The following is a 111,239-nucleotide window of genomic DNA, read 5'->3' on the forward strand; positions in this document are numbered from 1 at the left end:
CAGATCGGCCTCGGAGACGGCCTGCGTTATGGCGGGCGTGCGCCAGCGGGTGCCTTCCGGAAGGGCGTGGATCGTGCCAAGCATCCAGCCCTCTACAGTGCCATCGGCCGAGGCGATTTCGTAGAGCAGCGGGTTCGGCGGGTCGTCGGGCGGAGGCTCTCGGCACCCGGCCAGCAGGGCGAGGAGCAGCGCGGCGAGCAGCAGCAGCGTGACCTGCACGCCGCTGCGCTGCGTCTGCGCCGTTCCTTCCCGTACCGACATGATCCTCACCCGCCGCGTGCCAGCTTACTGGACGCGGGTGACGGTGATGCCCTTTTGCGCGAGGAAATCCTGCACGCTCTTTGGCCCGCCCAGGTGGCCTGCGCCCACCGCGATGAACACCGTGCCGGGCTGATCCATCCGCGCGCCGATCCACTCGGCCCAGGCAGCGTTGCGATCAAACAGGATCAGATCGCTGATATTCGCCTCGCTCATGTCATCATTGAGCAGCGCGGCGAGTTCATCGACCTTGCCCATCCGCCAGTTTTCGACCATCGCGGGCAGGGCGGTTTCGATCTCGTCCAGACCCTCGACGGTGGTCATCAGCAGCCTGACCTGATCCTCGTTGGACAGCGAGGCGAAAAAGCCGAACTGCTGGTCGAGCGTTTCCAGCCCGATCCGCTCCTTGTCCTTGGTGCGTTCGGTGATCACGCTTTCGACCCCGCTCTCGGCGCCAAAGCCCATCTGGCCAAACTTGGCGACGGTGAGGTTGATGAACACGAACCACGGACGCAGCCGATCGAGCACCGCGGGCGACATGCCATTGGCGGCAAGCTGCGGTTCAAGCTCGGCCACCACCTCGGCAAGCTTGGCGTTCTGCTCGGGCGTCAGCAGGCCGGAAAGCGACTGATCGGGGGCAAGCAGGCCATGCTTGACCACCGCGGCCTGAATGTTGGCGATGTCTTCGGATTCGGGGCCCAGTTCCTTCACCACCAGATCGGCCGAATCCATCGCCTCGGCCACCGGCGGGGTCAGCCACTCGACGTCCTTGGGCAGGAAGTGGAAGGTGCCGAACAGGTAGATCGTGGTATCCTCGTCTGCGACCTTCCACAGGCCCGGCGTGGCGGGCGTGGTCGTGGCGACAGGCTCGGCATGATGGTCGGCCAGCGCCGGGGTGGCGGCCAGCAGCGCGAGCGGGGCGGCGGCGAGGGCAAGCAGCGAGGCAAGTTTCATCGAATGGTCCTTTCGGAGGAGTGGGTAGGGGGGCATTGAAACAAGGCCACCGGTCAGATTTTCCAGCGGGCATAGAGGAACGAGGCCAGCATCGCGACATAGGCGATGGCAAAGACCCCGAAGGCGTGGGGCGGCGGCACGAACCCTCCGGCATAAAGCGCCGCCCAGACCGGAAAGCCCGCGGTCACGGCGAAGAAGCCACCGGTGAACGCGACCAGCGAAACCTCGCGCTGGTAATCGTCGGCCTTCCTCATGTTCTGGATCGGCACGATCAGGAAGACGGTTATCGAGAGAGCGGCGATCAGCACGGCCAGCGCAGGCGACAGCTTCAACTTGTTCCAATCGCCCAGGAGCAGGTTGCCATCGCCCTGGTCGAAATAGCCGGTCAGGAACCCGATTCCTCCCGCCAACGCGGCTGCGGCAAACATGGTGATGACCTGAACGCGCTGACGTTGGCGGAGACGGGCCTCGCCGGGGCCGGGGTCAGAGCCGAGGTTCGGGTCGGTCATGTCAGCCTCCGGGCCATGTTGGCGATGAAGGATGCGATCAGCACCCCGACGAACAGGATCATCACATCGGGCTGGGGCAGCACGCCGCCGCGATAGCCGAGCCACCATGCGGGGGCGACCGTGGTGAAGAAGCGGAAACCGGCGCTCTCGCCGAAAATCAGCAAGTCACGCTCGACCTCGTCCATATTGCGGCGCGTGATGGCGGCAAGCAGCGGCATGCTGACCAGCCACAGCAGCGCTGCGCCCACAGCAAGATCGGTCGGCAGCGGGCCGTTGGAATAGAGATCGTTCGCGAGACCTCCGCCCGAGGGCCGGGCGAAGACCAGCGTGATCAGCATGGAAAAGGCAATCAGCGCGACCATTGCCCAGCCATAGCGCCGGGTGCGCGGGGTGACGGGGTCGCCCTGCGTGAGGGTGGGCCACTTGCGGAAGGTCGCGACCACGATTGCGCCGCCGATGAGTCCTACGATCATCGCACCCGCCACATCGATTGATGCGATATTGTCCTTGGCCACCTGTATCGCGCCCCACGCCATGCCGCTCAGCAGCAGCGTCAGGCCTGCCGCGAACGACAGCACCGGGACAGCAAACCGGCGAAACCGCGCGCCAAGGCTGTTGTCATCGTCTTCGGCCATGCCGGGGATATCGTCAGAGTTCGTCATCGAAAATCTCCTCGATACGCATGTCGAACAGGCGCGCGATGCGGAAGGCGAGCGGGAGCGAGGGGTCGTGCTTGCCGGTCTCGATGGCGTTCACCGCCTGACGCGACACGTCGAGCCGCCCGGCCAGCTCAGCCTGGCTCCAGTCGCGTTCGGCGCGCAGGACTTTGAGGCGGTTTTTCATTCGTCTTCGCTCGCGTCCCAGCGATCGCGCAGCCATTGGAAGGCGAAACCGGCGTAAAAGGCGAGGGTGAGCGCGATGGCGACCGTCAGGCCGTTCATGGCGAGCGCCTCGATCCCGACTGCCTCGCGCTGTGCGCCGCCGCCGCCAAAGGCATAACCAAGCTCGTTGGCTACGTCTCCGGACGCAAGGATGAACAGCGCGACGAGATAGACACCCAGCACCGCGCTCATCCAGCGCAACCCGGTCTTCAGAAGGCTTTGGAGGTATTCGTCCGCGTGGGTGCCGAAGGCGACGCTCAAGGGGCCGCCAGCCATCGATCCGAAAGCCACTGCGCTCAGCATGTTGTCCATGCCGATGAACAGATTGGCAAAGCTGAACACGGCACCGCCCACGCTGAACCAGAGCACCACGAACTGGTTGCTGCGCTCACGCTCGCCGACTGTATTGGGCTTGTAGGGCATTACATGTCCCCCAGCAGGCGCTTGACGAACAGGCCGATGTAGAAGGCGGCGATCGCCAGTATGGGCACCACGGTAGCGGGAATGTTATGGCCGTCTTCGGTGCCGGTCACGCCGTCGAAAAAGCCTTCGGCAGCGGGCAGGCCGAGGAAGGTCAGCAACATGGTCCCGAAGGCGACGCTTGCCCCGGCATTCCACAGCCCCTCGGTGTATTCGTCCGCGCGGCGAGTCGCGAGCATGACGTAACTGCTGCCGATCACGAGCAGAAGCAGGGGCACGGCAACCACCAGCGGCGCGTCCGCAACCGCAGCGACGGCGGTGAGAATGAGCGCACCAAGCCCGGTCCAGCTGGCGGCCATGAAGATGCTGGCCTTGTTCACCGCGAATCTCTCCAGCGAAGGAATTGGAAGATCACCACGAAGGCCATCATGTAGCCGATCCACACGACAATAAGGGCATCGCCCCATTGAACCTTGTCGGACAGCCAGCGCAGAGACCAATGCACTTGCTCAGCCTTCGTGTCGCCGGTCGCGAAATACCAGACCCAAGCGAGAATAAAGATTATGAGGGGCAATGCAGCGGTGGCGTAGGCCAAAACCACCGACGTTCGGCGCCACAATTGCTCAGCATATTCGTCGCGCATAAACTTCGCGCAAATCAGAAACATCGGCACGAAGAACATCAGCACCACCAATGGCGTGTAGTAAATCACCGTGACCAGGGGCGACATGTGGTCCTGAGGATCGAACCCCGTCAGACGGTCGACGAGCAATTCCAGCAGGCTGTAGACCAATGCCGCAAGCGAGGCATTCATCAGCACGAAATAGGCGCGGTAGCGCCGCTGCTTGTCTGGCTTGCCGTCGGAAATGGTCATTCAGGCGCTCTCGTTGCCACCTTTATAAGGGGGCCGGCGGAGGGGCGGGGCTAACCCCTCCGCCGGGTTGCATCACGCGCCCGGAGTGGCGGCGGGCGATGCGGGGGTGTTTTCGGCGAAGCGCATCCGGTCGGCCCGCGCATTGGCGATGGCGACGCGGATCTCCGGCGCGGCGGCTGCCAGCGCGCTCTCGCGGCATTCGCGTTCGAGCCGCAGCGAGGCGCTGTCGCGGCCTCCGTTGGCGCACATCTGGCGCGCCTTGGTGCGCACGCGCTCATCGAGCCGGGCGACACCATCGCGGGTGGTGAGGTCGAGATCGTCATGGGCGACGGGGGCCTCGAATTCGGTCGCGTTGACAGGGGCGGCGTTGACGCTGGCGGGGGCTGCCATCAGGGCGATGGCGACAGCAAGGGGGGCACCGAACGAAGCAAGCGGGGTACGGAAGGACATGGCGGATCTCCTGGGGAGGAAGAGTTGGTTGTGTCAGTGCAACCTTCCGGAATGTCAGGTTGCCCTGACTTTATGTCGTGATTCGCTGACGATGTCAAGATAACCTGACTTGAAGTCAGGCCGATGCGACAAATACGCGCCTTTCCTATTGAATTCGCTCGACGATAAACCCCTTCTCTCGCAGCATCAGAATCACCGAATCGGGCCCCTCCATATGCCCGGCCCCGACCGCCAGCAGCAGGTTGCCGGGCCGCGCCATCCGATTCTCCAGCCACTCGGTCCAGGCGCGGTTGCGGTCGACCAGCAGCACTTCGTAGAAGGCACGCCCAAAGGGGTCTTCGAGCATTTCGGTCACCGCCGCGTCACCCAACTTGCCCTGCGCCCAGTTGTGCTCGGTCTCCCAATCATTGGCGCCCGGTTCGACCAGAGCGCAGCCGTCCCACCCGTCAAACCCCTCGTCGATCATCCCGATCAGCTGCGCCTCGTCGATCCCGAATAGGTTTTCGAGCACCTGGATCGGATCCTCGATCGCCGAAATGGGCCGGCCGCTGGCCTTGAACTCGGCTTCGATCACGGTCTCCACCCCGAAATCGCGCAGCGATCCCTCGGCCGTGGCGGTGGCTTCGGCGATGGCGAACATCGCGATCATCGGCGGGGCATATTCGATCTGATCGGCGGAAAGACCCGCCAGCTGCAGCATCCGCTTGAGCTTGGGCCGGTTGCGCTCGGACAGGCGCGCGGACAGCGGCTCGGCCGGGCGGTAGCGCATCATCAGGGTCATGAATCGCAGCGCCTCGGGGGTCAGTTCGGCCTCGGCCTCACCCTCTGCCTTGTCGTCGCGGGATTCGAACACGACCTCCTGCGCCTCGCCCATCACCCGGTCGAACAGCGGGGTGCGCCAGCGGAAGCCTTCGGGCAAGACGTGGAAGGTGCCGAAGATGGTGATCGTGGTGTCGTCGTCGGCAAGGCGCCACATCGCCGGGGCGGGCTCGTAGTCCTGCCGCGGCGCAGCGCGCGCCGGCCGTGCGGGCAGAACCGCGCCGCCCCCGTGGCGGAACCCGTGCCGCCCGGTGCAGCGCAGCGGGACCGGCTCGGCGGGCAGGGCCGGCTCAGCCGCTACCTCTTCCGCCACCGAGGGCTCCTGCGCGGCGAGCGGCGCCAGTGCCAGCACGAAAGCCAGAGCAAGGCCTGTGGAATGACGAAAACGCTTCATGAATCAGGGCCTCGCGGCAATATTGATGTTGACCGGCAAGCTGCCGCAGGTCGCGCGCATGTCAAGCGCTTGCGAGCGGGCGGAGGCGCTTTGCCCCATCGTGCTGCGCTGCGGCATTGACGCTCGGGGGGCGTTCGGCCATGGCGAGCCGCCATGAGTGCTGCGCCCCTCTTTACCCCGCCTGCGCGCGATCCGTCGCGCTCGTTTCAGGACATGATCCTGACGCTCCACGACTTCTGGAGCGCCCATGCCGGATGCGTGATCCTCCAGCCTTACGACATGCGCATGGGCGCGGGCACCTTCCACACCGCGACCACCCTGCGCGCGCTGGGGCCGGAGCCGTGGAACGCCGCTTTCGTCCAGCCCTGCCGCCGCCCGACCGACGGGCGCTATGGCGAAAACCCCAACCGGCTGCAGCACTATTATCAGTATCAGGTGATCCTGAAGCCCTCGCCATCGGACATTCAGGAGCTCTATCTCAAAAGCCTCGCCGCGATCGGGATCGATCCGCTGGCGCACGACATCCGCTTTGTCGAGGACGACTGGGAAAGCCCCACACTCGGCGCATGGGGGCTGGGCTGGGAAGTGTGGTGCGACGGGATGGAAGTCACCCAGTTCACCTATTTCCAGCAGATGGGCGGCTTCGATTGCAAGCCGGTCGCGGGCGAGCTCACCTACGGGCTGGAGCGCTTGGCGATGTACATTCAGGGCGTCGACAACGTCTATGACCTCGCGTTCAACTCTGCGGGCGTGACGTATGGCGAGGTGTTCTTGGAGAACGAGCGCCAGATGTCGAAATGGAACTTCGAGGTCGCCAACACCGACGCGCTGTTCGATCTCTTCGCCAAGGCGGAAGCCGAGTGCCGCAATGCGCTGGCCGCAGGCGTGCCCATCGCCGCCTATGAACAGGCGGTCGAGGCGAGCCATGTTTTCAACCTGTTGCAGGCGCGCGGCGTGATCTCGGTGCAGGAACGCGCCAGCTACATGGGCCGCGTGCGCGACTTGGCGCGTTCGTCGTGCGAGGCCTATGCGGAGAAGATGACGCCCGAATGGCAGGCCAAGTATCCCGGATGGAGCCTCGTCTGATGGCCGACTTCCTGCTCGAACTGCGCTGCGAGGAAATCCCTGCCCGAATGCAGGCTGGGGCGCGCGTGGAACTGGAAAAACTGTTCCGGAAACAATTGGACGCTGACGGGATAAGCGCAGAGGATTTGACAATCTGGTCAACCCCCCGTCGTTTGGCATTGATCGCTCGGGGTCTTCCGTTGGAAACCGAGGCAACCTCAGTCGAGGTGAAGGGGCCTCGGGTTGGCGCGCCTGACCAAGCCATAAATGGATTCTTGGGGCGCTACCTCGCCAAACAAGAAGAGCTCGTAGAGCGTAACGGCATCTATTTTTTGGAGCGCTTGGCTGCTGGACGCCCAATCTCTCGTGTTCTTCAAGAGGCTGTGGAAACGCTTGTTCGCGACTTCAGCTGGCCCAAGTCGATGCGCTGGGGCGAGGCGTCGGTCAGCACCGACAGCTTGCGATGGGTACGCCCGCTGTCTGGCATTGTCGCACTGCTCGATGGCGATGTGCTCGAATGTGATGTGCCCGGCGTTCCAGTAGGCCGCGAGACCTATGGCCACCGCTTCCATTCGAGCGGACCGATTGTTCTGCATCACGCAGATAAGGCGCATTACCTCTCACTGCTGGCAGCAGAGAAGGTAATCGTCGATCACGATTCGCGCGCCGCCATCATCCGCGAAGGCGCGGCCAAGGTTGCCGCTGACGCAGGCCTCATGCTGGTTGCCGACGAGGGGCTGGTGATCGAGAACGCTGGCCTGACCGAATGGCCCGTCCCGCTGCTCGGCCGCTTCGACGAGGGTTTCCTCGACGTGCCGCCCGAGGTGATCCAGCTCACCGCGCGGGTGAACCAGAAATATTTCGTGTGCGAGGACGCGCAGGGCAAACTCGCCAACGCCTTCGTCTGCACCGCCAACATCGCGCCTATTGACGCAGCCGTGGTGGTTGACGGTAACCGCAAGGTTCTGGCCGCGCGGCTCTCCGACGCGCGCTTCTTCTGGGAGCAGGACCAGAAGACCCCGCTCGCCGAACACGCGAAGAAGCTGGCGCGCATCACCTTCCATGAGAAGCTGGGCACCGTCGCCGACAAGGTCGAGCGGGTGGCGCTTATGGCGCGGGGGCTTTGCGAGGAGGGCGTTGTCGCAGGCGATCCCGACCTCGCGGAGCAGGCCGCTCGGCTTGCGAAGGCCGATCTTGTCACCGAGATGGTCGGCGAATTCCCCGAATTGCAGGGACTTATGGGCGGATATTACGCCGCCAAGGAAGGGCTGCCGCAGGAAGTCGCAGAGGCGATCCGCGATCACTACAAGCCGGTCGGGCAGGGCGATGATGTGCCCACGGCGCCGCTTTCGGTCGCGGTCAGTCTGGCGGACAAGCTCGATACGATTGCCTGCTTCTTCGCGATCGACGAAGCGCCGACCGGTTCGAAAGACCCGTTTGCCCTGCGGCGCGCGGCGCTTGGCGTCATTCGTCTGATTGTCGAAAACGATCTACGCGTATCGCTGAAGGGCCTGATCACTTGCGCCTGGTCTTATGCCGCCTTCGTGGACATGGTGAACGAGATCCGGCGGCTGCAGTCCGGCACCACCGGGCCGCTTTTGCTTTCGCATGTGGGGCGTTTGCAACCGCATCTCGGCTTTGCCGCGAAGAGCGACCTTGTCAGCTACCGACAAGTGGACGGCAAGGTCGACAACTGGTCCTTCAGCGCCATGCCATGGCACCAGATCGCCAACAGCATTGCGCCGACCATCGATCCGGCACCCGTGATCGGCTTTTTCCTCGACCGCCTCAAAGTCCAGCAGCGCGAAGCGGGCGTCCGCCATGACCTGATCGACGCTGTCTTCGCGCTTGGCGGGGAGCACAACCTCGTCCGCCTTCTCGCCCGTGTCCACGCCCTGCAAGCCTTCGTCACCACCGAGGACGGCGCGAACCTGCTCGCGGGCTACAAGCGCGCGGCGAACATCCTCAAGAAGGAAGACTGGCGCGGGATCGAAGGCGAGATTTCGCTGACCGGCGAGGAAGATCCGCTGTCGGGGGTCGACGATCCCGATCTCGCGCCGGTGATCGCTGCCAAGATGGCCGAGCGCCACGCCGCGGCGGAGCATCTTTCCTACACGCCCGAACCGGCCGAAAAGGCGCTGATCGACGCGCTCGACGCTGCTGCCCCGCGCGCTGCCGAGGCGGTCGCAGCGGAACGGTTCTCCGATGCGATGGCCGCGCTCGCCACCTTGCGCGCGCCCATCGACAGGTTCTTTGAAGAGGTGACTGTCAACGCCGAGGAGGCCAACAAGCGCGCAGCACGCCTTACCCTGCTGGCGCGCTTCCGTGATGCGGTCCACCGTGTCGCCGATTTCAGCCGGATCGAGGGGTGATTTCTCTCGCATATCTTTTCGTGTCACCTTGAGCAAAGGTGTATAATTTCAAGGCCATGACCCCTGTATGGAAAGTGACACGCTGTAACCTTTGTCACGTTCCCAACACAGCGTAGGAAGCAATATGACACTGAAGACGGTCTATGTATTCGGTGGCGACGCCGACCACTCCGATCCGCGCCAGAAGGACAAGACCGTCACCGGGGGCAAGGGCGCGAACCTGGCCGAGATGGCGAGCATCGGCCTGCCGGTGCCGCCGGGCTTCACGATCACCGCTGAAGAATGCGTTGCCTATCTGAGGGATGGTGCGGATTTCTCCGACGGCTTGCGAAGTGCGGTGAGCACGGCGCTGGCCCATGTCGAGGCGACGGTGGGCAAGAAATTCGGCGATGCGGGCGATCCGCTGCTGGTCTCGGTCCGCTCGGGCGCGCGGGTCTCGATGCCGGGCATGATGGACACGGTGCTCAACCTCGGCCTCAACGATGCGACGGTTGCGGGGCTTGCGGCATCGAGCGGGGACGCGCGTTTCGCTTGGGATTCCTACCGCCGTTTCATTCAGATGTATTCGGACGTGGTGCTCGGGATCGATCACGGCCTGTTCGAGGAAGCGCTCGAGATCGCCAAGGAAGACAAGGGCTTCTACAACGATACCGAGATGTCGTCCGAAGACTGGCAGGCGCTGGTGAGCGAGTACAAGGGGATCGTCACAGAGGAACTGGGCAAGCCGTTCCCGCAGGATGTGCACGAACAGCTGTGGGGCGCGATCCGCGCCGTGTTCGACAGCTGGGATTCTGACCGTGCCAAGGTCTACCGCCGGCTGAACGACATCCCCGCCGACTGGGGCACGGCGGTCAATGTTCAGGCGATGGTGTTCGGCAATATGGGCGAAACCAGCGCCACCGGGGTCGCCTTCACCCGCGATCCGGCAACCGGCAACCGCGCCTATTATGGCGAGTACCTGATCAACGCGCAGGGCGAGGACGTCGTCGCGGGCATCCGCACGCCGCAATATCTTACCAAGGCCGCGCGTGATGCGGCGGGAGCCAAGCCGCTCTCGATGGAAGAGGCGCTGCCGCAAGCATACGCCGAACTCGCCCGCGTGTTCGACCTGCTGGAACTTCACTACAAGGACATGCAGGACATTGAATTTACAGTGGAACGTGGCAAGCTGTGGATGCTGCAAACGCGCTCGGGCAAGCGCACCGCCAAGGCCGCGCTCAAGATGGCGGTCGACATGGTGGCCGAGGACCTGATCGACGAGCGCGAGGCCGTGCGGCGGGTCGATCCGATGGCTTTGGACCAGCTGCTCCACCCGACGCTCGACCCCAAGGCCGAGCGCAACGTGCTGACCACCGGGCTTCCGGCCTCACCGGGCGCGGCGGCGGGCAAGATCGTGCTCGACGCCGACACCGCCGAGCAATGGGCCGGCCGCGGCGAAAAGGTGATCCTGGTGCGGGTCGAGACCTCGCCGGAGGATATTCACGGCATGCACGCGGCGCAGGGTATCCTCACCGCGCGCGGCGGCATGACCAGCCACGCGGCGGTTGTCGCGCGCGGGATGGGTCGGCCCTGCGTCTCCGGGGCGGGTCAGGTTTCAATCGACCGCAACACCCGCACCCTCAGGATTGGCGCCACCGAGCTGAAGGAGGGTGATGCGATCACCCTCGACGGGGCGACCGGGCAGGTGATGCTCGGCATCGTCCCGACCGTCGAGCCCGAGCTCGCGGGCGATTTTGGCGTCCTGATGGTGTGGGCGGACAAGCTCAGGCGCATGAAGGTGCGCACCAATGCCGAAACGCCCGAGGATTGCCGCATGGCGCGCCAGTTCGGGGCCGAGGGCATCGGGCTCTGCCGCACCGAACACATGTTCTTCGAAGCCTCGCGTATCTCGCTGGTTCGCCAGATGATTCTTGCCGAGGACGAGGCCGGACGGCGCCGTGCGCTGGAGAAGCTGCTGCCCGAACAGCGCGCCGATTTCACCGCGATCTTCGAGGTGATGGCCGGGCTTCCCTGCACGATCCGCCTGCTCGATCCGCCGCTCCATGAATTCCTGCCACATGCGGATGAGGACTTCGCCGAGCTTGCCGATGCGACGGGGCTGGGGGTCGATCACCTCAAGCGCCGCGCGGGGGAGTTGCACGAATTCAACCCGATGCTCGGCCATCGCGGGTGCCGCCTCGGGATCACCTATCCCGAGATCTACGAAATGCAGACCCGCGCGATCTTCGAAGCGGTTTGCGCAGTGAAGCAATCGACGGGCGAAGCGCCGCTGCCCGAAATCATGATCCCGCTGGTGGCGACCCGGCGCGAACTCGCGATCCTCAAGGCGCTGGTCGACAAGACGGCCGAGGCAGTGTTCGCCGAGGTCGGCACGCGGGTCGAATACCTCGTCGGCACCATGATCGAACTGCCGCGCGCGGCGCTGATGGCGGGCGAGATTGCCGAGGAGGGCGCGTTCTTCTCGTTCGGCACCAACGATTTGACCCAGACGACGCTGGGCGTCAGCCGCGACGATGCGGCGCGTTTCCTCAGCGTCTATGTCGACAAGGGCATCTTCCCGCGCGATCCCTTCGTCAGCCTCGATATCGAAGGCGTCGGTCAGCTGGTCGAACTGGCGGCAGAGCGGGGCAGGGCGACCCGGCCCGACATCAAGCTCGGCATCTGCGGCGAGCATGGCGGCGATCCGGCGAGCATTGCCTTCTGCGAAAGCGTGGGCCTCGATTACGTCAGCGCCTCGCCCTACCGCGTGCCGATCGCGCGGCTTGCGGCAGCGCAAGCGGCGCTGAAGAAGGGCTAGGTTCCGGCAAGCGATCGCCGCCCGGTGAGGGTGACGATCTCGAAGGTCTCGGGCGTCTTGCCGTCTGCGTCGGCGCGCGCGGCAAAGGCGGCGCGGGCGCGGGCAAGGGCGGCTTTGCCAAGCGGCGCGGCGGGCTTCGCCAGCGCATTGCCGAGGCCGGAGTCGCGCAGGTCGCTCACCAAACGGTCGAGCGATGAGTAGCGCACGGTAAGCAGGTGGGTATCAACAACCGGGTCTTTCCAACCGGCGCGCTGCATCAGCCCCGGCGCAGCGCGCGGATCGACCAGCGGGTGGATGCGGCCCGCGGGCCGCTCGGGCTCGGCAGCCAGCATGGCGGCGCGCAGGGCAGCGAGGCTCTGGCCGCCGATGAAGTGCGAGATCACCAGCCCACCGGGCGCGAGCGCGTTGCGCAGGTGAATCAGTGCGCCGGGCAGGTCGTTGACCGCATCGAGCACACCTACCACCACGATTAGATCGAAGCCGCCAGCTGGGAAGGGCGCTTCCAGATCGAGGGTTTCGGGATCATCGACCTCGGCACCGCCCGCCCGCAAATGCTGCGCCAACGTGCCCGTCCACTCGCCGAGCACAAGCGCGCGCGCCGGGGTATGGCGGAGGAAGGCGAGTCGCTCGAGCGTGTCCTCGATCATGTCCTCGGCCAGAAACCGCGCAGCATCCGGCGCAGCGGCGCGGCGGCGGGCGCGGGCGAGGCGGGCGTCGCGGCGGCGGGGGCTGAAGATCGTGGGGATCGCAGGGGCAGTCATCGCCGCTCGCCCTGCCGCGCTTGCCAGCGGAGCGCAAGCCGTGCGACACTCCTGAAATGGCAGTGGTCGCTCAACTTGCCCGCCATGTCGCCCCCGTGATCGACATGGTCTACCCCCCGCGCTGCCCTCTGTGCGGAGCGGCGATTGCGGGGCAGGAGGGGCTGTGCCTCGATTGCTGGAGCACGCTGGAGGTGCCCGCTCAGCCTGAGGCGCATGGCAGTGCGGTGCCGGTTTACGCGGCGACTTATTACACCGAGACCTCGCGCAGGCTGGTGCTGGCCTACAAGCATGGCGGGCGGATTGCGCTGGCGCGGCTGCTGGCGCGGTTAATGGCGGCGCGCCTGCCCGAGGTCACGCCCGGCCGAGCGCCGCCGGTGCTGGTGCCGGTGCCGCTGCATCGCTGGCGACTGTGGAGCCGCGGGTTCAATCAGGCGGCCTTGCTGGCGCGCGAGCTGGCGCGGATGGGCAAGGGCGAGGCCGAAGTTGCCGGGCTGATTCGCCACCGCCGCACGCCAAACCTCGGCGGTCTTGGGCGCGAGGCGCGCGAGCAGGCGCTGGCCGGTGCGATCAGGCTCAACCCGCGGCGGATCGCGCAACTGGCGGGGCGCGATGTCATACTGGTGGATGATGTGCTGACCAGCGGTGCGACCAGTAGAGCCTGCATCGCCGCGCTGGCGCAGGCGCGGCCCGCCTCGATCGCGATGGCCTGTTTTGCGCGGGTGGAGGAAGGGCACCATCTGGCGCATCCGGCGCATCAGAGTAGCCCACAAACATAACGCCCGAGGCCTTTCGACCCCGGGCGCCACGTGACGAAACGGTGAGGATCCACCCTTGCGGGCAGTGGCAGCGACCCCCTAACTTCGCTGCCGGGATCCAGTCCCTATCGTTCAACCGGTCGCGCTGACACCCCGCTGCCAGTCTTGCGGTCCGGTCACCCCCTGAACCCGGCACCGGGCGGTGCCATTGTTCGGTGGAGAACCCCTTGCGAGAGCTCCGAATGGGCTTGTTCCACGCCGCGGCCCGATACGAAAGCCGTTAGCTGCCGGCTTTGTCTTTTTTGCCGCGCCCTGTTGTTTGCGTGCAACAATCGTCGCATGAGCGCCACCATAGAGATATGATCTGTCCAAGACCCGGCCTCAATGGAGTTTCCCGTGACCGACACCCCCCTGACCACCGCCGAGCGCGAAAGCGGCGCGGTGTTTGCACCCCGCTTTGATTCGCAGGGCTTGCTGACTGCCGTGGTGGTCGACGATGCCTCGGGCGAGGTGCTGGTCGTCGCGCACATGAACGCCGAGGCGCTCGATGCGACGCTGGCGAGCGGCAAGGTACATTTCTGGTCGCGCTCGCGCGGCACGCTGTGGATGAAAGGCGAGACCTCGGGCAACGTGCTGGCGGTGCGGCAGATCCGGGTCGATTGCGATCAGGATGCGCTAGTGATCCGCGCGGTGCCCGCCGGGCCGACCTGCCACACCGGCGCGCGTAGCTGTTTCTACCGGGTGCTCGAAACGGGCAAGGGGGAGCCGCGCTTGCGTCGCGACGAAATTTGACGTTCACGTAAGCGTGAGCACACTTGACGCTCACGTAAACGTAAGGTAGATCGGGCGGATGGCTACCGCACCCGCACATTCCGCCGCCGATCCTGCCGGTGAAACGCGTCGCAACGGCGCGCATCTCGACCGTCCGGACGTGCACGCCCGCGAACAGTTCACCATTTCCGACCTTACTTCGGAATTTGGCTGCACCGCCCGCGCCTTGCGCTTTTACGAGGATGAGGGGCTGATCAATCCGGCCCGCGTCGGTCTTACCCGCGTCTATTCCAAGCGCGACCGCGCGCGGCTTGCCTGGATCATGCGCGCCAAGAACGTTGGCTTCTCGCTCACCGAAATTCGCGAGATGATCGACCTCTACGATCTTGACGATGGCCGCGTCGAACAGCGCCGCGTCACGATCGAGAAGTGCCGCACGCACATCGCCAAATTGAAGGCACAGCGCGACGACATCGACTCCTCGATCAAGGAGCTCACCGATTTCGTCGCCGAGATCGAAAAGCTCGACCTCGGCTGAGCCGCCCTCCGACTTTCCAGCACCGCACACCCAAGGGAACACGTGATGCCGACTTATACCGCCCCCACCCGCGACACGCGCTTCGTCGTCAACGAAGTGCTCGACCTTGCCAGCTACGGCAACCTGCCCGGCTTTGAGAATGCCACGCCCGACATGATCGACACGGTCATCAACGAGGCCGGCAAGTTCTGCGCCGAGGTGCTCGCGCCGGTCAATCAGGCGGGCGACGAATATGGCTGCACCCGCCACGAAGACGGCTCTGTCACCACGCCTCCGGGCTTCAAGGAGGCCTATCAGGCCTATGTCGAAAGCGGTTGGGGCACGCTGGCCCAGCCAGAGGAATTCGGCGGGCAGGGCCTGCCCCACGTGCTCGGCTTCGTGCTCGAGGAATATACCGGCACCGCCAATCAGGCCTTCGCAATGTATCCCGGCCTTACCGCCGGGGCGATCTCGGCGATTATCGCCAAGGGATCGGAAGAGCAGAAGGCCGCCTTCCTTCCCAAGATGATCTCGGGCGAATGGTCGGGCACCATGAACCTGACCGAGCCGCATTGCGGCACCGATCTCGGCATGATCCGCACCAAGGCCGTGCCGAACGGCGATGGTTCTTATGCGATCACCGGCACCAAGATCTTCATCTCGGCCGGCGAGCATGATCTCACCAGCAACATCATCCACCTGGTGCTGGCCAAGACCCCGGGCGCGCCCGACAGCACCAAGGGCATCTCGCTCTTCATCGTGCCCAAGTTCCTGCTCGACGCCGATGGCAATCCCGGGGAGCGCAACGGCGTCACCTGCGGGTCGATCGAGAAGAAGATGGGCATTCACGGCAACGCCACCTGCCTGCTCAACTATGACGGCGCGACCGGCTACATGGTGGGCGAGGAGAACAAGGGCCTTGCCGCGATGTTCATCATGATGAACGCCGCGCGCCTCGGCGTCGGCATTCAGGGCTATGCTCAGGCCGAAGTCGCCTATCAGAACGCGGTCAACTACGCGCTCGACCGGCGACAGGGCCGCGCGCTGACCGGCCCGGCCGATCCGGCGGCCAAGGCCGATCCGATCTTCGTGCATCCCGACGTGCGGCGGATGCTGATGGACGCCAAGGTCTTCACCGAAGCCATGCGGGCGCTGTGCCTGTGGGGCGCGCTGCAGGTCGATCTGACCCACAAGGCGCAGACCCCCGAAGAGCGCGAGCTGGCCGATCTGCTGATCGGGCTGATGACCCCGGTGATCAAGGGCTACGGCACCGACAAGGGCTACGACATCGCCACCAATATGCAGCAGGTCTATGGCGGGCACGGCTACGTCAAGGAATGGGGCATGGAGCAGTTCGTGCGCGATAGCCGCATCGCAATGATCTACGAAGGCGCCAACGGCGTGCAGGCGATGGACCTGTGTGGCCGCAAGCTTGCCGCGGGTGGCGGCAAGGCGATTCAGGCCTTCTTCGCGATGATCGACGAGGAAATCGCCTCGGCCAAGCAGGACGAGACCTTGAAGCCCGTCGCCGAGCGGCTTGAAAAGGCGCTGGGCGAGCAGAAGGCGGCGACCATGTGGTTCATGCAGAACGCGATGGCCAACCCCAATCACCTCGGCGCGGGCGCGCATCACTACATGCACATCATGGGCATCGTGACGCTTGGCTTCTTCTGGCTGAAGATGGCCAAGGTCGCTGCGGCCAAGCTGGCGGGCGAGCCTGAGGACAAGGCCTTCTACGAAGCCAAGCTGGTCTCGGCCAACTACTACGCCGAGCGTTTCCTCCCCGATGCGGGCGCGCTGCGGCGCAAGCTGGAAGCGGGCAGCGAATACATGATGAAGCTGCCGGCGGAGGCTTTCGCCACTGCGGCCTGAGCTTGTTTCTTCTGACTGATTTGATGCGGGCCGTCATGCGTGAGCATGGCGGCCCGTGTCATTAGGGCCTTACTCGAAGCGCCCCATCATCCGCTGCGACCCGGCCTTCAGCTTGATGCTGCCGGGCTGCGGTACCGAGGCGGGCCGCTCCCATTGCGCCGCCGAGCGTGCCGATCCGGCACGCGAGCGGGCAGGCGGTGTGGGGGCCTTGGCCGGGGCGGCCGCGACCGGCTCGGGTTCCGGCTCCGGTTCGGGCTCGACCACTTCGACGACCGGTTCCGGCTCGGGTTTAGGCGCAGGCGGTGGGGGAGGCGGCGGAGCGGCTTGCGGCGCAGGAGCGGGCGGGGCGGCTGCCGGTGCGGGCGTGGCAAGCGGTGTGGGCGCGGGCGCAGCAGCCGGTGCGGCCTGGGGCTCGCCCTCGGCGGTTCCGGCGAGGATCTTGGCGGCTACTTCCTCCACCGATCCCACCACCAGCAGCGGCTGTCCGCCGACGATGCCGACGCTGGTCTGCCCGTTTTCGGCGGTGCGTAGCCACGCGACGTTGGAAGCGACGACGAGATAATTGCCGCCGCGCGAATCGAGCTTGATGAATTTCATGCGCGCCGGTCCCCGTGTCGCGGTTGTGAGGCCTGTTTCATTGCCGCAGTAAATAGCCGATCAAGGTTAAGGAATCGCTCCATGTCTTGCCGGACTCGCTCCTCTGGCGCGCAGGGGGCTGGCTAAGCGGGGACCATTCGGCCAGACCGGCGACGGCAACATTGCACGTGGCAAAAGGGAACGGTCGGACAATGGCATGGCACCGGATGGGATTGGCGGCGCTGTTGGCTTTGGCGATGCCTTTGGCAGCGCATCCGCTGGCTGCACAGCCAATTGAAGCGGAGCACCTGCCTGCGTCCTTCAAGGCCGATCTCGATGCGCAATATGATCGGGTGATCGCCGACCTCATTCGCATCACTGAAACCCCCGCACCGCCGTTCAAGGAAGCCGCCCGCGCCGAACTGTTTGCCCAGATGCTACGCAACAGCGGGCTGACCGACGTGACCATCGACGAGAAAGGCAACGTCCTCGCGTTGCGGCCCGGGCGCGAGGAGGGGCCGGTGTTCGTCGTCTCCGCCCATCTCGACACCGTCTTTCCCGAAGGCACGCCGATCACCGTCACGCGCGACGGAGAGCGGCTGCTGGCACCGGGGATCGGTGACGACAGCCTCGGCCTCGCTTCGATCCTCGCCTGGGTGCGGGTGCTGGAGCGGCACGACATCTCCACCCGACAGTCGATCCTGTTCGTCGCCACGGTGGGCGAAGAAGGGCCGGGCGATTTGCGCGGCGTGCGCCACCTCTTCACCCAAGGCGCGTGGCAGGGACGGATCGGAGCCTTCATGTCGATCGACGGGACGGACGCCGGGCGGATCGTCCATGCGGCGGTCGGCTCGCGGCGCTACCGGCTCGTGTTCAAGGGGCCGGGCGGGCACAGCTATGGCGCCTTCGGGATCGTCAACCCGATGGCCGCGATGGCTGAGGCAGTGCGCGGCATCTACGCGATACAGGTGCCGGAGGAGCCCAAGACGACCTATTCGGCCAGCGTCGTCAGCGGCGGCACCTCGGTCAATTCGATCCCGGCCGAAGTGGCGCTGGAGATCGACATGCGCTCAGGCGATGCGGCGCTGCTGCGAGACCTCGAAACGCAGGTGCTGGCAGCAGCCGAGGTAGGGGTGGCCAGCGAGAATGCCTCCCGCTCGCAACGCGCGGGTGCGGTCTCTTTGGTGGCGGAACTGACCGGGGATCGCCCCGGCGGCGTCACGCCATCCGATCACTCCCTCATCAGCAATGCGCTCGCGGCCAGCCAGGCGGCGGGGTTCCAAGCGCGGCTCGACGACTCCTCGACCGACAGCAATATCCCCATGAGCCTCGGCATCCCAGCTGTGACCATCGGCAGCGGGGCCGGGGGCGGGCGCACCCACAGCCTCGACGAATTTCTCGTTATCGAATGCGAGCGCTTCGTCGCCGGGCTCTCGGTCGGTTTGACGGTGATCCTCGCGCAGACCGGGGCCGAGGTGCCCTGACAGCGCTTATTCTACCGGGAGGAAGTCAGGCACCGAGAGGTAACGCTCGCCGGTATCGTAGTTGAACCCCATCACCCGCGCGCCCGGTGCCAGTTCGGGCAGCTTGGCGGCAATCGCGGCGAGTGTCGCACCGCTCGAAATGCCGACCAGCATCCCTTCCTCGCGCGCGGCGCGGCGGGCCATTTCCTTGGCTTCCTCGGCATCAACCTTGATCGCGCCGTCGATCGCGTTGGTGTGGAGGTTGCCGGGGATGAAGCCCGCGCCGATGCCCTGAATCGGGTGCGGGCCGGGCTGGCCGCCGTTGATGACGGGCGAGAGCGCCGGCTCGACGCCATAGGCCTTGAAGCCGGGCCAGTGCTTCTTCAACTCCTCCGCGCAGCCGGTGAGGTGGCCGCCGGTGCCGACCCCGGTGATCATCACGTCGATCGGCGTGTCGGCGAAGTCGGCGAGAATCTCCTGCGCGGTCGTGCGCGCGTGGATCGCGGGGTTGGAGGCATTGTCGAACTGGCTCGGCATCCATGCGCCTTGCGTGCCTGCGACCAGCTCCTGCGCGCGCTCGATCGCGCCCTTCATTCCCTTTTCGCGCGGGGTGAGGTCGAAGCTCGCGCCGTAGGCGAGCATCAAGCGGCGGCGCTCGACCGACATCGATTCGGGCATCACCAGCACCAGCTTGTAACCCTTGACCGCGGCGACCATTGCAAGGCCGATCCCGGTGTTGCCCGAGGTCGGCTCGACGATGGTGCCGCCCGGCTTCAGCGCGCCGCTGGCCTCAGCATCCTCGACCATTGCGAGGGCGATGCGATCCTTGATCGAGCCGCCGGGGTTGGCGCGTTCGGACTTCACCCACACCTCGTGATCTGGGAACAGTCGGGCAAGGCGGATATGCGGGGTGCCGCCGATGGTGGCGAGGATGTTGTCAGCCTTCATGTCGATACCTCTTTCTTGAGCGCTTGCGGCTCGAAGCTGCGGGCGCGGCGCAACTCGGGGAAATACCACGCCCAGACCAATGTCACGACTATCGCACCCGCGCCGCCGAATACAACCGCGCCGGTCGCGCCGAGGATCGCGGCGGCAAGGCCCGATTGCATTTCGCCCAATTCGTTCGAGGCCGAGATCGCAAGGCCCGAGATCGCCGAGACCCGACCGCGCTTGTCGTCAGGCGTGAAGAGCTGGACCAGCGAAGACCGGATAAAGACCGAGACCATGTCGACCGCGCCCATCATCGACAGGATCACCAGCGAAAGCGCAAAGCTGCGCGAATAGGCGAAGGCGATGGTCAGCGCTCCGAAGGCTGCGACAGCCCAGAGCATCTTGACCCCTACCTCGCGGTCAAGCGGGCGGAAGGACAGGATCAAAGCCACACTTGCTGCGCCGAGCGCCGGGGCGGCGCGCATCAGGCCGAGGCCCTCTGGCCCTACGAACAAGATGTCGCGCGCAAACACCGGCAACAGCGCAGTTGCGCCAGCCAGCAGCACCGCAAACAGATCGAGCGTGATGCAGCCCAGCAGAAACCGTTCGCGCCAGACATAGATCAGCCCTTCGATCATCTGGCGCACTGGCTTCAGCGGCGGGCCTTCGTGCTTGGCGCGGATCGGGCGGACGGTGAGGATCAGCACCCCCGCCATCAGCAGCATCGCCGCCGAAAGTGCGTGCGGCAACCAGATCACCTCGGCATAGACCAACCCGCCCACCGCCGGCCCTGCGACGCTGGCGGTCTGCCAGGCGATCGAGGACAGGGCGATGGCGCGCGGGAGGAGGGCAGGGGGCACGATATTGGGCGCAATCGCGCTCATTGATGGGCCCACGAAGACCCGCGCCGTGCCGTGGGCGGCAGCGAGGATGAAGAGAATCGGCAGGTTCAGCGCGTCGGCCCAGGTCATCACTGCCAGCACCACCGCCACGCAGCCGTCGATCCCGTTGGCGAAGGCCGCGACATGGCGCCGGTCGAACCGGTCGGCGGCAAGGCCCGCCACGGGGGTCAGCAGGAACAGCGGAATGAACTGCGCGAGGCCCAAAAGGCCGAGCTGGAACGAAGCTTCGGCCACACTCATCCCATAGTCGTCGCGCGCCACCTCGTAGAGCTGGTAGCCGAGCAGCACGACCATCGACATCGTGGCGAACACCGCCATGAAGCGGGCGAGCCAGTAACGCCGGTAATCGGGGATCCGGAGCGGAGAGGAAGGTTCGGTCACGCGCGCGCCATGGCAGGCTCATGCGCGCCTGCCAAGCGGGGGAAACGGGGGCTAGCGCGAACGGCGCAGACGCGGGTTGGGCTGGAGCTGGTCGATGATCGTGGCGAAGTCGTCGAAACGGATGATCCGTTCGAACTGGAAGCCCGCGCGATTGTCGCGCACCCAGATTACATAGGCCTCGATCCGGCCTACCACGGGCAGACGGATGATGATGCGATCGCCGCGGTTAAGCTGCGTTGCGTTGTCGACCATAAAGCCATGCGCCGAGAGGTTGCTGACGTGCAGATGCAGGTCGCCGTGCACGAAATGCTCGACAATCGCCGGAAAATCGACCGGGTGCCGCGCCGCACGGCGCAAATCGGTTACGCTGAGATTTGCTCCACCCGCCACGTGCTTGCGATCCTTCCCTTCGTCTGGGGTCTGACGAACGGAAATGCCGCAGAAAGGCTGACAATTGGTAAAGAGCCGTAAGGCCTAGCGATGCACCAGCGTGTGCCGTTTCTTGCCGAGGCTGAGGCGCAGTGTCTGCCCTTCTGCCGGGAGCACAAGCTGCGCGGGATCGGTGATTGTCTCGCCGTCGAGCTTTACCGCGCCTTCCGCCAGCTTGCGCTTGGCCTCGCCGCCCGATGCGGTGAGGCCGATGGCGGTCAGCAGCGCGGCGATGCGCATCCCTTCGCTGCCCACCGCAAGGCTGGGCAGATCCTCGCCCGCGCCCGATCCGGCAAAGGTCTCGCGTGCGGTCGCCTCGGCACGGGTTGCCGCATCCTCTCCGCGGACGAGCTTGGTCACCTCGTTGGCGAGCACCACCTTGGCGGCATTGATCTCGGCACCCTCAAGCGTTTCGAGCCGGGCGATCTCATCCAGCGGCAGATCGGTGAACAGGCGCAGGAACTTGCCTACGTCGGCATCGTCGACATTGCGCCAATATTGCCAGAAATCGTAGGACGGGAGCTGCTCCTCGTTAAGCCACACCGCGCCTGCGGCGGTCTTGCCCATCTTCGCGCCGCTGGCTGTGGTCAGCAGCGGGGTGGTGAGGCCGAACAGGTCCGAGCCGTCCATTCGCCGGCCAAGCTCCATCCCGTTGACGATATTGCCCCACTGGTCGCTGCCGCCCATTTGCAGGCGAACCCCGAACTCCTTCGACAAGTGCCTGAAATCGTAGCCTTGCAGGATCATGTAATTGAACTCGAGGAAGGTCATCGGCTGTTCGCGCTCAAGCCGCAGGCGCACCGAATCGAAGGTCAGCATCCGGTTGACGGTGAAGTGCGTGCCGACTTCCTGCAGCAACTGGATGTAGCCAAGCTTGCCGAGCCAGTCGTGGTTGTTGACCATCACCGCATCGGTGGGCCCGTCGCCAAAGGTCAGCAGCTTGTCGAAGACGGTCATGATCGAGGCGATGTTCGCTTCGATCGTTTCGTCGGTGAGCATCTTGCGGCTCTCGTCGCGGCCCGTGGGGTCGCCGATCCGGGTGGTGCCGCCGCCCATCAGCACGATCGGCTTGTGGCCGGTCTGCTGAAGGCGGCGCAGCATCATGATCTGCACGAGGCTGCCAATGTGAAGCGAAGGCGCCGTGGCGTCGAACCCGATATAGCCTGGCACGACCTGCTTGGCGGCAAGCGCATCGAGCCCTGCCGCATCGGTCTGCTGGTGGATGTAGCCACGCTCGTCGAGCAGGCGCAGGAGGGCGGATTCGTATGTGCTCATAGGGCGCGCCCCTATCAGGCGGCGCGCGCGGCGTGAAGTGGCTTGCCGGACGGCGGGCGAGGGGGCAGGGATGGAGGATGCACCCGCTCATGCTTCATGTCGCCTGCGACCTCGGCCCGATCCGCGCGGTCACCGCCGCCATCACCGCGAGCGCGCAGGGGTGCGAGGCAGAATTCCGGCTCGATGGGTATGTGCCCGCCATCATCCTGCCCCCCGCGGCGGCACCCGCTAGGCAAGACAATCTTTGGCAGACGACCTGTTTCGAGATCTTCTGGCAGCCGCTCGGCGGGACGGCCTATCGCGAGTTCAATCTTTCGCCCTCGGGCCAATGGGCGGCCTATGACTTCGATTCCTTCCGCGAGGGGATGCGCGATGCGCCGGTAGAGGCCATTGCGGTCGCCTGTTCGCATGACGATGCAGGGCTGGTGCTGAAGGCCAGCATCGCGGCCGATCTGCCGGACCCGGCGCAGGTCGCGCTCAACGCGATTGTCGAGCACGCCGACGGCGGCAAGCAATATTGGGCGCTGGCCTTCCCGCCCGGGAAGCCGGAGTTTCATTCCGAAGCCAACCGCGCGCTGATCGTCGAGCGTTAGGCAGAAGCGGATCCGCCGAAGGGCCGGTTGAGCTGCACGATCTTGCCGTTGAGCACGAAGGCAAAGCTTACCCAGATGAAATAGGGCACGTTGAGCCACCCGGCGAAGCTGTCCCCCGCAAGGCGCGGCAGCACCACCATCAGAGCGACGACCGACAGCCACAGGAACACGTTCTCGGCCAGCGCCCAGTCGGGCCGCTTGAGCTTGAAGAACAGCGGCGACCAGGCGAAATGCATGATGAAATTGGCGATGAACAAAGCCCAGATTCCGATCCGGGCTTCAGGGGTGGGAGCCTGGGTCAGACCGATGTAGAAACTCCACCCCGCAAGGCCGAGAATTATCGTCCACGCCGGGCCGAACAGCCAGTCAGGCGGTTGCCACGGGGGCTTGCGCAGCTGGCGATACCACGGCCCGATCTCGGTCAGCGCCCCGCCCGCGCCGCCAAGGATGATGGCCCAGGTGGCGGCGATGAGGGCGTTGGTCCAGTCGATCTCCATGACCCCCCAACCCCGCGAGTGGCAGCAATGTTCCCGGCCCGCGCAAAGCAATTGCCTTTGCGCCGCGCCTGTTCCAACGCTGCTGCCCATGAAGAATGGCATCGACCGGCTGCTGGCCGACCCCGAACTCCTCCGCCAACTCAAGGGCCGCCGCGTCGCGCTGGTGGCTCATCCGGCGAGCGTGACGTCAGATCTCACCCACAGTCTCGATGCGCTGATCGCCGCCGGAGTGCAGGTCAACAGCGCCTTTGGCCCGCAGCACGGGCTGAAGGGCGACAAGCAGGACAACATGGTCGAGACCGCAGACGAGATGGATCCGCGCTACGGCATCCCGATCTTCTCGCTCTATGGCGAGGTGCGCCGCCCCACGGGCCAGATGATGTCGAGCGCCGACGTCTTCCTGTTCGACCTGCAGGACCTCGGCTGCCGGATCTACACCTTCGTCACGACCTTGCTGTATTTGCTCGAAGAAGCGGCCAAGGCGGGCAAGGAAGTGTGGGTGCTCGACCGACCCAATCCCGCCGGTCGCCCGGTCGAGGGGACGCTGCTGGTGCCGGGGCAGGAAAGCTTCGTCGGTGCCGCCCCGATGCCGATGCGCCACGGCCTCACCATGGGGGAAATGGGCCACTGGTTCATCGAGCATTTCGGGCTCGACGTCGCCTACAGGGTGGTGACGATGGAGGGCTGGCAGCCCGATGGCGCTGGGAATGGCTGGCCGACGTCACGCCTGTGGATCAATCCCTCGCCCAATGCCGCCAACGTCAACATGGCGCGCTGCTATGCCGGGACGGTGATGCTGGAGGGCACGACCCTGTCCGAAGGCCGCGGCACCACACGCCCGCTGGAGGTGCTGTTCGGCGCGCCCGACATCGACGCTGGCGGGGTTCTCAATGTGATGCGCAAGCTCGCGCCCGAGTGGCTGGAGGGCTGCGCGATCCGTGAATGTTGGTTCGAACCGACTTTCCACAAGCACGCAGGAACGCTTTGCAACGCATTGATGATCCACGCGGAAGGTGAATTCTATGATCACCATGCCTTCAAGCCGTGGCGCTTGCAGGCGCTGGCCTTCAAGGCGATCCGCACGCTTTACCCGGACTATCCGCTGTGGCGCGATTTCCCTTACGAATACGAGCTGACCCGTCTGGCGATTGACGTCATCAACGGTGGGCCTGCCTTGCGCGAATGGGTCGATGATCCCGCCGCCACGCCGCACGATCTTGACGTCATGACGTCACATGACGAGGCCGCATGGGTTGCGGCGGTGCGGGGTCATCTGCTTTACTGACTGACGTCACGGCCCGGCGACGAGATTGCATCGGCCCTGCGATGACACGACAACGGATGGCGGACAAACGGCCACCGATGGGAGAGAACACGACATGGCCACCACCGCCGTCACGGCGCCCCGCGCGAATTCCGTCCGGCTCACCTTGTGGATCCTGCTCACGGTCTATGTCTTCAATTTCATCGACCGCCAGATCGTCAACATCCTCGCCGAGCCGATCGCGCGCGATCTCGATCTGAACGATACCCAGATCGGGCTGATGACAGGGCTGGCCTTCGCGCTGTTCTACACCGTGCTCGGCATCCCGATCGCCCGTTTTGCCGACCGGCCTACGACCAATCGCCCGCGGCTGATCGCGGTGGCGCTGGCGCTGTGGTCGGCGATGACGGCGCTGTGCGGTCTCGCGCAGAATTTCTGGCAGTTGCTGCTCGCCCGGATCGGCGTGGGCGTGGGAGAGGCGGGCTGCACGCCGCCCGCGCATTCGCTGATCGCCGACATCGTGCCGCCGGAAAAGCGATCCTCGGCGCTGGCGTTCTATTCGCTCGGCATTCCGGTGGGCACGCTGCTCGGGATGCTCATCGGTGGCATGCTGGCTGACTACGTGGGCTGGCGTGAAGCCTTCGTGATTGTCGGACTGCCTGGCGTCATGCTGGCGCTGGTGCTGTGGTTTGTGCTCAGGGACCCGCGGCGCTCCGACGCTGCTGCGATCCTGCGCGCCAAGAACCCGCCTCCGGTGTTGCCGCTGGGACAGGCGCTGGGCGAGGTGATGGGCTCGCGCGCTTTCCTGCTGCTGTTGTGTGCCGGATCGGCAGCCTCCTTCCTTGCTTATGGCAAGACCACCTGGACCACGATCTTCTTCCAGCGCACCCACGATCTTTCGCCCGGACAGGTAGGGCTGTGGTTCGGGGTTATCGCTGGCATTGGCGGCATGATGGGAACATGGTTGGGCGGCTATCTGGCGGACCGTTTCGGCGCGAAGAACCGCCGCCATGTGCTCACGGCGCCCGCGATCGGCATGGCGCTTGCGGTGCCGCTGGCGATCGCCGCTTATCAGGCGTCAAGCTGGACGGTCGCGCTGACGCTGCTGTTCGTGCCGCAGGTGCTGAATTCCTTCTACTACGGCCCGACCTACTCCGCTGCGCAGGGGCTGGTGCCGCTGCGGGCGCGGGCGATTGCGGCGGCGGCGCTGCTGTTCTTCCAGAACCTGATCGGGCTGGGGCTGGGGCCCTTGTTCTTCGGGATGCTGTCGGACTGGCTGCAGCCGGCCTATGGCGCGGAGTCGGTGCGCTATGTGCTCTACGGCGCGGCGGTGCTGGGGCTGGTGCCGGCGTTCTTCTTTTGGCGCTGTAGCCTCCACCTCGACCGCGAGCTCGACCAGAAGGGTTAGTCCGGCGCGCGCACCGGTTGAACCAGCGTCACCAGCACGAAGCTGATCAGCATCAGCAGATACCAGCTGCCATATTTGGCGAGGCTGACCATCTGCCATTCCTTCTCCTGCCCGGGATAGTTCCAGGCATTGGCGAAGGTGGCGATATTCTCGGCAAACCAGATGAACAGCGCGACGAGGCCAAAGCCCACCAGCAGCGGCATCCAGCGATGCACCCGCCAATTGCGGAAGTGAACGCGAGTGCGCCAGAACAGCAACGCCGTGACGCCAAACAGTCCCCATCGGATGTCGAGCGTGAAGTGGTGGGTGAAGAAGTTCGCATAGATCGCCGCCGCCAGCGCCCATGTCGTCCACGCGGGCGGATAGTGGGCGAAGCGGAAGTCGAAGATCCGCCACACCCGCGCGATATAGCTGCCGACGGCGGCATACATGAAGCCCGAGAACAGCGGCACCGCGCCGATGTGCAGCACGCTCGCTTCGGGATAGGTCCATGATCCGGCCTGCGTCTTGAACAGTTCCATCACCGTGCCGACAACGTGGAAGATCAGGATCACCCGCGCCTCGCGCCATGTCTCGAGGCGGAAAGCAAGCATGGCGCCTTGAATGCCAATCGCGGCCAGCGTCAGGAAGTCATAGCGGTGGAGCGCTGCGTTGTCGGGGTAGAACAGGTGTGTCCCCAGTAGCAGCGCCAGCAGCAACCCGCCGAACAGGCAGGCCCAGCCTTGCTTGAACCCGAACAGCAGGAACTCATACAGCCACAGCCGCCAGCCCGTGCCGGGGTCGAAGGCTTCGAGGTGGAGGCGGACGGCTTCGAAGCGGGTGTGGCGTCGTGACGTCATACCACGCGGGAATGACCAGCCCGTACGCTGCCGTCAACGCCTACTCGCGCTCAGCCGGATCGTCGCCCGCCCGCGGCATCCAGCGCGCCTCACCGGGCAGCGGCGTGCGTAGGCTCACGGCCCACTTTTTCCCCCCGATCTCGACCGCACCGCGCGCCTTGCGGGTTTCGAGAAACGCCAGCAGCGCATCCATGTCGTTGATCGGAATTAACAGGCTGTAGCTATCACCACGCTGTATCGTCGCAGCGTGATCGAGCCCCGGCCATTCCTCCGGCCAGATAATCGAAGCTTCGGGCGCATATTCGTAGGGCCAGATCATGACCTCGATCGCTTCAGGTTCCCACACCTCGGACTTGGGGTTCTGGTATTCCTGCAGCAAAGTGATCATGCCCAAAAGCTTGTCACTGGCATCCCGCCGATTGCGATGCCGTGACGTCGCGCCATAGGCGACCACTGCCAGGTTATCGCGGAAATCGATGATGATGGACGACGGCTGGTCGGTGATACTCGTATAGGCCGTGTAGTCATCGATCCCCGCCAGCTTGACCTTGGCGGCCAGCGCCGCGCTGTCAGCCGCTGCGAGGGTCACCGCCTGATAGCCCGCATCGGCCCGATAGATTACCGTTCCATCGTCATAGAGCACGAAGCGGGGGGAGTCCGACCCGATCATCATCGCCCAGGGATCGGTCTCGATATAGACGATGACCGGCTCGGCATCGGCTACGGGCGGATCGGCAAAGGCGGGTGCCGCAAGAAGCAGCACTACCAACGCGGTAAAGAGCCTGCCGAGCACCACCGCTGCCATCAACGCTTGCGAGGAAGCTCAGCCATTTGCTCCGGGGAAAGCTGGATACGGCCAAGCGGAGGGGTCGGCGCCGGGCCACCGCCCTTGACCAGCACCACCGAGCAGCCATCGATCCGCCGGTCGACCGCGTAGATCATCTGCCCCATGTCCGCCGTCGCAGGCCCGCGTTCGAAGCGCGGTTGCCGACCGGGATTGTCGCCCGTCGGCAGGTTGCTGTCAGGGCAGCGCTGCCCGGTTTGAAAGCCAGAACGCAATTCGCGGATGGTAGCAACCGGCGGTTCGTCGAGGGGTTGCGCCGGGGCGGGGGGCGCATCGCTGGCACCGAGCAGGGCAAGGACGAGCGGCAGGACGAGATAGTGCATGACAGTCTCCTTCGGCTGCAAGAATATCACAAAAGCCCGCTTTTCCAACAAGCTTGGCGCAGCGTCAGCAGTTGGGAGGAATGTCATCCTTCGTCAGAAGGCGCCGGGCGAGCGATCGGTCATAGCCTCCTGCGTCGAGATGGACGGCGATGAGGGATGGAAAGTTCAAACCCGTTTCGAGCGTGACGTCGGCGGGTCCGGGCGCATTGCCTTCGTAGATCACGGCCCCACGGCCCGCTGCGCCGAGCTCGTAGGTCATGAAGTCCATCATCCGGTCCGTGCTCACCAGTTGTTCGTCCGGTGTAAGCACGAGGGCAAAGCCCATCCCGCACACGAGGCCGGGGCCCGAGAACTGCGTGACGATCAGGTGGGGGCGATCCTGGTCAGGCGGCAAGCGCTCCGAACGGGCGAGGGGGACGCTTTGCGCCGCCTGCTGCGCCGAGCATGACGTCAGCGCCAGAGCGACGCCAGCGGCGAGAACCGCGCGTGCCCTCAAGCCCCGTGCTTCCGCGACAGCTCCCGCATCGCGTCATCCAGCCCTTCGAGCGTCAGTGGATACATCCGGTCGCCGACCAGTTGCTTGATCATCTTGGTCGACTGCGAATAGCCCCACTGCTTCTCCGGCACCGGATTGAGCCACACGGTTGCAGGATAGGTGTTGGCCACGCGCTGGAGCCACACCGCGCCCGCTTCCTCGTTCATGTGCTCGACGCTGCCGCCCGGATGGGTGATCTCGTAGGGGCTCATCGCCGCATCGCCCACGAAGACGATCTTGTAATCGTGGCCGTATTTATGGAGCACGTCCCAGGTCTTGGTGCGTTCCTGCCAGCGGCGCTTGTTGTCCTTCCACACGCCTTCGTAGAGGCAGTTGTGGAAGTAGAAGAATTCGAGGTTCTTGAACTCCGCAGTGGCGGCGCTGAACAGCTCTTCGACCAGCTTGATGAAGGGGTCCATCGACCCGCCGACGTCGAGAAACAGCAGCAGCTTGACGGCATTGCGCCGCTCGGGACGCATCTTGATGTCGAGCCAGCCCTGCTTTGCGGTGCCTTCGATGGTGCCGGGAATGTCGAGCTCGTCCGCCGCGCCTTCGCGGGCGAAGCGGCGCAACCGGCGCAGTGCCATCTTGATGTTGCGGGTGCCAAGCTCCTTGGTGTTGTCGAGGTTCTTGAACTCGCGCTTTTCCCAGACCTTGATCGCGCGGCCGTGCTTGCTCTCGCCGCCGATGCGCACGCCTTCGGGGTTGTAGCCCGAATTGCCGAAAGGCGATGTGCCTCCGGTGCCGATCCACTTGTTGCCGCCCTGATGGCGCTTTTCCTGTTCCTCGAGCCGCTTTTTCAGCGTCTCCATGATTTCGTCCCAGTCGCCCAGCGACTTGATCTTCTCCATTTCCTCAGGGGAAAGGAACTTCTCGGCCACCGCCTTCAGCCAGTCCTCGGGAATGTCGACCGGGTTCTGGCCGTAATCGGACATGATCCCCTTGAAGACCTTCTGGAACACCTGATCGAAGCGGTCGAGCAGGCCTTCATCCTTCACGAAGGTCGCGCGGGAGAGGTAATAGAACGCCTCGGGAGTCTGCTCGATCACGTCCTTGTCGAGCGCCTCCAGCAGCGTGAGGTGCTCCTTGAAGGACGCGCCGATTCCGGCGGCTCTCAGCTCATCGATGAAGTTGAAGAACATGGGCCGCTGCTTACCCCGCAGGCTTCGGGCTGACCAGTCCCCAATCTTGAGGGTGGCAGGGCGCATTTTAACCCTTGGCTTACCATCCCCGGTTAGGGTGCAGTCGCACAGATAAAAGGTCGCAATCGCTCATGAACTCGCTCGCCATCGATACCGCCCACGCCCATGCCTTGGGGATGATCCCGGAAAGCTGCGGCGCGGTGACGGTTGGCTGCACCGACGTCGCGGGTGTGGTCGAGGCGGTGATCGCCTCCTCGCGCACGCTGCGTTCGGAGCACGAGGCGCTGGCCGAGACGGTGCGCGCGCTCGAGGCCGACCAGCACAAGGTTGCCGAGGCGAGCGACGAGGCGCGGCTCTTGTCCGAACGCGCGATCGAGCGCCTCAATGAAGGCACGGCGCTGATCCAGTCCTCGCTCGGGCAGATTGCGGGCCTGATCGAACTGGTCGACACGCTCAGCCAGCACGTCACCAGCTTTTCCGCCGCGATGGAACAGGTGCGCCGCAGCGCGCAGGATATCGACGAGATTGCCGAGACCACCAACATCCTCGCATTGAACGCCACGATCGAGGCGATGCGCGCGGGCGACGCCGGGCGCACCTTCGCGGTGGTCGCGGCCGAGGTGAAGAGCCTCGCCAACGACACCCGCAAGGCGACCGAGGAAATCGCCGCCACCATCGACGCGCTGGGCGGCGAGGCCGAGGTGGTGATCGGACGGATCGAGGCCGGATCGAAGGCCAGCGGCGAGGCCCGTGCGAGCGTCGCGCAGATCGAGAGCACTATCGCCAACGTCGGCGCGCTGGTCGAGGAAGTCGACAAGCAGAATGACGTCATCGCCCGCTCGACTGGCACGATCAGCGGCCATGTGGACAAGGTGCAGCGCGTGCTGACCGGCTTCGATACCGCTGCGCGCAGCAACGAAGATCGCCTCCACGGCGCGCATCGCAAGATGGAGGAGCTGGAAATCACGGCCTCCGAAATGTTTGACCGGATCGTGCAGGCAGGCCTCTCGCCCGAGGACAGCGCGATGGTCGCGCAGGCGCAGGCGATGATGCGCGAGGTCGCTGCCCATACCGAGGCTGCGATCGCCAAGGGCGCGGTCAGCATGGCGGCGCTGTTCGATACCGATTATCAGCCCGTGCCCGGCACCAATCCGCAGCTCTATCGCACGCGGCTGACCGATTGGGCCCATGCCGAATGGCGACCCTTCCTCGACCGCGCCAAAGCCGGCGACACCCGCGTTCTGGCTGCGGCCTGCACCGACATGAACGGCTTTTTGCCCACGCACCTCACTGAACGCAGCCGCACCCCCACCGGCGATGTCGCGCACGACACCCAGTTCTGCCGCAACGGGCGGATCATGCTGGAAGCGATCGACCGCAAGGCCAAGGCCAGCCAGGCGCCCTACATGATGGCGGTCTATCGCCAGGAGGGCGACGGCAATACCTATGTCGTGGTGCGCAATGTCTATGTCCCACTGGTGATCGGCGGCAAGCGCTGGGGCGATTTCGAGCTGGCCTACAGCTTCGACTGAGCGCTCCGCGCAGCCGGGCCGGGTCTTGCGGCGTTAGGCTCAAGCGGTTAACCGTTAACCTTTACGGGTAACGGAGAGACGCAATGCGGGGCCTGCGGCTCGCAGAGGTCTGGGTGCTGGCAGCCGCGCTGCTGGCTGCGGCTTGCGTGCCCGAGGTCTTGGGCGCCGAGCCGGAGGCGCGCCGGACGGCCTCGGCCTTGCCTGACACCGCAGCCCTGACCGAGGCGCTCCCCAAGCCGCCCCCGACCCGCAGCGTCAGCGAGCTTTTGCAAAGCGGCGTGGTGATCGCCATCAGCCTGTCATCGCAGCAGATGCACGTGTTCCGCGACGGGGCCTATTGGCGCTCCAGTCCGGTATCGACCGGCAAGCGCGGGAAGGAGACCCCGCCGGGGGTCTTCGCGATCCTGCAGAAGAAGAAATTCCACCGCTCAAACCTCTACAGCAATGCGCCGATGCCCTTCATGCAGCGCCTGACGTGGGACGGGATCGCGATCCACGCTGGACGCCTGCCGGGCTATCCCGCCTCGCACGGCTGCATCCGCATCCCCGATGCCTTCGCCCGCGAGCTATTCGCGATTACCGGGCCGGCCTCGACCGCAGTGATCGTGGTGGACGAGGCGCTGCCGGGTGAGGCCGATGCGCTCGCACTGGCGCAGCGCACCGATGCGCTGGTGCCGATCAACCCCGACCTGCTGAAGCGCGAGGGGCCCCTGCTGGCGAAGGCCAAGGCGGCACCGGAGGGCAGGTTGCCGGCTTCACGCACGATCGCTCTGCCGGGGCCCGCCGCAATCGCAACTGCGCTGCCGCTGGGATCGCAGACCATTCAACTCGCCGCAGCTATTAGTCCCGAGGATGCTGCCACCCAGTGGCAGGCACTGTCCGCGCGCAGCGCGGCCCTGCGAGACATGCAGATGGTGGTGATCCCGGCGATGGTGAACGGCAAGCAATATTACCGCCTGCGCGCCTCGGCGCCCGGTGCCCACGCGACGTGCACCGCGCTCAAGCGCGCCGGGATTGATTGTTTCGCGGTGAAGTGAGCGAAGATGCGCGCGTGCCGGACACTGGCCCGGCACGCGGCTCTCAAGCCGGTTGGATTAGAACCAGGGCTTGTGGCCCTCGACATAGATCCGGTTGAACTCGGCTTCGGGCTTGGTGAGGTAGAGGATCGCCTCGACCAGGCACACCACGCCGATGATCATCAGCGGGATGATGCCAATCAGCACCAGAGTGAGCAGATAGCTGATGATCGTCCCCACCAGCAGGATCACGCCTTCCTTGGTGTAACCGAGATAGAACTTGTGAACGCCGAGGCTGCCCAGGAACAGAGCAAGCAATCCGGCAGCGATCGGTGACTTGGTTTCCATGATGTGATCCCCCTTAAGGCCCTGAGGCAGGCCAAGAGCTATCGCATGAAACGCCCGGTCACAAGCCTGATCCGTTGCCCGTTTCGGACCTTTTCCTCAGCTCGGATTGCGCCGGGCCATGAAGGCGAGCCGTTCGAACAGCATGATGTCCTGTTCGTTCTTGAGCAGCGCACCATGCAGCGGAGGGATCGCGCTGGCGGGGTTGGCGCTTTGCAGGACGTCCAGCGGCATGTCCTCGTTGAGCAACAGCTTGAGCCAGTCGAGCAACTCGCTCGTCGAGGGCTTCTTCTTCAGGCCCGGCACTTCGCGCAGGTCGTAGAAGATATCCATCGCCTTCTTCACCAGCGTCTTCTGGATGCCGGGGAAGTGGACGTCGATGATGTCTTGCATCGTCTCGCGGTCGGGGAACTTGATGTAGTGGAAGAAACAGCGGCGCAGGAAAGCGTCGGGCAGCTCCTTCTCGTTGTTTGATGTGATGACGACGATCGGGCGCTCCTTGGCCTCGATCCGCTCCTGCGTTTCGTAGACGTCGAAGCTCATGCGATCGAGCTCCTGCAACAGGTCGTTCGGGAACTCGATATCGGCCTTGTCGATCTCGTCGATGAGCAGCACGGGAAGCTGCGGCGCGGTGAAGGCCTCCCACAGCTTGCCCTTTTTGATGTAGTTGCGGATGTCGTGGACGCGCTCTTCGCCCAGCTGCCCGTCACGCAGGCGCGCCACGGCGTCATATTCGTAGAGGCCCTGATGTGCCTTGGTGGTGGACTTGATGTTCCACTCGATCAGCGGGGCGTTCAGCGCCTTGGAGATTTCATGCGCCAGCACGGTCTTGCCGGTGCCGGGCTCACCCTTCACCAGCAGCGGGCGGCGCAGCGTCACGGCAGCGTTGACGGCAACCTTGAGGTCTTCGGTGGCGATATAGGACTTCGTGCCTTCGAAACGCTGCTGCTGCTCGGTCATGGGTTTTCCTGTGAGACTGAATTTCGCGCTCAGCGATAAGGGCGCGCTCGGCGCTGCGCAAGGGGGAGGGGTACTCCCAAATCAGCGAGGCAATAGCAGAATCCGCTGGGCGATGCCTTCCAGCTTGCCCTCGTCCACCACTGCCGCCGGGTTGTTCCACCCCAGCGTGAGCACCCAGTCGCGCCCGGTCTGGTCGGTAAGCAACCACGTAAGGTTGATCACCCCCGGCTCGCTCCCGCCCTTGAAGCCGATGTAACGCCACTTGTCCTTGACCATGCCGGTGGTCGCCGGGTTGATCGCCATGATTTCGAACACCTTGGGGTCGGCGGTGCGGCGCATATACGCGAACAGTTTGGCGAGGTCGGCGGGCGAGGCAAACCACTCGATGTCGAGCGCCTTGGGACCATTGGCGAATGCGGCGTTGATGACGTCCAGCGTGGGGCTTTCGCTGGCGGTCTGAACGACGTCGATGATCGCCCGCTTGCCCGCATCGCCGCTGCGCCAGTCGGCCAGCGTCTCAGCGTCACCCGCCTTGAGCATGAATAGCTGGCGGGTCGTCAGGAAGGGATCGTTAGCCGCTGGATCGCTGTGCCCGCTGTCGCGCATCAGCTTTTGCAGGCGATCCTGACCCAGCTCCTTGATCAGCTGGTCGGTGGCAGTGTTGTCGCTGATCGAGATCATCAGGCTCGCGAGCGTGTGAAGCGTCACCGGCGCGCCCTTGGGCCAGTTCTGGAGCTGCCCGCTGGGATAGCTCTTCTCGGTCAGCGCCACGACGTCGGTCCACTTGCGGCGGCCTGCCTTCACGTCCTCGGCCAGCGCGGCGAGGACATAGAGCTTGAAGGTGGAACCCAGCGCGAGGCGCGTATCGGCGTTGCGGCTGATCAGCGGCGTGCCGCCACCCAGCGGCGCGAACCATGCATTGACGCTGCCGGGCAGGGCGGCGAGTTCTGCCGCGATCGCCTCGGCGCTGTCGCCTTCGACCGCGACGGCATCGACCGAGGTGAACAGCAATTCGCTGATCCGGTTGTCTTGCGCCGGGTCGATCGCGAGGCTGCCCTTGGCGAGACCGCGCTCGAACCGGATATGCAGCACTGCGCGGGTGCCCTCGGGCGGGGCGAGCAGCGCCACCTCGATCGCCGGGCCGAACTGGCCGGTTAGTCCCGCCGCCAGCGCCTTGACCTGCGCATCGGCGACCGCGGCGCGGAAGCCGTCGGTGAAAATCGTCTCCGGCTGCACCGTGCCGTTTAGCAGGGCCACGATCTGATCCGCGCGTTGTTCCAGCGCCGTCTTTGCGACGGTGTCCCGTGCTTCAGGCATCTGCGCCAACGCCTGCGGCGGCACCGCCAGCGCCATTAGACCAAGGCACGCAAACCACTTCATCGGCACAATCTCCCTATTCGCTGCTAAAGCCGCGGCGCGGCGCCGAGGCACACGAGCGCGAATTGCGCCGCGAGCATCAGCACGGTGGCGATCTGCCATCCGCTTCCTGCCGCGCGCATTCCGCGCTCCCATGTCCACACCCCCAGAGCCAGCGTGGCGAGCCCGCAGATGATGATCGTGACCCACCCCGATTGCCCCAGCAGCATCAGGAACAACACCGTAAGAATCACCATCTGCATCAGGAAGGCAGCAGCAAACCACGCGATCGGAATCGGGCGGTAGCTGGCATCGGGGATGTGCCAATCGGGCAAGGCGCTGTCGGGACGCGAGATGCGGCGCTCGCCCGCGTAGATGTCCTCCTCGCGGGGGTTGGGATACTCGTTGTCAGGCATCGATCAGATCGCGGTCGATCTCGCCCGCGCGGTTCTGGATGAAGTTGAAACGGTGTTCCGGGTTGCGGCCCATCAGCTCGTCCACCAGACGCGCAACGCCCGCCCGGTCCTCGAATTCCTGCGGCAGGGTGATGCGGATCAGACCGCGCGTTTCGGGCGCCATGGTCGTCTCGCGCAATTGCTGCGGGTTCATTTCGCCGAGGCCCTTGAACCGGCTGACTTCGACCTTCTTGCCCTTGAACACCGTCGCTTCCAGCTCGGCCCGGTGGGCGTCGTCGCGGGCATAGCGGCTCTCCTTGCCTGCGGTCAGGCGGTAGAGCGGAGGCTGAGCGAGGAACAGGTGCCCCCGCTTCACGAGATCGGGCATTTCCTGAAAGAAAAAAGTCATCAAGAGCGTCGCGATATGCGCGCCGTCGACATCCGCGTCGGTCATGATGATGATGCGGTCATAGCGCAGATTGTCGGCGTTGCAGTCCTTTCGGGTGCCGCAGCCGAGTGCCAGCGCGAGGTCGGCGATTTCGCTGTTGGCGCGGATCTTGTCTGCGGTGGCGCTGGCGACGTTGAGGATCTTGCCGCGGATCGGCAGGATCGCCTGCGATTTGCGATCCCGCGCCTGCTTGGCGCTGCCGCCTGCCGAATCGCCTTCGACGATGAACAATTCGGTCTCGCGCCCGCCTTCGCCGCTGCAGTCGGTGAGCTTGCCGGGCAGGCGCAGCTTCTTGGCGTTCGTCGCGGTCTTGCGCTTGATCTCGCGTTCTTGCTTGCGCTTCAGACGCTCGTCCATGCGCTCCATCACCTCGCCGAGCAGCGCCTTGCCGCGCTCCATATTGTCGGTGAGGAAGTGGTCGAAGTGGTCGCGCACCGCGTTCTCGACCAGTCGCGCGGCCTCAGGCGAGGTCAGGCGGTCCTTGGTCTGCGACTGGAACTGCGGATCACGGATGAAGACTGAGAGCATCACCTCGCCGCCGGTCATGACGTCATCGGCGGTGATGTCCTTGGCCTTCTTGGCGCCGACCAGCTCGCCGAAAGCCCTGAGGCCACGGGTCAGGGCGCTGCGAAGGCCCTGTTCATGCGTGCCGCCATCGGGGGTGGGAACGGTGTTGCAGTACCAGCTGGTCGCTCCGTCCGAATAGAGCGGCCAGGCAATCGCCCACTCGACCCGGCCTTGACCCACGCCGTCGATCTCGGGGAAATCCTGCGATCCGGCAAAGGGCTGGGCTGTCACGCATTCACGCCCGCCGATCTGTTCGGCGAGGTGATCGGCGAGGCCGCCGGGGAACTTGAACACGGCCTCGGCGGGCACCTCTTCGCTGGCGAGCAAGGGCGCGCATTTCCAGCGGATCTCGACGCCTGCGAACAGATAGGCCTTCGAGCGCGCCAGCTTGAACAGGCGCTTGGGGTTGAAGCTGCGCTCGCCGAATATCTCGGGGTCGGGGGTGAAGCTGACCGTGGTGCCGCGCCGGTTGGGCGTCGCGCCGAGGCTCTGGATCGCCCCCAGCGTCGCCCCGCGCGCAAACTCCTGCGCATAGAGCTGTTTGTCGCGCGCGACCTCAACCCGGGTGTGGCTGGAGAGCGCATTGACGACGCTGATCCCCACGCCGTGCAGACCGCCGCTGGTGGCATAGGCTTTCCCTGAGAACTTCCCGCCCGAGTGCAGCGTCGAGAGGATCACCTCAAGCGTCGACTTGCCCGGGAACTTGGGATGCTCGTCGACCGGGATACCGCGGCCATTGTCGGCGATGCTCAGGCGGTTGCCTTCGTCGAGCCGCACTTCGATCCGCGTCGCATGGCCCGCGACGGCTTCGTCCATCGCATTGTCGAGCACTTCGGCGGCGAGGTGGTGATAGGCGCGGTCATCCGTGCCGCCGATATACATGCCGGGGCGGCGGCGGACGGGCTCCAGCCCTTCGAGCACTTCGATGGCGGAGGCATTGTAGTCCCCGCTCGATGTCGGGGTGTTGGCGAAGAGATCGTCGGAGGTGGGATCGGACATACCGCGGACTATAGGCCCGCGCCGCGCAGCCTCACAAGCCACCCCCGGTGCTTTTACTCACTTCCCGAAGCCGGTCGGTGCAGGGTCGACCGGATTGACCGCGCCGCCCTTGATCTCGCGCACTTCGAGCGCCCGCTCGATCACGCCATTGCGACCGAAGCGAAAGGCCCCGTCGACCCCGAGGAAGCCGCCCTTGTCGTAAAGCTCGGCCTTGGGGAAGGGCGTGCCGACCTTCCAGTCGCGCGCGACGCGCAGGGTCAGCAGCACGGCGTCATAGCCCAGCGTCGCAACGCGGTAGGGCTGCGCGCCGAAGCGGGCGGTGTAGCTGTCGGCAAAGCGGCTGAAGCGCTGGTCCGACACGGCGGCGAACAGCGCGCCCTCCATCGCCGGGGCGCGGGTGAGGGACGCCTCGCCGCTCCACAGCTCGGTGCCGAGGATGCGGGTGCGTTTGCGCAGGCCGCGCTGCAACTCCGCTGCCGCATCGAGCCCGAGCCGCGCGCTGTCCGCGATCAGCACGGTGTCGAACCCGCCTGCGCTCCGCATCCGCCCGGCAGCGCTGACGATCGAAGTGTTGCCCCGCGCGTAATTCTCGCGCCGCACCAGCGATCCGCCGTAATCAGCGAGCGCATTTTCGAGCGCGGAATAGGCGCGGGTGCCGTAGTCGCCCTCAGGCACGAGGACGCCAAAGCGCGCTGCGCCGCGTCCGCGTGCGAAAGCAACCGCGCGGCGGATCGATTGTTCGGGCATATGGCCGATCACGAAGACATCGGGCCCGGCGACGGCGGGATCATTGACGAAGGCGATCACCGGCACGCCTGCGGGGCGCGCGGCGGCCTGCACGGCGGGCACGGCATCGGCGCTGAGGGGGCCGAGGATCAGCTTGTTGCCATCGGCAATCGCCTTCTGTGCCGCCCCGCCGATCCCGGCGGAGGTATCATAGGTGGTGATGCGCAGGTTCTCTGCGCCGGTATCGAGCAGTGCCATGGTGGTGGCGTTGGCGATCGCCTGTCCGACCGGGCCGGTATCCCCGCTCATCGGTACCAGCAGCGCGATGCGGTGGCGGTTCCTGTCGGTCGGCAATGCGGTGGCCGAAGGCTCGGGCGCAGGGCCGGGCGGAGGTGCGCTGGTGGGCGCGTCGCTCTTGGGGATCACCGCGCAGGCCCCGGTCATCAGCGCCGCACCTGCCAGCGCCAGATGGCGCCCGCGTATCTGCCGTGCCGCTGCCGCCAGCCATGCGGCCCAATTCGTCCGATTCCAAAGCTTCATTCTTGCCGACCCCTCAGCCGTGCGCCATGGACAGGCCTGTGAGACCGATGGCGCTTCCAACCCTTCCCGCGTGGGAACCCATAGCCGGGCTGTATATCGTTGCGACCCCGATTGGCAATCTTGGCGACATAACGCTGCGCGCGCTCGCTGTGTTGCAAGGTGCCGCGCTGATCGCCTGCGAGGATACGCGGGTAACGGGTAAGCTGCTGAATCTCTACGGGATCAAGGCGCGGCTCCAGCGGCTCGACGATCACGCCCCGCCGGAAGTGCGCGCGCGAGTGATCGACGAAGCGAGGCAGGCGGCGGTCGTGCTGGTGAGCGATGCGGGCACGCCGCTGATCTCCGATCCGGGCTATCGTCTGGTTCGCGAGGCGCGCGCGGCGGGCATCACCGTCACCAGCATTCCGGGGCCCTGCGCCGCCGTTTCGGCCTTGGCAATGGCGGGATTGCCGAGTGACCGCTTCCTGTTTGCAGGCTTCTTGCCGGTCAAGGACAAGGCCCGGCGCGAGATGCTGGAGGGGCTCGCCGACGTCGCCGGAACGCTGGTGTTCTACGAAACCGCACCGCGGCTCGAACGCTCCTTGCTGGCCATTGCCGAGCTGTGGCCGACCCGCGAGGTCGCGGTCGCCCGCGAGCTGACCAAGTTGCACGAGGAATGTCGCACGGGCACCGCGGCGGCGCTCGCTAAACATTACGCCGCGCATCCTCCCAAGGGCGAGATCGTGTTGCTGATCGGCCCGCCGGGCGAGGACGAGGCTCCGGTGCACGACACCGACGCCCTGCTGCGCGCGGCGCTGGCCGAGGCAGGGCCGGGCAAAGCAGCGGGGATCGTCGCCAAGGAGACCGGCATCGACCGCGCGGCGCTCTATGCTCGCGCGCTGGAGCTGAAAGGCGGATGACCGGCGCCCGGACCTCCGAACAGCGCCGCGATGCCGACAGCCGCGGCCGTCAGGGTGAGGCCGAGGCGGCGATGTTCCTCGCCCAAGCCGGGTGGCGGATCGTTGCCGAGCGGGTGAAGACCAAGGCGGGCGAGATCGACCTGATCGCCAAGCGCACGGGCCTCGTCGCCTTCGTCGAAGTCAAATGGCGCGCCCGCGCGGCGAGCCTTGCCGACGCGATAGACGAACGCCGTCTCGCGCGCGTCGCCGCGGCGGTCGAGATTGTGTGGCAGGACTATGCGAGCCAAGGCGAGGATATCCGCATCGACGTCATCCTGCTTGCGCCCGGCACCAAGCCGACCCACATCGAAAACGCCTGGATGCCTTTCGGCTGATCCCTCGGAGCTTAATCAATGACCTTGCGCATCGCCGTCCAGATGGACCCCCTCGACCGGATCAACATCGCCGGGGACAGCTCTTTCGCGCTGATGCTGGCGGCGCAGGCGCGGGGCTACACTGTGTACGAATACCACGTCGAAAGCCTGACGCTGGACGAGGATGACCGCCTCTTCGCTCACGCCTTCCCGGTGAAGGTGCAGCGCGTCGAAGGCGATCACTTCACCCGCGGGGAGCAGATGCGGCTCGATCTCGGCAAGGACGTCGATGTGGTGCTGATGCGGCAGGATCCGCCGTTCCACATGGGCTACATCACCGCCACCCACATGCTGGAGCGGATCGGGCACGAGACGCTGGTGGTCAACGACCCGGCCAATGTCCGCAATTCCCCTGAAAAGGTCATGGTGCTGAACTATCGCCAATTCATGCCGCCGACGCTGGTGACACGCTCGGTCGACGAGGTGCGCCGCTTCATGGCCAAGCATGGCGCGATCGTGGTGAAGCCGATCCACGGCAATGGCGGCAAGGCGATCTTCCGCATCGGCGAGAATGGCGAAAACCTCACCGCGCTGTTTGAGGTGTTCAATCAGGCCTGGCCCGAACCGCACATGGTCCAGCCCTTCCTTCCCGAGGTCGCGCAGGGCGACAAGCGCATCGTGCTGATCGACGGCGAGGTCGCAGGCGCGATCAACCGCATTCCGGGCGAGGGCGAGTTCCGCAGCAACCTCGCCATGGGCGGCTCCGCACAGGCGACCGATCTTAGCCAGCGCGAACAGGAAATCTGCGCGGCGCTCGGCCCGGATCTGAAACGGCTCGGCCTGACCTTCGTTGGCATCGACGTGATCGGCGGTAAATGGCTGACCGAGATCAACGTGACTTCGCCCACCGGCATCGTGGCGATTGACCGTTTCAACAACACTGATACGGCGGGGATGATCTGGGACGCGATCGAACGGCGCCTTGCCGAACGCAGCGCTTAATCCTGACCCGCCTCTTCACAACGGACAGCTCGACTTCTCATGACCGACTTTCTGCTCGAACTGCTCGACAAGGGCGGATACCTCGGCATCTTCCTGCTGATGATGGCCGAAAACGTGTTTCCGCCGATCCCGTCGGAGGTGATCATGGGCGGGGCGGGGGTGCTCGTTGCCAAGGGCCAGATGACCTTCGGCACGGTCTGGGTCGTCGCCACGCTGGGCACGGTGGCGGGCAATCTGTTCTGGTACTGGATCGGCGTGCGCTGGAGCGAGGAACAGCTCAAGCGCATCATCGACCGTTGGGGCCGCTGGCTGACCTTCGAATGGGACGAGTTCACCAAGGCGCGGAACATCTTCCGCAAATATGGCGACGGGATCGTCTTCGCGCTGCGATTCTCGCCGATCCTGCGCACCATCGTATCGCTGCCGGCGGGGCTTGCGCACATGAAGCTGTGGCGGTTCTGCCTGTTTACCTTTCTCGGCTCGGGGATCTGGAACGCAATTCTGATCTTCGGCGGCAAGGCGCTGGAACCGCTGATCGAGCGGTTTGAGACAGTCGCTGGCTACGGCGTGGTCGCCTTTGTGCTCGCTGGGGTGGCGTTCTACATCTACCGGGTGGTGACGTGGAAGCCGGTCAAGGCGCACGAAAACGGCGAGTAAGTTCGCCCGCGCGCCTCAGCCTCTGGGATGCGCCTTGCGGTAATTGTCGAGCAGGCTCGCCGCATCGACGCGGGTGTAGATCTGGGTCGAGCCCAATGACGCGTGGCCGAGCAATTCCTGCAAGCTTCTGAGATCGGCTCCGGCGCTCAGCAGGTGGGTGGCAAAAGAGTGCCGCAGCGCATGGGGCGTCGCCGTGTCGGGCAGTCCGAGCGCGCGCCGCGCCTGCGCCATCGCGCGCTGCACCATCCCCGGCGACAGCGGCCCGCCCTTCGCGCCCCGGAACAGCGGTTCTGTGGCGGGCAGGGGGAAGGGGCACACCCTGGCATATTCCGCCACGGCCGCGCGCGTGATTGGCAGCACCGGCACGACGCGCTGCTTGCCGCCCTTGCCGGTCACTTGCAGCACCTCGCCCATCGCCGCATCACGGCCCGTAAGCGAGAGCGCCTCAGCAATCCGCAGGCCCGATCCATACATCAGCAGCAGCACCGCCCGATCGCGCGCGCCGATCCAATCGTCGGCGGCAAGGCCATCGACTAGCTCGGTGAGGTTCACCGCCTCGTCCGGGGTGACGGGGCGGGGGAGGCCCTTCTTGATCCGGGGCCCGCGCAGCCGCGGCGCGGCAGGATCGGGGTCGCCCGATTGCGCGCGCGCGAAGGCGATAAAGGCCTTGAGCGCCGATAATTCGCGCGCGGTGCTGGCGTTGCCGAGACCCTCGGCGCGGCGCTGCGCGAGATGCGCGCGCAGGTGATGTGCCTCTATCCGCGCTGCGCCCGCCCAGTCCTCGCACTCGCGCGCCGCCACCAACCGCGCGGCTGCCGCGACATAGGCCCGCACCGTGTGGGGCGAGCGGCGGCGGTTGTCGGCGAGATGTGCGCGCCACGCTTCGAGCAGGTCGGCGCCGCTCACGCCGCCACCAGCGTGTCGGCCACCACCTCGCCGAGCAGCGCGTCGAGCACCCCGCGCCCTTGTGGAGCGACGCCGATCCGCGTGCCTTGTGCCCACATCATCCCGAGATTTGCGAAGCGTTGAAGCGCTTCCTCGTCGACCAGACCGGCTCGCGGGAGGGTGAAGCGGGCGGACAATGCAGCGAGGTCGATACCTTCCGTCAGTCGCAGTCCCATCAGCAGTGCCTCGGTCGCCTGCTCGGGCACGGTCAAGGCGCGCGCCTCGACGATGCCGTCGCCCTGCCGCGCGACGGCGGCGAGGAAGTTCTCGGGCTTCTTGTGCCGCACCGTCGCCACGCCGCCACGCCGTCCATGCGCGCCAGGGCCGATCCCGGCGTAATCCTGATAACGCCAATAGACGAGGTTGTGGCGGCTTTCCTCGCCGGGGCGCGCATGGTTGCTGGTTTCGTAGGCGGGAAGGCCCGCAGCTCCGGTGAGCGCCTGCGTGATGTCGAACAATTCGGCCGCCGCATCGTCATCGAGCGGAACAAGCCGCCCCCGGCGCACGTCGCTGGCAAAGCGCGTCCCCGGCTCGATCGTCAGCTGGTAGAGCGACATATGCCCCGTGCCGAAGCCCAGCGCGCGGGTCAGACGCTGCTCCCACAGCTCTGGCGTATGGCCGGGCAGGGCGTAGATCATGTCGAAACTGACGCGTGCGAAATGCGCCTGCGCGGTCGCCAGCCCGGCGAGTGCCTCGTCGGCGCCGTGCAAGCGCCCGAGGAACGCGAGCTCCGCATCGTCGAGCGATTGCACACCCAGCGACACCCGGTTGATCCCTGCGCTTGCGAGCGCCGCGAAATTCGCCGCCTCGACCGACGAAGGATTGGCCTCGAGCGTTATCTCGATACCGGGATCGAAGCCCCACAAGGCTTCCGCCTCGGCCAGCAGCGCGGCGACGAGGGCGGGGGGCATCAGCGAGGGCGTGCCGCCGCCGAAGAAGATCGATGTCAGCGTCTCGCCGCCAGCCACCGCAGCCTCGGCGCGCATGTCGGCGATCAGCGCGGCCTGCCACCCTGCAACATCCACGCCCGCGCGGACATGCGAGTTGAAGTCGCAATAGGGGCATTTCTTCGCGCAGAAGGGCCAATGAATGTAGAGCGCACGCGCCACGGATCGCCTCTTCAGCCCCGCTTAACCACTGGTGCATAGACAAGCTTCATGCGCACTTCCCGTTCGATGTTCCGCCTGGCCCGGCTGACCGCTGCCGCACTGCTTATGACAGCCGCGCCTGCCGTGCCGCAAGGCTCCCCGCAAGATCCGCGTCCGCTTTATCCTGCCGAGCAGGAATGGCTCGCGCGCCATAATGATGCGCGCGCCGAGGTCGGGCTCGGCAAGCTGCGCTGGAATCACGCGCTGATGCGCGATGCGCAGGATTGGGCCGAACAGCTCGCTGCGCGCGGGGTCTTCCGGCACCATCCCGATCTCATCGCCATGGGACAGGGGGAGAACCTCTGGCAAGGCACGCGGGCGACCTATGCGCCTTCGCAGATGATCGAATTGTTCATCGACGAAAAGCGTATGTTCCGCCCGGGCACCTTCCCCGATGTCTCGACCACCGGGCGCTGGAGCGATGTCGGGCACTACACCCAGATCATCTGGCCCGAAACGCAGGAAGTCGGCTGCGCCACAGCGGTCAATGCCCGCAACGAGGTGCTGGTGTGCCGCTATTGGCCCGCTGGCAACCGGATGGGCACCGTCCTCGATCCGGGGGGCAGGTTGGCGCGGCGCTGAGCGATCCTCAGCCGAATTGCGCCGCAACCAGCTTCGCAAAGGCATCGGCGCGGTGGCTGATCGCGTGCTTTGCCTCGGGTGCGATCTCGGCGAAGGTCTGCGCGGCGCCGGTCGGCACGAACACCGGATCATAGCCGAACCCCAGCGTCCCGCGCGGCGGCCAGGTGAGGCTGCCGTCGCAGCGTCCCTCGTAGACCGCATAGTCTCCATCGGGCCACGCCAACGCCAGAACGCAATGGAACGCCGCCGCGCGGTCAACATCAGGCCCCAGCTCGGCGAGCACCCCCTCGACCTTGCCCATCGCCATATACCAGTCGCGGCCCGGAGGCCCTTCGAACCATTGCCGCTCGGCCCAGTCGGCGGTGTAAACACCGGGCCGCCCACCGAGCGCCGCGACGCTGAGTCCGCTGTCGTCCGCCAGCGCCGCCAACCCCGAAGCCTCCGCCGCCGCGCGCGCCTTGATCAGCGCGTTCTGCGCGAAGGTGGTGCCGGTCTCGGCAGGCTCCGGCAGGCCGAGCGATCCGGCAGAGATGCACTTCACCCCATAGGGGTCGAGCAGTGCGCTGATTTCCTTGAGCTTGCCCGCATTGTGCGTGGCGATCACAAGGCTGCCGGAGCCAAGCTTTCTCATTTGCGACGCTTGCCTTTGCTGGAGAGTCCGTAATCGACCAAGTGCTGCCGGATGAAGTCCACCCGGTCCCGCCCGATGGCCTGTTTCGGCAGGATATAGGCCAGTTCTCCCGTGGGATGGATGGCCAGAATTCGGTCGTTTTCATCCCACATGAGCACATCACTCCAAGCCATCGCGACATGCCCAGAGGCCTGAGTGATCGCAAACCCCTCGCCCGTCAGGGACAGGGTCATCTCCTCACGGATCAGGGCATAGTCGCGAAATGCTCGGGCAGCCTTTCGCGGGATGGTCACATAGCGTGCGAAGAGCGCAAAAGTGGGCACAATGACAAGGGCGGTGACCGCTGCCGAATAACCAGCTTCTGGCAGGCCCAAAGGCACTGCGACCACAAAGACCAGAGCAACCACTATTGCCATGAACATCGCGAAGCGAGGCAATGCGCGCTTTTGGAACATCCGCATGAGCGTGATGTGATCGGCCTCACTGATGCGATAGGCAACCGGCTCCATCACCGCGCTCCGGTGGCATCCAACTGCGCCGCAAAGATCCTGTCGCAGCCGATGCGGGCGAGGCGCAGCAGGCGCAGCAGCGCTTCCTCGTCATAGGTCGCTCCCTCGGCGGTGGCCTGCACCTCGGCGATCTTGCCGCCCGAGAGCAGCACGAAATTACCATCGGCTTCGGCGTTCGAATCCTCGTCGTAGTCGAGGTCGAGCACCGGAGTGCCCTTGAAGATGCCGCAGGAAATGCCCGCGACCTGCGCCGCAATCGGATCGTGCTTGATATCGCCCGATGCCATCAGGCCATTGATCGCCAGACGCAGCGCGATCCACGCGCCCGAGATTGCTGCCGTGCGCGTTCCTCCGTCGGCCTGGATCACGTCGCAATCCAATGTGATTTGCCGCTCGCCGAGCTTCTGGAGATCGACCACGGCGCGTAAGGAACGCCCGATGAGCCGCTGAATTTCCTGCGTGCGACCCGATTGCTTGCCCTTGGCTGCCTCGCGCTGCCCCCGGGTGTGGGTGGCGCGCGGGAGCATCGAATACTCCCCCGTCACCCAGCCTTCGCCCTTGCCGCGCAGCCACGGCGGCACGCCCTTTTCGACGCTCGCGGTGCATAGCACCTTGGTGTCGCCGAAGCCGATCAGGCACGATCCTTCCGCATGCTTGGTGAAACCGGTCTCGATCGTGATGGCGCGCATTTCATCGGGCGCGCGTCCTGAAGGGCGCATGCTTGTCTCCACTTGGAATGAGCCCCGGCCCTAGCTACCATGCTGCCCGTGAGCAAAGCCAAATTCATCGTCGGAGCAATTGCGTTTGTGGCGATCGGCGGGACGACAGCGGGCTTCGCCTACGACGTTGCCACGGACGAATGCGCACGGGCGCCCGATGGCACCTTTCACTGGGACTTGCTGGGCGAGGGTTACGCCCACTTCATCGACAGCGATGCCGCGTGCGACCCCTGGCAAGTGGTTGCTCCCGATTCGGATCTTGTTTCGATCACCATCGGTTTCACGAGTGGCTGGGGTTTCGAACCTTCGCGGCAGGTCAGGATCGAGTCGGACGGGACCATCGCTGTGCTCGAACCGACCGACGAGATGGGATTCAAGACACGCGAGATCGCACGCGGGAATGATCCGGCGCTCGCCAGAGAACTGCTCGGCAGCCTTTCGCAGTTCACGCGTTACAACCGCGTGCCCGAGAAGCTGCCGGAGGGCGCTGATCTTTCCGACCCACAGACCTTTCTGGCTGCTCCCGTCATAAGCTGTACGGGAATGATCTATGATGCCGGATCGGTCAGCATCCAATTCGATCTGCGCGAGCGCGCCAATCAGGCGGTGATGTTCGATCCTTCGTGCGCTTCCATCGCCTCGTCACGGGCAAGGGATGCTCTCTACGAGGCGCATAAAAAGGGCTTCGAGGCAGCAGGTTTCACAGGGGACATGTATACAGAGAGCAGGGAGGGCACATGAGATGACCTCGCTCCCCGTCACCGAACTGACCGAGCGCGCGCGCGAGATTTTTCGGCGCGTGGTCGAGGGTTATATCGAGAGCGGTCAGCCGGTCGGCTCCAAGACGCTGGCGTCGGACGGCACGCTCAACCTCTCGCCTGCTTCGATCCGGTCGGTTCTGGCCGATCTGGAAATGGCAGGCCTGCTCGCCGCGCCGCATACCAGCGCCGGGCGGATGCCGACCGATGCGGGCCTGCGCATCTTCGTCGACGGGATGATGCGCGTCGCCGAGCCCACGGCGCAGCAACAGGCGGCGATCGAGGCGCGGCTCGCCGAAGCGGGGCCGGTCGAGGCGGCGATCAAGCAGGCCTCGGCGATCCTCTCCGACCTCTCGGGCGCGGCGGGCATGGTGCTGGTCGCCCCGCGCGAACAGCGTCTGGCGCAGTTCAATCTGGTTGATCTCGGGCAGGGTAGGGCGCTCGCGGTGCTGGTGGGAGAGGATGGCGGGGTCGAGAACCGCATCCTCACCATTGGCGGTGCGCTCAGCCCCGGCGCGCTTGATCGGGCATCGAACTATATCACCGCGCGTCTTGCCGGTCGCACGCTGGCGGAGGCCGCGCTGGCGATGCGATCCGAAATCAACGCGGGCAAGTCGCAGCTCGACGATGCAAGCCGCGATCTGGTCGAACGCGGGCTGGCGGTGTGGAGCGAGGATGCCGCCGCGCGCCCCGTGCTGATCGTGCGCGGCGCGGCCAACCTGCTCGACGAGGCAGCGCTCGGCGATATCGAGCGGGTGCGGATGCTGCTCGAAGACCTCGAAAACAAGCAATCGGTCGCCGAACTGCTCGACACCGCGCGCGAGGCCGATGCGACCCGCATCTTCATCGGCAGCGAGAACCGCCTCTTCGCGCTTTCGGGATCCAGCGTGATCGCCTCACCCTATCGCGACCGCGAGGGAAGGGTGGTCGGCGTGCTTGGCGTGATCGGCCCGACCCGGTTGAATTACGCCCGCGTAGTCCCCATGGTGGATTTGACCGCCCGTTCGCTGGGCAAGCTCATCGCTTGAATGGAAAGCCAAACCGACATGACCGAGAATGAAAAGCCGCTGGATCAGGCGGTTGAAGACGAATTGAAGGGCGTGCCCGAGCATCTGCGCGAGGGCGGCGATACGGATGACAATATCGCCGAGGCGCTCGAATCGCTGCGCCGCGATCTGGAGACCGCCAAGCAGGAGGTGCTCTACGCGCAGGCCGAAACGCAGAACGTGCGCCGCCGCCTCGAGCGCGAGAAGGACGAAGCGCGCGCTTATGCCGCGACCGGCTTTGCGCGCGATATCCTGAGCGTGGCCGACAACCTCGCCCGCGCGGTGCAGGCGATCCCCGAAGCCTTGCGCGGTGACGACAGCATGAAGGGCCTCGTGGTTGGTCTCGAAGCCACCCAGCGCGAGCTGGAAAAGGTCTTCGCCAGCCACGGCATCACCCGCATCGCCGCGGTCGGCCTGCCGCTCGACCCCAACCAGCATCAGGCGATGCTGGAAGTGCCGACCACGGATCACGAGCCGGGCACGGTGGTCTCGGAAATGCAGGCCGGGTGGATGATCAAGGAACGCCTGCTGCGCGCCGCGATGGTAGCGGTGGCGAAGAAGCCGGACTAAGCCCGAAAAGGCAGGCCCGAAAAAGGCAGGATCGCTTCATAAGCGGCGAGCGAAGGCGCGCCCGCAACACGCGCCCCGTTACGCATCAGAAAGGCGTGCTTCACGATCTCGGCCTGCTGTTCGATCCCGTAGCGTTCCAGCGGCCAGCCCGGTTTCAGAGCATAATCGTACCGACACCATGGATGGCGGCGCATCACCAGATACCAGCGCCCGCGCGTCTGGGCCTGCCAGACGTGCACCATTTCGTGAATGAAATGGGCTTGCAGCGATAGCGATGCTGCGGCGAAATCGTCGCAATAGTGGTGCGCGTCAGGGTGAAAATGCAGGTGCCCCATCGGCGCCATGGTTACGCGTCGCGGATGCAGGGGAAAAAACTTGCGCCGCTTTATCCGCACCGGCGCATAGTCGATCGCATCGCCGAACACTGAGGCCGCGAGTGCGATCTCGCCCGGCGTCAGGGGCCGTTCCCCGCCGACCGGGCAGGCGGCGGCGATATCCTGCGGTCCGGTTGGCGAAGGCTTCAGCGCTCGTCCCCGGCGGCCTTGACCGGCGCGTCGACCGTGGCCGCAGTGCCGTCCGACAGGGTCAGCGTCACCTTCGCGGTGCCCCCCGCCTTCAGCGCATCGGAAGGCTGCATCGCCATGACGTGCAGCCCGCCCGGCGCAAAGCTCACCGGCGCATCCTTGGCGAGCGGTACGTCGTCCGCCATCGTCATCTCCATCTTGCCCGCGCTTTCGGCATAGTCGTGGATCATCGTTATCCCTGCGCCTTCGACCGTCACTTCGGTGAGGGTTACCGGCGTCTCGCCCGCGTAGGAAAGATCGAAATAGACCGCGGCGGGATTGCCCGCCACCGGCGCCATCACCACGCGCGCATTGCTGACGGTCAGGCTCCCCGCTGCCGCAGCGGTCGTCTCGCCTGCCGGGGGTGCCTCGGCCGCGTCGGAGCAGCCGGCCAAAGCCATGGCACCTGCGGACAGAACAATCGCCGCAGCGGCGTGTCGGATCGTGTTCACTCTGAATGTCTCCCTTGTGGAATGGCCGCAAAACTAGGGGGCCGCGTCTCTTGTGCCAAGCAAAACCACACCTATATCGCGCTCACAATCGAGCCGCCAAAGCGCTCTGCCCGGTTCGGGGGAGCGCCCCTCGCGGTGTCCAACAATTGTCCAGATGGATGGGGTAAAAATGGCTAAAGTTATCGGTATCGACCTCGGCACCACCAATTCCTGCGTCGCTGTCATGGACGGCGGCAAGCCCAAGGTCATCGAAAATTCGGAAGGCGCGCGCACCACGCCCTCGATCGTCGCCTTCACCAAGGATGGCCAGCGCCTGATCGGGCAGCCGGCCAAGCGTCAGGCGGTGACCAACCCCGACAACACCCTGTTCGCGATCAAGCGCCTGATCGGTCGCCGGTTCGAAGACCCGCTGACCAAGAAGGACATGGAGCTCGTCCCCTACAAGATCACCAAGGGCAAGAACGGCGATGCCTGGGTGAACGCGGGCGGGGAAGACTACAGCCCCTCGCAGATTTCCGCCTTCATCCTCCAGAAGATGAAGGAAACCGCCGAGAGCTATCTCGGCGAAACCGTGACGCAGGCCGTCATCACCGTGCCCGCCTATTTCAACGACGCCCAGCGTCAGGCGACCAAGGATGCCGGCCAGATCGCCGGTCTTGAAGTGCTGCGCATCATCAACGAGCCGACTGCGGCCGCGCTCGCCTATGGCATGGACAAGGAAGACGGCAAGACCATCGCCGTCTATGACCTTGGCGGCGGCACCTTCGACGTCTCGATCCTTGAGATCGGTGACGGCGTGTTCGAAGTGAAGTCGACCAACGGCGACACCTTCCTCGGCGGTGAAGACTTCGACAACGCGATCGTCGAGTTCCTGGCCGATTCCTTCAAGAAGAAGGAAGGCATGGACCTGAAGACCGACAAGCTCGCGCTTCAGCGCCTCAAGGAAGCCGCCGAAAAGGCCAAGATCGAGCTTTCGAGTGCTGCCACCACCGAAATCAACCTGCCCTTCATTACCGCGCGCATGGAAGGTGGCAGCACCACTCCGCTGCACCTCGTGGAGACGATCACCCGCGCCGACCTCGAAAAGATGGTCGACGGGCTGATCCAGCGCACGCTCGATCCGTGCAAGAAGGCGCTGAAGGACGCGGGCATCTCGAAGGATCAGGTCGACGAGGTCATTCTCGTTGGCGGTATGACCCGTATGCCCCGCGTGCGTGAAGTGGTGGAGCAGTTCTTCGGTGCCAAGCCGCATACCGGCGTGAACCCCGATGAAGTCGTCGCCATGGGCGCGGCCATTCAGGCGGGCGTGTTGCAGGGCGACGTCAAGGACGTCCTGCTGCTCGACGTGACCCCGCTTTCGCTCGGCATCGAGACGCTGGGCGGCGTGTTCACTCGCATGATCGACCGCAACACCACCATCCCGACCAAGAAGACCCAGACCTACTCGACCGCCGAAGACAATCAGAACGCGGTGACGATCAAGGTCTATCAGGGCGAACGCGAGATGGCGGCGGACAACAAGCTGCTCGGCAATTTCGACCTGATCGGGATTCCGCCCGCTCCGCGAGGTGTGCCGCAGATCGAAGTGACCTTCGATATCGACGCTAACGGCATCGTGTCGGTCGCGGCGAAGGACAAGGGCACCGGCAAGGAGCAGACGATCAAGATCCAGGCCTCGGGCGGCTTGTCGGACAACGACATCGACCAAATGGTCAAGGATGCCGAAAAGTTCGCTGAAGAGGACAAGAAGCGCCGGGCTGCCGCAGAAGCGCGCAACCAGGCCGACAGCCTCGTCCACGCGACCGAAAAGCAGCTCGAAGAGCATGGCTCCAAGATCGACGCGGCCACCAAGACCGAGGTCGAGGAAGCCATCGCAGCGGTCAAGACCGCGCTTGAAGGCGGCGATGCCGATGACATCGGCGCCAAGGCGCAGGCGTTGACGCAATCGGCGATGAAGATGGGTCAGCAGATCTATGAAGCCCAGCAGGCCGCCGGGCCCGAGGGCGAAGCGGCTGCTGCCGAAGCGGCGCCGGAAGAAGAGGTCGTCGACGCCGAATTCTCCGAGGTCGACGAAGACAAGAAGGGCTAAGGCCCCGATGCAATCCAATTCGCAGCCGATGCGACCGGTTCCTGGTTCCGGCGCATCGGCTGCGGTTGGCCACGGGGAATAGGTCAAAATCATGTCCAGCGCCCAGCTCGATTACTACGCCACGCTCGAATGCGCCCGCGACGCCGACGGCGCGACGCTCAAGAGCGCCTATCGCAAGCTCGCAATGAAGTTTCACCCGGATCGCAATCCGGGCGATGCCACATGCGAGGCCAAGTTCAAGGCGATCAACGAGGCGTATGACTGCCTCAAGGACCCGCAGAAGCGCGCGGCCTATGATCGCTACGGGCATGAGGCCTTTACGCAGGGCATGAACGGCGGCGGGGGCGGTGGGCCCTTCGGTGGCGGGCGTGGGCCGGATGGCTTCGCCGATATCGGCGATATCTTCGAGACGATCTTCGGCGGCGCCTTCGGCGGCGGCGGCGGTCAGCGCGCGCAGACCCGCCGCGGGGCCGATCTTCGCTACGACATGCAGGTCACGCTCGAAGAGGCGTTCCACGGCAAGTCGACCGAAATCGAGATCGAAGTCAGCCAGTCATGCGACACCTGCGACGGCACCGGCGCGACACCTGGCACCTCCGAACGCCAATGCAACCTGTGCCACGGCATGGGGAGCGTGCGCGCCAAGCAGGGTCTGTTCGTGATTGAACGCCCGTGCCCGACCTGTTCGGGCCGCGGCACGGTGATCGAAAACCCCTGCCGCGCCTGCCGGGGCGAGGGCCGCGTGGACAAGGCCCAGACCTTGAAGGTGGATATCCCCACCGGGGTCGACACCGGCACCCGCATCCGCTTGTCCGGCAAGGGCGAGGCTGGCCAGCGCGGCGCGCCGGCGGGCGATCTCTACATTTTCCTTCATGTAAAGCCCCACCCCGTGTTCGAGCGCGAGGGCACCGCGCTGCTCACGCGCGTGCCGGTGAGCTTCACCACCGCGGCGCTGGGCGGCTGTGTCGAAATTCCCGATCTCGATGGCTCGACCAACCGGCTCGAAATTCCGGCCGGGATCCAGTCGGGCAAGCAGCTACGCGTGCGCGGCGCCGGGATGCCGGTGCTGCAAGGGCGCGGGCGGGGCGATCTGGTGGCGGAAATCGTGGTCGAAACGCCGACGAAGCTCAGCCGCCGCCAGAAGGAAATCCTCGAGGAATTCAAGGCCACCGAGACCGGTGACGAATGCCCCGAAAGCCGCGGTTTCTTCGACAAGCTGAAAGACGCCTTCGGGGGTTGAGGCGCGCGCGATGCTGCCCTCGCTCCTGATCGTCGACGATTTCCTCAAAGACCCGTGGGCCGCGCGCCGTGCCGCCCTGGCGCTGGACTACGATCCGGCGCGCCAGCACGGCAATTTTCCGGGGCTCAATTCTTCCACCGCGCTCGACACGGGCGCTGTCGATGAAGCGGTGTCGCGGCTGCTCAGCGTGAAACTCGGCCCCGCGCCCGGCACCCAGCACGGCCATTGCCGCCTCACCCGCAAGGCCGACAAGGGACGGAGCGGGGTGCATATCGACCCGGCGGCCTATTCGGGCATCCTCTACCTCTCGCGACCCGAGGACTGCGCGCGGCCCGATGCCGGGGGCACCGATTTCTTCCGCCACCGCCGCACCGGGCTCGAAGCCGTGCCGCAGGATCCGGTCAAAATCGCCGCCTCGGGCTACGGCGACATCAACGCGCTGGTCGAAGAAGTGGTGAACAAGGACACCGCCAGCCCCGCGAAATGGGAACGCACTCTGCGCATTCCCGCCCGGTTCAACCGGCTGCTGCTGTTCTCGCCATGGCAGTACCACAACGCTGCCCCCGGTTTCGGCACGACGCCGGAGGATGCGCGGCTAGTGATGCTGCTGTTCTTTGCTCCCCGGACATAGAGGCGCGCGCCTAGCCCATCCGCTCGCGCACCTCCATGCGCACCTGTTCGATCAGCCCGCGTTGACAGCGTCCGGCGATCTCCTCTTCCTCAAGGATGGCAAGAAACACCGCACGCTTTCCCGCAGCGATCGTCTCGGCCCGCAGCGCGCCCGTGGCGGTCGAGGCGACCAGATCGATCATCCGCTCCGCACCGTGGAGCCGCCCCCACAGGTAGTCGTTCTCGCGGTAGTCGCGGCTGAAGAAAGCGCCAAAATTGTAGAACTCGATCCCGCGCAAGGTCGCCGCGGTGCCGCCTTCGCGGATACTGAGCGCATCATCCGGGGAGATACGGTCGATCTTGACCGGGTTGTATTCGTCCAGCCCCTCGCGCCGGGAGAGGGGCAGGGTGGCGACGTCGTAGAAGGGGAAGCCGAGATAGGTCAGCAGCATCCGGCGTTTCAGATCCTTCGGCATGTCCTCCAGCGCGTCGATCAGCAGCTCTTCGGCGGCCAGATCGGTGGCGGGGAGAAGGCGCTCGGCGGCGAGGAAATCGAGCACCGCACCGGGATGCTGCACCGCGCCCACCGCCAATTCGCGAAAGGCGGGGGAATGCAGCACATCCTCGTCGGCGCGGCTGTAGAGCAAGAGGATTTCGTAGATCCGCTCCCGCGCACGGTCGAGCGCATCCTCGGAAATCGACGGATCGACCTGCCAGTCGCGCGCCAGTTTGCGAGCGAGCAATTGCAGGCGGCGCATGCGGAAGCCGGTGTCGTGGGCGCGGAAGAAGGCGATCGCAGCGGCAGTCGCGCCGCCTTGGGCATCGGTCAACTGATCCAGCCCGCGCGCCTCCAGCTCGCAGCGCAGCGCATGGATCAGCGGCACCGGATCGCCGCGCGAAGATGCGGCGGCTTTCAGAGTCAACCGGGCCAGTTGATCGAGGATCGCGTCGAACTTGGTCAGCGCATAGGCCCCGAAGGCATAGCCCGCTCGCTCGGCGGCGGCCTGCTGCGCTTTGGCGCGCCATCCCGCAAGCCGCTTGGGCGTGGGCCGGTCGAGCAGGAAGGTGAACCCGAACAGCTTCTCCACCGCGCGGTCGATGTCGGGCTGCAAATCCATGATGATCCGCTTCAGCCGCGCCGCATCGCGCGATTGCTGCTCGATCCGCTCCAGATCGTCGCGGATCGGCTGTTCGCGCGGAATGGTGGAGAGCGAGCCGAAGATCGCACCGAAGAACCCGATCTCGCGGGTGCGCGTGCCGGGCGCGGGGCCGGCGCCGTCGGGGCGCGGGTCGAGATAGACGAACCGCCGGTCGACCTCGCGTTGGGCCGGGCGGCCGTGGAGCGCCGAAAGCGCCGCGCCGAACGGCGCGTTGACCAGCACCGCCCCGTCGATCAGCGCGACCTCGTCCACCGTGCCGCGTGCGACATGGGCGGGCATGATCCGCGACAGGAAGGCCCCGCGCCCTGCCCAGTGATGGCCCTCGGCCGCCGCCAGCGCGTCGATCTCGGCGAGGGTGAGCGGCGGGAAGGCCCCCGGAAAGCTCGCCGTCGCGCGCGCAGCCAGCACCAGTTCGAGGCTGTCGGCCAGCCCCTGTTTGCCGGTCTCGCCCACGCGGGCCCGGAAAGTGATCGGCAGGCGATGCTCGGTCTCGTCGACCTGCAGCGGGGAATTGAGTCGCAAGGTTTCGGGATGGCCACGAAAATCGGTGGCGGTGACGACCAGATCGACCGGATAGCCCGTCGGCAGCAGTGGCACTCCGTCGCCTTCCTCGGCCATCTTGCAGAACGCCTCGTAAAGCATGGCCGAAAAGCGCGCGCCCGAAAATGGCGGGTTGAACCAGCGCCCGCGCACCAGACGCGAGACCTTGGCCCGCACCTCGGCGCGGGTTTCGAGCGAGACCGTGGCGCTCACCGCGTTTCCGGGGCGGGACAGGAACCATTCGGCGATCGGCTGCGCCCATAGCTTGCCATAGCGCCATCCCGGCTCGGCATCGGGATCGGTCAGCTCACTGACGTCGGCATTGGTGAGCCACAGGTCGGTAAGCGGCTCGAGCGAATGGCCGGCGTGGAGCGCCTGGGCGAGGAACACCGCGTTGATCCCGCCCGCGCTCGCCCCGGTGAGGATATCGGGCAGCACCCTGAGGCGCAGGCCCGACTCGCGTTCCAGCTCTCCCAGGAAATCGCGATAGGCCGCCGCCACGCCATCCAGCTGCACCGCTGCGGGATGGTGGAACGCGCGGCTGGCGCGGGCGAGGTGCCACACCTCCTTGGTGATGCCGTGCATATAGACCGCAAGGCTGACACCGCCGTAGCAGACAAGGGCAAGGCGCAGTTCCTTCTGGTGCATGCGTCTTGTCTAGCGGGGAAGACGCGACCAATGCAATTGCGTTCGTCATCTGTTCTCGATATGGGGTGCGGCTATGGCCAAGACGAAACGCCGTTACGTGTGTCAGGAATGCGGCAGCGTCTCGCACCGCTGGCAGGGACAATGCGCCGATTGCGCGCAGTGGAACACGCTGGTCGAGGATGTGCCTGCGACGGTGTTCTCGCAGAAGCACGACCTTTCGAGCGGAGGGCGCGCGGTCGCGTTCGAGCCGCTCAATGCGCCGACGAAGCTTCCGGTCAGGAAGTCCACGGGGATGGCCGAATTCGACCGCGCGCTGGGCGGCGGGCTGGTTCCGGGTTCCGCTGTGCTGCTGGGCGGCGACCCCGGCATCGGCAAGTCGACCCTGCTGCTGCAATGCGCCGCCACGATCGCGCGCGGCGGCAATGATGTAGTCTATGTCAGCGGCGAGGAAGCCGCCGGACAGGTGCGCCTGCGCGCAAGCCGCATGGGCGTGGCCGACGCGCCGATCCGGCTCGCCTCGGAAACCTCGGTGCGCGATATTCTGACGACCTTGGGGAACGGCGAGCCGCCCGCGTTGCTGGTGATCGATTCGATCCAGACCATGCATTCCGATACCATCGAGGGCGCGCCCGGCACCGTCAGCCAGGTGCGCGGCTGCGCGCTCGAACTGATCCGCTACGCCAAGGAGAGCGGCTGCGTGGTGGTGCTGGTCGGCCATGTCACCAAAGACGGGACAATCGCCGGGCCGCGCGTGCTCGAACACATGGTCGACGTAGTGATGAGTTTCGAGGGCGAACGCTCGCACCAGTATCGCATCCTGCGCGCGCTCAAGAACCGCTTCGGCGCGGTCGACGAGATCGGAGTCTTCGCGATGGCGACCGAGGGGCTGGAGGAGGTCGCCAACCCTTCTCTGCTGTTCCTGTCGGGGCGCGACACTCCGCTGGCGGGCAGCGCGGTGTTCCCGGCGCTGGAGGGCACGCGGCCCGTGCTGGTCGAAATCCAGGCACTGATCGTGCGGCTGCAATCGGGCGCGACCCCGCGCCGGGCGGTGGTCGGGTGGGACAATGGGCGGCTCGCCATGCTGCTCGCGGTGCTGGAATCGCGCTGCGGGCTGAATTTTTCCTCGGCGGAAGTCTATCTCAACATCGCCGGGGGCTACCGTCTGACCGACCCGGCGGCCGATCTGGCGGTGGCCGCCGCGCTTGTCTCAGCGTTGGCTGACCGGCCGCTGCCGGACAAGGCGGCGTGGTTCGGGGAGGTCAGCCTTGCGGGCGAGATTCGCCCCGTCGCCCACGCGCCATTGCGTCTGCGCGAGGCGGCCAAGCTCGGCTTTTCGCGCTGCTATGGTCCAGCAGGCGCGGCAACGGGTGACAGGTCCGCAGATTATCGCGGGCTTGCTGCGCTTGCGAACGTCGTTGACCAGGTGATGGGCAGCGCATAGATCACGTCTCTCATGGGCGGTCTCGATATCATCATTGCCATCATCGTCGGCGTCGCCGCGATCGGTGGGTTCATGCGCGGACTGGTGCAGGAGGTGCTGAGCCTTGCTGCCTGGGTGATGGCGGCCTTCGCCGTTCATTTTATGCACCCGGCGCTGACGCAGGGCTTGCGCACATTCTATCCGGTCGAACCGGCGGATTCGCTGCTCGCCTTCGTGCTGCTTCTGCTGATCCCCTATGCGGCGATGAAGGTCATTATCGGCACGGCCAGCGGCCCGTCGGACGGGGCCGTGCTGGGGCCGGTCGACCGGGTGCTGGGGTTCGGTTTCGGCGCGGTCAAGGGCGTGCTGATCGCGGTCTTCGCCTTTGCCTTGCTGGTGACCGGCTTCGATGACAGCTGGGGCTACAAGGGCCGCCCGCAATGGATCACGCAGGCGCGCACCTATGACGCCGCCGATCGCTTCTCGCGCCAATTGCTCCCGGCAATCGCTCAGCGTCGCGAACGGCTACGCAGCGAATCCGAACAGCAGGAGGCGGCCGCAGCGAGGGCGGGGCGCCTCGTCAAGTGAGCGCGCGCGTCTCGTCGAAGCTCTATTCACCCGAACTGCTTGGCCTTGCCACCGGCCTTGCCGACTTTCCCCTTACAAGCGATCTACCCCTGCGCGCCGAAGAGCGCTCGCGCACCTGCGGAAGCGTGATTGCGCTGGGGCTGGCGATCGACGATGATGGGCTTGTGTCTGCAGTCGGCATCAACATCAGCGCCTGCGCGATCGGGCAGGCCTCCGCCGCAGTGATGGCGCAGGCAATCAGGGGCGATAATCCGGGCCATGTCCGCCTGACCGCCACGGGGCTCGAGCGCTGGCTGGCGGGCGAGGGGGAGTTACCACTTTGGCCGAGCATTGCGGCGCTGACCCCCGCGCGCGACCATCCGGGCCGCCATGGGGCGCTGCTCTTGCCGTGGAAGGCCGCCAGCGCGGCGCTTTCGCAAGCCGCCTCCTGACGCTAGGGACACGAGCACAAGCAATCCGCCCGCACGGGCCAAGGGGATGGTGAGACATGGGTGAGGCGCAGGCGCTCGCAGACCGCGAGCCGTCCGAGAAGGAAATCCGCCTGGTGATCGGCGCGTCGAGCGCGGGCACGATCTTCGAATGGTATGATTTCTTCATCTACGGCACGCTCGCGTATATCCTCAAGGACGCCTTCTACGCGACCGACAACGAGACGCTGGGTTTGCTGCTGGTCTGGTCGACCTTCGCGGTGGGCTTCGCCTTTCGGCCACTGGGTGCGGTGCTGTTCGGTTTTCTGGGTGATCGGCTGGGGCGCAAATACACCTTCCTTGTCACGGTGACCTTGATGGGGATAGCGACGGCGGGCGTCGGACTGATCCCCACGGTCGATACCATCGGCATGGCCGCGCCGATCATCGTCATCCTGCTGCGCGTACTTCAGGGCCTTGCGTTGGGCGGCGAATATGGCGGTGCGGCGATCTATGTGGCCGAGCACGCCCCGCCCGAAAAGCGCGGCTACTACACCAGCTTCATCCAGGCGAGCGTGGCGGGAGGGTTCGTGCTCTCGATCATCGTGGTGCTCGCCTGCCGCGCACTGATCCCGGCTGACGCCTTCGCCGCGTGGGGCTGGCGCGTGCCGTTCCTGCTGTCGATCGCGCTGCTGGCGATCTCGCTGTGGATGCGCCTCAAGCTCTCCGAAAGCCCGGTGTTTCAGGCGATGAAGGCGGCAGGCGAGACGAGCGGCAACCCCTTCGTTGAAAGCATGACCTACCCCGGCAATCCCAAGCGGCTGTTCGTGGCGCTGTTCGGCATTACCGGCATCCTGACCACGATCTGGTACACCGGCTTCTTCTCAGCGATGAGCTTTCTGCGCGGGCCGATGCATGTCGCTGACCTGACGGTGGAGCTGGTGCTGCTGGTGTCGGGCCTGATCGTGATGAGCTTCTACGTCATCATCGGCAAATGGTCCGACCGGGTCGGGCGCAAGCTGCCGATCGTGATCGGTGCCGCCTTGTCGCTGGTTCTGCTGTTCCCGCTGTTCTGGTTGATGGGCAGCTTCGCCAACCCCGCGCTGGCCGAAGCGGCGGAGCGCAACCCGGTGGTCGTCAGCGGCCCGGCTTGCGAGACCGATCCCTTTGCCGAGATGTTCCAGCGCGACCAGACCGATTGCGGCAAGGTGCTCGAAACGCTCACCGCATCGGGGGTCGCCTATACCCTCACTTCGGGCGACACGGTCAGCATCAAGGTCGGCGGCAATCCGGTGGCGGTCGATCCGGCATGGTTCGTCGATGGCGCGGCGCGCAAGGCGGGGATGCAGACCGCGCTGGGCACCTATGGCTTCGATTTCAGCAAGCAGCAGCCGCCTGCCGCCAACGTGATCGGCATCGTTGCGGTGCTGCTGGCGCTGGGGATGCTCTCGGCGCTGACCTACGGCTCGGTCGCCGCGCTGCTGAGCGAGATGTTCCCGCCGCGCATCCGCTATTCCTCGATGTCGATCCCCTATCACATCGGAGCGGGCTATCTCGGCGGGTTCCTGCCGCTGATTGCAGGGGTAATCGTGGCGCGCACCGGCGATATTTACGCCGGGCTGTGGTACACTTGGGTTGTGGTCGCGTTCGGGCTGCTGGTGGCCTGGTGGGGCATTCCGGGCGGCCCACCGCGCGATTTTGCCGACGACACGGACAGCCCGGCATGAAGCTGACGCAGACCGTCTTTTGCGCCGCAATCGCGCTCGTTGCGGCTCTGGCACCGGGCAGCCTTGCCGCCCAGCAAGCCTCGCCGCCGCCTCCCGTCTTCCGCCCGCCGCCTGTCGCATTGGCGCTGCACAAGGCGCACTGCGGCCCCGAAGCGATTGTGCTGCCTGACCAGCGGATCGGCATCGACCGCATCGCCTTCACGGCCGAGCCGGGGCAGCCCGCCCGGCTGATCCTTTGCCTCGATGAACCTGCGATTGCAGAGGCGATCCCGGTCAATACGGTAGAGCGCGCACTGGCCTTCCTCGCCTATCGCCCGTTCGCGCCGTTCTGGCCCGCGGCCGAGATGCGCTGGGGCGATGATCTGTCGATCCTGCGAGACGAGGTGCGCCGCACGCCGATGTCGCAGGCGCTGGCGGATTACACCTATGCGCCGCTGATGTCGTCGCGTGCCGCGCGCGCCTTCGTCACCTCGCGCACCGCAGCCAATGCCGGCGACTATCAGCAGGCGCGCGCTGTGATCATCACCGATCTGGCGCGGCTGGATGCGGCGCGGCGCAAGGCACCCGAGCGGTTCGACGGCGATTTCGAGATGTCGCTGATGCTCTCGCGCGTCGCCTATCTTGATGCCCTGCGCGACGGACCCTCGGCAGGCGCGGATAGCTTGCGCGATCTGATCGCGCGCTTTCCGATCGCGGAGGAATATCTCCCCAATTCGCTGACCAATCACGCCGCCTTTCTGGCTGAAGCCGGACGCGGGGAAGAGGCGCTGCAAGTAATGACGCCGCTGCTCAGTGATTGGCAACGCAGTGATACTGATGCAGATTTTTACCAGATTCCCGGCAGCATGCGCGAATTCAGCTGGATCATGGCCTGCGCCCTCCACCACACTTCCTCGCCCGAGGCTGCCGCACCCTTCGTGCGGTTGGTCAACTCCCGGCGCCGTCAGCCGGTCGATCCTTACGTGGTCTGGACGCGCAGCAATGGCGAGATCAGGCTGCGGATGGCCAAGTGCATGGGCGATGAAGCCGGTTTCGTCGAGGCCGTGCGGCTGGATCCGCCGGGCATCCTGTCGAGCGCCTGGCTGGAATTGCAGGACGATAGTCGGGCGATGGTCGGCACACGCGTGTTCGACCCCGAAACCCGCCGTCGGCTCGCTGCAGAGGTCGGCGGCGACTATCGGCCGCTGCCCGAACGCTATCGCCCCGCGCTGAGGGGCTGGATGGACGAAGCTGCGGAAGCATCACCGCGTGACTGACCTTCTTCCTCCGCCGGCGACCCTGCGCCTGACGCCCGATCTGGAAGCGCTGGCGGCCAACTGGCGCGCGCTCGATGCGCTGTCCGGCCCGGCGCGTGCCGGTGCGGCGGTCAAGGCGGATGCCTATGGCCTTGGCGTCGACGCCTGCGTTCCGGTGCTGCGCGATGCCGGGTGCGAGGCGTTTTTCGTCGCGCACTGGAGCGAAGTCGCAGGCGTGATCCGGCATGTCCCTGGCGCGCAGGTGGCAGTGCTGCACGGGGTGCTCTCCGATGCCGAGTGCGCCTATGCTCGCGCCACGGGGGTGGTGCCGGTGATCAACTCGCTCGATCAGGCCGAACGCTGGATGGCGAGCGGGGGCGGGCTGTGCCATCTGATGGTCGACACCGGGATCAACCGCCTCGGTATCGCGCCCGCCGAGGCGAGCGACCCCCGCGTCGCCGCGCTCGAGATCGACGTGCTGATGAGCCACCTCGCCAGCGCGGACGAGCGCACCGCGATGAACCGGATGCAGGCCGAGTTGCTGCGCGAAGCGGCGGATGCCATCCCCCACCGGTGGCTCAGCCTCGCCAACAGTGCAGGTGTCGGGCTGGGGGCGGATTTCGCCTTCGATCTGACGCGGCCGGGCATTGCGCTCTACGGCGGCGTGCCGCGCGAAGAACTGGTGGGGCACATTCGCCCGGTCGCCCGTGTCGAGGCGCAGGTGCTGCAATGCCGCCAGATCGCGCCGGGCGAGGGCGTGGGCTACAATGCCACCTTCATCGCCAACACCCACATGCGGGTGGGCACGGTCTCGATCGGCTATGCCGACGGCTTCCTGCGCGCGCGCGGCCCCGGCAATGCGCTGTGGCACGAAGGGCGACGGCTGCCGATCCTCGGCAAAGTGTCGATGGACATGGTGGTGATCGATCTCTCCGCCGCGCCCGATTGCCGGGCCGGGGAGTGGGTCGAGGTGCCTTGGGACATCACCGATGCTGCACAGCAAAACGGCCTGTCACCTTACGAAATGCTGACGGTCATCGGGCAAAGATTGCGTCCGCGTTAGCCGCTGCGAGCGGTGCTTATTGCACTGCAATGTGTGCAGGTGCTAAGAAGATCCTCATCGGGATCAATCGACGGGAACGCGAACATAATGGTTGGCAGGGCGAAAGCGGCATCGGGCGAAGCAGGCGATGCCATCATCATCAAGAAATACGCCAACCGGCGGCTCTACAACACCGCCTCTTCCAGCTATATCACGCTGGAAGACCTTGCAAAAATGGTGCGCGAGAATGTCGAGTTCCAGGTGCTCGACGCCAAGACCGGGGATGACATCACCCACCAGATCCTGACCCAGATCATCATGGACGAGGAAGCCAGCGGCGGGCAGCAGATGCTTCCCGTCAGCTTCCTCAGGCAGCTGATCGGGATGTATGGCAATTCGATGCAGGCGATGATGCCGTCCTATCTCGAAGCCAGCATGACCAATTTCCGCGAAAACCAGTCGAAGATCCGCGAAGCCTTCGAAAAGGGCATCAGCGCGACGCCCTTTGCTGCGCTGCACGAAACCAACATGGCGATGATGCGCGCGGCGGCCGATGTGTTCATGCCGGGCATGGGCAAGGCGAAGGACAAGCCCAAGCCGGCTGCCAGCGAAGCACCCGACGAGATCGCTGTGCTGCGCGAACAGATGGCGGCAATGCAAAAGAAGCTGGACGAGCTCAGCAAATAGCCCGAAGGGCGCGGGCCAAATTTCAACTCCAGTCAGAAAGCCCCGACGTGTCCCAGATCCGCCACGCGCTTACCCTCAAGCGTGCCGACGATTTCGCCAAGTGGTATCAGGAAGTCATCTCCGCCGCCGATCTCGCCGAGGAATCCGGCGTGCGCGGCTGCATGGTAATCAAGCCGTGGGGCTACGGCATCTGGGAACGTATTCAGCGGTTGATGGACGACCGGATCAAGGCTGCGGGCGTCCAGAACTGCTACTTTCCGCTGTTCATCCCGCTGGCCAACTTCACCCGCGAGGCGGAACATGTCGAAGGCTTTGCCAAGGAAATGGCGGTCGTCACGCACCACCGCCTGATTTCGGACGGGAAGGGCGGGCTGATCCCCGATCCCGAGGCGAAGCTGGAAGAGCCGCTGGTGGTGCGCCCCACCTCGGAAACGATTATCGGCGATGCCATGGCGCGCTGGATCCAGTCGTGGCGCGACCTGCCGCTGCTGACCAACCAGTGGGCCAACGTGGTGCGCTGGGAAATGCGCACGCGAATGTTCCTGCGCACCAGCGAATTCCTTTGGCAGGAAGGCCATACTGCGCACGAAAACCGCGAACAGGCACTCGCCGAAACGCACCGCGCGCTTGAAATGTACCGCGCCTGTGCGGAGGATGATCTCGCGCTCCCCGTGATTGCGGGCGAGAAGCCCGAGAACGAACGGTTCCCCGGCGCTGTCGAGACCTGGTCGATCGAAGCGATGATGCAGGACGGCAAGGCGCTGCAAGCTGGTACCAGCCATTACCTCGGCACCAATTTCGCTCACGCCGCGGGCATCCAGTTTCAGGACCGCGAGGGTAGCCAGCAATATTGCCACACCACCAGCTGGGGGGTCTCGACCCGGCTGATCGGCGGGGTGATCATGACTCACGGCGACGATGACGGGCTGCGCGTCCCGCCCGCGATCGCGCCGCAGCAGATCATCATTATCCCGATGCTGCGCGAGGCTCCCGAAGATGCCGAGCTGATCGCCTATTGCGATCAGGTGCGCGCCGCGCTCGCCGCGCAGACCGCGCTGGGTGAGCGCATCCGCGTGCTGCTTGACACCAAGCCCGGCAAGTCGGCTGCCAAGCGCTGGGACTGGGTCCGCAAGGGCGCGCCCGTCATCATCGAAGTCGGCCCGCGCGACATGGCCGAAGGCAAGGTCGCTGTCCTGCGCCGCGACAAGCTGTGGAACGCCGAGAACGGCAAGCCCGCCTTCACCTATCCTGCGCATGGCGATTTCGTGGCCGGAGCCGGAGCGCTGCTCGAAGAGATTCAGTCCTCGCTTTATGAAGAAGCCCGCGCCCGGCGCGATGCCAATATCACCCGTGGCCTCACCAATTGGGCGGCTGTGGTCGATCACTTCGAGAAGGGCGGGAAATATCCCGGCTGGGTCGAGGTCGAGTGGGCCAAACCCACCGGCGCGGCGCTCGATGCGGTGGTCGAAAAGCTGAAGGCGGTGAAGCTCACCATCCGCAATGTCCCGCGCGGCGGCGATGCGGCGAGCGGCACTTGCATCTTCACCGGCGAACCGGCGGTCGAGCGCATTCTGGTGGCGCGCGCCTACTAGGCTTGCGCCGACCGGCAGGGGTTGGCAGACAGGGGGCATGATCAAACGTGCCCTTTTGCTTGCCGCCCTCGCGGCCGCACCGCTCGCCGCCCAGACCCATCCCGCCGAACAGGTCACCGAAGACCGGCTAAGGGCCGACGTCGAAACGCTGGTCGGCTTCGGCACCCGCCACACGCTGTCTTCGCAGGACGATCCGCAGCGCGGGATCGGCGCGGCGGTGAACTGGGCCCTCGATGAATTCCGTCGCATCGGCGCGAAGTGCGACAATTGCCTCGAAGTCATGCCGGTCGGCGAGGTGATCCAGCCCGATGGTCGCCGCATCCCGACGCCGACGCTGGTGCGCAATGCGGTCGCGATCCAGCGCGGCACCGAGCGGCCCAATGAAGTCGTGATCGTGCAGGGCCACATCGACAGCCGCGTCTCCGATGCGCTCGATTTCACCAGCGACGCGCCCGGCGCGAATGACGATGGTTCGGGTTCTGCACTAGTGCTCGAAGCGGCGCGTGTGCTGAGCGGGACGAAATACCCCTCAACCATCATCTACGCGCTGCTCTCGGGCGAGGAGCAGGGCCTGTTCGGCGGGCGGATTCTCGCCGACTGGGCCGAGGCGCAGGGCTTCACCGTCAAGGCGGTGCTCAACAACGACATCGTCGGCAATTCCTGCGGGAAGGACGGCTATTGCGAGCCCAAGGCGGTACGCGTGTTCTCCGAAGGCCCGCGCGCCGATCTGACCGATGCTTTGCGCGCCGCCGCGACCCGCTTCGGCGGCGAGAACGACACCCCCTCACGCAACCTGTCGCGCTGGGTCGCGGGGCTTGCGGATAAACACGCTGACGAAATGCAGGTCCGCCAGATTTGGCGCACCGACCGCATGGGTCGCGGCGGGGATCAGGTGCCGTTCCTCCAGAAGGGCTACCCCGCGATCCGCTTTTCCGTCGGGGTCGAGGATTACGACCACCAGCATCAGGATCTGCGGACCGAAGACGGCGTGTTCTACGGCGACACCATCGAAGAGATGGATTTCGCCTATCTCGCCGGGGTGACGAAACTGAACGTGCGCGCATTGGATGCGCTCGCCCGCGCGCCGATGCCGCCGAAGGTGACGGTGGATGCTGCGGTGAAAACTTACACCGACCTTAAGTGGGACGAGGTTCTGGGTGGTCGCCAGTTCCGCATTTTCAAACGGACGACCGATGCGCCAGCTTGGCCTCAGGAAGCGGAGCGGGTCATCGAAATGAAGGGCGACCACGGCTACGACGAAGGCGGCAACTTCGTATCGTGGCGAACCGCGACAAAGTTCACGCTCGAAGGCGTCCGCGGCGACGACTGGATTTTCGGTGTCGCAGCCTGTGCGGGCGACTACTGCTCACCCGTTTCCAGTGCCGTCCCCGGCGGCGCGTTCGAACCAGTGGCAAAGGAATAGGACCTCGTCATTGCGAGCAAAGCGAAGCAATCCATGAACCCACGTCGCCGCTTGTTGCAGCATTCGGCCATGGATTGCCGCGTCGCCTAAAGGCTCCTCGCAATGACGAAGTTGATCGGTTAGGGGTGGGCATGCCCAAGCCCCCCAAACTTCCACAAGGAATGCCGACACCGCAACAGGTGCTCGACTTCATCCAGTCCTCCGACATTCCCGCTGGCAAGCGCGAGATCGCCAAGGCCTTTGGCCTCAAGGGGCAGGAGAAGATCAAGCTAAAGGCCCTGCTCAAGGACATGGCCGAAGATGGCCTGATCGACGGAAAGAAGAGCGCCTTTCACCGCATGGGCGGAGTGCCCAAGGTCACCACGCTCAGGATCGTCGACATCGACGATGGCGACCTCATCGCCGAGCCCGACAATTGGGACCCCGAGGCCCCCGGCAAGCCGCCGCGCCTCACCATCCGCGAACCGCGCCCCAAACCCGGCGTCAAGCGCCCGCCTGCACTCAAGCGCGGTGACCGGGTGCTCGCCCGCACCGAGGAGACCGAGACGGGCTGGCGCGCGCATGTGATGAAGAAGCTGCCGTCGCGCACCGAGGGGCTGATGGGCGTGGTTGAGATCGACAAGGCCGGCAAGGCGTGGCTTGCGCCGGTCGACAAGCGCGTGCGCCAGTCCACGCCGATTGCCGATCGCGGCGAGGCCGAGGCGGGACAGCTTGTGATCGCCGAACGCGTAGGGCGTTCCGAAAGGGCAGGCGTGAAGGTGGTCGAGGTGATCGGCGATCCGCTCGCACCGCGTTCCTTCAGCATGATCGCGATCGCCAAGCACGACATCCCGTACATCTTCCCCGAGGAGGTGCTGGAAGAGGCCCCGCGCGCCGCCAAGCTCAAGCTGTCGGACAAGGCGCGCGAAGACCTCAGGCACCTCCCCATCGTCGCCATCGACCCGGCCGATGCGCGCGATCACGATGACGCGATCTCGGCCGAACCAGACGGGCAGGGCGGGTTCAACGCGCTCGTCGCTATCGCCGATGTCAGCTTCTACGTTCGCCCCGGCTCCGCGCTCGACCGCGAGGCGAGGAAGCGCGGGAACTCGGTCTATTTCCCCGACCGCGTGGTACCGATGCTGCCCGAGGTGCTGAGCGCCGATGTCTGCTCGCTCAAGGAGGGCGAGGACCGCGCCGCGATGGCCTGTCACCTCCACATCAATGCCGATGGCAAGGTCTCGAGCTTCCGCTTCACCCGCGCGCTGGTGCGGATCGCGCACAACATCGCCTATGAGGATGCGCAGAAGGCGGTGGACGAAGGCAATCCCCCCGAATACCTCGCCAACCTATGGGCCGCATGGAAGGCGCTGGCCGCCGCTCGCCATGCCCGCGATCCGCTCGAGCTGGAACTGCCCGAACGCCGCGTGGTGCTCAATGAAAAGGGCCAGATCGCTGAAATCGCCATCCGCGAACGCCTCGATGCGCACCGCGTGGTCGAGGATTTCATGATCGCCGCCAACGTCGCGGCGGCCAAGGCGCTCGAAGCGAAGACCGCCCCCGTCGTCTACCGCGTCCACGAGCCGCCGAGCCGCGAGAAGCTGATCGCGCTGCGCGATTACCTCGCCACCATGGGCAAGAAGCTGGCGCTGGGCCAGGTGGTGACGCCGGGCCTGTTCAACCGGATGCTCAAGGACGTCACCGACGAGGCCGAGAAGGCGCTGGTGATGGAGGCGGTGCTGCGCAGCCAGACGCAGGCCTATTACGGGCCGGCGAATGCGGGGCACTTCGGGCTGTCACTGGGCAGCTACGCACACTTTACCTCGCCGATCCGCCGCTATTCCGATCTGCTGGTTCACCGCGCGCTGGTCGACGCCTACAAGCTCGAACAGCCCGCCCCGCCGGGTTCAATGCCGGCCACCTCCGGCCTGTCCGACCGCGACCGCGCGAGCCTGCAGCAGGTCTCCGACGCGATCAGCCAGACTGAGCGCCGCGCAATGGAGGCCGAGCGCGACACCATCGACCGCTATGTCGCAGCCTGGCTCTCTGCACGAGTAGGCGAGGTGTTCGACACCCGCATCACCGGGGTGCAGGCCTTCGGCTTCTTCGCCACAATCGTTGGCCTCGGCGGAGACGGGCTGGTGCCGATCTCGACGCTAGGCCGCGAATATTTCCGCCATGATGAGGCCGCGCAGGCGCTGGTTGGCACCGACAGCGGCACCACCTTCGCCAGCGGCGACCGGCTCAAGCTGAAGCTGGCGGAGGCCAATCCGCTCACCGGCGCGCTGAAGTTTGTGCTGCCCGATGCCGATGCCGGCGCAATCGAGCCGCGCGGCAATCGGCCAGACGATCGAAACGGTGGGGCAGGGCGAGCACCGAAAAAGGCGGGCAAGTTCACCGTCGGCAAGCGCGGGCGTCCCGGCAATATCCGCCATCAGGGACGCCGGAAATAGCGCCGCGTCAGTGCTCGCTCATGGTCTCGTCGTAATCGGCGGGGATGACGTAGAGCGGGCAGGGCAGGTTTCCGGCGGCAGCTGAGAAATGCGTCACCAGCGGGCCGGGCGCCGCGCCCTTGGCAGCGCCGAGCACCAGCGCGGCGACCTCGGCGTGTTCTGCCAGAAACTCGCTGACGATCTTCTGGCCCTGTCCGATCTTGACCGAGATTGTCGGCATGATCCCGCTTTCGGCGAGCAGATTGCCTGCCACGCCATGCGCCAGCATCTCGGCCCGGTCGCGGGCTTCCTCCTCGATCGTCGCCTGCACCGCACCAAAGGCCGAGAAGTTCTGCTGCGGCACCAGCGCCAGCAGGTGCACCGCGCCGCCAACGGCCACCGCCCGGCGCGCGGCATAGCGCAAGGCGGAGGTCGCCTCTTCGCTCTCGTCGATGATGACCAGGAATGTGCGCATTGTGTCAGGCCCCGTTGGGCTGCGAGGTATCAATGCATTCGTATGGATTGGCAAGCCTTGCGCGCGGATTGGACATTCCGGGTCTTGCCCGACGCTAGGGAATTGGCCAGAGACGGGCCAAGGATCGAACACGGGAGTTTCAACGGATCATGGCCCTCGACATCAAGATGCCGGCTTTGTCGCCCACCATGGAAGAGGGCACGCTGGCCAAGTGGCTAGTCAAGGTGGGGGACACGGTATCCTCGGGCGATGTCATGGCCGAGATCGAGACCGACAAAGCAACGATGGAATTCGAAGCGGTCGATGAAGGTGTGATCGCAGAGATCCTGATCGAGGAAGGCACCGAGGGCGTGAAGGTCGGCGCGGTGATTGCGCGGCTTGCGGTTGAGGGCGAGGAAGCGGCGCCCGCGCCGGCTCCGGCACCTGCCGCCGAGGCTCCGGCGACGGATGGCCCCGCCGCAACGCCAACCGCCAAGAAGATAGCCGAGCAGGCCGGGATCGATCTCGCCAGCGTCACCGGCACCGGCCCCAAGGGCAAGATCACCAAGGAAGATGTCGAAGGCGCGATTGGATCGCAACCGCGTGTCCCCGCGCAGGCGGGGACCTCGGGTGGGGGGGCGCAGCCGACTGAGGCCCCCGCCTCTGCGGGGGCGCACAAGGCGGGCGCGAGCGAGCGCATCGTCGCCTCGCCGCTCGCCAAGCGGATCGCGGCGGACAAGGGTATCGACCTGGCGCAAGTGAAGGCCACCGGCCCCAACGGGCGGATCGTCAAGGATGATGTCGAGAACTTCCCCCCTGCCGCTGCGCCTGCTGCGGCCCCGGCTCCGGCAACAAGCGCCCCGGCTGCCGCCGCAGCGCCCGCACCTGTGGCCGTCCCCAGCCTCGGGGGGGATCTCGATGCGCCTTTCGAGGAGCAGAAACTCAACAATGTCCGCAAGGTCATCGCCCGCCGGTTGACCGAGGCCAAGCAGACCATCCCGCACATCTATCTCACGGTCGACATCCGCTTGGATGCGCTGCTCAAACTGCGCGGCGAATTGAACAAGAGCCTTGAAGCAGACGGCGTGAAGCTGTCGGTCAACGATCTGCTGATCAAGGCGCTCGCCCGCGCATTGCAGCGCGTGCCCAAGTGCAATGTCAGCTTCCAGGGCGACACGCTGCTGCAATTCACCCGGCAGGACATTTCCGTCGCGGTTGCCGCGCCCTCGGGCCTCATCACCCCGATCATCCGCGATGCAGGCCGCAAGGGCCTCGCCGAGATCAGCACCGAGATGAAGGCGCTCGCGAACAAGGCCAAGGATGGCAAGCTGCAACCGCACGAATTCCAGGGCGGCACGGCGAGCCTTTCGAATCTCGGCATGTTCGGCACCAAGCAGTTCGACGCGGTGATCAACCCGCCGCAGGCGATGATCCTCGCGGTCGGCGCGGGCGAGCTGCGTCCGTGGGTCGAGGACGGCCAGATCGTCGCTGCCACAGTGATGAGCGCCACCGGCAGCTTCGACCACCGCGCCATTGACGGCGCAGACGGGGCGCAGATGATGGAGGCGCTGAAGCAGTTGGTCGAGAACCCGATGGGGCTGGTGGTCTGAATTGCCGAACGAGCCTCCAAACCAACTTAGATTTTGGCGTGAAGCTCGAGGGCTGTCGCGCAAGTCGTTGGCTCAATTGGTCGATACGGCTGAGAACCAAATCTATTATCTGGAACGTGGCGAACGTAAGCTTACGCACGATTGGATGAAAAGGTTGGCCGTTGCATTGTCGATTGAACCGGCGGATTTGGTATCCGTCTCGGCCGACCGAGCACGCGGTGCCCCCCAGATCCGCGTTACCGCCATGCCGGCCGACACCAACCCCTATGGCGGGGTGTTCGGCGGGTGGCTGATGGCGCAGATGGCGCTCGGCGCGGGAAGCCTCGCAAGCCGGGTCGGGCAGGGCAAGGCGGTGGTGGTCTCGGCGACCGACTTCGCCTTTCCAGGCGCGATGGCGGTGGGGGATGAACTCAGCGTCTATTGCGACGTCGTCGCCACAGGCACCACCTCGCTGACCATCGCCGCGGAGTCCATCGCCCGGACACGCAACGGCGAAGTCACCACGCTGGTCGCCAAGGGCACCTTCAAATTCGTGCTGATCGGGGACGACAACCGCCCCCGCGCAATCGCCGCCAGTGCGGCGCTTCTCCTCCCCAAGGACAATACCAATGGCTAATCAATATGACGTGATCGTGCTCGGCTCGGGCCCCGGCGGCTATGTCGCGGCGATCCGCTGTGCGCAGCTGGGCCTCAAGACCGCTATCGTCGAGCGCGAGAACCTGGGCGGCATCTGCCTCAACTGGGGTTGCATCCCGACCAAGGCGATGCTGCGCTCGGCCGAGATCTTCCACTATATGCAGCACGCCGGCGATTACGGCCTCAAAGTGGCTGGCGAAATCGAGGCGGACCTCGCCGCCATCGTCAAGCGCAGCCGCGGGGTTGCCAAGCAGCTCAATCAGGGCGTCACGCACCTGATGAAGAAGAACAAGATCACCGTTCACATGGGCGAAGGGCGGCTGACCAGCGCGACCAGCGTGACGGTGAAGGGCGAGAAGGGTGAGGAGCAACTCACCGCCAGGCACATCATCGTCGCCACCGGTGCCCGTGCGCGCGACCTGCCCTTCGCCAAGGCGGACGGCAAGCGCGTGTGGACCTATCGCCATGCCATGACCCCCACCGAGCTTCCCGAGAAGCTGCTGGTGATCGGATCGGGCGCGATCGGCATCGAATTCGCAAGCTTCTACAACGACCTCGGAAGCGAAGTTACCGTGGTGGAAATGCTCGACCGCATCGTGCCGGTGGAGGATGCGGACGTTTCGACGTTTCTCGAGAAGAGCCTCAAGAAGCAGGGCATCACCATCATGACCGGCGCGGGGGTCGAGGGGATCAAGGTCTCCGACAAGGGCATCACCGCGACGATCAAGGACAAGGCGGGCAAGTCGGCCACCAGTGAATTCACCCACGTGATCGTCGCTGTCGGCATCGTGCCCAACACCGAGAATATCGGGCTCGAAAAGCTCGCCGAGATGGAGCGCGGCTTCATCCAGATTGACCCCTACGGCCGCACCAAGTCCAAGGGGCTGTGGGCGATCGGCGACTGCACCCCCGGCCCCTGGCTGGCGCACAAGGCGAGCCACGAGGGCGTCACCTGCGCCGAAGCCATCGCCAAGGAACTGGGCAACACCGAAGCCCACCCGCATCCGCTCAACCGCAACAACATCCCTGGCTGCACCTATTGCCACCCGCAGGTCGCCTCTGTCGGCATGACCGAGGCGAAGGCGAAGGAAGCCGGGTACGAGGTCAAGGTCGGCAACTTCCCCTTCATCGGCAACGGCAAGGCGATTGCGCTCGGCGAGGCGGAAGGCTTCATCAAGACCGTGTTCGACGCCAAGACTGGCGAGCTGCTCGGCGCGCACATGGTCGGCGCGGAAGTGACCGAGCTGATCCAGGGCTACACGGTCGGCAAGACGCTCGAGACCACCGAGGCCGAACTGATGCAGACCGTCTTCCCGCACCCGACGCTGTCGGAAATGATGCACGAAAGCGTGCTCGACGCTTACGGAAGGGCGTTGCACTTCTGATGACCGCGGCCGGAACCGAGGCGCTGAAGGGCGAGGACTGGGCGGGAGAAATGGGCGCGCGCTGGCTCGCCAGCCTCGACCGCTTCGAAGGCATGATCGCGCCTATCGGCGACGCGTTGCTGGCGAGGGCGAACTATTCGCCGGGTGAGCGGGTGCTCGATCTTGGTTGCGGCGGCGGGGCGACCACGCTGGCGATTGCCGATGTGGTGGGGCAGCAGGGCGCGGCGCTGGGCCTCGACATCGCTCCGATGCTGGTCGAAGCCGCCACCCGCCGCGCCGTCGCTGCGCACAGCACCGCGCGCTTCGTCTGCGCCGATGCCGCGACGGCGCAGCTCGACGAACCACCTTTCGACCGCCTTTTCTCGCGCTTCGGCTCTATGTTCTTCGCCGAACCGGTGTTCGCCTTTGCGAACCTGCGCACCATGCTGAAGCAGGCTGCGCGGATCGATCTCGCCGTATGGGCGCATCCGCGCGACAATGCCTGGATGATGGAGGTGATGGGGGTGGTGCGCCGCCATGTCGACATCCCGCCGGCCGTCCCCCGCGCGCCGGGCCCCTTCGCCTTCGACGATCTCGGCTATCTGGAGGAGGTTCTCAAGGGCGCAGGCTTCGCCGGCATGGAAGCGGACGCTTATCACGGGCTCCAACCGGTCGGCGGCCCCGGAGCCTCGCCGCAAGAGGCGACCGACTTCGTGCTCGCATCGATGGCAGCAGGGCGCGTGCTGGCAGAGCAGGGCCCGGAAGTGCGTGCGGCAGCCCATGCCGATCTGACCGCGATGTTCGCCAGCCATCACCGCGCGGGCGAGGGCGTGATGCTGGGCTGCAAGGCATGGCTCGTCACGGCGCACGCTTGAAATCGCGGGCAATCGGGCACATGCCGACACCATGACCACGCCCGACCCCGCCATGGACCAGCGCATTCAGGCCGCCGATGCGGCGCTTGCCGCCGGCAATGCCGCGCAGGCGCGCGCGATCCTCGAACAGGTGGCGCAGAGCGAGCCAGCCTCGCCCGCCTTCTGGCAGCGGCTTGCGACGGTGCGGCAGATGTCGGGCATGGCGGTCAAGGCGCTCGAGGCGATCGACCGGGCGCTGGCGCTCGCCCCGCTCGATTTCATGAATCTCTTGATGCGCGCGCGGATGCTCGAACAGGCCGGGCACCCGGAGGCGGGCGAGGCCTATGGCCGCGCGCTGGCGCAGCCGCGCCCTGATCCGCTGCCGCCGATGCTTGTGCAAGCCATCGCCCGCGCCGAGGCTTGCTGGGCGGAGCATCAGCAGGGGCTGGAGCGGCGCCTCGCGCAGGCGGTCGAAGCCAGCGGCGCCGATCTCACCCCCGCCGAGCGCCGCCGCATCGCCCGGCTCGGCACCAACATCACCCACCGCACCCGCGCCTACCACTCCGAGGCAACCCATTTCGCCTATCCCGGGCTGCGCGAGGCGGAGTTCCACGATTCTGAGGGTTTCCCTTGGCTCGGCGAGCTCGAAACCCTCGCCCCCGCGATCCGCGCCGAGATGGACACAGTCGCCAACGCGCCCGATTCCGCGCTGGTGCCCTACGTCAAATACAACGCCAGCGAGCCGCTAGCGCAGTGGCGGGACCTCAATCACAACCGCGACTGGACCGCGATCCACCTGATCGAACGGGGCGAAACGGTCGCCGCCAATGCCGCGCATTGCCCGGAGACGATGGCGTTCCTCGCGCACATGGATCAGCCGCAGATCGCCGGCTGCGCGGCCAATGCAATGTTCTCGTTGCTCGCGCCCCACACGCACATCCCGCCGCATGTTGGCGTCGCCAATTTCCGCCTGCTCTGCCACTTGCCGTTGATCGTGCCCAACCGCTGCTGGTTCCGGGTGGGTGCCGAGACCCGTGACTTCGCCGAAGCGCAGGCCTGGCTGTTCGACGACACCATCGAGCACGAGGCGAAGAACGAGACCGACAAGCTGCGGGTGATCCTGATCTTCGACCTGTGGCACCCCGATCTCTCGCCTGCCGAGCGGGTCGCGATAGAGGCGGCGGTCAGCGCGGCGGCGTTTCCGGTGGGGGCGTTGTAGGGTAATGCTTTATCAGCGGAAGATCGCATCCCGCTGCAGGATTTTCGGCTTCTTTCGGCAATAATCGATCGCTGCAAGCCACCGCTGGTCGAAATCCGAACTGAACCCTTTCAGGCGCGCATAATCGCCATTGGCCCGAGAAATAGCGGCAGCGAACTCCATCCCGCTCTCAAGCTTGTGCAGCTCATGCTCGCTGAAAGGTTTCTCGGGGTTGACCGACTTCCACCAGTCCATGTCGCGCACGAACTGCTCGCAGGTGTATTGCACTATGCCCATACCCTGCTCGGACTTGTAAGCGACCAGATCAAACGGCATGGCAACCACGACGGGCAGCGGCTGACCCTGCACGTCCTTCGCTGGCGTGAACGTCGAGGCGATGGCCGCATCAAGTGCGATTTTATCGAGTACTGGCGAATTGCTGGTTTGCTTGATTCGCACCTCGGTCATTTTGCCATCGACGCCGATTATCCCCTCGACACGCACCGTCCCGTGATGCCCGAGCGCTTTCTCTGCCTCGGGCAATTCCGGACGCGGGCCGTCTATGTAGGCCGGAGCAACCTTGATCTTCGCCCGGTTCGCGATGGCTTCGCTCCATGCGGGGCTGACAGCCGGAACCGTGGCGTCTTCGGGCGGCGCTTCACCTGTGGGCTGAGCGGTTGCCAAGACTGCGACAAGAAGCATCGTGATCATGGCGAGACCCCTGCTGGAATTTATTTTGTTTTGGCGGACAGGGTGGGATTCGAACCCACGGTAGGCTTGCACCTACGGCGGTTTTCAAGACCGCTGCCTTAAACCACTCGGCCACCTGTCCTATGCCTTGGCTGGCTAACGCCAGACGGCGGTATTGTCACCTGCGGTGACGTCTCCGGCGCGGGTCGCGCCTCCGACTCCAAGACCGCTGCCTTAAACCACTCGGCCACCTGTCCTCGGATTCGCCCCTAGCCAGTCTTTCCTTTCAAGTCATCCCCAGTTCGGTTGTTGGGTATTCAGTCAGAATGTGACATCCCTAGCAGCATGATTCCCCGTCTTCTTCCCGCCGCGGCACTTGCTGTCGCCGCCTTTGCCATTCTCGGTGCGCCGCCTGTGGCCGCGCCTGCGACCGCGCAGAGCAGCGCCGATGGCCTGCCGTTCGATGCCTATCTCGAACTGCTCAAGGCCCGCGCCCGGGCCGAGGGCGTGCGCGAGGATACCATCGCGCGCATGACCGCAGGGCTCACCCCCAACCCGCGGGTGATCGCGCTCGACAACAACCAGCCCGGCAGCGCCACCACCCGCGGCTATCCGCCGATGTCGAATTACATCGCCACCCATGTCGATGCCGCGCGGATCGGGGGCGGACGGTCGGTCTATCGCCAGCATCAGGGCACGCTCGCCGCGCTTGAGAGGCAATATGGCGTGCCCGGGCAGATCGTCGTCGCGATCTTCGGGCACGAGACCAGCTATGGCCGGGTCAAGGGCGACTTTGATCTCGCCCGCAGCCTCGCTACGCTCGCCTGGGAAGGGCGGCGGCGCGAGCTGTTCGCGGGCGAGTTCGTCGCGCTGATGAAGGTCGCCGACAAGGGTTATGACCGCGCGCAGCTGGTCGGCTCTTACGCCGGGGCTTTCGGCAATCCGCAATTCCTGCCGAGCGTCTATCTCCGCCTTGCGACCGATGGTGACGGGGACGGGCGCGCGGACATCTTCACCAACCGCGCCGACACCTTCGCCTCGATCGCCAACTATTTCCGCGATGCCGGATGGCGGCCGGGCCAGCCTTGGGGCGTGCGCGCCTATGTCGGGGAGGGCTTCGACGCTGGCGCCTATCGCACCCGCCTCGTCTCGCCCGTGTGCCCGCGCGTCCACGAACGGCTGAGCCGGTGGATGACCGTGGCCGAATGGCGCGCGGCGGGCGTGGTGGCGCAAGGCGGACTGGCGGACGATGTCATGACCGCCTTCTTCCAGCCCGACGGCCCCGGCACACCCGCCTATCTGGTGACCGGCAATTACCGCGCGATCCTCGAATATAACTGCTCGAGCTATTATGCGATGAGTGTGGGTCTCTTGGCCGACGAAATCGTGAACTAGCAGCCGCGCGCGCCTCGCCAAGCGGGGAGGCGGCCGATATAGGCAGGGGCGTGATGTTCCCCAGACTTCTGTTTTCCGTCGCCCTGTCGGTCGCGCTCGCGACCGGCGTTCTCGTGCCCGCGGTGCAGGCACAGGTGGCCGATGCCGCCCCGGTTCTGCCCGCCGTTCCTACCGCCGATGAAGCCCCGGTCGCGCTGCTGATCGATCTCGGCAGCGGGCAGGTGCTCCATGCGCGCAACCCAGACCGGCGCTTCATGCCCGCCTCGGTCACCAAGGTGATGACGCTCTACCTCGCCTTCGAGCTGATCGCGCAGCGCAAGCTCGACCCCGCGCAGGTCTTCGTCATGAGCCCCGCGGTCGCGCGCGACTGGCGGCGCAAGGGGTCGACCATGTTCCTCGATGCGGGCGAGCGGGTGCGGGTCGACGATCTGCTGCTCGGCATCGCCAATGTCTCGGCCAATGACGGCGCGGCCGTGCTGGCCGAAGGGCAGGCCGGCTCGGTCCCGGCATGGACCGCGATGATGAACCGCACCGCGCTCGATCTGGGGATGATCGGAAGCCATTTCGGCACCCCCAACGGTTTCCCCGACGAAGGACGCACCTTCACCACCGCCACCGATCTGGTGACGCTGGCGCGCGCGATGATCACCCGTCACCCCGACAAGTTCGGCTATTATGTCGGCCGCATGGGGTTTGATTACAAAGGCATAGCGCAGATCAATCACGATCCGATGATCGGACGGGTTCCGGGGGCGGATGGGATCAAGACCGGGTTCACCAATGAATCGGGCTTCTCCTATCTCGGCACCGTCAGGCGCGACGGGCAACGGTTGGTGCTGGTGCTCGCCGGGGTGGAAAACGGTCGGCTGCGGGGAAGGCTCGCGCGGGCCTATGCCGAATGGGGTTTTGCCGCATTTGAGCGGCGGCGCCTGTTCGAGCCCGAGGCCGAAATCGGGCGCGCGCGGGTGCAGGATGGCGACGCGCTGAGGGTAGCGCTCAAGGCGGCGGGACCCGTGGCGATCAACCTCCCGCGCGGCAGCACCGCGCCGCTCACCGCGACGATCCGCTACGAAGGTCCCTTGCGCGCACCGATCGCAGCAGGGCAGGAGGTGGCCATGCTGGAAGTCACCGCGCCGGGTATCGCGCCCGCCCGTATCCCGCTCTATGCCGCCGAGGATGTCGCAACCGCCGGCCCATTCGACCGGATCGTCAACGCCATCGCCGGGCTGTTCGCGTGACAGCCGCGGGCCGGTTCATCGCCTTCGAGGGCGGCGAGGGAGCGGGCAAGTCGACCCAAGCGCGGCTGCTGGCCGAGGCCTTGCGCGCGCGCGGGCTTTCGGTCGTCGTCACTCGCGAACCGGGCGGCACGCCGGGCGCAGAGGCGATCCGCGCGCTGCTGCTGTCCCCGCCGGGCGAGGGCTGGCCGCCCGAGGCCGAGGCCCTGCTGTTTGCCGCTGCCCGCGCCGATCATGTCGCGCACCTGATCCGCCCGGCGCTCGCCCGCGGCAAATGGGTGATCTGTGACCGCTTCGTCGATTCGAGCCGTGCCTATCAAGGCGGGGCAGGGGGGCTGGGCGATGCGGCGATCACCGCGCTCCACGCTTTTGGCAGCGGCGGCTTGCGCCCCGACCGGGTGATCCTGCTGGAAGGCGACGAGGCAGCTCTCGCAGGCCGATTGGTCGCGCGCGGGGAGGCCGCCGACGCGATCGAGGGGCGCTCGGCGGAATATCACCGCGCCGTCGCCGATGCGTTCCGGATGCTCGCGGAGAGCGATCCTTCAGGCTTTGCGCGGATCGATGCCCTCGGCGCGCCGGAGGATGTCCACGCGCGCATCCTCGCAGCGATCGGCGATCTCCTCCCATGACCGACTGGCCCAACCACGCCGAAGCCTGGCGCGTCTGGCGCGATGCTCTGGGGGGCGAGCGGATGCACCATGGCTGGCTGCTGGCGGGCAAGGCCGGCCTCGGCAAGCGCGACTTCGCCATCGCCGCCGCGCGCGAACTGGTGGCCGAGCCGGGGGTGTCTCAGCCGGAGGGCGATCACCCGGACATCATCGTGCTGACCTACGGCCCCAAGGACGAGAAAGGCGAGAAGGCGCAGGCCGAGGGCAAGCCCTTCGATCTCGCGCGCTCGATCCGCATCAAACAGATCCGCGCGATGCAGCGCCGCCTGATCACCCGCCCGACGCTGGGGAGCCGGCGCGCGATAATCATCGACCCGGCTGATGACATGGAGAAATCCGCTGCCAACGCCTTGCTCAAGAGCCTTGAGGAACCGCCAGTGGGAACGTTTTTCCTGCTCGTCACCCACCGCCCGGCGCGGCTGCTGCCGACCATCCGCTCGCGCTGCCGCACCTTGCGCTTCCCGGTATTGAACGACAGCCAGCTGGCCGCGATGCTGCACGCGGCGGGCCTGCCGTCGGACCCGCAGGCGGTTGCTGCCGCGGAAGGCTCATTCGGCACGGCGGTGCGCTTTGCCGAGCAGGACCTGATCCCGATCGCGCGCGTCATGGCGGCCCTGATCGCGGGCGGCGACGATGGCGTGACCGGGCGCGGCGAGCTCGCCCGCCTGATCGGCCCGCGTGCCGACCGGGAGCGGGTGCAGGCGGTGCTCGACCTCGCCCAGTCGCTCGTCGCCCGCGCTGCGCGCATCAGCGAGGACTCGCAGGCCCGCGCGCGGTTGATCGACGCCCACGGCGCGCTGGTCGCGCTTGCCACCGAAGCGCCCACGGCCAATTTCGATGCCGGGATGCTCCCCTTCGAGATCGGCAGCTTGCTTGTCGCGGCTGCCCCCGCTAGCGAACCGGCCCATGGCTGACTCCACCCCCTTCTACATCACCACCGCGATCAGCTACCCCAACGGGAAGCCCCACATCGGCCACGCCTACGAAGCGATCGCCGCCGACGTGATCGCGCGCTTCCAGCGCCTGCAGGGCCGCCGCGTGCGGTTCCAGACCGGCACCGACGAGCACGGCCTCAAAATGGCCCGCAAGGCCGAGGAACAGGGTCGCACCCCGGCGGATCTGGCTGACGAAATGTCTAGCTATTTCCGCGAGATGTGCGATGCTCTTAACGTGTCCTATGACCGTTTCATTCGCACCAGCGAGCCTGATCATCACCGCGCCAGCCAGGCGATCTGGCAGGCCATGGAGGCCAATGGCGACCTCTATCTCGATCGCTACGAAGGTTGGTACTCGGTCCGTGACGAGGCCTATTACGACGAAAGCGAACTCGTCGAAGGCGAGGGCGGGGCGAAGCTTTCCCCGCAAGGCACGCCGGTCGAATGGACGGTTGAGGAAAGCTGGTTCTTCCGGCTTTCCAACTACCAAGACCAACTGCTTGAATTGCTGAAGACTCCGGGCTTCCTCGAACCGGCAAGCCGCCGCAACGAGATGATCGCCTTTGTCGAGCAGGGCCTGCGTGACCTTTCGGTCAGCCGCACCTCCTTCGATTGGGGCGTGAAGGTACCGGGCAGCGAGAACCACGTGATGTATGTGTGGGTCGATGCGCTCACCAACTATCTGACAGGGCTGGGTTATCCCGATGACATGGGCGAGTTCTGGCCTGCAAGCCTGCATCTGATCGGCAAGGACATCGTCCGCTTCCACACGATCTACTGGCCGGCCTTCCTGATGAGCGCCAAGCTACCGGTGCCGCAAAAGGTGTTCGGCCACGGCTTCCTGCTCAACCGCGGGCAAAAGGAATCGAAGTCGCTCGGCAATGTCACCGATCCGCTAACGCTGGCCGAGACCTTCGGCGTGGACGCCTTGCGCTACTTCCTGATGCGCGAAGTCGCCTTCGGACAGGATGGCAGCTATTCGCCGGAAGCCATTGTTCAAAGAGCCAATGGTGAACTCGGCAACGCCTTCGGCAACCTTGCGCAGCGCACCCTTGGATTCATCGCCAAGAACCTTGAAGGCTACCTCCCGGCGATTCGCGGACACGATGCGGCCGACACCGCGCTGTTCGAAACCGTTGATCGCGCGATCATCACCGAAATTCCTCATGCTTTTGAAAATCTTGCACTCCAGCAGGCGGTCGAGGCGTGGCTTCAGGCGGTGTTCGCCTGCAACGCCTATATCGACGCGCAAGCGCCGTGGACACTGCGCAAGACCGATCCGGAGCGGATGGAAACCGTGCTCGCCACGCTCTACATCTGCATCGCGCAGCTGGCGGTGGCGATCAGCCCGGTGATCCCGGCCAGCGCCGCCAAGCTGCTCGACATGCTTGGCGTGCCCGAGGATCTGCGCAGTCTTGAGGGGATCCGCAGCCACTGGTATTCGCCGCTGGCGGAAAGCGATTATCAGCTCGCCCCGCCAACCCCGCTGTTCCCGCGGCTCGAACTGCCCGCCGAACCCGAGACTGCCTAATGCTGGTCGATAGCCACTGCCATCTCGAATACAAAGGCCTCGTCGAGGACCGCGATGGCGTGCTGGCGCGGGCGCGGGCGGCGGGCGTGGGAGCCTTCCTCAACATCTCGACCCGCCAGTCCGAATGGGATCAGGTGGTCGGCACCGCCGCGCGCGAGGCGGATGTCTTCGCGAGCGTTGGCATCCACCCGCACGAGGCCGACGCGCATCAGGATCTGGGCCGCGCCGCGCTGCTCGAAGCCACGCGCCATCCCAAGGTCGTCGCAATCGGCGAAACCGGGCTCGACTACTATTACGACAAGTCGGACAGAGACGCGCAGAAGCGCCTGTTTCGCATGCATATTGATGTCGCGCGCGAGACACAGCTGCCGCTCATCATTCACACGCGCGACGCTGAAGACGATACCTACGCCATCCTCGCCGAGGAGATGGGGAAGGGGGCCTACCCCGCGCTGATCCACTGCTTCACCGCCTCGGCCGACTTTGCTGAAAAGGTGCTGGCGCTAGGGCTGACGATCTCGCTCTCGGGCATCGTGACCTTCAAGAATGCCAAGGATTTACAGGAGGTCGCGAAGACTGTTCCTGAAGATCGGCTGCTGGTAGAAACCGACAGCCCTTTCCTTGCTCCGGTGCCGCACCGGGGGAGGGTGTGCGAGCCCGCCTATGTGGCCGACACGGCGGCCTTTGTGGCAGGGCTCCGAGGTGTGGAGGTGGAGCACCTCAAGCAGGTCACGACCGCGAATTTCTTCAATCTTTTCAGCAAGGCGCGCCCGTGAAGCTGGTGATGCTCGGCTCGGGCACCTCAACCGGGGTGCCGCGACTGGGCGGGCCGGACGGCACGGGAGACTGGGGCGATTGCGACCCCGCCGAACCGCGCAACCGCCGCACGCGGGTCTCGATTCTGGTCGAGAGCGACGAAGGAAAGCGGCTGCTCGTCGACACCTCAAGCGATTGCCGCGCGCAGCTGCTGGCGAACCGGATCGGCCATATCGACGCGGTGTTCTGGACGCATGATCACGCCGATCACTGCCACGGCATCGATGATCTGCGCGTGCTGCGTTATGGACGCGCGGGGCCGATCCCGGGATTTGCCGAAACCGAGACCGTGCGGCGGCTGCGCCAGCGCTTCGGCTATGTCTTTGCCGGACAGGAAGGCTATCCGACGATCTGCACGCTGGACACGTTGGACCGACTGCGGATGATTGCAGGGTTTGGCGTGGACTGGTGCCAGATGGCGCATGGGCCGGGTGAGACGACCGCCTATCGCTTTGAAACGGATGGGAAGAGTATCGGCTATGCCACCGATTTCAGTGCGATTTCCGATGAGATGATCGACCTGTTCTACAAGGTCGACATTCTCGTAAGCGATTGCCTGCGCCGAGAGCCGCATCCGACTCATGCGCACTTGGCGATGGCGATCGAACTCGGTGAAGCATGCAAGGCGGGCCGCGTGGTGCTGAGCCACCTCGACAAGAGCATGGATTATCGCAGCCTGTGCGCTGAAGTGCCGGATTTCGTAACCGTGGGCTATGACGGGCTGGAGATTGTCGCATGAACCCCGATCTGCTGCTGCCGATCATCACCAGTCTGGGATGGCTGATCCTCGCCGGAGTCGGGCTGCGCTCGCGGCAGCTGGGTCTGGGACAAGTGGTAAAGATGGCGCTGGCATGGATCCTGATCTTCGGCGGGCTGTTCCTGTTGGTTGAGTGGTTCATGGTCGCGCAGGGCACCGCCTCGAGCCTGATGTAGATTTTACATAATATATATTATCCATCTTAAGGATGCCCATGAGCGACACCCGCACGCAACCCCCGATCGACCGCCTCCTCGCCATCATGGCGCGGCTGCGCGATCCGGACACTGGCTGCGAATGGGATGTCGCGCAGGACTTTGCATCAATCGCGCCCTACACGATCGAGGAAGCCTACGAAGTCGCAGACGCGATCGCGCGCGGCGACATGGCCGATCTGCGCGAGGAACTCGGCGACCTGCTGCTTCAGGTGGTGTTCCACGCGCGCATGGCCGAGGAAGCCGGACATTTCGCCTTCGCCGATGTCGCGGCCGCGATCAGCGCCAAGATGGAAGCGCGCCATCCGCATATCTTCGGCGATGCCGGCGGCACGATGGACGAAGCGCGCTGGGAGGATCTGAAGGCCGGTGAGCGATCCGCCAAGGGGATCGCCAGCGCCCTCGATGGCGTTGCACTCGCCTTGCCGGCGCTGATGCGTGCCGAGAAGCTCCAGAAACGCGCCGCGCGCACCGGGTTCGACTGGCCCGATCCGTCCGGCTCCGAAGCCAAGATTGCCGAGGAAATCGCTGAGCTTAAGCAAGCCATCTCTGAACAGGACAAGGTCGAGGAAGCAGGCGACCTGCTGTTCGCCGCGGTCAACTTCGTGCGTGCCCACGGCATCAGCGCCGAAGAGGCCCTGCGCGCGGCCAATGCGAAATTCGAAAGGCGGTTCCGTGCCATGGAAGCCATCGGCGGGCCGGACTACTTCGCCAGCCTGTCGCTTGAGGCGCAGGAAAAGCTCTGGCAGCAAGTCAAGAAGTCCTGACAAATATCAGGAAAGACTGCCGAATTGCCCCAATTCCTTGGGATTGAGCCGCACGGTCAATCGCCGCATCGGGCCGTCCTCGCCAGTGCCGGCATCATCCTCAGCCAGCACGTCGCCATGGGCGTGGAGCCAGGCGATCCGCCGCCCGTCGGACACTGGCAGCACAAAGCTGACCTCGCGCGCCGCGCCGGTGAGCAGGCGGGACAATTCGGCTTCGAGGTTGTCCACCCCCTCCCCCGTCACCGCCGAGACGATCACTGCCCCCTTCCCTTCGGCAGAATCACGCAATTCAACAAGGTTTTCAGAGGTTAGAAGGTCGCATTTGTTCCACACTTCGAGGATGGGAATGGCGCTCGTCCCGGTCTCGGCATCGACCACGTCGAGGTCGGCAAGCACATCGAGCACCTGCTTTTTCTGCGCCGCGTGAGAAGGATTGGCCATGTCGCGCACATGGCAGATCACGTCGGCAGCGGTCACCTCTTCCAGCGTCGCGCGGAAGGCGGCCACCAGTTGCGTCGGCAGGTCGGAAATGAAGCCCACTGTGTCGGACAGGATCGCCTTTTCCACCCCCGGCAGCCGGATCGCGCGCATGGTCGGATCGAGGGTGGCGAAGAGCAGATCCTCGGCCATTACCGTCGCTCCGGTCAGGCGATTGAACAGCGTCGACTTGCCCGCATTGGTGTAGCCCACCAGCGCGACCACCGGCCAGGGCGCCCTGCCACGCCGGTCACGATGGAGCGCACGGGTCTTCTTGACCTGTTCCAACTCGCGCCGCAGCCGGCCCATCCGCTGGCGGATCATCCGGCGGTCGGCCTCGATCTGGGTTTCGCCCGGACCGCCGAGGAAGCCGAAGCCACCGCGCTGCCGCTCAAGGTGGGTCCAGCTGCGCACGAGGCGGCTCTGCTGGTAGTCGAGGTGCGCCAGTTCGACCTGCAGGCGCCCTTCCGCCGTCGCCGCGCGTTCGCCGAAAATCTCGAGAATCAGCCCGGTGCGGTCGATCACCTTGCGCTTCAGCCGGTCTTCCAGATTGCGCTGCTGGATCGGGGTCAGCGCCCCGTCGACGATCACGAGTTCGACCTCGTGCTGCTCGCACCAGATGCCGATATTCTCGACCTGGCCCGAGCCGAACAGCGTGTTGGGCTGCATCTGGCGCACCGGCAGCACCGCCGAATGGGCGATCACAACGCCGATCGCGAGCGCCAGCCCCTCGGCCTCGGCGAGCCGCTCAGCCGCGTCGAGATCGTAGCGCAGCGCGCGGATATCCGGGCACAGCACAAGCGCCCGCGCGCCGCGGGTCACCTCCTCGGCAAATTGGCTGTCAAAACTCAGTCGTCGACCCCAAGTTCGTCACCTTCCCTGTCATCGACGCTGAGGTCGACCGGGCTGGCGGGCTGGATGGTGGACACCGCGTGCTTATAGGCCAGTTGCACCGCGCCATCGCGTTCGAGCAGCATGCAGAACAGATCATAGGCGGCGATCCGGCCCTGCAGCATCACGCCATTCACGAGGAACATCGTGACCTGCACATTGGCCTCGGCCACGCGGCTGAGGAACACGTCCTGCAACAGCTTCTGCTTCTTGCCGCCGGCCTGACTGCCGAACTGCGCCGGGTCGAGTGCTTGCCCCGGCATGATGGTGCTGATCGCGTGCTTGTAGACCAGCTGCGACTGGCCATCGCGGCGCAGCAGGATCGAGAAATTGTCAAACCAGGTGACGATGCCCTGCAGCTTCACCCCCTTCACCAGAAACATGGTGACGGGAATCTTGTTCTTGCGCAGCAGGTTGAGGAAAGCATCCTGGAGATTGCCGCTCTGGCGGACCGGAGGCGATCCGGCTTCACCGCCACGCGGTTCGGCAGGCGCTGCGGCGCGTGCAACTGGACGGGGAGAGAGCGTTCGCCCGCTGGACATGGTCATGCCTCCTTGTTCTTGGCGGCCGATCATCCGGTCCGCAGGTAGCAGGCCACCGAAAAAATGGTGCACGGGACCTTACCTGCACCATAATGGCGCTTTGCCTGCCCCGCGACAAGGCTTGATTTCATGCAAATTTTTGCATTGCAATATTCGCGGCTTAATCTTCCTCGTCGCGGCGGTCGGCCATGCCGAGCAGCTTCAGCTTACGGTGCAGCGCCGAGCGTTCCATGCCGATGAACGCCGCTGTTTTGGAGATATTGCCAGAAAAGCGGCGGATCTGGATCGCCAGATATTCGCGCTCGAAGCTGATCCGCGCCTCGCGCAGCGGCACGCCCATGATCGCCGAGAGGCTGTCGCTCGCCAGCCCGATCTGCCCGCCGATGATCTCGGGTGGCAGCATGTCGGGCTCGACCGTATTGAGCTTTTCGCGCGGGGTCATGATGATCGTGCGTTCGACCACGTTGCGCAGCTGGCGGACATTGCCCGGCCAGTCATAGGCCTGCAGCGCGGCCATCGCCTCGCTCGAGATATCGGGCGGAGCGAGGCCCTGATCGTTGGAATAGCGGGTGAAGAAATGCTCGGCCAGCGCGGGGATATCCTCGCGCCGCTGCGACAGGGCGGGCAACACCACCGGCACCACGTTGAGGCGGTAGAACAGGTCTTCGCGGAAGCGTTTCTCCGCCATTTCGACGGTCAGATCGCGGGTTGTCGACGACACCACGCGCACATCGACCCCGATCTGGCGCGTGCCGCCCACGCGCACGAAGCTCTGATCGGTCAGCACCCGCAGGATGCGCGCCTGGGTCGAGAGCGGCATGTCGGCGATCTCGTCGAGGTACAGCGTGCCGCCATCGGCAAGCTCCAGCAGGCCGGGGCGCACCTGCTTGCCGTTCTGCTCCTCGCCGAACAGCTCCTGTTCGAAGCGCTCGGGGGTGATGCGCGCGGAATTGACCAGCACGAAGGCCCCATTGGCCCGGGTGCTCCAGGCGTGAAGCAGGCGCGCGGCAACTTCCTTTCCGGCACCCGGAGGGCCGGAAATCAGCACGCGGCTGCCGGTGCTCGCCACCCGCTTCAGCGTCGCGCGCACGGCGTTGATGGCGGGCGAATTGCCGGTGAATTCGGCGCTGCCCCAGCTACCTTCGCGAAGCCGTGAATTCTCGCGCCGTAGCCGCTCGGTCTCGGTCGCGCGTTCGACCAGCAGCAGCAGGCGCTCGGCCTCGAAGGGCTTTTCGATGAAGTCCATCGCCCCGCGCCCCACCGCGGCGACGGCGGTGTCGATATTGCCGTGGCCGGAGAAGATGATCACCGGCAGGTTCGGCTCGCGCGTCTTGATCGCGTCGAGCAGTTCCAGCCCGTCCATCTGGCTACCGTGAAGCCACACATCGAGCAGCACCAGCGACGGACGGCGTTCGTCGATCGCGGCAAGTGCCTCGGTGCTGTCGGCGGCGGTGCGGCAGGCATAGCCTTCATCGCCGAGCACGCCGGCGACCAGCTCGCGGATATCGCGTTCATCGTCGACGATCAGGATTTCGAGCGCCATGGGCTTCGTCCTTCGGTTGCAGGTGTATGGGGGAGCGAAGCGGCGATCATGCGCCGCCTTCGACAGGTTCGGGATTGCGGGCAAAGCGCAAGGTCACCCGGGTGCCGCCGCTGGGGGTGCTGGCAAAGCTCATGTCGCCGCCGTGCTCGTCAACGATCTTGTTGACGATGGCGAGGCCAAGGCCGGTGCCCTTTTCGCGGGTGGTCATATAGGGTTCGGTGATCCGCTCACGGTCAGCTGGAAGGCCAATGCCGTTGTCTTCGATGGTGATGACGATCGCCTCGCCCGCATCGCGCATCGCGACCGCGATTTCGCCGGCATAGGCGCCCTTCGCCTCGGCCGCACGTGCTTCCACCGCCTCGACCGCGTTCTTGAGGACATTGGTCATCGCCTGCCCGAACTGGTGGCGGTCGCAGCGCACCTCACGGTCGATCAGCTCCGATGACGCGACGCTGAAGGCGATGCCGGAATGGGCAACTTCCTGCAGGAACACCGCCTGCCGGACGAGATCGAGCGCATCCTCGTGGCGGAACACCGGCTTGGGCAGGCGCGCGAAGCTGGAGAACTCGTCGACCATCTTCCTGAGGTCCCCGACCTGGCGGACGATGGTGCTGGTCAGCTCGTCGAACAGATCGCGGTCTTCGTCGCCCACCTGGGTGCGATAGCGGCGCTTCAACCGCTCTGTGGCGAGCTGGATCGGGGTGAGCGGGTTCTTGATCTCGTGCGCGATGCGGCGGGCGACATCGGACCATGCGGCCTGCCGCTGATCGAGTAGCTGCCGGGTGATATCCTCGAAGGTGATCACGTGCCCGCCGCCGGTGCCCGGCGCGATCTTGACCGCGAGCGTCAGGAGCTCGGTGCCCTTCGCGTGGCTGATGATCGCGCGCTCCTTGCCCTCGGCGATCATGCGGGTGAGTTCGGGCGAAAGCACGTCGAGCGAGCGGCCGATCATGCTCGCGTCGCCATCGGGGGTGAGCAGCGCCTGCGCCGAGGAATTCATCAGCGTCACGCAGGCTTCGGCATCGACCGACACAACGCCGGCGGTGACGGATTCGAGCACGGCTTCGGTGAAGGCGCGGCGGTCGTCGATCTGGCGGTTGGCGCTGACCAGCGCCTGCGTCTGCTTTTCGAGCTGCGCGGTCATGCGGTTGAAGGCGCGGTTGAGGAGGCCGATCTCGTCCGCCCCGGTGCGCCCATCGAGCCGGAGCGCGAAGTTGCCCTGCCCTACCTTGCGCGCCGCACCCACAAGGGCCGTCAGCGGTTCGACCTGCCGGTCGGCAAACCGCAGCGCGAACCAGATCGCGAGGCCCACCAGCAGGAGGCTCACGAGAACCAGCGCAATGTTGAAGCGCAGCTGCAAGGTGCGAGCGCTCCCAGTCAGGCGCTCATAGGCGGTTACGATCGATTGCGCTCTCGACCACGAATTGAACATAGTCTCCTCGGTGGTGCGGGCGCTGTAGAGATAAACGCCCGACTGCGCGTCGATCGGCACCAGCGCCTCGATCCGTTCGGGGCTGCCGACGACCACCGCAGACTCACCGCTATCGAGCCGGGTCAGGGCCTTGCGGCTGAACTGGAGGTGGTCGGTGTCCTTCGGCAGGTTGTAGGCCACTGCCGTGCGGAACGTGCTGTCGGGCATCCGCTGCAGGATCGCGCTTTCCGAGATTTCGCGGCCCTGGGCCTGGTAGGCGTAGAAATCCGGGAAGTCGGGATCGGTGATCGGCACCCGCGCTAGCGTCTCGCGCATGTCGGTCGCCATGATGACGGAGTTCTGTTCGACGTTGCGCTGATTGGCGTCGTAATAATTCTGCGCCAGCGCGTTGGCGTTTTCCATCAGCCCGCGCGACTGGTCGGAGAACCAGAAGTCGACCCCGGTGCCGAACAGGAAGGCGGCAAAGCCCGCCACCAGCAGCGTTGGGAGCGCGGCGACCATCGAGAAGAAGAACACCAGGCGCACGTGCAGCCGCGCGGTGCTTCCCGCGGCGCGGCGCAGTGCGAGACGCCGGCCGATCAGCACCAGCAACGCCATTGCCGGGACCAGTGTCGCCATCAGCAAAACCGACACCTGCATCGTCGGCAGCAGGTCATCGGTCTCGCCCGAGCGGCTGAAGGCCGACCAAGTCGCCGCCACCGCCGCCAGCAAGGCCACCACGGCGATGCCTTCAAGCCAAAGGAAGATGTTGGCCCGCCGCGCAGCTATCAGAGTTCGCCGCCACCAGCGCGGTGACTGGCGAGGCGTCAGGCCGGTTGTTGGAAGCGGGGGGCTGGCCATCGTTGCCGCTTTACAACAATGGTGTGGCAAATATGCAAGTCCCTTCTGGGGCTCGCCCGCAAGCCTGCGCCGTCACGTGCCCGGCGTGCGACAGGCCGGAGCACGCTGGCGCCTCAGTTCGTCGTGAACCGGTCAGGCTCGAGCCCGAGCTCGCCGATCCGCTTTCGCAGCGTGTTGCGATTGATCCCCAGCAATTGCGCGGCGCGCAGTTGGTTGCCGCCGGTCCGCCCGAGCGCATATTCGATCAGCGGTTTCTCGAAGGCGGCGAGCGCGCGGTGATAGACCATTCCGGGCGGCGGGCTTTCCGCCGCCAGCCACTGCGCCAGCGCTCCGCCGAAGCCGCCCTGCCCCTCACCCTGCGGCACCAGCGCAGGCGTGACCTCCGGGCCGATGATGTCGGTGACGGCGGCGGCGTCGATCCGCTCCTCGCGCGCCATCAGCGCGAGGCGATAGACCACGTTGCGCAGCTCGCGCACATTGCCACGCCAGTTGCGCGCTTCGAGCTGCTCGATCCCGTCGGGGCTGAGCATCCGGCGCGGCAGGCCATCCTCGGCGGCGAGGATCAGGAAATGCTGCGCGAGCGCGGCAATATCCTCGCGACGCTCACGCAAGGGCGGCAACACGATCGGCACGACGTTGAGGCGGTAGAACAGATCCTCGCGGAAGGTGCCCGCGGCGATCATGGGGGTGAGATCGCGGTTGGTGGCAGCGATGATGCGGACATTGACCGCAATCTCCTGCCGCCCGCCGACGCGCCGGATGCGCCCCGATTGCAGCGCGCGCAGCAGCCGGGTCTGCGCCTCGGCCGGCATGTCGCCGATCTCGTCGAGAAACAGCGTGCCGCCATTGGCCTGTTCGAACTTGCCGATCGCCTGCGCGATGGCCCCGGTGAAAGCGCCTTTCTCGTGCCCGAACAGCTCGCTTTCGACCAGATCGGCGGGAATCGCGGCGGTGTTCACCGCCACGAAGGGCCCGGTGCGGCGATTGCCAAGCTCGTGGATCGCCTCGGCCACCAGCTCCTTGCCGGTGCCGCTTTCGCCGGTGACGAGAACCGTCAAGTCATTGCGCAAGACCCGCGTAATCATGCGGTACACGCCTTGCATCGCCGGGCTGCGACCGACCAACGGCATCTTCTCGCTTTCCCCGCCAGTGGCAGGGCCACCCTGCTCCTCGGCATTCGCGGCGCGAAGGCCCGCCGCCTGCCTCACCGCGTGCACCAGCTCGTCGAGATCGAAGGGCTTGGGAAAATATTCGAAGGCGTCGCTCTCGCTCGCCCGCACCGCGGTATCGAGCGTGTTCTGCGCCGACAGCACGATCACCGGCATGTCCGGCGCGCGCTCACGTACGGCGGCAAGGCTGGCGAGGCCATCGCCATCCTCAAGGATCACGTCGGTCAGCATCACACCAAAACTGCGCTGATCCAGCTGCTTGTCGCGCGCGGCGATGCTGGTGCAGTGGGCGATGGCAAAGCCTTCATCTTCCAGCGCGGCGATGATCACCGTGGCGATTGCGGCGTCATCCTCGACCAGCAGGATCGGACGGCTTGTGGGCATCATCAATCCTGCGCCTGTGGCAGATGCAGGCGGAAATGGGTCAGCCCGGTGCGCGCATCGCGATCATGGCTGACATTGCCATTCATGTCGCGCACCAGTTTCCTCACCAGAGAAAGGCCGAGGCCCTGCCCGGATGGCTTGGACGAGACAAAGGGTTCGAAGACATGCCCCTGCAAGGCCGGATCGATTCCGGGGCCATTGTCGGAAATGGTGATCTCGATCGGCAGCGGCACCGCGCGCCCGTTGCGGATCGCGCTGAATGCGAGCCCGCTGACGAAGCGGGTCTGAACGATGATCTCCCCGCCCCCGCCCTTGCCCAGCGCCGCGTCGCGGGCGTTGGAGATGAGGTTGATCAGCATCTGTTCCAGCGCATCGCGATTGGCCAGCACCGGTGGGAGCGAGGGGTCGAATTCCTCGCGGATCTCGACCTCGCCATGGGCGCCATTCGCCGCGCGCATGGTGGCGACGGCGGCACGGATCGCCTCGTGCGGATTGCAGGCCTCGACCGGTCCGGTGCGGGTACTGCCGAGCTGCTGCATCCGGTCGATCAGCCGGGCGATGCGATCGACCTCGTCGGTGATCATACGGGCAAGCTTCTTGTCGGCATGGGGCAGCTTGCGCGCCGCCAGCTGCGCCGCCCCGCGGATCGCGGCGAGCGGGTTCTTGATTTCGTGCGCCAGCACCGCAGGGGCCCCCAGCATCGCCTCGCCCCCGCCGGGATGGGCCGCCTCGTCATGGCCGATTTGCGATAGCGTCACGACCTGCCAGCCGGGATAGCCACCAAGCGGCGAGGCGGTGAGGTTGATGCGGATCTCGGACTCGCCAACGCGGATCGCCAGATCTCGCGCCACGAGTGCCTCTTCGCCCGCAAGCAAGCGCGCCTCGACCCGCGGATCGAGCGGGCCGACCCGATCGGTCAGCCGCGTGCCGATCAAGCGGCTGCCGCTGGTGCCGAGCAGGTCTTCGGCGGCGTGGTTGACCTCGGCGATCAGGCCCTCGGCATCGAGCAGCACCACGGCGAAGATCAGGCCCGAAAGCTGCGCGCGCGCATCGGGGCGCGCGGTGCCTTGCGGCTCTGCCGGAATGCTGGCCACGCTCAGGCGGCCTGTTGCATCAGGAACGGGGTGTAGAACCGCTCGATCTCGCCGAGCACCTGATCGGCATCGTCAATGAAGTTCGCCATGTTGCGGAACTCGGCCGAGCCGTGGAGCCCCTTAGTGTACCAGCCAAGATGCTTCCTCGCCATCTTCACGCCGGTGTCGCGTCCATAGTGGTCGAGCATCCGGTGATAGTGTTCGACGACGAGGGCATATTGCTCCTCCATCCCGGGCGCCGCACGCGCTTCGCCGGTGCGCCACCAATGCATCACCTGCCCTAGCAGCCACGGCTTGCCATAGGCCCCGCGCCCGATCATCAGCCCGTCCGCGCCCGACTGCTCGAGCGCCTTGGACGCGTCTTCGATCGCGCAGATATCGCCGTTGACGATGACGGGGATGTTCACTGCCTCCTTGACCTTGCGGATGAAGGCCCAGTCGGCGCTGCCCTTGTACATCTGGTTGCGGGTGCGACCGTGAACCGTGATCATCTGCACGCCGATATCCTCGGCCATGCGCGCAAGCTCGGGGGCGTTGAGGCTGTTGTGATCCCAGCCCATCCGCATCTTGACGGTGACCGGCACCTTCACCGCTTTGACCGTCGCTTCCATCAGGCGCACAGCCAGCGGCACCTCGCGCATCAGCGCCGAGCCTGCCAGTTGGCCGACGACCTTGCGCACCGGGCAGCCGAAATTGATGTCGATGATCGCCGCGCCGTTGCCTTCCTGAATCTTCGCCGCCTCGGCCATGCTGGCGGGATCGCAGCCGACCAGCTGCATCGAGACCGGCTCCTCGATCCGGTCCCAGGCGGTCTTCTGCGTGCTGACGCGGGTTTCGCGGATCGCCGCCTCGCTCGCCACCATCTCTGTGACGTTGAGGCCCGAGCCATAGCGGCGCACCAGCGTACGGAACGGCATGTCGGTCACCCCGGTCATCGGCGCGAGCACGACGGGCTCGGCGATGGTGACCGGGCCGATCGCGATCGGCTTCAGGGCCGGTGGAGGGGGAAGCGTGGTCATGGGAGCAGGTGTTGCCTAAAATATGGGCAGGCGCATAGTGGATTGCCCAAAGCCCGTCCAGTGCCTAAGCGATGGCACCGATGGACGCCCCTTCCCCACTCCCCCCGTTTGCAGCAATCGTGGTCGCCGCCGGCAAGGGCCTGCGGGTTGGCGGAGACACCCCCAAGCAATTCAGGGATTTCAACGGCAAGCCGGTGATCCGCTGGTCGATCGAGGCACTCGCAAAAGCGGGCGCGGATAGGATCGTAACCGTCATCGCTCCCGATACCCGCGCAGAAGCCGAAGCGGCGCTTGCGGGCATCGCCGGGGTGGAATTCGTCTCCGGTGGCGCGACCCGGCAGGACTCGGTGCGCGCCGGGCTCGAAGCGCTGACGGGACATGCGCCTGCTCACGTTCTGATCCACGACGCCGCCCGGCCCGATCTGCCCCATGCGGTCATCGCCCGCCTGCTAGAGGCGCTTGCCGATCATCCCGGTGCCATTCCCGTCCTGCCCGTAGTCGACAGCCTCGCGGTCGATGCCGCCGGCGTGATGGCGGGCAAGGCCGAGCGCGAGAGCCTTCGCCGCGTCCAGACCCCGCAGGCCTTCCGCTTCCCGTCGATCCTCGCCGCGCACCGTGACTGGAGCGGCGCGACCGATGCCGGCGACGATGCGCAAGTGCTGATGGCCAGCAATGGTTCAGTTGCGCTTGTGCAAGGCGACGAGCGCCTGAAGAAAATCACCTTTGCCGAGGACCTTGCCACACCCATGAACCAACCCGCCTTCCGCATCGGTCAGGGCTTCGATGTGCACCGTCTGGAGCCGGGCGAGGAATTGTGGCTGGGCGGCGTGCTGATCCCGCATGACAAGGGGCTGGCCGGGCATTCGGATGCCGACGTGGCGCTCCATGCGATCACCGATGCGGTGCTGGGCGCAGTAGGTGAAGGCGACATCGGCACCCACTTCCCACCCAGCGACCCGCAGTGGCGCGGGGCGCGCTCGGGGCAGTTCCTCGAACATGCCGTCGGCCTCGCGCGTGCGGCGGGCTATATTATCGCCAATGTCGATCTCACCCTGATCTGCGAAGCGCCCAAGATCGGGCCGCACCGCCCTGCCATGCGCGCCGAAGTCGCCCGGCTGATGGGCCTTGCCGAAGGCGCGGTCAGCATCAAGGCTACCACCACCGAAAAACTCGGCTTCACCGGCCGCGGCGAGGGGATCGCTGCGCAGGCCATTGTTCTCGTCACGCTTGCCTCGAAAGGAAATGCCTTATGAAAATTCGGAACCTTGTTCCCGTTATCGCCCTCGCCGCTCTCGCATCGGCTCAGGCTGCGCAGGCCCAGCAGCAGGCCTGCGTCAATCCGGACGATCTGTCGGATGCCATCGTTTATGCCATGCCGCTCGCCTATGACGCTGCGCAAACCGCCTGCGCCAACCGTTTCGAGGCAGAAGGCTTCATGGCCACCCGCGGCGAGACCTACATCGCCCAGTTCCGCGCCTCGCAGAACGAGGCATGGCCGGGCGCCTTCCGCTTCCTCAAGACTTTCATGAACAGGGACGGCGGCTCGGACGATCAGATGGGCGCGATGCTCGCCACCATGCCCGAAGATGCGCTGCGGCCTTTCGTCGATGCGCTGGTCGGGCAGATGCTCGCGAAGGAGATCAAGGGCGACAGCTGCGGCAAGATCGAGCGCGGGGTCGAGCTGCTCAGCCCCCTGCCGGTCGATAATGTCGGCGGACTGATTGGCTTCGTCGCCGAGATGGCCGACCTCAAGAACCCGCCGATCTGCACCGCCGCGCCTGCGATGAGCGGGAAGTAGGCACGATGCAAACCGCTTTGCTGCCTGAAGACATCATCAGCCTTGCCGAACGTGTCGTGGCCGAGAACGCCGCGGCCGGGCGCATGGTGGTGCTGGCGGAAAGCTGCACCGGAGGGCTAGTTGCCGGGGCTCTCACCGAGATCCCCGGCTCCTCGGCGGTGCTCGACCGGGGGTTCGTGACCTACACCAATGCCGCCAAGATGGAGATGCTGGGGGTTGCCAGCGACATCATCGAAACCTTCGGCGCGGTTTCGATTGCCTGTGCCTGGGCAATGGCCAAGGGCGCACTCGACCGGTCGAAGGCCGATGTCGCGGTGGCGATCAGCGGTGTCGCCGGCCCCGGTGGCGGAACCCCTCAAAAGCCGGTCGGCACGGTGGTGTTCGCCCGCGTGGTGCGCGGCGAGACAGGCGAGCCCGAGGGCGAGTTGCGCTTCTTCGACGGCGGCGGAGGCCCGGGCGGCCGCGCCGAAATCCGCCGTCAGGCGACGCTGTGCGCGCTGGAATTGCTTCTGCCGTAAAGCTGCGCCGCACGCATCTCGAAGGCTTCGACCATCTTGCGGAAAGCCTTGTCGAAATATTGGCCTGCGATCCGCTCGAACAGGCGGTTTTTGAAGGTGAAGTCGACAAGGAAGTCGATCTCGCAGGTATGCTCGTCAATCGCGCGGAACGTCCAGACATTGTCCAGATCGCTGAGCGGCCCGTCGAGGTAGTGCACGTCGATCTCGCGCGGGCGATCCTTGCGAACGCGCGAGGTGAAGCTTTCGCGGATCGCCTTGAAGCCCACCACCATGTCGGCGACCATCTCGGTCTCGGAATTTGAGCGCACGCGGGTGGCGATCACCCAGGGCAGGAATTCGCCATAGCGCGCGACATCGGCGACCAGATCGAACATCTGCTCGGCGCTGTAGGGCAGGCGGCGGGTTTCGCGGATGCCGGGCATCAGGCCGAGGCCTTGGCCCCCGAACGCACGGCATCGCGGGCGAGCTTTTCTTCCCGCGCGGCACGCATCTTCGCGAAGTCATCGCCCGCATGATAACTCGAGCGGGTGAGCGGGCTTGAGGCGACCTGCAGGAAGCCCTTGGCTCGTGCAATCGCGCCATAGGCGGCGAAGGCCTTGGGCGTCACAAATTCCTCGACGCTCGCGTGCTTGGGCGTCGGTTGCAGATACTGCCCCATGGTGATGAAATCGACCTCCGCCGAGCGCATGTCGTCCATCACCTGATGCACTTCGAGCCGCTGTTCGCCCAGCCCCAGCATGATCCCCGACTTGGTGAAGATCAGCGGATTGTGCGCCTTCACCTCTTCGAGCAGCCGCAACGATGCATAGTAGCGCGCGCCGGGGCGGATCGTGGGATAGAGCCGCGGCACGGTTTCGAGATTATGGTTGTAGACGTCCGGCCCCGCCTCGCAGATCATCTCCACCGCGCGCCGCATCTTGCCGCGGAAATCGGGGGTGAGAATCTCGATCGTGGTGTTCGGCGTGTTGCGGCGCAGCGCCTCGATCACCTTGACGAACTGCGACGCGCCGCCATCCGGCAGATCGTCGCGGTCGACCGAGGTGATGACGATGTGCTCCAGCCCCATCTTGGCCGCGGCGATGGCGGTATTCTCAGGCTCGAAGGGATCAACCGCGCGCGGCATCCCGGTCTTGACGTTGCAGAAGGCGCAGGCCCGGGTGCAGACATCGCCGAGGATCATCACCGTCGCATGCTTCTTCGTCCAGCACTCGCCGATGTTCGGGCAGGCGGCTTCCTCGCATACGGTGTTGAGATTGAGTTCGCGCATCAGCTTGCGCGTTTCGTTATAGCCCTCGCTCACCGGCGCGCGGACACGGATCCAGTCGGGCTTGCGCTGGCGGGCGGGCCGTTCTGCGGGAGGCGACGGCTGCGGCGTGCTGGCGAGGTCATTCATGGGGAGCCATTTAGGCGCACCCGCCTCATCCCGCAAGCAGGCTGGCCCTTGCAAACCCGGTCACGGCCCTCCCAAAAAAAGGAGCGCCGGGCGGGTGGCCCGGCGCTCCGTCATTCGGTCTTTGCTGTCTGATGCGAGATCAGTTGGCAGCCGCCGGAGCCGCAGGCGTGGTGGCACCGCCGCTCAGCTGGGCCGCATAGGCGCTCCACAGCATCGCGATCGGCGCGCGCGCGCCTTCGACCTGCGCCAGCGTTTCACGCGCCGCCGCGGTGTCGCCGGCCCCGACCTGCGCAATCCCGAGCCGGGTCAGGGCAAGGTTGCGATCCACCCCCGGCATGGTCAGCGCGCGTTCGTAAAAGCCCGCGGCCTTGGCGTATTCGTTGTAGCTGAGGAAGGCATCACCCGCCGCAACAACCGTGCGCAGCTGCGCGGACGCGGCCTTGGCATCGCGTTCGAGCGCTGGCAGCGCTGCCCGGTCGTCGGCAATGAGGCTCTTCGCCTGCTTGAGCTGTTCGTCGATATAGCTGTCCGAACCCGGCGCGATCTTGCCCGAGGCATAGGCCAGCTCGATCACTTCCTGCACTTCCTTGGGCAGGCGACGGGTATCGGCGGTTTCGACATAGATGATGTAGTCGTTGGCATCGTTGAGCGTGCCGACCTTGCGGCCCAGACGCAGGAGATCAAGCATCACCGGTGCCTCGAATTCGGTGAGGTTGCGGGTCAGGTTGACCGCATCGCGCCAGTTTTCAGGCTTGGGATAATCGCCCACCCAGCCCTGCACGAATTGATAGACCTCGGGAACGATTTCGTTGGTGTAGGCGACCGAAACCCCGCGGCGATACCAGTTCTCGGGCACAGCCTCGCCCTGCGCCTTACGCCCTTCAATGGCATCGGCGAGATACTTAAGTCCTTCAGCGTGATTGTCGTCGGCGAAGAACAGCTCCGCCATCGACAGCTGCAGATCGGCCATGGGCGCGGGGTAGCCGAGGTCCATCGCCTTTTGCAGATAGCTGCGGGCCGCGGCGTATTGCTGGAGCTGGTTGTTGATCTGATAGCCGACGAAATTGAACTTCGACAAGTCCTCAGGCTTGGTCTTGCCGCTCGCCAGCATTAGCTCGAGCCCTTGCAGCTGCAACGGCGCATCCTTGCCGGTGATCCCGGCGTTGAACATCAAACCGCCCAGCGCCATCTGGTCATCCGGCGACGTCGCCAGCGGAGCGAGGCCGAGGATCTGCGGCTTCAGCGCAGCAACATCCGCCCCCGGCGCCTTGAGCGCGGTATCGACCGGGTTATAGGCGGCCACGAATTCCTTCGAGTAGGACGGCTTGGACGGATCGGCCTTTTCGTCCTTCTTCTTGCGCTGGGCGTGGGCCGGGTCTGCAAAGCCCGGCATGGTCAGCAGCGCAGTGCCGCTGGCGAGCGCCACAGCCAGCGCCAGCTGACGCGCGAGGCGGCCGGGAGCCGGAATGAAACGACGGGGCGAAGACATATTGGTCACTCATATCCTCCAGTAGATACGCAGCCGCGCGCCCATTTCGGCGCGCGCCCTGCGGCGAACTCCACCCGGGCCTTTGGACGGGCCGGACGGGATTTGCAATTGTCGCTAGGCGGAGCGTGCTGAACGGGCTTTGAATGCCCTGTTCACGCTGCTTTCGCAAAGGGGCTTGGAAGTGTGGAAAAAGGCGCGGTGTTCGCGCCTTGTTCGCGCTCCATGGTGGCGAAACCCCCGGCTTGTCCCTAGATAGAGAGTGACAGCCGCGGCTGCTATGGCCCGGCCCGCACGACGCGGCACGCAAACACACACAGAAACGGCCCCGACCTTGAGCGACGACAGCGACATTCTCGATTCCCCTCCCCCGTCTCCGATGAGCGGTTTCGACCGCATCGACATCGTCGACGAGATGAAGACGAGCTATCTCGACTACGCGATGAGCGTGATCGTCAGCCGCGCGCTGCCTGATGTGCGCGATGGGCTGAAGCCGGTGCACCGCCGCATTCTCTTCGCCAGTCAGGAAGGCGGGTTCGTCGCCGGGAGGCCCTATCGCAAGAGCGCCAAGATCGTCGGGGACGTGATGGGTAACTATCACCCCCACGGCGATTCTGCGATCTACGACGCGCTCGCCCGCATGACCCAGCCTTGGTCGATGCGCGTGCCGCTGATCGATGGTCAGGGGAACTTCGGCTCGATGGACCCCGATCCGCCGGCCTCGATGCGCTACACCGAAGCGCGGCTGGCGCGGGTGGCGAACTCGCTGCTCGACGATCTCGACAAGGACACGGTCGACTTCACCGACAACTATGACGGCAGCCGCAAGGAGCCGACGGTGCTGCCGGCGCGCTTCCCCAACCTGCTGGTCAACGGCGCGGGTGGGATCGCGGTCGGCATGGCGACCAACGTGCCGCCGCACAATCTGGGCGAAGTGATCGACGCCTGTTTCGCCTATATGGACAATCCGGCAATCACGTCGGAGGAATTGATCCAGTACATTCCCGGCCCCGACTTCCCCACGGCTCCGCTGATCCTCGGCACGCATGGAGCACGGCAGGCCTATACCACCGGGCGCGGGTCGATCCTGATGCGCTGCCGGCACGAGATCGAGTCGACGCGCGGCGCCAAAAGCGAAGGCCGCGAAAGCATCGTCTTCACCTCTATTCCCTATCAGGTCGGCAAGTCCGGGCTGGTCGAGAAGATCGCCGAGGCCGCCAAGGAAAAGCGGATCGAAGGCATCAGCGACATCCGCGACGAATCCTCGCGCGAGGGCGTGCGCGTGGTGATCGACCTGAAGCGCGATGCCACCCCGGAAGTGGTGCTCAACCAGATCTGGCGGCACACGCCTGCGCAATCGAGCTTCCCCGCCAACATGCTGGCGATCCGCGGCGGCCGCCCCGAAACGCTGGTGCTGCGCGATTTCATCGCCGCCTTCATCACCTTCCGCGAGGAAGTGATCACCCGGCGCACCAAGTTTGAACTCGCCAAGGCGCGTGAGCGGGCGCACCTGTTGCTGGGTCTGGTGGTTGCGGTCTCCAACCTCGACGAGGTGGTGGCGATGATCCGCACCGCCCCCAACCCCGCCGAAGCCCGCGCGCGCCTGCTCGCCAAGGAATGGCCGATTGGCGACATCGCGCAATATATTCGCCTGATCGAAGCGATCGAGCCCAGCGCCGACGAAAGCGGCGGCACCTATCGCCTGTCCGAACGGCAGGTGAAGGCGATCCTCGATCTGCGCCTGCATCGCCTGACCGCACTGGGCCGTGACGAAATCGGCGAAGAGCTGAAGGGGCTTTCGGTCGCGATCGAGGAATATCTCTCGATCCTGGCCGACCGCGTGAAGCTCTACGGCGTGATGCGCGAGGAACTGGCGGAAATCCGCGCCACCTACGCCACCCCGCGCCTCAGCGAAATCGCGCCCGCCTGGGACGGGCTTGAAGACGAGGACCTGATCGAGCGCGAGGAAATGGTCGTCACCGTGACCCACGGCGGCTACATCAAGCGCACCCCATTGGACACCTTCCGCGCGCAAGGCCGCGGCGGCAAGGGCCGCAGCGGCATGGCGACCAAGGACGAAGACGCGGTGGTCGAGCTGTTCGTCACTTCGACCCACAACCCGGTGCTATTCTTCACCAACACCGGCCGCGTCTATCGCATGAAGGTGTGGAAGCTGCCCGAAGGTGGCCCCACGACCAAGGGCCGCCCGATGGTCAACCTGCTGCCGCTTGGCGATGACGAGCGCGTTACCAACGTCCTCCCCCTGCCTGAGGACGAAGCGAGCTGGGCCAATCTCAACATCGTTTTCGCCACCGAACAGGGCATGGTGCGCCGCAATTCGATGGATGCCTTCACCAACGTGCCCACCGCAGGCAAATATGCGATGGGCTTCGTCGAGGGTTCGGGCGACCGTCTGATCGGCGTGCAATTGCTGACCGAGGAGCAGGAAATCTTCCTCGCCAGCGATTCCGGCAAGGCGATCCGCTTCTCCGCCACCGATGCGCGCGAGACCAAGAGCCGCACCGGCATCGGGGTGCGCGGCATGAGTCTGAAGAAGGGTGGCAAGGTCGTCTCGATGGCGGTGCTCGATCCGCTCACCGCCGACATGGAAACGCGCGAGGCCTATCTGCGCGCGGCGGCGTGGAAGAACAACGACGCCGAGCCCACGCTGCCTGCCGAGCAAGTGTCCACGATGGCAGAAGCCGAGGAGTTCATCCTCACCATCACCGCCAATGGCTATGGCAAGATTTCCTCGGCCTATGAATACCGCACCACCGGGCGCGGCGGTCAAGGCATTACCAATATCGGCACGCCCGAGAGCAACCCGGAACGCAACGGCCCGGTGGTCGCCAGCTTCCCGGTCAAGCACGGCTCGCAGCTGATGCTGGTGACCGATCAGGCGAAGCTGATCCGCCTCGGCATCGATTTCCGCCACCTGATCGAAGGCGGATTCGAGAACCTCAAGGGCTTCTCGATCTCAGGTCGCGGCTCCTCGGGCGTGCGCATCTTCGATGTCGCCAAGGACGAACACATCGTCGGCGCAGCGCTGATCGACGATGCGGGCGAAGATGGCGAAAGCAGCGGCGAGGCGGGGCCGGAAGCGGTGGAGGAAGCGCCCGTCACCTGACGGGCTGCTCTCCCCGCAGGCACTGCACGATCCCGGTGGCGATCATCAGCTGCCCCGCATAGTAAAGCGGCCAGATCAGCAGCGTCGGGGCGGGTTCGAGATCGAACGGCCCCATCCGCGCGAAGATCAGCCAGTCGCTGAGCACAAAGAGCACTGCCCCGCTGCCGACGCGGTAGCGCGGGTAGTGGCTCATCCATGCCGCTGCGGCCATCGCACCGAGGAAAGCGGCATAGACAGCAATCTGCGCATCGCCGCTCAGCAGCCAGCTCACCAGCGGAGTGCCAACCAGCAAGCTGGCGCCGATCAGCTTCTGCACCGGCGACGGCCGCTTGTGCCGGTTCCTGAGATAGAGAGCGACCGCAACCACGTGGGCCACCGCGAAAAAGGCACCCCCGATGAGGAAATCGAGTTCGATCGCCACGTCCCCCGCCGCCGCCACCGCCAGCGCCGCCGCCAGCAGCAAGCCATCTGTGCGATGCTTGCCCTGCGGCACGCGCAGCAGGACGTAGAGCGCCAGCAGGCCGACACTCGCCCCCTTGGCGGCGAGGCCCCAAGTGCCCTCGAACACCGGATTGTCGCTGAGGAAATAGAACGCCGTTGCAGCTGCCACGCTCAACAGCAGCCACGGCCTTTGTTCGATCAGCGCCTGCTTTGCCATTGATCCGCTACCCGCCTCGCATGCCTTGGGACTTGCAGGCGAGCTATCACGCAATTAGGTCCCCCGCCATGACGGCAAGCGCAACTTTGCACGATGTGCACATAATCGGCGGCGGTCTCGCCGGGAGCGAGGCGGCGTGGCAACTCGCACAGCGCGGGGTGAGGGTGCGCCTGTCGGAGATGCGGGGCTCGGGCGAGATGACCCCCGCGCACCAGACCGATGGGCTGGCCGAGCTGGTCTGCTCCAATTCCTTCCGTTCCGATGACGACACCAAGAATGCGGTCGGCCTGCTGCATCATGAAATGCGCGAGCTCGACAGCCTAGTGATGCGCGCGGGCCATGCCGCTCGCGTGCCCGCCGGTAGCGCCATGGCGGTCGACCGCGATGTCTTCTCGGCCGAGGTGGAAAAGGCGCTCGTCCAGCACCCCAATGTCACCATCGTGCGCGAACGGGTGGATGCCCTGCCCGCTGCGGGGCTCACCATCGTTGCCACCGGGCCGCTAACCGCCGAGGCGCTGGCCGGCAGCATCGTGCGCGCGACGGGGGCGGAGCGGCTCGCTTTCTTCGATGCCATCGCGCCCATCATCCACCGCGACAGCATCGACATGAGCAAGGTCTGGATCCAGTCGCGCTGGAACAAGCGCACCGAGGCCAGCAACGAGGGCGGCGATTACATCAACTGCCCGATGACGAAGGAGCAATACCTCGCCTTCCACCGCGGTCTGATGGAAGGCGAGAAGACCGAGTTCAAGCAGTGGGAAAAGGACACGCCCTATTTTGACGGCTGCATGCCGATCGAGGTAATGGCCGAGCGCGGCGTCGAAACCCTGCGCTATGGCCCGATGAAGGGCGTGGGGCTCGACAATCCCTTCGACACCTCGCCCGAGTTTCCGCAGGGGCGCTGGCCCTATGCCGTGGTGCAGCTGCGGCAGGACAACAAGCTCGGCACGCTGTGGAACATGGTCGGCTTCCAGACCAAGCTGAAATACGCCGCGCAGATTGCGCTGTTCCGCACCATTCCGGGGCTGGAGAACGCCGAATTCGCGCGTCTGGGCGGGCTGCACCGCAACACCTTCCTCAATTCGCCTGAGGTGCTCGACCGCCAGCTGCGGCTGCGTGCTGCGCCGCATATCCGTTTTGCCGGACAGGTGACGGGCTGCGAGGGCTATGTCGAGAGTGCCGCGATTGGCCTCGTCGCCGGGATGATGACAGCGGCGGAACTGGCGGGGCGCGACTGGCAGCCCCTGCCCGCCACCACCGCACTCGGCGCGCTGCTCAGCCACATAACCGGCGATGCCGAGGCAGAGACCTTCCAGCCCATGAACGTTAATTTCGGCCTGTTCCCGCCGCTCCACGAGGTCGGCAAGAAGGTCCGCAAGGAGGCCTACACCTCCCGCGCCAAGGCCGATTTGGCACGCTGGATCAGCGAAACGCGCGAGATCGTGCCAGCCTGATCCCTCAACACTTGCAGGCTGGTTTTTTCGCCGCCGGCTTGGGCGCGGTCGTGGCGAATTCGCGCGGCGTCAGGCGCTCGTCGCCATTCGCATCGGCCTTCTCGAACCGCTGCACCGTGGTCACCGCCCATTCCTCGAAGGTCAGCAGATTGTTGCCGTCCTTGTCGAGCGCGCGGAAGGCATCGGTGCGGGTCGAGAGCATTTCGTTGCGGGTGATCAGCCGGTCGCGGTTGCGATCATAGCGGAAGAAGCGCTGTTCTTCCTTGCCGAGTTCGCTCACCTCGGGCGGCGCCGGGCCTTGCAAAGTGCCGGGATCGGCCAGCGGGAGCGCCTCGGGATCGACCGGCGAAGGGGCCGGCGCGGGCGGCGGTGCGCCCTCTTCGATCACCGCGCGGCCCTGAAGCCACGCTACTCCAACTCCCGCGAGGGCAAGGCCCCCCAGCAACCCAATTACAGCCTGTCGCAAAGGTCTGCCCCCTTTTGCTTCAATGGGTTGCAGACTATACCCGATCAGAGAGCAAAGATAGCCGCCTTGTACGCTGCGAGCGAGGCGCCGCGCCCCTCCATCAGTGGCCGCCCCTGGCGCTTGAGCGCGCGCCGCGCCAGGGCATCGAGCACCGCCACGCCGCGCAGACGGCGTGGGACGCGGCCGAGCGGGATCTGACGCGCCTGCCCGGCGGCGATCAATGCATCGCGTTCCTGCGGGTCCGACACCGCCGCAGCCGCATCGGCCGCCGCCCAGCGCAGCCCTGCCGCCGCCAGACGCACCGCCGCCGCCGGAGGACAATCGTCCCACAGCGCGACGAAAAAGGCCCCGCGCTGCGCACCAAAGGCCTCGGCCTCGGCCCGGTCAAAGCGTTCTGCGGTCATCAGCACTTCCCAGCCATCGACCATCGCAATCAGCGCCGCCTCGCGCCCGGCCCAGTGCGCGCCGATCGCGTCGAGCACCGCATCGCCGCGCGGCCGATCCGCTACCGGCCGCGCGAGCGCATCGCGCCACCACGCAAGCCGCATCTGGCCAAGCATCACTTCCTGCGTGCGGGTCGCGATCCGGGCCAGTCGCCGATCAAGCTGAAGAGCCGTGCTTAATGGTGCGCGAACCATTTCGCCGCTCCACGCCAAGGCCAGCTCGGCTTCGGGGGCGAGAATGTCTGAGGCCTCGGTCATCACTGAATTAACGCATAACCAACGATTTACGCCTTTGGCAAGCAAAGTGTCCCACCCGGGGACGCCAAACACCGCAACCTGCCGATGGCCGTGCTTAGGCAATTGTTAACCATAAGTTTTGGCAATCCGCTTACCCAACTCCCTTAAGGGCGGAGGCTGCATCTGGATTGTCTGCGCGATTTGCGCGCGGACGACAGGGGAAGGGCACCGTAGCAATGGCGCAAGAACAGCAGGCCAGATCGTCGTTCATGCACAAGCTGCTGCACGACAAGACCGCCAACACGCTCGCGATTTCCGCAGCGGCCTTGCTTCCGCTGATGGCCATGGTCGGCGGCGGGATCGATGCAAGCCGCTATTACATGACAGCCGCGCGCATGCAGGCCGCGTGCGACGCCGGTGCGCTCGCCGCACGGCGGGCGATGACCGACGACAACTTCACCAGCGCGCACCGCCAGATCGGTCTCAATTTCTTCGACCAGAACTTCAACGATGGCATGTTCGGCGTCGACAGCCGCGTCCGCGATTACACCAGCGACGGCGAGGGCAAGGTGACCGGCTCGGCGACCGGCGTCCTGCCCGCCTCGATCATGGCGGCCTTCGGCTATGACGAATTCAACATTTCGGTGACCTGTTCGGCCGAGATCAACATCTCGAACACCGATATCATGTTCGTGCTCGATACCACCGGATCGATGGCTGATTGTCCGGCGACTTCGGGATGCAACTCCGGCCCCGGCTCCAAGATCGTCGCGCTGCGCGAAGCGGTGATGGGTTTCTACGACACCGTCGAGGCTGCCACATCCTCGAGCGCGCAGGTGCGCTATGGCCTCGTGCCCTATTCGCAGCAGGTCAATGTCGGATTCTCGCTGCCGCGCGCCTACATGGCCAACGAGCATTCCTACCAGTCGCGCGTGCCGATCTACGAGGTCGTAGAAACCGTTATTCCGGGCAACGGGGTGAGGGTCGGCGACGACATCTTGATCTCGCAGCAGACCGAATGGATCACGCGCCTGACCACCAACCTCGGCTCGACGATTCAGAGCGACTACTATTACAACAACCGCCCCGGTCGTCCGAACAACAATGACAATGCCGACCGGACGCTCTGCCAATCGACCAATCGCGGGACCTACACGGTCGGAAGCCAGACTTGGACTGTCAGTGCAACCGTCTATGTGCGTGAGCAATATCCCTCTGCACCAATCGACACGCAGGCAGGCTGCCGCGGCACGGTTCGAAAGACCCGCAAGGCGACGCAGGATGATGTGATCCCTGATCGCACTGAACAATCGATCCGCTTTGCCTATTGGCGCTACTGTCAGGTCGACACCACCGACGACACGCCTTGTGATGTCGTCAACCCAGCGGGCAGCCCTGCTTCGTGGGAGACGGTCGATCTCTCCACGCTCTATGACGATAATCAGATCGATCTGCCGACCGGCACCAACGGCGCATTCGAAACGCACACCTGGACTGGCTGCGTCGAGGAGCCGAGCACGGTGCTGACCGACAATTACAGCCCGATCCCGGCGGCAGCGTACGATCTCAACATCAATCTGGTGCCAGCTAACGAATCGCAGAAATGGAAGCCTTCGCTGAACCGCGCCGTATGGGAACGGCGCGACTACAGCAACAACCGCACCACGGGCTACCGCAACATCAACGCCGACCAGGCCCGGCCGGGCTGGGTCTGCCCGCGTCCGGCGCGCAAGCTGTCCGAGATCAGCCGCACCGACCTGCAGGCCTACCTCGACGCGCTGAACGCCACCGGCCAGACCTATCACGACATCGGCATGCTGTGGGGAGCGCGCTTCCTCAGCCCGCGCGGTCTGTTCGCCGCAGAGAACACGACCGCGCCGAACGGTGATGCGATTGCGCGGCACATCGTGTTCATGACCGACGGTGTGCAGGTCAACAATGTCGAGAACTATTCGACCCACGGGATCGAATGGTGGGATCGCCGGATCAGCGGTGACGGCAACTCGAGCCGTGAATTCAACCGCCGCGCTTCGCGTCTGCAGGCCATCTGCCGCGCCGCGCAGCAGGAGAATATCACGGTCTGGGTGGTGGCCTTCGGCACGGCATTGACCCAGAACCTGGTCGATTGCGCATCGCCGGGGCGTGCCTTCCAGGCGAACGACTCCGCGACGCTCAACGCCCGGTTCCAGGAAATCGCCCAGAAAATCGCCGCACTGAGGCTCACGTCATGATCCGCCGCCTGTCTTCCGCCCGTGCCGCGCTGCGTCGGCTGAACGCCGACAGCAGCGGGGCAACCCTTGTGGAATTCGCCTTCGTCGGGCCGGTGCTGATCCTGATGATCCTGGGCCTGTTCGACATCGCGCACACGCAATACACCAGTTCGGTGTTGCACGGCGCGATGCAGAAGGCGGGGCGTGATCTGACGCTTGAGAACGCCAATGGCCGGCAGGCAGCGATCGACACGCGGGTGCGCCAGCAGATCGAGACTGTCATGCCCTCGGGCGCACAGGTCGACTTCATAAAGCTTTCCCACGCCGACTTTGCCGACATCGGCGAGCCGGAGGACATTCTGGGCGACGATCCAAGCAACGCGGCAGGCAACGGGGTTTGCGAAGGCGCGAAGAACGAGCGCTATATCGACGCCAACAACAACGGTCGCTGGGATGCCGACCGCGGCAAGACCGGGATCGGCGGCGCACGCGATGCCGTGCTCTTCACCGCCCGCGTCACCTATCCGCGCATGTTCCCGCTGTTCACCATGACGGGCATGCCGCGCAACGTTACGCTTGAGGCGTCGACCGTGCTGCGCAACCAGCCCTTCGACGAACAGGACAAGACGAGAATCGAGAGGAATTGTCCATGACGAAAGCCGCTCTGGCCACGCCTCTGTCCCGTACGCGCCGGTTCGCGCGCCGACTGCGGGGCGATACCTCGGGTCTGGCGCTGATCGAGTTCGCCTTTGCCGCTCCGCTGGTTCTCGGCATGGGGATGCTCGGCACCGAGACCGCCTATCTGGTGATCACCCACCTTCAGGTCAGCCAGATCGCGATGCAGGTTGCCGACAACGCCTCGCGCGTGGGTGAAGAAGACGTGCTGAATGCGCGCAAGGTATACGAGCGCGATGTCGCCGCCACCCTGATCGGGGCCGAAAAGCTCGGCGACAATATCGACATCTTCGAACAGGGCCGGGTGATCGTCTCCAGCCTCCAGCAGAATGCGCAGGGCGGCCAGTGGATCGCCTGGCAGCGCTGCCGCGGGGCGAAGGTCTACAACTCCACATACGGCGTTCAGGGCGCAGGCGCGACGGGAACGTCGTTCCCCGGCATGGGCACGTCGGGCCGCTATATCACCGCCTCGCCAGGCACGGCTGTGATGTTTGTCGAGGTGGCTTACGATTTCGAATCGATCACCCCGCTCGACCTCTTCGACGGGCGCGAGATCGTCTATACGGCGGCTTTCAATGTGCGCGACAACCGCGACCTGACCCAGCTCTATACCGGCGGTCCCGTCGCGCGCTGCAACACCTATTCGGCGGCCCGCCCGACCTGACAACAGGCCGGGCGGCGCAGGGCCTTACGCCTTGTAGCAAACCTTGCGGGCGGCCTCGGCGATCCGCGCGGCATCGACCAGCGCGAGCTTTTCGAGATTGGCTGCATAGGGCAGCGGCACGTCCTCGTTGCACACCCGCAGCACCGGCGCATCGAGGTGGTCGAACCCCTCCTCCATGCAAATGCTGATGATTTCCGACGCGATCGAGCAGGTCGGCCACCCTTCTTCGGCCACGATCAGCCGGTTGGTCTTGGCAAGGCTTTCGAGCACCGTCTGCTTGTCGAGCGGGCGCAGCGTGCGCAGGTCGATCACCTCGGCATCGATCCCCTCGTCCGCCAGCGTCGCCGCGGCATCGAGGGCGAGGCCCACGCCGATCGAATAGCTGACGATGGTGACATCCGCCCCTTCGCGCACGATCCGCGCCTTGCCGATGGGGAGCACGTAATCCTCGACATCGGGAACGTCGAAGCTGCGGCCATAGACCAGCTCGTTTTCGAGGAACACGACCGGATCCTCACAGCGGATCGCGGCCTTCATCAGTCCCTTCGCATCAGCCGCGTCATAGGGCGCGATCACGATCAGGCCCGGCACACTCGCATACCACGGCCCGTAATTCTGCGAGTGCTGCGCACCGACGCGCGAAGCCGCGCCGTTGGGCCCGCGGAACACGATCGGGCAGCGCATCTGGCCGCCCGACATGTAATTGGTCTTGGCGGCCGAGTTGATGATGTGGTCGATCGCCTGCATCGCGAAATTGAAGGTCATGAACTCGACGATCGGACGCAGGCCGCCCATCGCCGCGCCCGTGCCGATACCGGCAAAGCCATATTCGGTGATCGGCGTGTCGATGACGCGCTTGGGGCCGAATTCGGCGAGCAGGCCTTGCGTGACCTTGTAGGCGCCCTGATACTCGGCAACTTCCTCGCCCATCACGAAGACGCGGCCATCGGCGCGCATTTCCTCGGCCATGGCATCGCGCAGCGCCTCGCGCACGGTGGTGCTGGTGAAGCTGGTGCCTTCGGGAAGCTCGGGGTCACGCGCCGGTTCGGCCTTGGCCTTGAGCGGCTCGGCAGGCTTGGCGGCTTCTTCCTTCTCGGCCTTTTCGGCAGGTTCTTCAGCCGGTGCGGGCGCGGAGGCAGGCTCCTCCCCTTCCCCCGTGATCAGCGCGATCACCGCGCCCACGGCCACGTCCTCGGTCCCGGCGGGCACGAGGATCTTCTCCAGCACGCCTTCGTCGATGGCTTCGAATTCCATCGTCGCCTTGTCGGTCTCGATTTCGGCGATGATATCGCCCGGCTCGATCCGGTCGCCTTCCTGCTTGAGCCACTTGGCGAGCGTGCCCTGCTCCATCGTCGGCGAGAGCGCCGGCATCTTCAGTTCGATCCCCATGGCTCAATACTCCTCCACCAGAACATCGGTGTAGAGTTCGCTCGGCGCGGGCTCGGGCGAGGTTTCGGCGAAATCGGCGGCTTCTGCCACCTGCGCACGGATCGCCTTGTCGATGGCTTTCAATTCGTCCTCGGTCTTGCCGGTCTCGATCAGGGTCTTCTTGAGCCCTTCGATCGGATCGTGGTGGTCGCGCTGTTCCTGCACTTCCTCGCGGGTGCGGTATTTGGCCGGGTCTGACATCGAGTGCCCGCGATAGCGATAGGTGTTGCACTCCATCAGCACCGGGCCCTTGCCCGCACGCACATGAGCGAAAGCGACTTCGGCGGCGGCGCGCACTTCAAGCACGTCCATGCCGTTCACTTCCATCCCGGGAATGCGGAAGGCTGTGCCCCGGCGGTAGAAGCGGGTTTCGGCGGAGGACCGCTTGGTCGCGGTGCCCATCGCGTACTGGTTGTCCTCGACCACGAAGACGATCGGCAGGTTCCAGAGCGCGGCCATGTTGAAGGTCTCGTAGACCTGCCCCTGGTTCGCCGCACCGTCGCCGAAATAGGCGAGGCACAGCCCGCCATCCTCGTTGTACTGGTGCGCGAGCGCGAGGCCCCCGCCCAGCGCCACCTGCGCGCCGACGATGCCGTGGCCGCCGTAGAATTTGTGCTCGGTCGAGAACATGTGCATCGACCCGCCCTTGCCCTTGGAAATCCCGGCCTCGCGCCCGGTCAGCTCGGCCATGATCACCTTGGGATCGATCCCGTAGGCGAGCATGTGGCCGTGATCGCGGTAGCCGGTGATGACAGAGTCATGATCATTGTCGAGCGCTGACTGCAAGCCGATCGCGACCGCTTCCTGCCCGATATAGAGGTGGCAGAACCCGCCGATCAGGCCGAGGCCGTAAAGCTGGCCCGCCTTCTCCTCGAACCGCCGGATCAGCAGCATCTGACGGTAGAATTCCAGCATCTCCTCGTCGGAGGCGGCATAGCGCTTCTTGGCTTCGAAAGCCTCTTGCAGCGAATGGAGCAGGAAATCGGAATCATCCGCAGCTGCGGATGCTTTTGCAGGCTTTTTTGCCAAGGTCTTATCCCTCACTTTGGCGCACTCATGGGGAGGAGAAGCGCATCACTGTCCTATAGGCAGGGAGAGGGGCGCGGTGCAACGCCAAGCCGTAGCGGAAAATGCAACACGCATACGAAATCAGGATGTCCGGCTGTGAGCCGGGCTCACTCGTCGTCGAGCGTGATGACGACTTCGTCCTCGCGCATCACGCCCAGCTGATCGCGCACCAGCTCGCTCGCCAGATCGGGATCAGCCGCTTCGGGATCGAGCAGCATCACGCGGTTGCGCAGCGCATCACGCTTGGCTGAAAGCTGGGCGATCTCGGTCTCGCGCTGCTGGAGCGCGGCGGCGTTTTCGCTCCAGGCGAGCAGCCCGGTCGGCCCGGCCACGGCATAGCCTGCCAGCAGCAGCAGGCCGCACAGGGCCACCACGCGCTTCAGCCTGTTGTCCGTCCCCGGTTTACGCATGTCGCGAAAGATCCCCTTGCCGCCAGATTTCACAGAATCACACTTGGCGTGTCGCTGCAAGAGCAATGCGCTGCAATGCGCACAAATCCTTGCGGATTGATCCGCTCAGTAGCTGCGCGGCAGGCCCAGTACATGTTCGGCGAGGTATGACAGGATCAGATTGGTCGAGATCGGCGCGACGGTATAGAGCCTCGCCTCGCGGAACTTGCGCTCGACATCATATTCCTCGGCAAAGCCGAAGCCGCCGAAGGTCTGCACGCACATGTCCGCCGCCGCCCAGCT

111 protein-coding genes, 1 tRNA gene and 1 pseudogene (2 of these 113 only partly in view) are annotated in these 111,239 nt (G+C 65.5%); 57 read left to right on the top strand and 56 right to left on the bottom strand.

The window, feature by feature from the left end:
• From BZF59_RS06805 to BZF59_RS06850, 10 genes are all read right to left on the bottom strand, one after another.
• On the bottom strand, positions 1-261 hold the beginning of the coding sequence (locus BZF59_RS06805) for a TraB/GumN family protein (protein WP_086607503.1). Its footprint begins 657 nt before the window's first position; the window shows 261 of its 918 coding nt (coding positions 1-261); its start codon is at positions 259-261; its stop codon lies off the left edge, out of view.
• Positions 262-285: 24 nt separating this feature from the next.
• Positions 286-1,212, bottom strand: a complete 927-nt coding sequence (locus tag BZF59_RS06810; RefSeq protein WP_158094286.1) for a TraB/GumN family protein — start codon at positions 1,210-1,212, stop codon at positions 286-288.
• A gap of 53 nt (positions 1,213-1,265) precedes the next feature.
• The gene (locus BZF59_RS06815; RefSeq protein ID WP_086607505.1) at positions 1,266-1,721 is read right to left on the bottom strand and encodes a hypothetical protein; all 456 of its coding nucleotides are present in this window, start codon (positions 1,719-1,721) and stop codon (positions 1,266-1,268) included.
• Positions 1,718-2,383 carry a hypothetical protein gene (locus BZF59_RS06820; RefSeq protein ID WP_143738118.1) on the bottom strand — a complete coding sequence of 222 codons (666 nt, stop codon included), beginning with the start codon at positions 2,381-2,383 and terminating at the stop codon, positions 1,718-1,720. Before BZF59_RS06820 ends, BZF59_RS06815 begins: the two co-directional genes overlap by 4 nt.
• Complete coding sequence (locus BZF59_RS06825; RefSeq protein ID WP_086607507.1) at positions 2,370-2,564, bottom strand: helix-turn-helix transcriptional regulator; 195 nt, start codon at positions 2,562-2,564, stop codon at positions 2,370-2,372. Before BZF59_RS06825 ends, BZF59_RS06820 begins: the two co-directional genes overlap by 14 nt.
• Positions 2,561-3,025: a hypothetical protein gene (locus BZF59_RS06830; protein WP_086607508.1), complete on the bottom strand. Its 465-nt coding sequence runs from the start codon at positions 3,023-3,025 to the stop codon at positions 2,561-2,563. The genes BZF59_RS06825 and BZF59_RS06830 overlap by 4 nt, the downstream gene beginning before the upstream one ends.
• Positions 3,025-3,402: a hypothetical protein gene (locus BZF59_RS06835; protein WP_086607509.1), complete on the bottom strand. Its 378-nt coding sequence runs from the start codon at positions 3,400-3,402 to the stop codon at positions 3,025-3,027. The genes BZF59_RS06830 and BZF59_RS06835 overlap by 1 nt, the downstream gene beginning before the upstream one ends.
• Positions 3,399-3,896 carry a hypothetical protein gene (locus BZF59_RS06840; protein ID WP_086607510.1) on the bottom strand — a complete coding sequence of 166 codons (498 nt, stop codon included), beginning with the start codon at positions 3,894-3,896 and terminating at the stop codon, positions 3,399-3,401. Before BZF59_RS06840 ends, BZF59_RS06835 begins: the two co-directional genes overlap by 4 nt.
• Positions 3,897-3,968: 72 nt before the next feature.
• Entirely contained in the window at positions 3,969-4,346 is a 378-nt protein-coding gene (locus tag BZF59_RS06845) for a UrcA family protein (RefSeq protein WP_086607511.1), read from the bottom strand.
• Between the two features lie 145 nt (positions 4,347-4,491).
• Positions 4,492-5,559, bottom strand: coding sequence for a TraB/GumN family protein (locus BZF59_RS06850; protein ID WP_086607512.1), 1,068 nt, complete (start codon positions 5,557-5,559; stop codon positions 4,492-4,494).
• A gap of 153 nt (positions 5,560-5,712) precedes the next feature.
• Here BZF59_RS06850 and BZF59_RS06855 point away from each other — a divergent pair, with 153 nt between their 5' ends.
• The 3 genes from BZF59_RS06855 to ppdK all read left to right on the top strand — a co-directional run bounded on the left by BZF59_RS06855 (position 5,713) and on the right by ppdK (position 11,793).
• Positions 5,713-6,645: a glycine--tRNA ligase subunit alpha gene (locus BZF59_RS06855; protein WP_086607513.1), complete on the top strand. Its 933-nt coding sequence runs from the start codon at positions 5,713-5,715 to the stop codon at positions 6,643-6,645.
• Positions 6,645-8,996 (top strand): glycine--tRNA ligase subunit beta, encoded by a 2,352-nt coding sequence (gene glyS, locus BZF59_RS06860; RefSeq protein WP_086607514.1) that lies wholly within the window; start codon positions 6,645-6,647, stop codon positions 8,994-8,996. The genes BZF59_RS06855 and glyS overlap by 1 nt, the downstream gene beginning before the upstream one ends.
• Positions 8,997-9,120: 124 nt before the next feature.
• Positions 9,121-11,793 (top strand): pyruvate, phosphate dikinase, encoded by a 2,673-nt coding sequence (ppdK, locus tag BZF59_RS06865; RefSeq protein WP_086607515.1) that lies wholly within the window; start codon positions 9,121-9,123, stop codon positions 11,791-11,793.
• On the opposite strand, the gene BZF59_RS06870 is transcribed toward ppdK, so the two are convergent.
• Complete coding sequence (locus tag BZF59_RS06870; protein WP_086607516.1) at positions 11,790-12,554, bottom strand: methyltransferase domain-containing protein; 765 nt, start codon at positions 12,552-12,554, stop codon at positions 11,790-11,792. The two genes, ppdK and BZF59_RS06870, sit on opposite strands and share 4 nt — an antisense overlap.
• A 56-nt stretch (positions 12,555-12,610) precedes the next feature.
• Here BZF59_RS06870 and BZF59_RS06875 point away from each other — a divergent pair, with 56 nt between their 5' ends.
• From BZF59_RS06875 to BZF59_RS06890, 4 genes are all read left to right on the top strand, one after another.
• Positions 12,611-13,330, top strand: a complete 720-nt coding sequence (locus BZF59_RS06875; RefSeq protein WP_086607517.1) for a ComF family protein — start codon at positions 12,611-12,613, stop codon at positions 13,328-13,330.
• A 363-nt stretch (positions 13,331-13,693) separates the two neighbouring features.
• Complete coding sequence (hisI, locus tag BZF59_RS06880) at positions 13,694-14,101, top strand: phosphoribosyl-AMP cyclohydrolase (RefSeq protein WP_086607518.1); 408 nt, start codon at positions 13,694-13,696, stop codon at positions 14,099-14,101.
• A gap of 58 nt (positions 14,102-14,159) precedes the next feature.
• Complete coding sequence (locus tag BZF59_RS06885) at positions 14,160-14,618, top strand: MerR family transcriptional regulator (protein WP_086607519.1); 459 nt, start codon at positions 14,160-14,162, stop codon at positions 14,616-14,618.
• A gap of 45 nt (positions 14,619-14,663) precedes the next feature.
• Positions 14,664-16,469 (top strand): acyl-CoA dehydrogenase C-terminal domain-containing protein, encoded by a 1,806-nt coding sequence (locus BZF59_RS06890; RefSeq protein WP_086607520.1) that lies wholly within the window; start codon positions 14,664-14,666, stop codon positions 16,467-16,469.
• Between the two features lie 69 nt (positions 16,470-16,538).
• Here the strand turns inward: BZF59_RS06890 and BZF59_RS16350 are convergent, their stop codons facing one another.
• Positions 16,539-17,066: a hypothetical protein gene (locus BZF59_RS16350; protein WP_086607521.1), complete on the bottom strand. Its 528-nt coding sequence runs from the start codon at positions 17,064-17,066 to the stop codon at positions 16,539-16,541.
• 191 nt (positions 17,067-17,257) lie between these two features.
• Here BZF59_RS16350 and BZF59_RS06900 point away from each other — a divergent pair, with 191 nt between their 5' ends.
• Positions 17,258-18,529, top strand: coding sequence for a M20/M25/M40 family metallo-hydrolase (locus tag BZF59_RS06900; protein WP_086607522.1), 1,272 nt, complete (start codon positions 17,258-17,260; stop codon positions 18,527-18,529).
• Positions 18,530-18,535: 6 nt separating this feature from the next.
• Here the strand turns inward: BZF59_RS06900 and cysK are convergent, their stop codons facing one another.
• From cysK to tyrS, 4 genes are all read right to left on the bottom strand, one after another.
• Positions 18,536-19,456, bottom strand: coding sequence for a cysteine synthase A (cysK, locus tag BZF59_RS06905; protein WP_086607523.1), 921 nt, complete (start codon positions 19,454-19,456; stop codon positions 18,536-18,538).
• Positions 19,453-20,721, bottom strand: a complete 1,269-nt coding sequence (locus tag BZF59_RS06910; protein ID WP_086607524.1) for an MFS transporter — start codon at positions 20,719-20,721, stop codon at positions 19,453-19,455. Before BZF59_RS06910 ends, cysK begins: the two co-directional genes overlap by 4 nt.
• Positions 20,722-20,772: 51 nt before the next feature.
• A complete protein-coding gene (locus BZF59_RS06915; RefSeq protein ID WP_086607525.1) occupies positions 20,773-21,111 on the bottom strand; it encodes a PilZ domain-containing protein in 339 nt (112 codons plus the stop codon).
• A gap of 84 nt (positions 21,112-21,195) precedes the next feature.
• Positions 21,196-22,425, bottom strand: coding sequence for a tyrosine--tRNA ligase (gene tyrS, locus BZF59_RS06920; RefSeq protein WP_086607526.1), 1,230 nt, complete (start codon positions 22,423-22,425; stop codon positions 21,196-21,198).
• 77 nt (positions 22,426-22,502) lie between these two features.
• Here tyrS and BZF59_RS06925 point away from each other — a divergent pair, with 77 nt between their 5' ends.
• A complete protein-coding gene (locus tag BZF59_RS06925) occupies positions 22,503-23,018 on the top strand; it encodes a DOMON-like domain-containing protein (protein ID WP_086607527.1) in 516 nt (171 codons plus the stop codon).
• Here BZF59_RS06925 and BZF59_RS06930 read toward each other — a convergent pair.
• Entirely contained in the window at positions 23,015-23,515 is a 501-nt protein-coding gene (locus tag BZF59_RS06930) for a TspO/MBR family protein (RefSeq protein WP_086607528.1), read from the bottom strand. The two genes, BZF59_RS06925 and BZF59_RS06930, sit on opposite strands and share 4 nt — an antisense overlap.
• An 88-nt stretch (positions 23,516-23,603) precedes the next feature.
• On the opposite strand from BZF59_RS06930, the gene BZF59_RS06935 reads away from it, so the two are divergent.
• The gene (locus BZF59_RS06935) at positions 23,604-24,800 is read left to right on the top strand and encodes an exo-beta-N-acetylmuramidase NamZ family protein (protein WP_086607529.1); all 1,197 of its coding nucleotides are present in this window, start codon (positions 23,604-23,606) and stop codon (positions 24,798-24,800) included.
• Positions 24,801-24,894: 94 nt separating this feature from the next.
• On the top strand, positions 24,895-26,187 hold the full coding sequence (locus BZF59_RS06940; RefSeq protein ID WP_086607530.1) for a spinster family MFS transporter: 1,293 nt from the start codon (positions 24,895-24,897) through the stop codon (positions 26,185-26,187).
• Here the strand turns inward: BZF59_RS06940 and BZF59_RS06945 are convergent.
• The 5 genes from BZF59_RS06945 to BZF59_RS06965 all read right to left on the bottom strand — a co-directional run bounded on the left by BZF59_RS06945 (position 26,184) and on the right by BZF59_RS06965 (position 29,870).
• Complete coding sequence (locus BZF59_RS06945) at positions 26,184-27,026, bottom strand: DUF817 domain-containing protein (RefSeq protein ID WP_086607531.1); 843 nt, start codon at positions 27,024-27,026, stop codon at positions 26,184-26,186. The two genes, BZF59_RS06940 and BZF59_RS06945, sit on opposite strands and share 4 nt — an antisense overlap.
• 40 nt (positions 27,027-27,066) lie before the next feature.
• Complete coding sequence (locus tag BZF59_RS06950; protein WP_086607532.1) at positions 27,067-27,834, bottom strand: hypothetical protein; 768 nt, start codon at positions 27,832-27,834, stop codon at positions 27,067-27,069.
• Positions 27,831-28,193: a hypothetical protein gene (locus tag BZF59_RS06955; protein ID WP_086607533.1), complete on the bottom strand. Its 363-nt coding sequence runs from the start codon at positions 28,191-28,193 to the stop codon at positions 27,831-27,833. The genes BZF59_RS06950 and BZF59_RS06955 overlap by 4 nt, the downstream gene beginning before the upstream one ends.
• Positions 28,194-28,257: 64 nt before the next feature.
• Positions 28,258-28,689, bottom strand: a complete 432-nt coding sequence (locus tag BZF59_RS06960) for a hypothetical protein (protein ID WP_086607534.1) — start codon at positions 28,687-28,689, stop codon at positions 28,258-28,260.
• Positions 28,686-29,870 (bottom strand): vWA domain-containing protein, encoded by a 1,185-nt coding sequence (locus BZF59_RS06965; RefSeq protein WP_086607535.1) that lies wholly within the window; start codon positions 29,868-29,870, stop codon positions 28,686-28,688. The genes BZF59_RS06960 and BZF59_RS06965 overlap by 4 nt, the downstream gene beginning before the upstream one ends.
• 131 nt (positions 29,871-30,001) lie before the next feature.
• On the opposite strand from BZF59_RS06965, the gene BZF59_RS06970 reads away from it, so the two are divergent.
• Together BZF59_RS06970 and BZF59_RS06975 are read left to right on the top strand one after the other, a co-directional pair.
• Entirely contained in the window at positions 30,002-31,402 is a 1,401-nt protein-coding gene (locus BZF59_RS06970) for a methyl-accepting chemotaxis protein (RefSeq protein WP_086607536.1), read from the top strand.
• A gap of 83 nt (positions 31,403-31,485) precedes the next feature.
• On the top strand, positions 31,486-32,439 hold the full coding sequence (locus tag BZF59_RS06975; RefSeq protein ID WP_086607537.1) for a L,D-transpeptidase family protein: 954 nt from the start codon (positions 31,486-31,488) through the stop codon (positions 32,437-32,439).
• Positions 32,440-32,496: 57 nt separating this feature from the next.
• On the opposite strand, the gene BZF59_RS06980 is transcribed toward BZF59_RS06975, so the two are convergent.
• The 6 genes from BZF59_RS06980 to BZF59_RS07005 form a co-directional block, all read right to left on the bottom strand.
• Complete coding sequence (locus tag BZF59_RS06980; RefSeq protein ID WP_086607538.1) at positions 32,497-32,766, bottom strand: TM2 domain-containing protein; 270 nt, start codon at positions 32,764-32,766, stop codon at positions 32,497-32,499.
• 96 nt (positions 32,767-32,862) lie between these two features.
• Positions 32,863-33,723, bottom strand: a complete 861-nt coding sequence (locus tag BZF59_RS06985; RefSeq protein ID WP_086607539.1) for an AAA family ATPase — start codon at positions 33,721-33,723, stop codon at positions 32,863-32,865.
• An 81-nt stretch (positions 33,724-33,804) separates the two neighbouring features.
• Positions 33,805-35,103: a serine hydrolase gene (locus BZF59_RS06990; RefSeq protein WP_158094288.1), complete on the bottom strand. Its 1,299-nt coding sequence runs from the start codon at positions 35,101-35,103 to the stop codon at positions 33,805-33,807.
• A gap of 23 nt (positions 35,104-35,126) precedes the next feature.
• Positions 35,127-35,495, bottom strand: coding sequence for a hypothetical protein (locus tag BZF59_RS06995; protein WP_086607541.1), 369 nt, complete (start codon positions 35,493-35,495; stop codon positions 35,127-35,129).
• A complete protein-coding gene (gene parE, locus BZF59_RS07000; protein WP_086607542.1) occupies positions 35,488-37,488 on the bottom strand; it encodes a DNA topoisomerase IV subunit B in 2,001 nt (666 codons plus the stop codon). Before parE ends, BZF59_RS06995 begins: the two co-directional genes overlap by 8 nt.
• A gap of 57 nt (positions 37,489-37,545) precedes the next feature.
• Positions 37,546-38,754, bottom strand: coding sequence for a penicillin-binding protein activator (locus BZF59_RS07005; RefSeq protein ID WP_086607543.1), 1,209 nt, complete (start codon positions 38,752-38,754; stop codon positions 37,546-37,548).
• Positions 38,755-38,801: 47 nt separating this feature from the next.
• On the opposite strand from BZF59_RS07005, the gene rsmI reads away from it, so the two are divergent.
• Genes rsmI through BZF59_RS07025 form a run of 4 tightly spaced genes read left to right on the top strand, consistent with a single transcriptional unit; the run spans position 38,802 to position 41,665 of the window.
• Positions 38,802-39,653, top strand: coding sequence for a 16S rRNA (cytidine(1402)-2'-O)-methyltransferase (rsmI, locus tag BZF59_RS07010; RefSeq protein ID WP_086607544.1), 852 nt, complete (start codon positions 38,802-38,804; stop codon positions 39,651-39,653).
• Positions 39,650-40,027 carry a YraN family protein gene (locus tag BZF59_RS07015; protein WP_086607545.1) on the top strand — a complete coding sequence of 126 codons (378 nt, stop codon included), beginning with the start codon at positions 39,650-39,652 and terminating at the stop codon, positions 40,025-40,027. Before rsmI ends, BZF59_RS07015 begins: the two co-directional genes overlap by 4 nt.
• An 18-nt stretch (positions 40,028-40,045) precedes the next feature.
• Positions 40,046-41,008: a glutathione synthase gene (gene gshB / locus BZF59_RS07020; protein ID WP_086607546.1), complete on the top strand. Its 963-nt coding sequence runs from the start codon at positions 40,046-40,048 to the stop codon at positions 41,006-41,008.
• Between the two features lie 39 nt (positions 41,009-41,047).
• Positions 41,048-41,665 (top strand): DedA family protein, encoded by a 618-nt coding sequence (locus BZF59_RS07025; RefSeq protein ID WP_086607547.1) that lies wholly within the window; start codon positions 41,048-41,050, stop codon positions 41,663-41,665.
• 15 nt (positions 41,666-41,680) lie between these two features.
• Here BZF59_RS07025 and BZF59_RS07030 read toward each other — a convergent pair whose 3' ends face one another.
• Complete coding sequence (locus BZF59_RS07030; RefSeq protein WP_086607548.1) at positions 41,681-42,571, bottom strand: tyrosine recombinase XerC; 891 nt, start codon at positions 42,569-42,571, stop codon at positions 41,681-41,683.
• Positions 42,568-43,719 carry a radical SAM family heme chaperone HemW gene (gene hemW / locus BZF59_RS07035; protein ID WP_086607549.1) on the bottom strand — a complete coding sequence of 384 codons (1,152 nt, stop codon included), beginning with the start codon at positions 43,717-43,719 and terminating at the stop codon, positions 42,568-42,570. The genes BZF59_RS07030 and hemW overlap by 4 nt, the downstream gene beginning before the upstream one ends.
• Before the next feature lie 66 nt (positions 43,720-43,785).
• Between hemW and BZF59_RS07040 the strand changes: the two genes are divergently transcribed.
• A complete protein-coding gene (locus BZF59_RS07040; RefSeq protein ID WP_086607550.1) occupies positions 43,786-44,340 on the top strand; it encodes a CAP domain-containing protein in 555 nt (184 codons plus the stop codon).
• 7 nt (positions 44,341-44,347) lie between these two features.
• On the opposite strand, the gene rdgB is transcribed toward BZF59_RS07040, so the two are convergent.
• The 3 genes from rdgB to rph are packed head-to-tail and all read right to left on the bottom strand — an operon-like array spanning position 44,348 to position 46,199.
• On the bottom strand, positions 44,348-44,971 hold the full coding sequence (rdgB, locus tag BZF59_RS07045; RefSeq protein WP_086607551.1) for an RdgB/HAM1 family non-canonical purine NTP pyrophosphatase: 624 nt from the start codon (positions 44,969-44,971) through the stop codon (positions 44,348-44,350).
• The gene (locus BZF59_RS07050) at positions 44,968-45,480 is read right to left on the bottom strand and encodes a YcxB family protein (RefSeq protein ID WP_086607552.1); all 513 of its coding nucleotides are present in this window, start codon (positions 45,478-45,480) and stop codon (positions 44,968-44,970) included. Before BZF59_RS07050 ends, rdgB begins: the two co-directional genes overlap by 4 nt.
• Entirely contained in the window at positions 45,480-46,199 is a 720-nt protein-coding gene (gene rph / locus BZF59_RS07055) for a ribonuclease PH (RefSeq protein WP_086607553.1), read from the bottom strand. Before rph ends, BZF59_RS07050 begins: the two co-directional genes overlap by 1 nt.
• A 39-nt stretch (positions 46,200-46,238) precedes the next feature.
• Here rph and BZF59_RS07060 point away from each other — a divergent pair, with 39 nt between their 5' ends.
• The 3 genes from BZF59_RS07060 to BZF59_RS07070 are packed head-to-tail and all read left to right on the top strand — an operon-like array spanning position 46,239 to position 48,573.
• Complete coding sequence (locus BZF59_RS07060) at positions 46,239-46,940, top strand: hypothetical protein (RefSeq protein ID WP_086607554.1); 702 nt, start codon at positions 46,239-46,241, stop codon at positions 46,938-46,940.
• A 1-nt stretch (position 46,941) separates the two neighbouring features.
• Positions 46,942-47,985 (top strand): heat-inducible transcriptional repressor HrcA, encoded by a 1,044-nt coding sequence (gene hrcA, locus BZF59_RS07065; protein ID WP_086607555.1) that lies wholly within the window; start codon positions 46,942-46,944, stop codon positions 47,983-47,985.
• Complete coding sequence (locus tag BZF59_RS07070) at positions 47,986-48,573, top strand: nucleotide exchange factor GrpE (RefSeq protein ID WP_425429563.1); 588 nt, start codon at positions 47,986-47,988, stop codon at positions 48,571-48,573. It begins immediately after the preceding gene.
• On the opposite strand, the gene BZF59_RS07075 is transcribed toward BZF59_RS07070, so the two are convergent.
• Together BZF59_RS07075 and BZF59_RS07080 are read right to left on the bottom strand one after the other, a co-directional pair.
• Positions 48,570-48,998, bottom strand: a complete 429-nt coding sequence (locus tag BZF59_RS07075) for a vgr related protein (RefSeq protein ID WP_245806057.1) — start codon at positions 48,996-48,998, stop codon at positions 48,570-48,572. The two genes, BZF59_RS07070 and BZF59_RS07075, sit on opposite strands and share 4 nt — an antisense overlap.
• A gap of 95 nt (positions 48,999-49,093) precedes the next feature.
• Positions 49,094-49,588, bottom strand: a complete 495-nt coding sequence (locus tag BZF59_RS07080) for a copper chaperone PCu(A)C (protein ID WP_143738121.1) — start codon at positions 49,586-49,588, stop codon at positions 49,094-49,096.
• A gap of 169 nt (positions 49,589-49,757) precedes the next feature.
• On the opposite strand from BZF59_RS07080, the gene dnaK reads away from it, so the two are divergent.
• From dnaK to BZF59_RS07095, 3 genes are all read left to right on the top strand, one after another.
• Positions 49,758-51,677, top strand: coding sequence for a molecular chaperone DnaK (gene dnaK, locus BZF59_RS07085; protein ID WP_086607557.1), 1,920 nt, complete (start codon positions 49,758-49,760; stop codon positions 51,675-51,677).
• Positions 51,678-51,768: 91 nt separating this feature from the next.
• Entirely contained in the window at positions 51,769-52,917 is a 1,149-nt protein-coding gene (dnaJ, locus tag BZF59_RS07090) for a molecular chaperone DnaJ (protein ID WP_086607558.1), read from the top strand.
• Positions 52,918-52,927: 10 nt separating this feature from the next.
• Positions 52,928-53,548 (top strand): DUF6445 family protein, encoded by a 621-nt coding sequence (locus tag BZF59_RS07095; protein ID WP_086607559.1) that lies wholly within the window; start codon positions 52,928-52,930, stop codon positions 53,546-53,548.
• Positions 53,549-53,558: 10 nt separating this feature from the next.
• Here BZF59_RS07095 and BZF59_RS07100 read toward each other — a convergent pair whose 3' ends face one another.
• Positions 53,559-55,874: a patatin-like protein gene (locus BZF59_RS07100; protein WP_086607560.1), complete on the bottom strand. Its 2,316-nt coding sequence runs from the start codon at positions 55,872-55,874 to the stop codon at positions 53,559-53,561.
• Positions 55,875-55,947: 73 nt separating this feature from the next.
• Between BZF59_RS07100 and radA the strand changes: the two genes are divergently transcribed.
• The 10 genes from radA to rnr all read left to right on the top strand — a co-directional run bounded on the left by radA (position 55,948) and on the right by rnr (position 68,427).
• A complete protein-coding gene (gene radA, locus BZF59_RS07105) occupies positions 55,948-57,315 on the top strand; it encodes a DNA repair protein RadA (protein WP_086607561.1) in 1,368 nt (455 codons plus the stop codon).
• 12 nt (positions 57,316-57,327) lie between these two features.
• Positions 57,328-57,882 (top strand): CvpA family protein, encoded by a 555-nt coding sequence (locus BZF59_RS07110; RefSeq protein WP_086607562.1) that lies wholly within the window; start codon positions 57,328-57,330, stop codon positions 57,880-57,882.
• The gene (locus BZF59_RS07115) at positions 57,879-58,313 is read left to right on the top strand and encodes an iron-sulfur cluster assembly scaffold protein (RefSeq protein WP_211277363.1); all 435 of its coding nucleotides are present in this window, start codon (positions 57,879-57,881) and stop codon (positions 58,311-58,313) included. The genes BZF59_RS07110 and BZF59_RS07115 overlap by 4 nt, the downstream gene beginning before the upstream one ends.
• A 56-nt stretch (positions 58,314-58,369) precedes the next feature.
• Complete coding sequence (locus BZF59_RS07120) at positions 58,370-60,016, top strand: MFS transporter (protein WP_086607563.1); 1,647 nt, start codon at positions 58,370-58,372, stop codon at positions 60,014-60,016.
• The gene (locus BZF59_RS07125) at positions 60,013-61,272 is read left to right on the top strand and encodes a hypothetical protein (RefSeq protein WP_086607564.1); all 1,260 of its coding nucleotides are present in this window, start codon (positions 60,013-60,015) and stop codon (positions 61,270-61,272) included. Before BZF59_RS07120 ends, BZF59_RS07125 begins: the two co-directional genes overlap by 4 nt.
• Positions 61,265-62,314, top strand: a complete 1,050-nt coding sequence (gene alr, locus BZF59_RS07130) for an alanine racemase (RefSeq protein ID WP_086607565.1) — start codon at positions 61,265-61,267, stop codon at positions 62,312-62,314. The genes BZF59_RS07125 and alr overlap by 8 nt, the downstream gene beginning before the upstream one ends.
• Positions 62,315-62,401: 87 nt before the next feature.
• The gene (gene phaR, locus BZF59_RS07135) at positions 62,402-62,980 is read left to right on the top strand and encodes a polyhydroxyalkanoate synthesis repressor PhaR (protein WP_086607566.1); all 579 of its coding nucleotides are present in this window, start codon (positions 62,402-62,404) and stop codon (positions 62,978-62,980) included.
• A gap of 47 nt (positions 62,981-63,027) precedes the next feature.
• Positions 63,028-64,572 (top strand): aminoacyl--tRNA ligase-related protein, encoded by a 1,545-nt coding sequence (locus BZF59_RS07140; RefSeq protein WP_086607567.1) that lies wholly within the window; start codon positions 63,028-63,030, stop codon positions 64,570-64,572.
• Between the two features lie 37 nt (positions 64,573-64,609).
• Complete coding sequence (locus BZF59_RS07145) at positions 64,610-65,995, top strand: M20/M25/M40 family metallo-hydrolase (RefSeq protein ID WP_211277364.1); 1,386 nt, start codon at positions 64,610-64,612, stop codon at positions 65,993-65,995.
• Between the two features lie 161 nt (positions 65,996-66,156).
• Entirely contained in the window at positions 66,157-68,427 is a 2,271-nt protein-coding gene (rnr, locus tag BZF59_RS07150; protein WP_086607568.1) for a ribonuclease R, read from the top strand.
• 7 nt (positions 68,428-68,434) lie between these two features.
• On the opposite strand, the gene BZF59_RS07155 is transcribed toward rnr, so the two are convergent.
• A complete protein-coding gene (locus tag BZF59_RS07155; protein ID WP_086607569.1) occupies positions 68,435-68,881 on the bottom strand; it encodes a universal stress protein in 447 nt (148 codons plus the stop codon).
• 149 nt (positions 68,882-69,030) lie between these two features.
• Here BZF59_RS07155 and BZF59_RS07160 point away from each other — a divergent pair, with 149 nt between their 5' ends.
• From BZF59_RS07160 to BZF59_RS07180, 6 genes and pseudogenes are all read left to right on the top strand, one after another.
• Positions 69,031-70,470, top strand: coding sequence for a 2-oxo acid dehydrogenase subunit E2 (locus tag BZF59_RS07160; protein ID WP_086607570.1), 1,440 nt, complete (start codon positions 69,031-69,033; stop codon positions 70,468-70,470).
• 1 nt (position 70,471) lies between these two features.
• Positions 70,472-70,666 (top strand): annotated as a pseudogene (locus tag BZF59_RS16520) (helix-turn-helix domain-containing protein); the annotation flags it as partial.
• Positions 70,667-70,714: 48 nt separating this feature from the next.
• The gene (locus BZF59_RS16415; protein WP_245806058.1) at positions 70,715-71,086 is read left to right on the top strand and encodes an acyl-CoA thioesterase; all 372 of its coding nucleotides are present in this window, start codon (positions 70,715-70,717) and stop codon (positions 71,084-71,086) included.
• The gene (gene lpdA / locus BZF59_RS07170) at positions 71,079-72,491 is read left to right on the top strand and encodes a dihydrolipoyl dehydrogenase (protein WP_086607572.1); all 1,413 of its coding nucleotides are present in this window, start codon (positions 71,079-71,081) and stop codon (positions 72,489-72,491) included. The genes BZF59_RS16415 and lpdA overlap by 8 nt, the downstream gene beginning before the upstream one ends.
• Positions 72,491-73,345: a class I SAM-dependent methyltransferase gene (locus BZF59_RS07175; protein ID WP_086607573.1), complete on the top strand. Its 855-nt coding sequence runs from the start codon at positions 72,491-72,493 to the stop codon at positions 73,343-73,345. The genes lpdA and BZF59_RS07175 overlap by 1 nt, the downstream gene beginning before the upstream one ends.
• 31 nt (positions 73,346-73,376) lie before the next feature.
• The gene (locus BZF59_RS07180; protein ID WP_086607574.1) at positions 73,377-74,543 is read left to right on the top strand and encodes an aspartyl/asparaginyl beta-hydroxylase domain-containing protein; all 1,167 of its coding nucleotides are present in this window, start codon (positions 73,377-73,379) and stop codon (positions 74,541-74,543) included.
• Between the two features lie 12 nt (positions 74,544-74,555).
• Here the strand turns inward: BZF59_RS07180 and BZF59_RS07185 are convergent, their stop codons facing one another.
• Entirely contained in the window at positions 74,556-75,233 is a 678-nt protein-coding gene (locus BZF59_RS07185; RefSeq protein WP_086607575.1) for an energy transducer TonB, read from the bottom strand.
• A 31-nt stretch (positions 75,234-75,264) separates the two neighbouring features.
• A tRNA-Ser gene (locus BZF59_RS07190) sits at positions 75,265-75,354 on the bottom strand.
• 203 nt (positions 75,355-75,557) lie between these two features.
• On the opposite strand from BZF59_RS07190, the gene BZF59_RS07195 reads away from it, so the two are divergent.
• Genes BZF59_RS07195 through mazG form a run of 9 tightly spaced genes read left to right on the top strand, consistent with a single transcriptional unit; the run spans position 75,558 to position 83,531 of the window.
• Positions 75,558-76,607 carry a lytic murein transglycosylase gene (locus BZF59_RS07195; RefSeq protein ID WP_086607576.1) on the top strand — a complete coding sequence of 350 codons (1,050 nt, stop codon included), beginning with the start codon at positions 75,558-75,560 and terminating at the stop codon, positions 76,605-76,607.
• Positions 76,608-76,660: 53 nt separating this feature from the next.
• On the top strand, positions 76,661-77,845 hold the full coding sequence (locus BZF59_RS07200; protein ID WP_086607577.1) for a D-alanyl-D-alanine carboxypeptidase family protein: 1,185 nt from the start codon (positions 76,661-76,663) through the stop codon (positions 77,843-77,845).
• Entirely contained in the window at positions 77,842-78,471 is a 630-nt protein-coding gene (gene tmk, locus BZF59_RS07205) for a dTMP kinase (RefSeq protein ID WP_086607578.1), read from the top strand. The genes BZF59_RS07200 and tmk overlap by 4 nt, the downstream gene beginning before the upstream one ends.
• Entirely contained in the window at positions 78,468-79,424 is a 957-nt protein-coding gene (locus BZF59_RS07210; protein WP_086607579.1) for a DNA polymerase III subunit delta', read from the top strand. Before tmk ends, BZF59_RS07210 begins: the two co-directional genes overlap by 4 nt.
• A complete protein-coding gene (gene metG, locus BZF59_RS07215) occupies positions 79,417-80,976 on the top strand; it encodes a methionine--tRNA ligase (protein WP_086607580.1) in 1,560 nt (519 codons plus the stop codon). The genes BZF59_RS07210 and metG overlap by 8 nt, the downstream gene beginning before the upstream one ends.
• Positions 80,976-81,752: a TatD family hydrolase gene (locus BZF59_RS07220; RefSeq protein ID WP_086607581.1), complete on the top strand. Its 777-nt coding sequence runs from the start codon at positions 80,976-80,978 to the stop codon at positions 81,750-81,752. Before metG ends, BZF59_RS07220 begins: the two co-directional genes overlap by 1 nt.
• Entirely contained in the window at positions 81,749-82,531 is a 783-nt protein-coding gene (locus tag BZF59_RS07225) for an MBL fold metallo-hydrolase (RefSeq protein WP_086607582.1), read from the top strand. The genes BZF59_RS07220 and BZF59_RS07225 overlap by 4 nt, the downstream gene beginning before the upstream one ends.
• A complete protein-coding gene (locus BZF59_RS07230; RefSeq protein ID WP_086607583.1) occupies positions 82,528-82,725 on the top strand; it encodes a hypothetical protein in 198 nt (65 codons plus the stop codon). The genes BZF59_RS07225 and BZF59_RS07230 overlap by 4 nt, the downstream gene beginning before the upstream one ends.
• A 38-nt stretch (positions 82,726-82,763) precedes the next feature.
• Positions 82,764-83,531 (top strand): nucleoside triphosphate pyrophosphohydrolase, encoded by a 768-nt coding sequence (gene mazG, locus BZF59_RS07235; RefSeq protein ID WP_211277365.1) that lies wholly within the window; start codon positions 82,764-82,766, stop codon positions 83,529-83,531.
• 6 nt (positions 83,532-83,537) lie between these two features.
• On the opposite strand, the gene hflX is transcribed toward mazG, so the two are convergent.
• The 7 genes from hflX to dusB all read right to left on the bottom strand — a co-directional run bounded on the left by hflX (position 83,538) and on the right by dusB (position 92,922).
• Positions 83,538-84,830 carry a GTPase HflX gene (gene hflX, locus BZF59_RS07240; protein WP_211277366.1) on the bottom strand — a complete coding sequence of 431 codons (1,293 nt, stop codon included), beginning with the start codon at positions 84,828-84,830 and terminating at the stop codon, positions 83,538-83,540.
• 26 nt (positions 84,831-84,856) lie between these two features.
• Positions 84,857-85,441, bottom strand: coding sequence for an RNA chaperone Hfq (gene hfq, locus BZF59_RS07245; RefSeq protein ID WP_086607827.1), 585 nt, complete (start codon positions 85,439-85,441; stop codon positions 84,857-84,859).
• Between the two features lie 160 nt (positions 85,442-85,601).
• Positions 85,602-86,984, bottom strand: coding sequence for a nitrogen assimilation response regulator NtrX (gene ntrX / locus BZF59_RS07250; RefSeq protein ID WP_086607586.1), 1,383 nt, complete (start codon positions 86,982-86,984; stop codon positions 85,602-85,604).
• Between the two features lie 46 nt (positions 86,985-87,030).
• The gene (locus tag BZF59_RS07255) at positions 87,031-89,256 is read right to left on the bottom strand and encodes a sensor histidine kinase (protein ID WP_086607587.1); all 2,226 of its coding nucleotides are present in this window, start codon (positions 89,254-89,256) and stop codon (positions 87,031-87,033) included.
• Between the two features lie 113 nt (positions 89,257-89,369).
• Complete coding sequence (locus tag BZF59_RS07260; RefSeq protein ID WP_245806059.1) at positions 89,370-90,812, bottom strand: sigma-54-dependent transcriptional regulator; 1,443 nt, start codon at positions 90,810-90,812, stop codon at positions 89,370-89,372.
• Positions 90,812-91,903, bottom strand: coding sequence for a two-component system sensor histidine kinase NtrB (locus BZF59_RS07265; protein ID WP_086607589.1), 1,092 nt, complete (start codon positions 91,901-91,903; stop codon positions 90,812-90,814). Before BZF59_RS07265 ends, BZF59_RS07260 begins: the two co-directional genes overlap by 1 nt.
• 2 nt (positions 91,904-91,905) lie before the next feature.
• Positions 91,906-92,922 carry a tRNA dihydrouridine synthase DusB gene (gene dusB / locus BZF59_RS07270; RefSeq protein ID WP_086607590.1) on the bottom strand — a complete coding sequence of 339 codons (1,017 nt, stop codon included), beginning with the start codon at positions 92,920-92,922 and terminating at the stop codon, positions 91,906-91,908.
• 80 nt (positions 92,923-93,002) lie between these two features.
• Here dusB and BZF59_RS07275 point away from each other — a divergent pair, with 80 nt between their 5' ends.
• From BZF59_RS07275 to BZF59_RS07285, 3 genes are read left to right on the top strand one after another with little or no spacing between them, the layout of a single operon-like run.
• Complete coding sequence (locus BZF59_RS07275; RefSeq protein WP_086607591.1) at positions 93,003-94,175, top strand: bifunctional 2-C-methyl-D-erythritol 4-phosphate cytidylyltransferase/2-C-methyl-D-erythritol 2,4-cyclodiphosphate synthase; 1,173 nt, start codon at positions 93,003-93,005, stop codon at positions 94,173-94,175.
• Complete coding sequence (locus BZF59_RS07280; protein WP_086607592.1) at positions 94,172-94,720, top strand: hypothetical protein; 549 nt, start codon at positions 94,172-94,174, stop codon at positions 94,718-94,720. The genes BZF59_RS07275 and BZF59_RS07280 overlap by 4 nt, the downstream gene beginning before the upstream one ends.
• 5 nt (positions 94,721-94,725) lie before the next feature.
• Positions 94,726-95,238, top strand: a complete 513-nt coding sequence (locus BZF59_RS07285) for a CinA family protein (protein WP_086607593.1) — start codon at positions 94,726-94,728, stop codon at positions 95,236-95,238.
• Here the strand turns inward: BZF59_RS07285 and BZF59_RS07290 are convergent.
• The 3 genes from BZF59_RS07290 to BZF59_RS07300 all read right to left on the bottom strand — a co-directional run bounded on the left by BZF59_RS07290 (position 95,199) and on the right by BZF59_RS07300 (position 98,129).
• Positions 95,199-95,660 carry a type II toxin-antitoxin system RatA family toxin gene (locus tag BZF59_RS07290; RefSeq protein WP_086607594.1) on the bottom strand — a complete coding sequence of 154 codons (462 nt, stop codon included), beginning with the start codon at positions 95,658-95,660 and terminating at the stop codon, positions 95,199-95,201. The genes BZF59_RS07285 and BZF59_RS07290 overlap by 40 nt on opposite strands.
• Positions 95,660-96,631, bottom strand: a complete 972-nt coding sequence (gene lipA / locus BZF59_RS07295; RefSeq protein ID WP_086607595.1) for a lipoyl synthase — start codon at positions 96,629-96,631, stop codon at positions 95,660-95,662. Before lipA ends, BZF59_RS07290 begins: the two co-directional genes overlap by 1 nt.
• 139 nt (positions 96,632-96,770) lie before the next feature.
• Positions 96,771-98,129 carry a hypothetical protein gene (locus BZF59_RS07300; RefSeq protein ID WP_086607596.1) on the bottom strand — a complete coding sequence of 453 codons (1,359 nt, stop codon included), beginning with the start codon at positions 98,127-98,129 and terminating at the stop codon, positions 96,771-96,773.
• A 367-nt stretch (positions 98,130-98,496) separates the two neighbouring features.
• Here BZF59_RS07300 and gyrA point away from each other — a divergent pair, with 367 nt between their 5' ends.
• Positions 98,497-101,244 carry a DNA gyrase subunit A gene (gene gyrA, locus BZF59_RS07305; protein ID WP_086607597.1) on the top strand — a complete coding sequence of 916 codons (2,748 nt, stop codon included), beginning with the start codon at positions 98,497-98,499 and terminating at the stop codon, positions 101,242-101,244.
• Here the strand turns inward: gyrA and BZF59_RS07310 are convergent.
• Positions 101,237-101,902, bottom strand: coding sequence for a lysoplasmalogenase family protein (locus tag BZF59_RS07310; protein ID WP_086607598.1), 666 nt, complete (start codon positions 101,900-101,902; stop codon positions 101,237-101,239). The genes gyrA and BZF59_RS07310 overlap by 8 nt on opposite strands.
• Positions 101,903-101,970: 68 nt before the next feature.
• Between BZF59_RS07310 and trmFO the strand changes: the two genes are divergently transcribed.
• Positions 101,971-103,356, top strand: a complete 1,386-nt coding sequence (gene trmFO, locus BZF59_RS07315) for a methylenetetrahydrofolate--tRNA-(uracil(54)-C(5))-methyltransferase (FADH(2)-oxidizing) TrmFO (protein ID WP_086607599.1) — start codon at positions 101,971-101,973, stop codon at positions 103,354-103,356.
• Positions 103,357-103,360: 4 nt separating this feature from the next.
• On the opposite strand, the gene BZF59_RS07320 is transcribed toward trmFO, so the two are convergent.
• Positions 103,361-103,822 carry an EF-hand domain-containing protein gene (locus BZF59_RS07320; RefSeq protein WP_169712056.1) on the bottom strand — a complete coding sequence of 154 codons (462 nt, stop codon included), beginning with the start codon at positions 103,820-103,822 and terminating at the stop codon, positions 103,361-103,363.
• A gap of 44 nt (positions 103,823-103,866) precedes the next feature.
• Positions 103,867-104,523 carry a hypothetical protein gene (locus tag BZF59_RS07325; RefSeq protein ID WP_086607601.1) on the bottom strand — a complete coding sequence of 219 codons (657 nt, stop codon included), beginning with the start codon at positions 104,521-104,523 and terminating at the stop codon, positions 103,867-103,869.
• A 215-nt stretch (positions 104,524-104,738) separates the two neighbouring features.
• Here BZF59_RS07325 and BZF59_RS07330 point away from each other — a divergent pair, with 215 nt between their 5' ends.
• Genes BZF59_RS07330 through BZF59_RS07340 form a run of 3 tightly spaced genes read left to right on the top strand, consistent with a single transcriptional unit; the run spans position 104,739 to position 108,051 of the window.
• The gene (locus BZF59_RS07330; protein ID WP_086607602.1) at positions 104,739-106,733 is read left to right on the top strand and encodes a pilus assembly protein TadG-related protein; all 1,995 of its coding nucleotides are present in this window, start codon (positions 104,739-104,741) and stop codon (positions 106,731-106,733) included.
• The gene (locus BZF59_RS07335; RefSeq protein WP_086607603.1) at positions 106,730-107,365 is read left to right on the top strand and encodes a TadE/TadG family type IV pilus assembly protein; all 636 of its coding nucleotides are present in this window, start codon (positions 106,730-106,732) and stop codon (positions 107,363-107,365) included. The genes BZF59_RS07330 and BZF59_RS07335 overlap by 4 nt, the downstream gene beginning before the upstream one ends.
• Positions 107,362-108,051, top strand: a complete 690-nt coding sequence (locus tag BZF59_RS07340) for a TadE/TadG family type IV pilus assembly protein (protein WP_086607604.1) — start codon at positions 107,362-107,364, stop codon at positions 108,049-108,051. The genes BZF59_RS07335 and BZF59_RS07340 overlap by 4 nt, the downstream gene beginning before the upstream one ends.
• Before the next feature lie 24 nt (positions 108,052-108,075).
• Here the strand turns inward: BZF59_RS07340 and BZF59_RS07345 are convergent, their stop codons facing one another.
• The 4 genes from BZF59_RS07345 to BZF59_RS07360 form a co-directional block, all read right to left on the bottom strand.
• Entirely contained in the window at positions 108,076-109,440 is a 1,365-nt protein-coding gene (locus tag BZF59_RS07345; protein ID WP_086607605.1) for a pyruvate dehydrogenase complex E1 component subunit beta, read from the bottom strand.
• A 3-nt stretch (positions 109,441-109,443) separates the two neighbouring features.
• Positions 109,444-110,508 (bottom strand): pyruvate dehydrogenase (acetyl-transferring) E1 component subunit alpha, encoded by a 1,065-nt coding sequence (pdhA, locus tag BZF59_RS07350; protein ID WP_211277368.1) that lies wholly within the window; start codon positions 110,506-110,508, stop codon positions 109,444-109,446.
• Positions 110,509-110,654: 146 nt separating this feature from the next.
• Positions 110,655-110,957 (bottom strand): FtsB family cell division protein, encoded by a 303-nt coding sequence (locus tag BZF59_RS07355; RefSeq protein WP_086607828.1) that lies wholly within the window; start codon positions 110,955-110,957, stop codon positions 110,655-110,657.
• Positions 110,958-111,062: 105 nt separating this feature from the next.
• A protein-coding gene (locus tag BZF59_RS07360) for an acyl-CoA dehydrogenase family protein (RefSeq protein ID WP_086607607.1) crosses the window boundary here: on the bottom strand, positions 111,063-111,239 show its final stretch. It continues 987 nt past the right edge of the window; only the last 177 of its 1,164 coding nucleotides appear in the window; its start codon lies off the right edge, out of view; its stop codon occupies positions 111,063-111,065.

Source organism: Erythrobacter donghaensis (genome assembly GCF_002155425.1).
Lineage (GTDB): Bacteria > Pseudomonadota > Alphaproteobacteria > Sphingomonadales > Sphingomonadaceae > Erythrobacter > Erythrobacter donghaensis.

What these genes read in the sequence shown, in the direction of transcription:
- BZF59_RS06810 (WP_158094286.1), bottom strand. Translation starts at nt 1,212, where the DNA reads ATGAAACTTGCCTCGCTGCTTGCCCTCGCCGCCGCCCCGCTCGCGCTG.
- BZF59_RS06815 (WP_086607505.1), bottom strand. Translation starts at nt 1,721, where the DNA reads ATGACCGACCCGAACCTCGGCTCTGACCCCGGCCCCGGCGAGGCCCGT.
- BZF59_RS06820 (WP_143738118.1), bottom strand. Translation starts at nt 2,383, where the DNA reads ATGACGAACTCTGACGATATCCCCGGCATGGCCGAAGACGATGACAAC.
- BZF59_RS06825 (WP_086607507.1), bottom strand. Translation starts at nt 2,564, where the DNA reads ATGAAAAACCGCCTCAAAGTCCTGCGCGCCGAACGCGACTGGAGCCAG.
- BZF59_RS06830 (WP_086607508.1), bottom strand. Translation starts at nt 3,025, where the DNA reads ATGCCCTACAAGCCCAATACAGTCGGCGAGCGTGAGCGCAGCAACCAG.
- BZF59_RS06840 (WP_086607510.1), bottom strand. Translation starts at nt 3,896, where the DNA reads ATGACCATTTCCGACGGCAAGCCAGACAAGCAGCGGCGCTACCGCGCC.
- BZF59_RS06845 (WP_086607511.1), bottom strand. Translation starts at nt 4,346, where the DNA reads ATGTCCTTCCGTACCCCGCTTGCTTCGTTCGGTGCCCCCCTTGCTGTC.
- BZF59_RS06850 (WP_086607512.1), bottom strand. Translation starts at nt 5,559, where the DNA reads ATGAAGCGTTTTCGTCATTCCACAGGCCTTGCTCTGGCTTTCGTGCTG.
- BZF59_RS06855 (WP_086607513.1), top strand. Translation starts at nt 5,713, where the DNA reads ATGAGTGCTGCGCCCCTCTTTACCCCGCCTGCGCGCGATCCGTCGCGC.
- glyS (WP_086607514.1), top strand. Translation starts at nt 6,645, where the DNA reads ATGGCCGACTTCCTGCTCGAACTGCGCTGCGAGGAAATCCCTGCCCGA.
- ppdK (WP_086607515.1), top strand. Translation starts at nt 9,121, where the DNA reads ATGACACTGAAGACGGTCTATGTATTCGGTGGCGACGCCGACCACTCC.
- BZF59_RS06870 (WP_086607516.1), bottom strand. Translation starts at nt 12,554, where the DNA reads ATGACTGCCCCTGCGATCCCCACGATCTTCAGCCCCCGCCGCCGCGAC.
- BZF59_RS06875 (WP_086607517.1), top strand. Translation starts at nt 12,611, where the DNA reads ATGGCAGTGGTCGCTCAACTTGCCCGCCATGTCGCCCCCGTGATCGAC.
- hisI (WP_086607518.1), top strand. Translation starts at nt 13,694, where the DNA reads ATGGAGTTTCCCGTGACCGACACCCCCCTGACCACCGCCGAGCGCGAA.
- BZF59_RS06885 (WP_086607519.1), top strand. Translation starts at nt 14,160, where the DNA reads ATGGCTACCGCACCCGCACATTCCGCCGCCGATCCTGCCGGTGAAACG.
- BZF59_RS06890 (WP_086607520.1), top strand. Translation starts at nt 14,664, where the DNA reads ATGCCGACTTATACCGCCCCCACCCGCGACACGCGCTTCGTCGTCAAC.
- BZF59_RS16350 (WP_086607521.1), bottom strand. Translation starts at nt 17,066, where the DNA reads ATGAAATTCATCAAGCTCGATTCGCGCGGCGGCAATTATCTCGTCGTC.
- BZF59_RS06900 (WP_086607522.1), top strand. Translation starts at nt 17,258, where the DNA reads ATGGCATGGCACCGGATGGGATTGGCGGCGCTGTTGGCTTTGGCGATG.
- cysK (WP_086607523.1), bottom strand. Translation starts at nt 19,456, where the DNA reads ATGAAGGCTGACAACATCCTCGCCACCATCGGCGGCACCCCGCATATC.
- tyrS (WP_086607526.1), bottom strand. Translation starts at nt 22,425, where the DNA reads ATGAGCACATACGAATCCGCCCTCCTGCGCCTGCTCGACGAGCGTGGC.
- BZF59_RS06925 (WP_086607527.1), top strand. Translation starts at nt 22,503, where the DNA reads ATGCACCCGCTCATGCTTCATGTCGCCTGCGACCTCGGCCCGATCCGC.
- BZF59_RS06930 (WP_086607528.1), bottom strand. Translation starts at nt 23,515, where the DNA reads ATGGAGATCGACTGGACCAACGCCCTCATCGCCGCCACCTGGGCCATC.
- BZF59_RS06935 (WP_086607529.1), top strand. Translation starts at nt 23,604, where the DNA reads ATGAAGAATGGCATCGACCGGCTGCTGGCCGACCCCGAACTCCTCCGC.
- BZF59_RS06940 (WP_086607530.1), top strand. Translation starts at nt 24,895, where the DNA reads ATGGCCACCACCGCCGTCACGGCGCCCCGCGCGAATTCCGTCCGGCTC.
- BZF59_RS06945 (WP_086607531.1), bottom strand. Translation starts at nt 27,026, where the DNA reads ATGACGTCACGACGCCACACCCGCTTCGAAGCCGTCCGCCTCCACCTC.
- BZF59_RS06955 (WP_086607533.1), bottom strand. Translation starts at nt 28,193, where the DNA reads ATGCACTATCTCGTCCTGCCGCTCGTCCTTGCCCTGCTCGGTGCCAGC.
- BZF59_RS06965 (WP_086607535.1), bottom strand. Translation starts at nt 29,870, where the DNA reads ATGTTCTTCAACTTCATCGATGAGCTGAGAGCCGCCGGAATCGGCGCG.
- BZF59_RS06970 (WP_086607536.1), top strand. Translation starts at nt 30,002, where the DNA reads ATGAACTCGCTCGCCATCGATACCGCCCACGCCCATGCCTTGGGGATG.
- BZF59_RS06975 (WP_086607537.1), top strand. Translation starts at nt 31,486, where the DNA reads ATGCGGGGCCTGCGGCTCGCAGAGGTCTGGGTGCTGGCAGCCGCGCTG.
- BZF59_RS06980 (WP_086607538.1), bottom strand. Translation starts at nt 32,766, where the DNA reads ATGGAAACCAAGTCACCGATCGCTGCCGGATTGCTTGCTCTGTTCCTG.
- BZF59_RS06985 (WP_086607539.1), bottom strand. Translation starts at nt 33,723, where the DNA reads ATGACCGAGCAGCAGCAGCGTTTCGAAGGCACGAAGTCCTATATCGCC.
- BZF59_RS06990 (WP_158094288.1), bottom strand. Translation starts at nt 35,103, where the DNA reads ATGAAGTGGTTTGCGTGCCTTGGTCTAATGGCGCTGGCGGTGCCGCCG.
- BZF59_RS06995 (WP_086607541.1), bottom strand. Translation starts at nt 35,495, where the DNA reads ATGCCTGACAACGAGTATCCCAACCCCCGCGAGGAGGACATCTACGCG.
- parE (WP_086607542.1), bottom strand. Translation starts at nt 37,488, where the DNA reads ATGTCCGATCCCACCTCCGACGATCTCTTCGCCAACACCCCGACATCG.
- BZF59_RS07005 (WP_086607543.1), bottom strand. Translation starts at nt 38,754, where the DNA reads ATGAAGCTTTGGAATCGGACGAATTGGGCCGCATGGCTGGCGGCAGCG.
- rsmI (WP_086607544.1), top strand. Translation starts at nt 38,802, where the DNA reads ATGGCGCTTCCAACCCTTCCCGCGTGGGAACCCATAGCCGGGCTGTAT.
- BZF59_RS07015 (WP_086607545.1), top strand. Translation starts at nt 39,650, where the DNA reads ATGACCGGCGCCCGGACCTCCGAACAGCGCCGCGATGCCGACAGCCGC.
- gshB (WP_086607546.1), top strand. Translation starts at nt 40,046, where the DNA reads ATGACCTTGCGCATCGCCGTCCAGATGGACCCCCTCGACCGGATCAAC.
- BZF59_RS07025 (WP_086607547.1), top strand. Translation starts at nt 41,048, where the DNA reads ATGACCGACTTTCTGCTCGAACTGCTCGACAAGGGCGGATACCTCGGC.
- BZF59_RS07040 (WP_086607550.1), top strand. Translation starts at nt 43,786, where the DNA reads ATGTTCCGCCTGGCCCGGCTGACCGCTGCCGCACTGCTTATGACAGCC.
- rdgB (WP_086607551.1), bottom strand. Translation starts at nt 44,971, where the DNA reads ATGAGAAAGCTTGGCTCCGGCAGCCTTGTGATCGCCACGCACAATGCG.
- BZF59_RS07050 (WP_086607552.1), bottom strand. Translation starts at nt 45,480, where the DNA reads ATGGAGCCGGTTGCCTATCGCATCAGTGAGGCCGATCACATCACGCTC.
- rph (WP_086607553.1), bottom strand. Translation starts at nt 46,199, where the DNA reads ATGCGCCCTTCAGGACGCGCGCCCGATGAAATGCGCGCCATCACGATC.
- BZF59_RS07060 (WP_086607554.1), top strand. Translation starts at nt 46,239, where the DNA reads ATGCTGCCCGTGAGCAAAGCCAAATTCATCGTCGGAGCAATTGCGTTT.
- hrcA (WP_086607555.1), top strand. Translation starts at nt 46,942, where the DNA reads ATGACCTCGCTCCCCGTCACCGAACTGACCGAGCGCGCGCGCGAGATT.
- BZF59_RS07070 (WP_425429563.1), top strand. Translation starts at nt 47,986, where the DNA reads ATGGAAAGCCAAACCGACATGACCGAGAATGAAAAGCCGCTGGATCAG.
- dnaK (WP_086607557.1), top strand. Translation starts at nt 49,758, where the DNA reads ATGGCTAAAGTTATCGGTATCGACCTCGGCACCACCAATTCCTGCGTC.
- dnaJ (WP_086607558.1), top strand. Translation starts at nt 51,769, where the DNA reads ATGTCCAGCGCCCAGCTCGATTACTACGCCACGCTCGAATGCGCCCGC.
- BZF59_RS07095 (WP_086607559.1), top strand. Translation starts at nt 52,928, where the DNA reads ATGCTGCCCTCGCTCCTGATCGTCGACGATTTCCTCAAAGACCCGTGG.
- BZF59_RS07100 (WP_086607560.1), bottom strand. Translation starts at nt 55,874, where the DNA reads ATGCACCAGAAGGAACTGCGCCTTGCCCTTGTCTGCTACGGCGGTGTC.
- radA (WP_086607561.1), top strand. Translation starts at nt 55,948, where the DNA reads ATGGCCAAGACGAAACGCCGTTACGTGTGTCAGGAATGCGGCAGCGTC.
- BZF59_RS07110 (WP_086607562.1), top strand. Translation starts at nt 57,328, where the DNA reads ATGGGCGGTCTCGATATCATCATTGCCATCATCGTCGGCGTCGCCGCG.
- BZF59_RS07120 (WP_086607563.1), top strand. Translation starts at nt 58,370, where the DNA reads ATGGGTGAGGCGCAGGCGCTCGCAGACCGCGAGCCGTCCGAGAAGGAA.
- BZF59_RS07125 (WP_086607564.1), top strand. Translation starts at nt 60,013, where the DNA reads ATGAAGCTGACGCAGACCGTCTTTTGCGCCGCAATCGCGCTCGTTGCG.
- phaR (WP_086607566.1), top strand. Translation starts at nt 62,402, where the DNA reads ATGGTTGGCAGGGCGAAAGCGGCATCGGGCGAAGCAGGCGATGCCATC.
- BZF59_RS07145 (WP_211277364.1), top strand. Translation starts at nt 64,610, where the DNA reads ATGATCAAACGTGCCCTTTTGCTTGCCGCCCTCGCGGCCGCACCGCTC.
- rnr (WP_086607568.1), top strand. Translation starts at nt 66,157, where the DNA reads ATGCCGACACCGCAACAGGTGCTCGACTTCATCCAGTCCTCCGACATT.
- BZF59_RS07155 (WP_086607569.1), bottom strand. Translation starts at nt 68,881, where the DNA reads ATGCGCACATTCCTGGTCATCATCGACGAGAGCGAAGAGGCGACCTCC.
- BZF59_RS07160 (WP_086607570.1), top strand. Translation starts at nt 69,031, where the DNA reads ATGGCCCTCGACATCAAGATGCCGGCTTTGTCGCCCACCATGGAAGAG.
- BZF59_RS16415 (WP_245806058.1), top strand. Translation starts at nt 70,715, where the DNA reads ATGCCGGCCGACACCAACCCCTATGGCGGGGTGTTCGGCGGGTGGCTG.
- lpdA (WP_086607572.1), top strand. Translation starts at nt 71,079, where the DNA reads ATGGCTAATCAATATGACGTGATCGTGCTCGGCTCGGGCCCCGGCGGC.
- BZF59_RS07175 (WP_086607573.1), top strand. Translation starts at nt 72,491, where the DNA reads ATGACCGCGGCCGGAACCGAGGCGCTGAAGGGCGAGGACTGGGCGGGA.
- BZF59_RS07180 (WP_086607574.1), top strand. Translation starts at nt 73,377, where the DNA reads ATGACCACGCCCGACCCCGCCATGGACCAGCGCATTCAGGCCGCCGAT.
- BZF59_RS07185 (WP_086607575.1), bottom strand. Translation starts at nt 75,233, where the DNA reads ATGATCACGATGCTTCTTGTCGCAGTCTTGGCAACCGCTCAGCCCACA.
- BZF59_RS07195 (WP_086607576.1), top strand. Translation starts at nt 75,558, where the DNA reads ATGATTCCCCGTCTTCTTCCCGCCGCGGCACTTGCTGTCGCCGCCTTT.
- BZF59_RS07200 (WP_086607577.1), top strand. Translation starts at nt 76,661, where the DNA reads ATGTTCCCCAGACTTCTGTTTTCCGTCGCCCTGTCGGTCGCGCTCGCG.
- BZF59_RS07210 (WP_086607579.1), top strand. Translation starts at nt 78,468, where the DNA reads ATGACCGACTGGCCCAACCACGCCGAAGCCTGGCGCGTCTGGCGCGAT.
- metG (WP_086607580.1), top strand. Translation starts at nt 79,417, where the DNA reads ATGGCTGACTCCACCCCCTTCTACATCACCACCGCGATCAGCTACCCC.
- BZF59_RS07220 (WP_086607581.1), top strand. Translation starts at nt 80,976, where the DNA reads ATGCTGGTCGATAGCCACTGCCATCTCGAATACAAAGGCCTCGTCGAG.
- BZF59_RS07230 (WP_086607583.1), top strand. Translation starts at nt 82,528, where the DNA reads ATGAACCCCGATCTGCTGCTGCCGATCATCACCAGTCTGGGATGGCTG.
- mazG (WP_211277365.1), top strand. Translation starts at nt 82,764, where the DNA reads ATGAGCGACACCCGCACGCAACCCCCGATCGACCGCCTCCTCGCCATC.
- hfq (WP_086607827.1), bottom strand. Translation starts at nt 85,441, where the DNA reads ATGTCCAGCGGGCGAACGCTCTCTCCCCGTCCAGTTGCACGCGCCGCA.
- ntrX (WP_086607586.1), bottom strand. Translation starts at nt 86,984, where the DNA reads ATGGCGCTCGAAATCCTGATCGTCGACGATGAACGCGATATCCGCGAG.
- BZF59_RS07255 (WP_086607587.1), bottom strand. Translation starts at nt 89,256, where the DNA reads ATGGCCAGCCCCCCGCTTCCAACAACCGGCCTGACGCCTCGCCAGTCA.
- BZF59_RS07260 (WP_245806059.1), bottom strand. Translation starts at nt 90,812, where the DNA reads ATGATGCCCACAAGCCGTCCGATCCTGCTGGTCGAGGATGACGCCGCA.
- dusB (WP_086607590.1), bottom strand. Translation starts at nt 92,922, where the DNA reads ATGACCACGCTTCCCCCTCCACCGGCCCTGAAGCCGATCGCGATCGGC.
- BZF59_RS07275 (WP_086607591.1), top strand. Translation starts at nt 93,003, where the DNA reads ATGGACGCCCCTTCCCCACTCCCCCCGTTTGCAGCAATCGTGGTCGCC.
- BZF59_RS07280 (WP_086607592.1), top strand. Translation starts at nt 94,172, where the DNA reads ATGAAAATTCGGAACCTTGTTCCCGTTATCGCCCTCGCCGCTCTCGCA.
- BZF59_RS07285 (WP_086607593.1), top strand. Translation starts at nt 94,726, where the DNA reads ATGCAAACCGCTTTGCTGCCTGAAGACATCATCAGCCTTGCCGAACGT.
- BZF59_RS07290 (WP_086607594.1), bottom strand. Translation starts at nt 95,660, where the DNA reads ATGCCCGGCATCCGCGAAACCCGCCGCCTGCCCTACAGCGCCGAGCAG.
- lipA (WP_086607595.1), bottom strand. Translation starts at nt 96,631, where the DNA reads ATGAATGACCTCGCCAGCACGCCGCAGCCGTCGCCTCCCGCAGAACGG.
- gyrA (WP_086607597.1), top strand. Translation starts at nt 98,497, where the DNA reads ATGAGCGGTTTCGACCGCATCGACATCGTCGACGAGATGAAGACGAGC.
- BZF59_RS07310 (WP_086607598.1), bottom strand. Translation starts at nt 101,902, where the DNA reads ATGGCAAAGCAGGCGCTGATCGAACAAAGGCCGTGGCTGCTGTTGAGC.
- trmFO (WP_086607599.1), top strand. Translation starts at nt 101,971, where the DNA reads ATGACGGCAAGCGCAACTTTGCACGATGTGCACATAATCGGCGGCGGT.
- BZF59_RS07325 (WP_086607601.1), bottom strand. Translation starts at nt 104,523, where the DNA reads ATGACCGAGGCCTCAGACATTCTCGCCCCCGAAGCCGAGCTGGCCTTG.
- BZF59_RS07330 (WP_086607602.1), top strand. Translation starts at nt 104,739, where the DNA reads ATGGCGCAAGAACAGCAGGCCAGATCGTCGTTCATGCACAAGCTGCTG.
- BZF59_RS07335 (WP_086607603.1), top strand. Translation starts at nt 106,730, where the DNA reads ATGATCCGCCGCCTGTCTTCCGCCCGTGCCGCGCTGCGTCGGCTGAAC.
- BZF59_RS07340 (WP_086607604.1), top strand. Translation starts at nt 107,362, where the DNA reads ATGACGAAAGCCGCTCTGGCCACGCCTCTGTCCCGTACGCGCCGGTTC.
- BZF59_RS07345 (WP_086607605.1), bottom strand. Translation starts at nt 109,440, where the DNA reads ATGGGGATCGAACTGAAGATGCCGGCGCTCTCGCCGACGATGGAGCAG.
- BZF59_RS07355 (WP_086607828.1), bottom strand. Translation starts at nt 110,957, where the DNA reads ATGCGTAAACCGGGGACGGACAACAGGCTGAAGCGCGTGGTGGCCCTG.